The following is a 111,863-nucleotide window of genomic DNA, read 5'->3' as shown; positions in this document are numbered from 1 at the left end:
GTAGATCGCGATCACGCCGACGAGCGAGCCAGACGACAGCGCGGCCGCGCCGATGTCCGTGCCGGCACCGGCCGCCATGATGAGGTTCTTCGGGTTCAGCGCCGACAGCAGGAGGCCGAGGCCAAGCGCTCCGAAGAACGAGACCTTGTCTATCGCCTGCATCCAGCCGGGCAGCTTCGCGTCCTCGCCTGCCTTCGGACGACTGCGCCACTGCTTCAGCGCCAACAGGAGCAGAAGAGCACCCAGGATGAGCTGGAACGCCCCCTTGATCGGCTGCGAGGCATCCTCATCGCCTTCGGGCAGCACGGACGACAGCAGCGTGAAGACGGTGACGGCGAGGATGATCCCGATCAGCCAGCCGAGCAGGAAGCCCACGCTCGTCACGCGTGCTTTGGGCGAGAGCAGCATGAGGATGGCGGCGATGATCGGGATCGGACTGATCGCGACACCGAGCGCGAGGGGGAGGATCTCCCCGATGACGGCGTTCATCAGCTGCCCTTCGTATCTGAGCCGGCGAGATCGAGGATCGCGGCGCGGTTGGTGGCGTAGAGCTTCTCATCCGTGAGCAGCTCGAGCCGTTCCAGCCGATGCTGCGTCTTGGGGCGGACCCGGCTGAAGCCGAGCGTGATGCGCTGGTCGGCGAGCCAGGTCTTCAGCGCGGTGAAGGACTCGGCGCCGGTCACGTCGATGTCGGTGACGGCCTCCATGTCGACGACGACGTGCTTCACGGCGCCGTCGCCCGCGGCGGTGACCGCGTCCTTGACCGCGGTCGTGAACACCGCGCCATTGGCGAAGAAGAGCGGCGCCGCCATCCGCACGACGAGGACCCCCGGCGCCGTGACCGTGCCCGCCGGCGCGTCCTCGAGCAGGGATTCGCCCGGGTCGCCGGAGGATTCCAGGACGTCGATGGCCGGGCTGGCCGCGCGCTTGGCGATGTTGATGAGGGCGAGCACGAAGGCGACGAGGATGCCGGGGATCGAGCCGACGAACAGCGTCACCAGGAAGCAGATCGCCCCGATCAGGAACTCGAAGCGGTCGGCCTTCCACAGCTCTCTGAACTCGCGGATGCCCAGCAGGGGGATGACGGCGACACCGACGATCGCGCCGATGACGGGCGAGGGGATGTCGGCGAGCAGCTCCGTGCCGAACAGGAGCAGCAGCAGCGTGCCGACCGCGAGGACGAGCGAGGGCAGCTGGGTGCGGGAGCCGGCCTGATCCATCGCGGCGGTGCGCGAGGTCGAGGAACCGACCGAGAAGCTGCCCTGCGCGCCGGCGGCGATGTTCGCGACGCCGAAGGCCATCAGGTCGCGGTTCGCGCGGAACGGGTAGCCGTGCTTCTCGGAGTACGACCGAGACACGAGCAGTCCCTCAGCGGTGGTGACGAGCGTCAGGGCGATCGCCGACGGGATCAGCGCAGCCCACGTCACCCAGTCCAGCATCGGCCAGGTCAGCGCTGGCGGGCCCGCCGGCACCTCGCCCAGCACGGCGACGCCCTTCTGGTCGAGACCGGCGGTGACCACCACGACGGTCGCGAGCACGAGGACGACCAGCGCCCACGGCACAGCCCGCAGATACATGCGCCCGACGAGCAGCACGGCGACCGAGACGACCGAGATCAGCACCGACCACCCGTTGACCGTGCCGATGCCGGTGATCAGGTCGTAGACCTTCTCGACGAATTCGCCGCCGGATTCGATCTTCACGCCGAGCATCTTGGCGATCTGGCTGATCATGATGTCCAGCGCCAGGCCGCCGACGAAGCCGACGAGGATCGGCTTCGACAGGAAGTTGGCGAGGAAGCCCAGCTTGAAGACGGCGAGCAGGAGGAACAGGATGCCGCAGATGATCGCCTGCGCCATGGCGAGGGTCGCATAGTCCGCGCTGCCGGCGGCGGCGAGGCCTCCGACGGACGAGGCGACCAGGGCAGCTGCTGCGGCATCCGGCGACGCGACCACCTGACGGGACGAGACGACGAGCGCGTAGATGATCGTCGGGACGATCAGCGCGTAGAGTCCGGCAGTGGGCGGCAGTCCGGCGATCTGCGCGTATCCGATGTTCAGCGGGATCGCGATGGCGAGGAGCGTGACTCCGGCGGTCAGCTCGGAGGCCAGATTCTTCGAAGTGAGGCCGGCCAAAGGGCGCTGCATCGTGGTTCCTCTCGTTCGTCCTGTCCCACATTGGCACTTGCGCGCCGACCCGGCCAGCACCGGGCCGGAAGATCACGCGAGAAGGATGAGGGTCAGCGCGTCCGGACCGTCTGCTTCAGCCGCGTGCGCACGTCGAAGAGCTCGTTCCCGCCGACGATCCGCGCTCCGGGCACTCCGGTGCGCAGCACCGTGCGCAATGCGCTGCGCCGAACGGCGATCACCGGAACCCGGCCGACGACGCCGAGCCGCGTGACGGGCTGGACCACGTCGTCGTCCGGCAGCACCACGATCGCTCCGCCGAAGCGCACCCGCGCGGAGCGCGCGACGGCGCGCATCCGTGAGAGCAGTTCTCGCACCGGCATCCGATCTCCGGCCTCGGGACCGGAGATCTCGTCGCGGCGGAACCCCACGGGTCCGCCGAAGTCCTCCGAGACCAGGCCGTACAGACCTGTCGGGCTCAGCACGACGTGGTCCAGAGTCTCATCGCCGGGTCCCGTGGCGACGTCGTGCCAGACCGTGAAGCCGATACCGAGATCCTCCATCGCGCGGGCGGTGTCCTCCTCGGCGAGGGCATCCGCGAGCAGGCGGCGCAACGCCCAGGGCGTCGAGCGGACGAAGCTCGGGGAGTACGGGTCGGCGACGTCGCCTTCCGCCCACTCCCGGACGAGCGCCAGATATCGCTCGCGGCGCCACGATCCGGCTTGGCCGTAGGAGGCCGTCTTCGGGCGGGTCCCCGTTCTGGATGCGTCGGACCGACCGCCCCACTGCAGCCGCTCTCCGTCGTCGTGTCCGCGGTCGTAGGCACGGCGGGCTTCTGGCGAGCCGATCAGCTCCCACGCGTGCTGGACCTGGATGAAAGCGGCCGCATCTCCGCCGGTGTCGGGGTGCGTCTCGCGCAGCCGCAGGCGGTAGGCGCGACGCAAGTCGTCGTCGACGACGTCTGGTGCGACGCCGAGCACCTCGTACGCCGACGCTGAGAGAGGGCTGTCGAACACCGGTTCAGGCTACCCATCCGAGAGCGGGTGTGCTTGCATGAGGCGACGCGCCGGACGGCGCCGAGGGGGGAGGGCGCATGTCGCGCAGGATCGGTGCGGTGGGTTGTCTCCTGCTCGTGGCGGCGCTCGTCGGATGCGCCGGCTCCGCGACTCCGTCGGCGTCGTCCGAGGTCGGTCCTTCGCCTTCGCCTTCGCCCACAGCCGCGTGCCCGCAGATCGAAGGTGTCGACCTCCCGCCCGGGTGCGCGCCGTACGATCCCGATGCCGCGATGGCGGAGAACGACCGGTACCGCGAGCGCATGGAGCTCTCGGAGGATGCCGAGGCCGTCGCCGAGGAGCTCGCCGGGCCGTTGCGCGTGCGGCTGGAGGAGATCCGCGCCTCGGGATCCATCACGTCCGAAGCCGTGGAGGAGGCGATCATGGATGCCGGGCTGCCCCAGCCGCAACTCAGGGCCGCCGCGGACGACGTCCTGTTCGGTGTCGCCGGTCCCGACGGCGGATGCGTCTTCGGAGCGGTCACTCCCGAGGCGGTCATCGTCGAGGTGGGCGGATACATCATGGACGGCGGATGCCTGCCGGCCCAGTAGGTCGCGGATCCGGTCTCGCGGGTCCGGGTCAGGCCGGAGGGGCGGAGCGCTCATCGAGGACGAGCTGCAGGAAGGCGAGATCCAGCCAGGCGCCGAACTTCATGCCGACCTGCGGCAGCAGTCCGGTGCGCACGAAGCCGTGCTTCTCGTGCAGACGGATGGATGCGCTGTTGCCGCTCTCGACAGCGGCGACCATCACGTGCTTCCCGAGGGTGCGCGCCCGCTCGATCAGCGCCGTCATGAGCTCTCCGCCGATGCCGCGGCCGTGACGGTCGGGGTGCACGTAGACCGAGAGCTCGACCGTGTGGCGGTAACCGGTGTGCGGTCGCCAGGCGCCGAACGTGGCGTAGCCGAGCACGCCGGAACCGTCGACCGCCACGAGCACCGGAAAGCCCTGCTCGGTGCGGGTCCTGAGCCAGGCCGCCCTGTCTTCGATGTCGACGGTGTCCTCGTTCCAGATCGCGGTCGTGTTCTCGACCGCGTGGTTGTAGATCGTCGTGATCGTGGCGAGGTCGGCGGCCTCGGCATCCCTGATTCGCACGTCGTCGACGCTAGCAGGGCGGGTGCTCAGCGCGCGTACCCTGGGAGAAGGACGACTCGGGACCAAATTCGCCGCGTTCGTGGTTGTCCTCTGTGGACGCACCTCGCGTCAGAGAAGGAGTTCCACTCATGACCGACACCGGAGCCATCACCCGCACCCCCGGAACCGAGACCGCCGTCCTCGCCGGCGGCTGCTTCTGGGGCATGGAGGATCTCATCCGCCGTCAGCCCGGCGTGCTCGACACCCGCGTCGGATACACCGGCGGACAGAACGACCACGCCACCTACCGCAACCACACGGGTCACGCCGAAGCGGTCGAGATCGTGTTCGACCCGACGCAGACGTCCTACCGCGACATCCTGGCGTTCTTCTTCCAGATCCACGACCCCTCCACGTTGGATCGTCAGGGCAACGACATCGGATCCAGCTACCGTTCCGCGATCTTCCCGCTGTCACCCGAGCAGGAGCAGGTCGCCCGCGACACCATCGCCGACGTCGACGCCTCGGGCCTGTGGCCGGGCAAGGCCGTCACCGCGATCGAGCCCGAGGGCCCGTTCTGGGAGGCCGAGCCCGAGCACCAGGACTACCTGCTGCGCATCCCCAACGGATACACCTGCCACTTCCCGCGGGCCGGCTGGGTGCTGCCGCGGCGCGAGAACGCCTGACCCGCTGACGATCGGCTGGTGACGATTCGCGGACCCGGTGACGATTCACGGACCGATTCACCGAAATCGTCCGTGAATCGTCACGGCATCCGTGATTCGTCGCGGAGACGAGGCGAATGCGGCGTCAGGCGTGCACGTCGGCGGGCGATACGCCGCCCTCGGTGAAGCTCGGCCGCTTGCCCAGCATCCGGCCGATCAGCAGCACGATGCCGACTATCACGAGGCCGAGGATCAGCCCCGCGATGGCCGACATCAGGGTGTCGCCGAACCACACCACGAAGCCCCCGAGGGGCTCGAGCAGGTGCTCGACGCCGTGGACGAAGTCGGTGATGCCCACCAGCCCGACAGCCCCGAGGTTCGCGAGCACGAGGTGGCCGCCGACCCACAGCATCGCGACCGTGCCGACCACGGAGATCACGCGGAAGACTGCCGGCATCGAGCGCACGATCCTGGTGCCGGTGTGCCGCACTCGGCGATCGGAGTTCTTGGCCATCTTCAGACCGATGTCGTCGATCTTCACCAGCAGCGCGACCGCACCGTAGACGATCCCCGTCATCAGCAGCGCGATCACCGCGAGGATGCCGAGCGTCATCCAGATGCTCAGCCCCGACTCGAGGTTCGCGAGCGAGATGAGCATGATCTCGGTGGAGAGGATCAGGTCGGTTCTGACGGCGCCGAACACGAGCTTGTTCTCGTCACGGGCACCCTCGTCGGCATGGGCGTGGTGGAACCCGAACCACTCGAGCACCTTCTCGGAGCCCTCGAAGCAGAGGTACGCGCCGCCGATGATGAGCAGATAGGGCAGCACCCAGGGGGCGAACGCGGTCAGCAGCAGCGCGATCGGGATGATGATCACGAACTTGTTGACCAGCGACCCGAGCGCGATCTTCAGGACCACCGGCAGCTCGCGCGCCGGCGTGAGACCCTGCACATACTGCGGCGTGACCGCGGCGTCGTCGATCACGACGCCTGCCGCCTTGGATGACGCCTTCAGCGCTGCGCTGAGGATGTCGTCGACGACCGCGAGCAGACCAACCGACATGGGACCCCCTGAGTAGTGATGCCGGAGAGCAACTCTAGCGGGCGCGCGTGATCGGATCGCCCGAAGACCGGGGAGCGAGCGACGCGGCCTGGGAGCCGACACCGGAACCGGTGTACATCCACGACACGCTCACCGCGCCGATCCCGCGGTGGAAGGAACCCGGCGCGTGAGCGCGTTCAGTCGGTGAGCGTCGACGTGTCGATCACGAAGCGGTAGCGGACGTCCGAGGCGAGCACGCGGTCCCAGGCCTCGTTGACCTCGGATGCCGAGACGATCTCGACCTCGGGGGAGATGCCGTGCTCGGCGCAGAAGTCCAGCATCTCCTGCGTCTCGGCGATCCCGCCGATGTTGGAGCCGGCGAACGAGCGGCGTCCGCCGATCAGCGTTCCCACGTGCAGGCTGAGCGGCTCGGCCGGTGCGCCGACGTTCACGAGCGTGCCGTCGAGGGCGAGCAGCTTCAGGTGCGCGTCGACGTCGATGGGCGCGGAGACGGTGTTGATGATGAGGTCGAAGGCGCCACGCAGTTCGCGGAACGTCTGCGGATCGTTCGTCGCGAGCGCGCGGTCGGCGCCGAGCGCGAGCGCGTCGTCCTTCTTCGCGAGGGTGCGGGTCAGCACGGTGACCTCGGCACCCATCGCGTGCGCGAGCTTGACGGCCATGTGCCCGAGCCCGCCGAGCCCCACGACCGCGACGCGCGTACCGGGGCCGGCGTTCCAGTGCCGCAGCGGCGAGTAGGTCGTGATGCCGGCGCACAGCAGCGGCGCCGCCTTCTCGAAGGGGATCTCCTCCGGCAGGCGCAGGACGAAGTTCTCGGTCACCACGACGCTGGTCGAGTAGCCGCCCTGCGTGATCGTCCCGTCGACGTCCTTCGCGCCGTACGTGCCGATCGCGCCGTTCAGGCAGTACTGCTCAGACCCTGCGGCGCAGTTCGCGCACTCGCCGCACGAGTTGACCAGGCATCCGACGCCGACGCGGTCCCCGACCTTGTGCTTCGTGACCTCGGAGCCGACCTCCGCGACGAACCCGGCGATTTCGTGGCCGACCGTCAGCGGGTACTGCTGCGGACCCCAGTCGCCCTTGATCGTGTGGATGTCGGAGTGGCAGATGCCCGCCCAGCGGATGTCGATGAGGACGTCGTGCGGGCCGACGTCACGGCGCTCGATGGTGCTGACGGTGAGACGGTCGGTGGCGGAGGGCGCGACGATCGCGGCAACGGTGGTTGGCATAGGAAGAGATTACGCCCAATTGGCGCTCGACGCGCTCGAATCGATTCGATACAATTGTTGGTCGCACCTCTGCGTGTGCTGCTCCCGTATCTCTTTCCGCCCACTCCTGCCTGTCGAGCGACTGTGTCCCCTTCCCTCACCACCGGCGCGCCCTGGCGCGTCATCCTCGCGTTCTCCGTACCGCTGCTGATCGGCAACGTCGTCCAGCAGCTGTATCAGTTCGTCGACACCATCGTCGTCGGGCGTCAGCTCGGCGTCGACGCGCTCGCGTCCGTCGGCGCGACGGGCAGCCTGCTCTTCCTCCTGCTCGGTTTCGCATGGGGCCTGACGAGCGGGTTCGCGATCCCGACCGCACAGGCGTACGGGGCGGGAGATGCCAGGGCCGTCCGCCGCTCGGTCGCGGTCGGCACGATCCTCACAGGCGCGATGAGCATCCTGCTCACGATCGCCGCCCCGCTGCTCGCGGAGCCGGCGCTCGCCGCCATGCAGACGCCGCCGGAGCTCATGGACGACGCTGTCGTCTTCGCACAGGTCAGCTTCCTCGGCGCGGCCGCGACGATGTTCTTCAACTACCTCGCCGCGATCATCCGCGCGATCGGCGACTCCCGCACGCCGCTGTGGTTCCTCACCCTCGCCTGCGTGCTGAACGTCGGCCTGGTCATCCTCCTGGTCGGGCCCGTCGGCTGGGGCGTCGCCGGCGCCGCCCTCGCGACCGTCGTCGCGCAGGGCATCTCGGTCGTCCTGTGCCTGGAGTACCTGCGCCGCCGACTGCATGAGCTGCACGTCAAGCGCGACGACTGGCGCGTCACCCGCGCCGAGATCTGGGAGCACCTGCGCCTCGGCCTGCCGATGGGCTTCCAGGCATCGATCATCGCGATCGGCACGCTCGCGGTCCAGGTCGCACTGAACGAGCTCGGTGCGGACGCCGTCGCCGCCTGGACGGCAGGCTCTCGCGTCGACAGCCTGGCGACCGCGCTCCTCGCGTCGCTGGGTCTGGCCACCAGCATGTACGTCGCTCAGAACGTCGGCGCCGGACGCCCGGATCGCATCCGCCGCGGCGTCGTTCAGGCGACCTGGATCTCGGTCATCGGATCGATCGCGCTCGGCGTGCTCCTCATCACCACCGGGTCGATGATCGTCGAGGTCTTCGTCGGTGACAGCGCCCCAGACGTGGTCGATCTCGCGCACCGCATGCTGATCATCAACGCGTCCTGCTACTCCGTGCTCGGGGTGCTGTTCGTGCTGCGCGGCGCCCTGCAGGGGCTCGGCCACGCGATGATCCCCACGATCACGGGTGTCATCGAGCTCGTCGCCCGTGTCGTCGCCGCCGTCGCGCTGGGTTCGCTGTGGGGCTTCGACGGAGTCGCGTGGAGCAACCCGCTCGCGTGGATCGGAGCGGTCATCATCCTCATCCCGGCGTATGTGCGCGAGCACCGCCGACTGGCGCGGATGCCGATCACCTCGACCGTGTTCACCGAGACGACGCCCATCCCCGTGGTCGGCCCGACGAACAGCTCGCTCGTCGTGGACGCCGTGCTGACCTCGCCGATCGCGTTGCCCGGAGCGATCAATGCTCCGAGAGGAAGGCGAGGGCTCCTTCGCGGAAGGCGCGGGAGCCGGGCGCGTTGAAGTGATGCCGGTCCGGGATCTCGAGGAATCGACCCTGCGGGGCGGACGAAGCCAGGTGGCGTGACCCCTCGATGATCGCGTCCTGCGATCCTGTTGCGAACAGCACCGGTTGCTGCGGGGCATCCGCCGTGTCGGGGTCGATCGTGCGGGAAGCGCGCATGCCCTCCGCGAGGGCGAGCAGAGCGTTCAGATCATTGCCGGGGACGCGCTCGGTCAGCGCGATGTAGTTCTGCGTCGCGGCATCTGCCACCGGCGTGCCGTCCGCGATGTATGCGCGGACCTGATCGAGGTCCAGCCGCGCCAGCGGGATGCCCTCCGGAACGCCGCCGAGCACCGCCCGGGTGATCCGGTCCGGCAGATCGACGGCGACCTGCCAGCCGACCCTCGCTCCGAGCGAGTAGCCCACGTAGCGCGCCTCCTCGACGAGGTACGTGTCGAGCACCGTCTCCATGTCCGACGCGAGCGCGCGGATGTCGTAGCCGTCCGGGTCGTGCGGCTTGTCGCTGAGACCGTGCCCGCGCTGGTCGACGCCGAGGACGAAGTAGCCGGCCTTCTCGAGCATCCGAGTCCAGCCGGTCAGCACCCAGTTGTCGCGCGTGCTGGAGGCGAAGCCGTGCACGATGACGACGGCCGGCGCGTCCGGATCGCCCCATGTGTAGGTCGCGAGGCGCACGCCTTCGCCGACGAAGACCATCTGCGGGTCCGGCATCCGATTCAGTTCCGAGAGGGGGACGGCCATGACTCCATCTTGGCCCCGTGCGGCCGATGAGAGGTGCGCAAGAGAATTTCACAGATCACGCGCTGGATGAACCGACCATTCACCGAGCGTTGCGATCGTCGTCATCTGGGGGTCCTAGCGTGGCGGCGTCGCAGCTGCGGCACTCCCTCTCAGCTTTGGAGCACAGGATGAGACTCGTCCAGATCACCGACACGCACATCAGCCACCTGGGCGGGAGCCCATCGACGAACGCCGCCCGTTTCGTCGAGTACATCAACACTCTCAACCCCGATCTCGTCGTGCACACCGGCGACGTGACGATCCTGGATCCCGACGAGGACCGCGACCGCATCGCCGCCAAGCAGATCCTCGCCGGCATCGCAGCGCCTCTGCGTGTCCTCCCCGGCAATCACGACGTCGGCGAACCGGGTGACGACCCTTTCGGCGATCGCCCCGTGACGAGCGACCGCGTCGCGGCGTTCCGAGCGCATTTCGGCATCGATCGCTTCGTCGACATCGTCGACGGCTGGGCCATCATCGGGTTCAACAGCGAGCTGTTCGACTCCGGTCTCCCCGAGGAGGACGAGCAGTGGGCATGGATCGAGACCCTGCCGGAGCAGGTCGGGCCCCGGCCAGTGGTGATCTTCACGCACAAGCCGGTGCGGGCGTACGCGCCGGAGCACCAGAACACGCACCTGAGCATCGGTCCCGACTCGCTCCCCCGGCTCGAGAAGGTGCTCGCCGAGCTCGACGTGCGTGCCTATGGCAGCGGGCACCTGCATCACTACGCGCTCACCGAGCGCGACGGTGCGGCTGTGGTCTCCGCACCGTCGACGGCCTTCGTGCACCGAGGTGCGATCTCGGCTGACGTCGTCGGACCTGGCCTCGCGCAGCTCGGTGTCGTCGAGTACGAACTGGGCGAACGCGTCCTGCCTGCCTTCCGCGCCCCGCTCGGCATCGTCGAGCCGGAGTTCCTCGAGGTCGAGCAGGCGCGCATCGCACTGGACGCCATGGGCGTCACGCTCTGACCTCTTTCATCCATCCGTATCGCGGCGCCGTTCATCTCGGCGCCGCGACACGGGAACCGACACGTGATAGACCGAAACCATGAATGCGCGAATCGCCGAGCCGCCGATCGGCGGGACCATCGACCACATCCTCTCCGTGCTGCCCTCGCTCATCCCGAGCGCGCAGCGGGTCGCCCGCATCTGTGCGGAACGCCCTGAACAGGTCGTGGAGATGTCGGGCGCCGATCTCGCCGCAGCTGCCGACACGTCTCCGCCCACCGTCACTCGAACGTGCCAGGCGCTCGGGTTCCAGGGCTTCCAGCACCTGCGGATGCTCCTGGTCCGTGATCTCGGCGCGGCGGCTCGAGCGACCCGTTCCAGCGAGGCGGGCACGGCGGGGTGGCTCCAAGGCATCGCTGACGGTGCGGGAGAGATCCTGCGGACTTCGCTCGCGTCCGTGGATGCGGCCGCGTTCGATGCGGCCGCGGGTGCGATCGTCGCGGCCCCGCGCGTGCTGCTCGCCGGCACCGGCGCCTCCGGCCCTGCCGCGCAATCGATCGCGCTCAAGCTGACGATGAACGGAAGGCCTTGCGAGGCGCCGGTCGACGGGGTTTCGCAGCAGCTCACCGCCCGCGTGCTGCGACCCGGTGATGTGTGCATCGTCGTCAGCTCGAGCGGAGCGAACGCCGTCACGCTGGCGGCCGCGGCAGCGGCGAGGGAGGCCGGTGCCACGGTCATCGGGGTGACGAGCTTCTCCCGCTCGGCGCTGGCGGACTACACGGACATCCTTCTGGTCGCGGGTGCGCGATTCCAGAGCTGGGACCAGGGAGCGGTGGGCGCCGGTCTCGTGCAGTACCTTCTGCTCTCCGTGCTGCAGTTGGCTGTCGCCGATCGCATGGACGGCGACGACGCGGAGCGTGCTCGCTGGGCGATCAGGGACGAACTCGGGGCGATTGTCGCCGAGCCGGAGGACTCCGGCGACACGGTGGACGCGGGCTCCGCTCGCGGGGCGTCGTAACGTTTCCCGTCGCACCGGGTGCTGTTGACCTCACGTTCTCCGGTAATTCACTTTCACGGCTCAGGGTAGGCAAGTAAGCGAATTCCACGGGACGGTCCCGCGCGTTAGGTCGCTTACGGGAGGCGACCCATGGGCAGCATCCAGCTCCGCGGGATCGGCCGCAGCTTCAAGAGCACCGCAGCGGTCCGCGATATCACGCTCACCGTCGAGGACGGCGATTTCCTCGTCCTGCTCGGCCCGTCCGGGTGCGGGAAGACCACGCTGCTCCGGATGATCGCGGGACTCCTCGAGCCGACCACGGGTCGCATCCTGCTGGACGGCGACGACATCACCGAACTGCCGTCCAAGAAGCGCGACCTGGCGATGGTCTTCCAGAGCTATGCGCTGTACCCGCATCTCAGTGTTCGCAAGAATCTCGCGTTCCCCCTGCGGGTGCAGAAGCTCGACAAGGAGGATATCGAGCGGCGAGTGCGCGAAGTCGCCGAGGTGCTGGAGATCGATCAGTACCTCGACCGCAAGCCCAAGGAGCTCTCCGGCGGTCAGCGTCAGCGAGTCGCCGTCGGACGAGCGCTCGTGCGCAACCCTAAGGCGTTCCTCATGGACGAGCCGCTGTCGAACCTCGACGCGAAGCTGCGCACGCAGACCCGTCAGGAGCTCACCGCTCTGCACCGCAGGCTCGGCGCCACCTTCGTCTACGTCACGCACGATCAGGTCGAGGCGATGACCATGGCGACGAAGATCGTCGTGCTCAACGCCGGAAGCATCGAGCAGTACGGCACGCCGGACGAGCTCTACGACCGTCCGGAGTCGGTCTTCGTCGCCGGTTTCCTCGGAAGTCCGGCGATGAACCTGCTCGATGCGCGCGTCACCGGTGATGGCGGTCGGATCACGGTGAGTGCCGAGGGCCTCGCCGGCGATCTTCGGATGGGCGAGACCGCGCCGCTCGACGTCGTACTCGGCCTGCGCCCCGAGCACCTCCAGCTCGTGGATGGAGGCACCGGGAACGAGGGCGTGCGCGTGGCCGTGACGGTGGACATCGTCGAGAACCTCGGCGGCGAGCAGATCCTCACCTGCTCCACCGGGGCCGGGCGCCTGCAGGTGCGGACCTCGCGCGACGTGCACGTCTCCAGCGGCGACGACCTCACGCTGCACGTCGCGCCCGAGCACGTCCACCTCTTCGAGCGCTCCTCCGGGCGCCGGCTGGAGTGGGTGCCGGACGCGGCCGCGACGGTCGACGGCGTCCGCTCCGATGACCGCATCCTCGTTCCCTGATCCTCGCAGTCACACCCCCGAGAGAGAGAAAAGATGAACAATCGCTCCCGCCGCATGGGCCTCGTGGCCCTCGCCGCGCTCACCGCCACAGCGCTCGCCGGCTGCGCCGGCTCCGCGGCATCCACCGCATCCACCGGCAGCATGGCGACCCTGACGGATGACGACCAGGTGACCATCACCTTCGAGTCGTACAACCTCTCCAACGCCGGCATCTGGTCGGACACGATCACGACGCTGATCGACGAGTTCATGGCGGAGCACCCGAACATCACCGTCAAGGCGCAGCCGTCCAGTTCCGTCTCCACGGCGGGGAGCGTGCAGCAGCAGGTTCTCGCCGGCGGCGCCCCGGATGTCGCGCAGCTCACGTTCAACGAGCTGGACTTCGCCGCCACCACGCTGGGCGCGCAGAACCTCACCGCGGTCGTGGGGCAGGATGCGCTCGACGACGAATTCGGCGGCGAGTACCCGTACCACGAGCGCGCGCGGACCCTCGCGGACTGGGACGGATCCACCTACGGCATCCCGTATGTGTTCTCCACCCCGGTGCTCTGGATCAACGAAGACCTCTTCACGCAGGCGGGCCTGGACCCCGAGTCCGCCGACCTGTCGACATGGGATGCCGTGCAGGCCGTCGGCGAGACGATCACCGCGGCCACCGGCGAGCCGTCCGTCAGCGTCACCTGCACGGTCACCGGCGGCAATTGGTGCATGCAGGGCCTGTTCCTCTCCGGCGGCGCCCAGGTGCTCAGCGATGACCGTACGACGATCGAGTTCGGATCGGATGCGGCCGTCGACACGGTGCAGACCTTCCGTGACATGTTCGACGCCGGCGTACTCGCCAATCAGGACTCCACCTCGATGTACGAGGCGTTCGCGCAGGGCAAGACGGCCATCCATGTGAACACCTCGGCGCTGCAGGCGGCGTTCATAGGCGGTGCCGAGTCGGGGGATTGGACCCTCGACGCTCGAACGCTGCCATCGTTCGATGATCAGCCGGTGGTTCCCACGAACTCCGGCTCCTTCCTGGCGATGTTCTCCAGTGACCCGAAGAAGCAGGCGGCCGCATGGGAACTCATCCAGTGGATGACCAGCCCGCATGCCTACGAGACGATCTCCACCGAGATCGGCTATCTGCCGTTGCGCAACACGATGACGCAGGAGGGCGGGCCGCTCTACGAGTGGGTCGAGGCGAATCCGCTCGTCACGCCGAACCTCGAGCAGCTCGACGCGCTCGAGCCCTGGGTCTCCTACCCCGGTGACAGCTACGCGCAGGTGGACACCGTGCTCGCCACCGCCATCGAGGATTCGATCTTCTACGGTGCCGACAGCGAGTCGAGCATGCAGGATGCCGCAGAGCGTGCGCAGGGGCTGATCGAATGAGCATCGCCGAAGGAACTCCGGTGCGCCGTCATGTGACCCCCGGCGTCTACAACCTGCGTGACACCGGAGGCTATCGTGCCGCGAAGGGAACGTCGCGCTGGGGCAAGCTGTTCCGCTCCGACGCCCTGCACCTGCTGGATGCGTCCGGACGGTCGTTGATCGCCGATCTCGGCGTCGCCCATATCGTCGACCTGCGCGGTGGCGATGAACTGCGCACCGCGCCCAGCGCATTGGACGGCGTCGCGGTGCGCGTGCATCACCTGCCCGTCTTCGACGAGGCGGCGCCGGCGGCGCAGGCCGACATGCGTCTCGGGCTGGCTCCCATCTACGACCACATGGTCGACGAGCGCGGTGCGCAGCTGGCCGATGCCATCCGAGTGATCGCGGCCGCGGCCGACGACGAGGCCGTGCTCGTGCACTGCACCGCAGGCAAGGACCGCACCGGACTCGTGATCGCCTTCGCGCTGAGTGCGGCAGGCGTCGACCGCGACGATGTCGTGGCCGACTATGCACAGACCGCCGACAACCTGCGCGGCGAGTGGGCCGAGCGGATGCTCGCCGGCTTCCGCGCCGCCGGCGCGGAGCTCACCCCGCAGGTCGTCGAGCTCGTCACCGCCAGCCCGGCAGAGGTGCTCGACGCGCTTCTCGCCCGCGTCGAACGGCAGCACGGCTCTGTGCGCGCCTATCTCGAAGCGAACGGCCTGTCCGCCCCCGATCTCGACCGTCTCGCGGCGGTTCTGGTCGATTGAAACAGAACCTCTGGAAGGACCACACATGAACGATTTCGACGGGCAGTTCCCCGCTCCCGACCACTTCGTCCTGCACCTCTCCGACACGCACTTCGTCGGCGACGGCGGACTTCTGCACGACAGCATCGACTCCGACAGGAACCTCGCCGAGCTCTTCGAAGGCTTCGCGAAGTCGAATACGCGCCCTGAGGCGATCGTCTTCACCGGAGACCTCGCCGACGCCGGGGACCCTGACGCGTACCGGCGACTGCGTGAGCTCGTCGAGCCCGCTGCCGAGCGCCTGGGTGCCCAGGTGATCTGGGTGATGGGCAACCACGACGAGCGCGTGGCCTTCCGCAAGGGCCTGCTCGATCAGGATGCCGATGACAGCGTCCCGGTCGACCGCGTGTTCGACATCAACGGCCTGCGCATCATCGCCCTGGACTCGACCGTCCCGGGCCACCATCACGGCGAGATCTCCGAGGAGCAGCTCGAGTGGCTCGCAGGCATCCTCGCCGAACCGGCTCCCGACGGCACGCTCATCGCGCTGCATCACCCACCGGTCCCCAGTCCGCTCGGATTGATCTCGCTCGTCGAACTGAAGGACCAGGACCGCCTTGCCGAGGTCATCCGGGGGACCGATGTCCGCGGTGTGCTCGGCGGCCACCTGCACTACTCCACGCACAGCACCTTCGCCGGCGTTCCGGTCTCGGTCGCTTCGGCCACCTGCTACACACAGGACCTCAACGTCGTCTACCCCGCAGCGCGGGGGCAGGACGGCGCCCAGTCGTACAACCTCGTGCACGTGTACGGCGACCGGGTGCTGCACTCGATCGTGCCGATCGGGCAGTACCCGACCGTCTACGAGATGACGCCGGAGATGCTCGAGGGGTTCATGAGGATGAGCGCCGAAGAGCGGCTCGCGGCGGCATCCGCGTCGCTGCAGAGCTGACCGTGTTCGTCGCCGTCACCGCCCCTGACACGGCGGCCGAGGAGGTGGATGCGGCTCCGCGTACGCGGCGCCGCATCCGCCCTCGGGCGCTCGTGCCGTATCTGTACATCCTGCCCGGTGTCTTCTTCCTGCTGCTGTGGACGTACAGCCCGCTGGTGCAGACGTTCTCCCTCTCGTTCTACGACTGGAACCTGCTTCCGACGAGCCCGAAGACATTCGTGGGTTTCGACAACTACGTCGACGTCGTCCAGCTGCCCGAGATGCGCATCGCCATCGTCAACACCGTGGTGTACATCGCCGCCTTCCTGGTGTTCTCGCTCGTGCTGCCGATCGTGATCGCCCTCGTCTCCCGCCAGGTGCAGGGAAGAGCGCGCACGGTCTACCAGGCGCTGATATTCGTGCCGTTCCTCATCACCCCGGTCGCGACGAGCGCCGTGTGGCGCTGGTTGTTCGCAGAGCAGGGCGCCTTCGCGACGATCCTGGCCGAATTCGGCATCGACATGCCGAACGTGTTCCGAGACCCGATCTGGGCGATCTGGGCGGTCATCGTGATCGTCGGATGGCAGATGCTCGGATTCGGCGTACTCGTCGTGGCTGCAGGCTTCGCGGGGATCAGCCCGGACTACGCTCAGGCCGCGTCGTTGGACGGCGCCGGTCTCGCCCGAATCACGCGCAAGATCACGATGCCGCTGCTGAGCCCGACCATCGTGTTCCTCGCGCTCATGACCATCCTGCTCGCCGCACAGTGGACGTATCCCATCATCGACCTGCTCACGCAGGGCGGGCCGTCGAACTCCACCACGAACATCTACTACCTGCTGTACCAGTTCGGATTCCAGAACTTCGATGCCGGCATCTCGTCGGCCGCCGGAGTCATCTTCTTCCTCGGCTTCGGCCTGATCGCGCTGCTCTTCCTCGAGTTGCAGGATCGTCTGAGCTTCTACGACAACTGAGAGGTCTTCATGGCTTTCGTCACCGTCGCACCGCCGGCAACCGTTCTGGGTGGAGCCAACAGGGTGCAGTCCACGTCGGAGGATCTCGCCGTCGGGTCTCGTCGCCGAGGCGGCGTGGTTCTCGGGCACGTGATCCTGGTACTGCTCGCGGTGTTCAGCATCTTCCCCGTGTACTGGATGTTCGCGACCGCCCTGCGGGCGCCGGAGGATGCGCTCGACCAGACGCTTCTGCCATGGCCGCTGAGCTTCGAGAACTTCGCCTACGTGTGGGACACGATCCCCATCGGCAGCATGCTGCTGAACACGTTCGGGATGTCGCTCGTGCTCGCGGCCGCGCAACTGCTGATCGCCGTGCTCGCGGCGTATGGCTTCGCGGTGTGGAACTTCGCAGGTCAGAAGGTACTGATGTTCCTGTTCATCGGCTCCTGGCTGGTGCCGTTCCAGGTGACGATGATCCCGAACTACGTCCTGGTGTCGCAGCTGGGTCTGCTCGGGACGATCGGCGGCGTCGTGGTGCCCCAGCTCGCGGGCGCCTTCGCGGTGCTGCTGATGGTGCAGCACATGCGGGCGTTCCCCCGTGAACTGCTGGAGGCGTCTCAGCTGGACGGCCGCTCGAGCTGGGCGACGCTCTGGTCGGTGGTCGTGCCGAACATGAAGCCCGCGCTCGCCGCTCTCGGCATCATGGCCTTCATCTCGGCGTGGAACGAGTACCTGTGGCCGTCGTTGATCATGCGCCAGGGCGACGCCCTGATCCAGGTGGGCGTCCGGAGCTTCCTGACCGCGGAGGGCGACAACTGGGGTGCGACCATGGCGGCTGCAGGGCTCGCCTGCGTCCCTGTGCTGCTGATCTACATCTTCCTGCAGCGCTACGTCGTCGATGCGTTCGTGCGCTCCGGGTTGAAGTAGCCTCCGCAGGCCGCCACGCGGCGGCAGCATCAATCCGGCGGATGAGTCAGGGTAGTTCTTCCGGTGGATGTGCTGGGGCTCGCGCTCGCCTACTCTGGAGATACACAGAGCGCATCGGGGGGTGCACGATGGTGACATCGACAGCAGTGTTCAACGAGTTGGCCGGAGTCTTCGTGTCGATCGGCGTGGGCGGCGCGGCAATCGCTGTGCTGTGCGCGCTGATCGCCATGATCGCGCTGATCCGGGACTCGGAGGGAGTCGTCGGGGGCGCGATCGCCGGCTGGATCGTCGGCACGATGCTGAGCGCCGCCGCTGTGTTCGCACACAACTGGATGCCCACGCTGGTGTCCGGGATCGCGCTGGTCGTCGCCCTCACCGCGGGCGGGATCGTGCGCGCCATCGTCGTCGGACGGCCGGCGCGGCCCGTCGTCGCAGTCCGTCCTGCCGAGGCGGCAGCGCCTGCGAAGCCGGCGAAGCCGGTCGTGGTGGACGCGCCCCGTCAGCCGGCGTTCGAGGTGCCGCGCGCGGCCTTCGACGCCGGGTGACCGCGCTCGCGCATACCTCGGACGCGGCGTCCGAACGAGGCTGAGGTCGGCGGCTCCGCTCAGCGGTGGTCGCGGTCAAGGTGCTGGCCAGCGACATCGCCCGACGTGACGCGGCCCGCCTCGCGAGCGCGCAGCTCGACGCGACGGATCTTCCCCGAGATGGTCTTGGGCAGTTCGGGAACGAACTCGATGATGCGGATCCAGAGGTGCGGAGACAGTCGCTCCCTGGCGAACGTGTAGATCGCGCGCGCCGCAGCGGTCTCGTCCCCGGCATCCGGGCGGAGGCAGACGTACGCCTTCGGAACCGAGAGTCGCGTCGCATCCGGGCTCGGCACGACGGCGGCCTCGATCACGAGCTCGTGCTCGAGCAGCACCGACTCGAGCTCGAACGGTGAGATCTTGTAGTCGGATGCCTTGAACACGTCGTCCGCGCGACCGATGTAGGTCAGGTATCCGTCCGCATCGCGCGTGGCGATGTCGCCGGTGTGGTGGAAGCCGCCTTCGCGGGACTGCGCGGTCTTCTCGGCGTCCCGGTAGTAACCGGCCATGAGGCCCGACGGCGCTTCGGCGAGGTCGAGCGCGATCTCTCCCTCGGATCCGGTCACCGCACCCGTGACCGGATCCAGCAGCACGACCGGGTAGCCCGGCAGCGGTCGACCCATCGAGCCGTCCTTCACGACCTGGCCCGGGGAGTTGCCGACGCAGGCGGTCATCTCGGTCTGGCCGAAGCCGTCGCGAATCGTCCCGCCCCACGCCTCGCGCACCCGCGTGATCACCTCCGGATTCAAGGGCTCGCCGGCGCCGACGAGTTCGCGCGGAGGATGCGCCAATCGGCCGAGATCGGCCTGGATCAGCATCCGCCAGACCGTCGGCGGAGCGCAGAACGTCGAGACCTGATGCGTGTCCATGACCTGCATCAGGGTGTTCGGGTCGAAGCGGTCGTAGTCGTACACGAACACGGTCGCCTGCGCGAGGAAGGGGGAGTAGAAGCTCGACCAGGCGTGCTTCGCCCATCCCGGCGACGAGATGTTGAGATGGACGTCCTCCGGCCGCACACCCAGCCACCACATGGTCGACAGATGACCGACCGGATACGACACATGCGTGTGCTGCACGAGTTTCGGCCGGCTGGTCGTGCCCGAGGTGAAGTAGAGCAGGCTGGTGTCGGATGCCGGAGTGGGCCCGTCCGGCTCGAAAGTCTGCGGCGCGGTCGCCGAACCGGCGAAATCGATCCAGCCCTCCGGCGTCTCGCCGACCGCGATCCGCACGAGATCCCCGTCGACCCGGTCGGCGAGCGACCCGAGGGTGACGACCGCCGTGGCCTCGCCGTGCTCGATGCGGTACGCGAGATCGGATGCCGAGAGCAGCGTCGAGGTCGGGAGGGAGACCGCCCCGATCTTCGTGATCGCGAGCATGACCTCCCACAGCTCGATCGAGTTGTTCAACATCACGATGACGTGGTCGCCGCGTCCGACTCCGAGGCGCAGGAGCCAGGTGGCGACCTGGTCGCTCCGGCGGGACAAATCGTCGTAGCTCCAGGTCCGCACGCTCAGGTCGGCGGAGACGATCTGCACGGCCGGACGATCGGGGTGCTCACCGGCGACGACATCGAACCACTCGAGTGCGAAGTTGAACGCGTCGAGCCGCGGCCAGCGGAATCCGGCTCTGGCGCCGTCGTAGTCGGTGGCGTGATCGAAGAGGAAGTCGCGCATCTCGCGGATGGCGGTCGTGGCGGCGGTGGCAGGACGGCGCATGGGTTCCATCCTGCACCCGGCTGCCGATCTGCGCGCCCGGGCGGCGCCTGCCTCACCCGAGCAGCCCGCGTCCGTCTCGGAGCTCGAAGACCAGTTGCGTCTCTGTGCCCCGCACCACCGGATGGACGGTGATGTGCTCCAGGACGATGTCGCGCAGGGCGGCGGCATCCTGTACGGCGACGTGCACGAGGAAGTCGTCGACTCCCGCAACGTGGAACACCTGCAGCACGCGGGGGATCGCCACGAGCGCGTCGAACAGCGCTGTGACCTTCGCGCCGGTGTGGTTGGCCAGGCGCACTTTGATCATCGCCTGCAGCGGGTAGCCGAGCGCGGCCTCGTCGAGGCGGATGCGGGTGTCGCGGATGATCCCGCGGGTCCGCAGCGATCGCACGCGATGCGCGCACGTGGATTCGGCCAGCCCGAGCTGCGCGGACAGCGCTTTGTTCGTGATGTCGGCGCGCTCGCCGAGGACGGCGAGGATCTGCAGGTCGAGTTCGTCCAGGACCGGCGGTGTTTTCGACAAGGTCACGAGTCCTCCGGCGTCCGGTGTTGCTCAGAATCGCATCATCAGCATGACTAGTTGTGGATGCTGTTGAATCATCCCATTTCTATTGTGATATCAGCAAGCATGGGTGCATGCATCCCGACACGATGGCCGTGCACAGCGGCCGAGAAGACCTCGCCGCCCTCGGCATCCACGCGCTGCCCATCGACCTGTCCACGACCAACCCGCTGCCCGACGTCGAGCGCGGGGGAGAGTCCTATGAGGCGATGGCGACCGGTGGTCGCCCGCCCGTCGACGGGAGCATGGTCTACGCCCGGCTGTGGAACCCGACCGTCGCACGCTTCGAGGACGCCCTCGCCGAGCTGGAGCACGCCGAAGCCTCCGTCGCCTTCGGATCGGGGATGGCCGCGATGACGGCGGCGATCCTCGCGCTGTGCGGTGCGACCGGTCGCCGGCACGTCATCGCGGTGCGTCCGCTCTACGGCGGGACGGACCATCTGCTCGGCTCCGGGATGCTCGGCGTCGACACCACATACTGCGACGCGTCCGAGGTGGCTTCCGCGATACGGCCAGACACCGGCCTCGTCGTCGTGGAGACGCCCGCGAACCCGACCCTCGAGCTCGTGGACATCGCCGAGATCGTGGCGGGCGCGGGTGAGGTCCCCGTGCTCGTCGACAACACCTTCGCGACTCCGGTGCTGCAGAATCCTCTCGATCATGGCGCCGCGCTGGCGCTGCACAGTGCGACGAAGTACCTCGGCGGCCACGGTGACGTGATCGCCGGCGTCATCGCCTGCAGCGAGGAGACCGCCGAGGCGCTGCGTCGCGTCCGGGCGGTGACCGGTGGTCTGCTGCATCCGCTCGGCGCCTACCTGCTGCACCGTGGGCTCACGACCCTGCCGATCCGGATGCAGCGCCAGCAGGAGAGCGCGCAGCGCATCGTGCAGTGGCTCATCGACCGGCCCGAGGTCGAGGAGGTCTTCTTCCCGGGTCTCGACGGCGACCCGCACGGCATTCTCGAGCGTCAGATGCGCGGCACCGGCGCGATGATCGCGATGCGCGTGCGCGGCGGATACGCGGCCGCGAGCAGCGTGGCCTCCGGCGTTCGCCTGTTCACGCACGCGGTTTCGCTGGGTGGGGTGGATTCGCTGATCCAGCATCCGGCCGCGCTCACCCATCGGCCGGTGCCGGCTGAGGCGCGACCCGGTGCCGACGTGCTGCGGCTGTCGATCGGCCTCGAGCATCCGGACGACCTCATCGCCGACCTCGCCCAGGCCTTCGCTGCGGTTCCGTCAGTCGTCGGCGAGCCAGGCGCCGAAGGCTTCGAACGAGGAGGGGCGGCCGAGGAACGAAGCCACGAGCTCCGCGGCATCCGCTGATCCGCCTCGTGCGAGCACCTCGTCGCGGTATCGGCCGGCAACGCCGGGGGCGAACAGGTCAGCCGGGTCGAATGCGCTGAACAGGTCCTTGGCGATGACGAGGCTCCACATGTACGTGTAATAGGCCGAGCTGTACGACGTCAGGTGCCCGAATCCGGCCTGGAAATGCGTGTCGGGCAGGCGTGCGATGACCGAGTAGCGCTCCGACAGCTCCTGCATCGCGACGTCGTGATCGGCCGGGCGCTCCCGGTGCAGACGGTAGGACACTGCTGAATAGAAGATCTGCGTTCGGACCGCGCGTCCTCGGTCCGAATCGGCGGCCTCGCGCATCCGGCCCACGAGATCGGCAGGGATCGGGGTGCCAGCGGCGTCCAGAGCGAACGTCTGCAGGATGTCGGCGTCCCAGGCCCACTCCTCCAGCATCTGCGACGGCGCCTCGACGAAGTCCCACTCCGTCGCCACCCCCGAGAACCGCGCCCAGATCTGGTCGCCGCCGAGCACATGGTGCAGCAGGTGACCGAATTCGTGGAACAGCGTCTTGACCTGCTCGTGCTCCATGAGCCCTCGAGGGAAGTTGCACACCAGGACGCCCTCGGGCAGCTGGATGCCGCGCACACCCGTGACCAGATCGAACTGCGCCGCGTGCTTGTACTTGCCCTCCCGCGGGTGCAGGTCGAGATGGATGCGGCCGATCCGCTCGCCGTCTCTGAGCACGTCGTAGCTGGAGACCTCCTCCGCCCAGACCTGGGCGCCCGGCACCTCGCGATAAGTGAGGCCGAACAGGCGTCCGGTCACGTCGAGCAGGCCCTGACGCACGCGGGAGAAGTCGAAGTAGCGGCGCACCTCCTGCGCGTCGACGTCGTACTGCTCACGACGCAGGCGCTCGCCGTAGTAGTCCGCGTCGGCCGTCGTGATCTCCGTGATCCCCGGATCGTCCTGGCGCGCACGGGTCAGCAGTGCTTCCAGGTCCGCTTCTGCGCGGTCCTTCGAGAGCTCGGCGATGCGCTCGATGAAGTCCCCGATGGCGTCGCCGGTGCCGATCATCTTCACCTCGGCGTCGAAGTCCGGCCAGGACGCGTAGCCCAGCAGGTTCGCCTGCTCGGCGCGCAGATCGAGCAGTTCGTGCAGCAGGGCGTCGTTGGCCGGCCAGCCGCGGTCGTTGTAGGCGCGGGCGATCTCCTCGCGCGCGGCGGCGTCATGGGCATAGGCGCGGAACGGGCGGAAATCCGGGTAGTCGGTCGTGATCTCGATCAGCCCGTCCTCGCCGGCCGGGTGCGCGGTGATGAAGTCCTCGGGGAGGCCGGCCAGACGCTCGGGCGCGATGCGGATGCTGCGGACGTCGTCGCGCACATTGCGGGAGAACTCCTGATCGACGATCGTGATGCGGGCGCTGATCTCGGTGAGACGGGCCCGTGTCGCGTCGTCGCGGTCGACGCCGCCCCTGCGGAAGTCGCGCAGGATGCGTTCGAGCAGGCGAGCGGCTTCGGGGTCGAGGCCGTCCGCATCGAGCGCGGCGAAGACCTCGTAGAGCTCGCGGTCCTGATCGCGCTCGGTGACGAAGGCGGATGCCTCCTGAAGCGCCCGCTCGGCCAGTTCGCGGGCCGCGGCATCCGGGTGCACCTCGGCGAGCAGCTGCGTGAAGCTGGATGCGTTGGCGGTCGCGATCTCGCCGAGGTTCCACAGCTCCAGGGTCTCCCGCGGGGTGCGGGGGGCGCCGTCCTTGAGCCGGGCCACGACATCGCGAGCGGTCGCGAGCTCGGTCTCGGCGCGTTCTTGGATGAACGCGTTCCAGTCGTCGGCGGGCAGGGCGAGCGGTTCCAGAGCCATGCGCTTCAGCCTACGGCGACGTTCGGACAGGCCGGCGCGCGAACACGTGCCGTCCGATCAGGCCCTGCCGAGGTGCGAACAGGTACACCAGCGCGAAGGCCGCACCCTGCACGACGACGACCAGCCCGCCGGGCGCGGCGTCCAGCCAGTAGCTGAGATAGATGCCGGTGACGCTGCACGCCGCCGACAGCACGGGGGCGATCAGCAGCATCCGGCCGAACCGGTCGGTCAGCAGCTGCGCTGTGGCGCCGGGGATGATGAGCATCGCGACCACGAGCACCACACCGACCACCTGCAGCGCCACCACCGCCGTCAGTGCGAGGACTCCGAGCAGCAGCGCCCCCAGCATCCGCGGCGAGAGCCCGATCGCGAACGCATGCGTCGGATCGAACGCGTACAGGGTGAGGTCGCGCCGCTTCACGAGCAGCACGGCGAACGCGACGGCCGCGAGGATGCCGACCTGCACGAGGTCGCCCACCGACACGCCGAGGATGTTTCCGAAGATGATGTGGTTGAGGTCGGTCTGACTCGGCGTGACCGAGATGAGGACCAGGCCCAGGGCGAACAGCGTCGTGAAGACGATGCCGATCGCGGCATCCTCCTTCACTCGGCTGGTGCCGCGGATCGCCCCGATCAACGCCACCGCGAGGAAGCCGAACACCAGGGCGCCGAGCGCGAACGGCGCTCCGATGACGTACGCGATCACGACGCCGGGCAGCACCGCGTGGGAGACCGCGTCGCCCATCAGCGACCAGCCGACCAGCACCAGCCAGCACGACAGCAACGCGCACACCACGGCCGCCATGACGGTCGTCGCGAGCGCGCGGACCATGAAGTCGTACTGCAGCGGTTCGAGGATCCAGTCCCAGATCACGAGTCGTCCTCCTCGGCATCCAGTCCGAACGCCCTGGCGAGTCGGGCGGGCTCCAGAGCCTCCGGGACAGACCCGTGGAACAGCACGCGGCGCAGCAGCAGCACCGCTTCGTCGGCGAGTTCGGGCAGCGCGTGCAGGTCGTGCGTCGACACCAGGACGGTGCGTCCGGATGCCGCGAGTTCGCGCAGCAGCCGCACGATCGTCGCCTCGCTGCGCTTGTCGACTCCGGCGAACGGCTCGTCGAGCAGCAGGATGCCGGCATCCTGGGCGATCCCGCGGGCGACGAACGCGCGCTTGCGCTGCCCGCCGGACAGCTGACCGATCTGGCGGTCGGCGAGGTCCTGCAGCTCGACCCGCTCGAGTGCGTCGTCGACCGCCGCGCGGTCGGAGGGCCGCGTTCGCCGGGTGATGCCCTGCCGGCCGTACCGGCCCATCATGACGACGTCGCGCACCGAGACGGGGAACGACCAGTCCACGTCCTCGCTCTGCGGCACGTAGCCGACCAGGCCTCGACGCCGCGCGGATGCCGAGTCGCCTCCCGCGAGCGCGACCGTCCCGGTCGCCGGGCGCACGAGGCCGAGGATCGATTTGAACAGCGTGGATTTGCCCGAGCCGTTCATGCCGATCAGGCCGGTCACGCGTCCGGCTTCGACCGTGAGCGAAACATCCTCCAGCGCGAGCACGTCGCCGTAGCGCACCGTGACATCGCGGACCTCGATCGCGCTCATCCCGTCAGCCCCGCGACGATCGTGTCCGCGTCATGGCGGATGAGGTCGAGATAGGTCGGGACCGGCCCGTCGGCCTCCGACAACGAGTCGACGTAGAGGACGCCGCCGAACTCAGCATCCGTCGCCTCGACGACCTGCTGCATGGGTTTGTCGGACACGGTCGACTCGCAGAACACGGCGGGCACGTCGTTGTCGTCCACGAACTCGATCACCTGGGCGATCTGCTGCGGGGTGGCCTGCTGCTCGGCGTTGACGGGCCAGATGTAGGCCTCGGTCAGGCCGGCATCCCGCGCGAGGTACGAGAACGCCCCCTCGCACGTGACCAGCGCGCGCTGGTGCTCCGGCAGATCGGCCAGGGCCGCGACCAGATCGTCCTGAACCTGCTGCAGGTCGGCCTTGTAGGCATCGGCGTTCGCGGCGTAGTCGTCGGCGTGTTCCGGATCCAGGTCCGCGAACGCCGTCGCCATCGAGTCGACGTAGAGCTGCGCGTTCGCCGGGCTCATCCAGGCGTGCGGGTTGGGTGTGCCGGCGTACGCGTCGCCGGTGATGTCGATGACGTCGACATCGTTCGAGACGACGACGTGCGGGACGTCGATCGTCTCGACGAATTGGCGGAACCACACCTCGAGGTTCAGTCCGTTGTCGAGGATGAGGTCGGCATCCGCCGCGTCCCTGATGTCTCCAGGGGTGGGCTCGTAGCCGTGGATCTCCGCGCCGGGCTTGGTGATCGACTCGACGCGCAGGTGCTCTCCTGCGACGTTCTGTGCGATGTCGGCGAGGACGGTGAACGTGGTCAGTACCAGCGGTCGGCCGTCATCCTCGGCCGCGTCGGGCCCGCTGCATCCGGAGAGCAGGACTGCGCCGGCTGCGAGGGATGCCACGGCGATGCGGGGATTTTTAGGCACACCGAAAAGTTACCTTTTCGGTGTGCCTAAAACAACCGGGTGCCGCCGCCTGCTCACGGCGGATCCGCCCACGGCGGATTCCGGCTCCGCATCGGATGACGCGGCGCACGCTGGATCCATGAGCGAAGAAACCCCCATCCCGCAGTTCGGCCCCGAGGCCAGGCGTGCGCTGTTCCACGAGCGCGTCCTCGTGCTCGACGGCGCCCTCGATGACGACAACGGCACGCTGCTGATGACGCAGCTGCTCACCCTGTCGGCCGAAGATCCGGTCGCGGACATCGCACTGTGGATCCATTCCCCCGGTGGCTCTGTTCCGGCGATGCTGGCGATCCGCGACCTCATGCATCTGATCCCGAACGACGTGGCGACTCTGGCGTTCGGCATGGCCGCCAGTGCGGGCCAGTTCCTCCTCTCCGGAGGGGCGAAGGGCAAGCGGCGCGCACTGCCGCACTCGCGGATCCTCATGCATCAGGGGTCGGCCGGCATCGGCGGATCCGCCGTCGAGATCGAGGTGCAGGCAGGCGACCTCCGCCAGATGCGCGACACCGTCCTCGGACTCATCGCCGAGGACACCGGCCAGCCGGTCGAGCGCATCTTCGACGATTCGCTGCACGACCGGTGGTACACGGCATCCGAAGCGCTCGACTACGGATTCATCGACGAGATCATCGCCTCGACCGCCGAGGTGTTCCCGCGCCGGCGCGCGCGGGTCGGACTGGGAGGACAGTCATGAGCAGCTACACGATCCCGAACGTCATCGCGCAGCATCCGCGCGGGGAGCGCATCATGGACGTCTACTCGCACCTGCTCGCCGAACGGGTCATCTACCTCGGTACAGGCATCGATGCCGGGGTCGCGAACGCCCTGATCGCACAGCTGCTGCATCTCGACGCGGACGCTCCAGACGCCGGCATCCAGTTCTACATCAACAGCGAGGGCGGCGATCCGGGCGCGGCGCTGGCGATCTACGACACCATGCAGCACATCCGACCGGCCATCGCGACGACGTGCGTCGGCCAGGCGATCGGCCCGGCGGCGCTGCTGGTGGCCGCCGGAGCCGTGGGGCAACGGGCGGCGCTGACGCACGCCCGCATCGTGCTGCATCAGCCGGCCGGTCAGTCGCGCGGCGCGATCCCCGACCTCATCCTCGCCGCCGACGAAGTGGTGCGCGTCCGGTCGGATCTCGAGGCCGTGCTCGCGCGGCACACCGGGCGATCGGTCGAATCGCTGCGGCTCGATACCGACCGTGATCGGGTGTTCACGGCATCCGCCGCCCAGGAGTACGGGCTCATCGACACCGTGCTCGGGGAGCGCGGCTGACGCGGGCGCCCCCGCAACGGTGCCGCCGGTGAAGCGGTGCCGGGTCAGGCGGCGAGGGCGAAGGCGCCGCGGCCGACCGAGGCCGAGACGGATGCCGGAGCCGACCGCAGTTCGTCCGCGACGGCGCTGGTCAGCTCGATGAGGCTGGTGTCCAGAGCCCCCGCGATCGCGGCGATCATCTCGCTGGACGGCTCCTTGAGCCCGCGTTCGACCTCGGAGAGGTACTGCGGCGAGACGCCCGCCTTGTCGGCGGTCTCGGTGAGGGTCTCCTCGCGGTCATGCCGTCGGCGGCGCAGCTGGTCTCCCAGCAGGTGACGCCAGAGCGGCTCCGGATCGCGATTCGCAGGACGCGGGAACGGGACGATGTCGGCCATGCCTCACGATAAGCCGCTGTGCGCACGGTGATCGAGGCGTTCTGCTCAGAGCAGAAAGGCGCCGGTCGCGGCGCACACGACCGGCGCGCGGTCACCGGCGCGCTGGGTATGGCTGCTGTGGCAGGATCGGCGTTGTGACCACCCACGTGAACGCTGACAACTTCGTCCGTGCCGAGACGGACCGGATGTTCCACGATCTGCAGGTGGGCGCCGGTGGCGTCAACATCTTCCTGCACAACCGTCAACCGGCCGCGATCGATCGGCAGACGGTCATCCGGCTGAACCGCGACACCCTCTACAGCTTCGCCGTCGTCGATGTCTCGGAAGGGGCCACCCTCACGCTCCCGGATGCCGGTGAGCGCTATCTGTCGGCGATGATCGTGAATGAGGACCACTTCGTGCAGGCGGTCTTCCACGACGCCGGCGACCAAGAGCTCCACGCCGATGATCTCGGCAGCGACTATGTCGTCGTGGCCGTGCGGATCCTCGTCGACCCCGCCGATCCGGAGGACGTCCGGACGGTGGCGGCCCTGCAGGACGGCATCCTGCTGACGAGCCGCTCGGCGGAACCCTTCGAGTATCCGGACTACGACGCACCGTCGTTCGACGAGACGCGGGACGCGCTGCTCTCCCTCGCCAGGAACCTGAACGGCTTCGACCACATGTTCGGTGGGCGCGACGAGGTCGAACCGGTGCGCCATCTGATCGGGACAGCCGCGGGATGGGGCGGGTTGCCCACCAGTGAGGCGGCGTACTTCGGGGTGGATCCGCGGTTGCCGGTCGGGCAGTACGAGCTCACCGTCGGGGAGGTGCCGGTCGACGGGTTCTGGTCGATCTCGGTCTACAACGCCCAGGGCTACTTCGAGCCCAACGACCGCGACGCCTACACGGTAAACAACATCACCGCCGTGAAGAATGCGGACGGCTCGACGACGGTGCGGTTCGGCGACTACCCGCCGGAGACGCCGAATGCGATTCCGGTCACGGACGGGTGGAACTATCTCGTGCGGCTGTACCGCCCGCGTCCCGAGATCACCGACGGCAGCTGGACGTTCCCGCAGCTCGGAGCGTGACCCGACCTCCGCACGAGACCCCCACCGCATCGCACATCGGGACGGATTAGGATGTGTCGCGAGCTTCGCGCCATCCTCCCCCATCGCTCCGCTTCAACGGCGTTCGCCGATGCCGTCCTGCGGAACCGTCAGAAAGGCTCCTCATGAGCGAAAACGCCGACAACCGCGACGAACGAGAGCCCGACTTCTTCGACCAGCTGGTGCAGGGCGGCGGGAGCGCTCCGCGGGAGCAGGCCTCTTTCACGCAGGCCTTCCGCGGGTACGACAAGGGCGAGGTGGATGCCGCGTTCGCCGCGTTGCGTTCGCAGCTGCAGCGTGCTGAGACCGATGTCGCGCTCGTTCGCAGCGGCGCCAGCGGCGAGGCAGACGCCGTGCGCGCCGAGGCCGAGGCCGTACGCGCCGAGCAGGACGAGCGCATCGCCGAGCTGGAGGCGACTGCCGCCGCTGCGCAGGCGCAGGCCGCTGAGCTCGAGCAGCAGGTCGCCACGCTGACCAGCGAGCTCGTCGAGGCGCCGAAGAAGGATGGCGACGACGAGGGGTCGCGCTTGCAGTTCGAGGCCGTGCTCCGCGTCGCCGAGGAGCAGGCGACCGTCCTCATCCAGAACGCCGCCACGCAGGCCGAGCGGCTGCTCGAGGCCGCGCGCGAAGAGGCAGAGGCCAAGCGCGCTGAACTCGCCGCGGATGTCGCCCGCATCACTGCTGAGGCGCAGTCCGAAGCCGACCAGGTGCGCCTGCGCATCGACACCGAATACACCGCGCACGAGGCGCGCATCGCCCGCGAAGCGGCTCACGCCTCCGAGAAGGTGACGCAGGCCGAGCAGGAGGCCGCGGCGGTCCGCGCCGAGGCCGAGAAGGGTTCGGCGGCACTGCGTTCGATGGTCACGCGCGAGACCCAGCAGCAGCGTGCCGATGCCGAACGCGAGGTGCGTGAGATGAACACGCGCGTGCTCGAGTTCGAGGAGAGCCTGACGCGTCGCCAGAACGATGCGCAGCAGGAATTCCTGACGCTGCACAACCAGGCCGTCGCGCATGCCGAGCGCATCACGAGCGACGCGAACGAGCAGGTGCAGTCCTCGCTGGAGCACGCGCAGCGCATCTCCGCGAAGGCCGACGACTACGAGCGGCTCATGCGCTCGCAGGCTCAGACGATCGAATCGGATGCTCAGGTCCGCGCTCGCGAGACGCTCGACCGGGCGCGGGTCAAGGCCCAGAAGATCGTGGAGACCGTGATCGGGCACACCACCGAGGTGCTGCGCGACGCCGAGGACCGCACGCGTCAGCTGCGCTGGCAGCAGCAGCAGCTGAACAGCTTCATGGCCGAGGTGCGCGAGCTCATCCGCCCCGACGGCGTGCTCACCGCGACCCCGACGGACGAGGCTGAAGAGGACGCCCTCGACGACGACGAGTTCGTCGACGCTGTCGACGTCGCCGATGAGCTCGAAACCGCCGAGGACTCCGACGCCCGCTGAGCGGGACGGGCGCGGCAAACCCGGACAACACCGGCCGTCTCCGTTCGTTTCGGAAGGCAATGCGGGGTAACAGTGCTCACCCTCGCGGGGGTGCTGACTAGCCTCGCCGCATGAGTCATGTCCTGAGCGCCGCCGAGCTGTCCGAGCTGATCGCCACCGAACCCCGCCTCCGCCTGCTCGATGTGCGCTGGCGGCTCGATCGCCCCGATGGCCGAGCGGACCACCTCGCCGGGCATATCGCCGGAGCGGTGTACGTCGACCTCGATGGCGAGCTCGCTGCACCGGGGGATCCGTCGCTGGGACGGCATCCTCTCCCCGCGAGCGCAGACCTGCAGGACGCCGCCCGGCGCTGGGGAGTGAACGCCGGCGACGTGGTCGTCGCGTATGACGACGTGCGGGGCATCGCCGCGGCGCGGGCCTGGTGGTTGCTGCGTCAGGCCGGCGTCGACGTGAAGATCCTGGACGGCGGGCTGCGCGCGTGGACCGCGGCGGGCCATGTGCTCGAGTCCGGCACGGTGACTCCGACTCCCGGTGACATCGAGCTCGCCGAGATCGGCGCCGATGCCCTCTCGATCGACGAGGCCGCCGTGCTCCCGGCATCCGGAATCCTCATCGACGTCCGTGCACCCGAGCGCTACCGCGGCGAATCCGAGCCACTCGACCCGGCCGCGGGCCACATACCCGGCGCGGTGAACGTGCCCACCGGCGAGCTCTTCGCAGCGGACGGACTGCTGCTCGGGCAGGACGCGCTCCGGCGGCGGTTCGCCGACGCTGGCGTGACCGAGGACACGCCGGTCGCGGCATACTGCGGGTCCGGCATCGCGGCGACTCACACCGCGCTCGTGCTCAGCGAGATCGGCATCGAAGCCGCGGTGTTCCCCGGTTCCTGGAGCCAGTGGTCGCGCACCGATGGCCGTCCGGTCGCGACCGGAGCACGCCCACAGGGCGGCGTCGCCGAGGCGGTGCACGCGTGAGCGCCCGCCGCGCGCTGATCCTCGGCGCCATGGTCCGCACGATCGGCGCATATCCGTCCGGGTGGCGGCATCCGGACGCCCACGACGACCCGGCACAGGATGCCGAGATCCTGCGCGAGATCGCCCGCATCGGTGAGGATGCCGGTCTGGACTACCTCTTCTTCGGCGACTGGCTGGCCACCGGGCCCGACCTCGAGTTCGCGAACCCGTACCTGCTCGCCCGCATCGACCCGGTGAGTGCGGTGACCTATCTCGCGGGCGTCACGTCCAGGATCGGGCTGATCGCGACCGTCAACACCACCTATGCGGACGCCTACACGTTCGCACGCTCGAGCGCCTCGGCCGATGTACTGAGCGGCGGCCGCGTCGGCGTCAACTTCGTCACCGGCGCCGAGCCGCGCGCCGCGGGCAACCACGGCCGCGACCTCCATGCGGACAACGCCACCCGCTACGACCGCGCCGAGGAGTTCGTGAACGCGGTGCGGCGGCTGTGGGAGTCGTGGGCACCGGATGCCTGGATCGCGGACAAGATCGGTGGACGACTCATCGACCCCGCCGGCCTCCACGCTGCCGATCACGACGGCGAGCACATCCGGGTCACCGGTCCTCTCAACACCGCTCGCCCGCCGCAGGGACAGCTGCCGATCGTGCACGCGGGGACTTCGGAGCGGTCGCGCGCTCTGGCGGCCCGCCATGCGGATCTCGCTCTCATCGGAGCCCCGACGGCAGAACTCGCGGCTGCCGCACGGGTCGAGCTCCGGGCGGCAGCCGTCGCCGCGGGGCGCGACGCCGACGACATCCGCATCATCGCACCCGTCCTTCCTGTCGTCGCCGAGACGAGCGCACAGGCGCAGGCGATCGTCGACGACCTGCTCGCGCTCGTCCCGCTCGACGAGGGCGGGGGCGTGCCCGATGCCTTCCCGGAGAACCGATCGCTCGCGTCCCTCGCCACCGCGTTCGCGCTGGATCTGGACCCGACCATCGGCGTCGATGCCATCGTCACTGCGGAGCACACGGACGCCCTCCCGGATGCTGCTGCGGCGCTCGTGCACCGCGTGCAGCGGCTCACCGGGCGCTCGATCGGAGGCGCGCACGCGCTGACCTGGCGCCCCGTCCTCGCGCTCTGGGCCGTCCCCGCGGCATTCGTCGTCGGCACCGGCGCTGAGGTCGCCGATCACCTGGCGCAGTGGTACGAATCGGAGGCGATCGACGGCTTCAACGTCCTGTCCGCGTACCAACCCGGGCAGTTCCGCGCCTTCGCAGAACTCGTCGTTCCTGAATTGCGCCGGCGAGGCCTCCTCTCCGACCGGGCCGACCCGGCGGTCACGCTGCGCGAGCGCCTCGGACTCGCCGACCCGGTGCCGGCGCACACGCCGCAGCCGGCCTGACATTACGCCCCGTTTCGAGCGGTGTCGGTGTGTGACCCTGCACCCGATGCGACCCTGCGAACGGCTCATAGCGTGAGCGCACACACCTCCCAGAACCAGGAGCACCCATGTCCCGCAGCATCCTCAGAATCGCCGTCGCGAGCGTCGCGGCGACGGCGCTGCTCGTACTCACCGCGTGCACCGGCAGCACCAACCCGACCTCCTCCGACGCATCGAACGGCGAACCGGTCGCCGGCGGGACGCTCGTCTACCTCGAGCACCAGGCGCACACGACGCTCTACCCGCCATCCGCCGGTTTCTACCCGAACGGCGGACTGGCGAACAACCTGTTCGACCGGCTCGTGTGGCAGGATCCGGAGACGCTGGAGCTCAAGCCGTGGATCGCCACGGACTGGGAGATCAACGCTGACGCGACCGTGTACACCTTCAACCTGCGCGACGGCGTGACGTTCTCGGACGGCTCGCCGCTGGATGCCGAGGTCGTCGCCAAGAACTTCGACCTGTACGGTCTCGGCGACCCCGAGCGGGGGCTCACCGTCTCGGAGGCCATCAACAATTACGACCACAGCGAGGTCGTCGACGACGACACGGTGACTTTCCACTTCTCGGCGCCGGCCCCCGGATTCCTCCAGGCGACCTCGACGAACAACTCCGGGCTCGTCTCTGCCGACACTCTCGACTTCACCCTCGAGGAGTTCGCACCGGGCAATTCGACGAACGTCGTCGGCTCCGGCCCCTTCACGATCACGGACGAGACGATCGGCACGAGCCTCACGCTGACGGCCCGCGAGGACTACGACTGGGCGGCTCCCGATCGCGCGCATCAGGGACGTGCCTACCTCGACGAGATCCAGATCACCGTGACGCCCGAGGACAGCGTGCGCGTCGGCGCGCTGACCTCCGGTCAGGCGGACTACATCCGGTACGTGGAGGCCCAGGACGAGGAACAGGTCGAATCGGCCGGCTTCACGATCTACGCCCCGCAGACCAACGGCGTCGACAACCACCTGAGCCTGCGGTTCCGCAGCGGGATCCTTTCCGACATCCGGGTGCGCCAGGCGCTCATCGCCGGCATCGACCGCGAGGAGCTGAACGAGGTCATCTACACGGACAACTACCCGGTGGCGACGTCGATCCTCAGCCAGGGCGCGCTCGGTTACGTGAACACCGACGAGTACTACACGTTCGATCCGGACCGGGCCGAGTCACTGCTCGACGAGGCCGGCTGGACGGTCGGTGCCGACGGCATCCGCGAGAAGGACGGCGAGCCGCTCACCATCGTCGTGAGCGAGGCGGCCGCGCAGCCGCGCTCATTCGAGGCCCTCACCCAGATCAGTCAGCAGCTGAAGAAGATCGGCGTCGACTTCCAGATCCTCCGAGCGGATGCCGGAACCTTCGCCGAGGCGATCAGGGATGCCGAGCAGGTGCCTGTGAGCAACTCGATGGTCGCACGTGCCGACCTCGACGTGATCAAGAGCCAGTTCTACTCGGCCAACCGCAACTCGCTGCTGAACCTGAACTACGAGGACTCCACGATCGGCGACGAGAAGCTCGAAGAGCTGCTGCGTGCCGTCGCCTCGGAGCCTGACCCGGCGAAGCGCCTGGAGAACAGCGCGGCCGTCCAGGTCTACGTCGCCGAGCAGGCCTACGTCATCCCGCTGTTCGAGGAGCCGCAGGTGTACGGCGCCGCCGACCACGTCCATGACGTGAGCTTCGAGTCGGTCGCCCGCCCGAGCTTCTACGAGGTGTGGCTGGACAAGTGATCCCGCCGGCGTCGGGCTCCCCACGGGGCGCCCGACGCCGGACAGCCGTTCCCGACGAAAGGCCATAATGCGATACATCCTGCAGCGCATCTCGCAGGCGCTCGTCGTGCTTCTCGTCGCGTTCACGGCGGCGTTCCTGCTCCTGCAGGCGCTGCCGGGTGACGCGATCATGATCAAGTACGAGAACCCCGAGCTCGGCCTCTCTCCCGAGCAGATCGCCGACGTGCGGGAGCGCTTCGGCATCGACAGCCCGCTCTGGCTGCAGTACATCCACACGCTTCTCGGGTTCCTCGGCGGTGACTTCGGCTACTCGCTGCAGACCGGGACGCCCGTCAGGCAGCTCCTCGTCGAGGCGCTGCCGTACACCCTGGTGCTGGGGCTCATCGCCCTGATGCTCGCTGTCCTGCTGGCCATCGGAATCGCATTCCTCGCCAGCATCCCGCGGCTCGCCTGGCTGCGCGAGTTCATCCGGTCGGTGCCCGCGCTGATCGTGGCGGTGCCGACGTTCTGGTTCGGCATCATGCTCGTGCAGATCGTGAGCTTCCAGCTCGGCTGGGTGTCGGTGATCAACCCCGGCCCGGTGGAAGGGCTGATCCTCCCGATCCTCACGCTGGCGGTGCCGCTGTCCGCACCGCTCGCCCAGATGCTCATCCGCAGCATCGACGAGGTGTCGGCGCAGCCGTTCGTCGCCGTGGTACGCGCCAAGGGCGCATCCCCGACCTGGATCCTCGGGCGCAATGTCGCCAAGAACGCGCTGCTGCCGTCCTTGACCATCGCCGGGCTCATCCTCGGCGACCTCATCGGCGGCGCCGTCCTGACCGAGACCGTTTTCGCGCGGCCGGGCATCGGTCGGCTCACCGAGCAGGCCGTCGCAGGCCAGGACACCCCCGTGCTGCTGGCGATCGTGGTGCTGGCGACGTGCTCGTTCGTCCTGGTGAATCTGATCGTCGACCTGCTGTACCCCGTGTTCGATCCGCGGCTCGCGAGCCGCCTGAAGGCAGGAGCATCCGCATGAGCCGTGTCGCGATCGACGACCAGCGCGAGCAGGCAGAGGAGCTGCTCGACGGGATCGAACTCGACGACGATCTGCTGGATCCGGGCGACCCCCAGCATCCGGCCCGCGTCTCGTGGACGGTGCGGCTGCGCCGGGTCAGGCCGACCGTCGTGCTGAGCTGGCTCGTCATCGGGATCGCCGTGCTGTGGGCGTTCGTCCCCGGCTGGTTCACGGCCTACGATCCGATCTCGGGCGATGCGGCGGCCGCGCTCCAGGCGCCGAGCCTCGAGCACCTGTTCGGCACCGACGCCACCGGTCGCGACATGTACGCCAGGGTCGTGTACGGCGCCGTGAATTCGCTGTCCGGCGCCCTCATCGCGGTCACAGTCGGACTCGCGGTCGGCACGCTGCTCGGCGTCGTCGCGGGCACCATCGGCGGCGTCGTGGACGACATCATCATGCGCGTGGTCGACGTGTTGCTCTCGATCCCCGGCCTGCTGCTGTCGCTCAGCATCATCATCATCCTCGGCTTCGGAACCGTGCAGATCTCCATCGCGGTCGGAGTCGGCAGCATCGCGAGCTTCGCTCGACTGGCACGATCGGAGGTGCTCCGAGTGCGGGGGAGCGACTACGTCGAGGCCGCATACGGCAGCGGCGGACGATTCTGGCCCGTGCTGTTCCGGCACGTGCTGCCGAACTCCCTCACACCCGTGCTGGCGCTCGCCGCGCTGAACTTCGGCGGAGCGATCCTGGCGATCTCCGCGCTCGGCTTCCTCGGCTACGGCGCTCCGCCGCCCACCCCCGAATGGGGGCTCATGATCGCCGAGGGCCGCAACTACATCGCGACCGCGTGGTGGCTGACGAGCCTCCCGGGCCTCGTGGTGGTCGTCGTGGTCCTCGCCGCCAACCGGCTGAGCGCAGTCGCCGCAGAGAGAGGACGCCGCGGATGAGTGACGCGATCCTGACCGTTCACGATCTCGAGGTGTCCTACGAGGTGGGCGGTGTCGCGTATCCGGCCGTCCGCGGTGTCGATCTGACGCTGCGGCCGGGGCAGGTGCTGGCCGTCGTCGGGGAGTCCGGGTCTGGCAAGACCACCACGGCCCAGGCCGCGACCGGGTTGCTCGCCGGCAACGGGCGCATCACGGGCGGCCGGGTGCTGCTCGGCGATCTCGATGTCACCGGCTGGACCGACAAGCGGTTCGCCGCTGTCCGAGGTACGCGGATCGGATGGATCCCACAGGATCCGAACAACTCGCTCAATCCGGTGAAGAGGATCGGCGACAGCGTGGCCGAGGTGCTGCGAGTCCATCGGTGGAAGGACAGGGTGGCCCGCGACGAACTGGTCCTCGACCTGCTTGATCGCGTCGGCATCCCAGAGCCGGACATCAGGGCCCGGCAGTATCCGCATCAGCTCTCGGGAGGAATGAAGCAGCGCGTGCTGATCGCCAGCGCGATCGCGCTCGAGCCTGAGCTCCTCATCGCTGACGAGGCGACGAGCGCCCTCGACGTCACGGTGCAGAAGACGATCCTCGACCTCATCGACGATCTCCGCCGCGAGCGAGGGACCGCGGTGCTCATGGTCACGCACGACCTCGCCGTCGCCGCCGACCGGTCGGACACGGTCGCTGTGCTCAAGAACGGCCGCGTGCGCGAGACCGGGCCGACAGCCGAGGTTCTCGGCAGCCCGGCCCATGCGTACACGCGACAGCTGCTCCGCGATGCGCCCTCGCTGAGGCTCGGTGAGCTGCCGGTTGTCCGCGAGCGCCTCGAGATCCCGGATGACGCGGGCCATTCCCCGGCACCCGAGATTCGCGTGACGGACGTCGTCAAGGAGTACTCCAGAGGGCGACGCCTCGAACCGCTCCGCGCAGCGGACGGCGTCTCCTTCGAGGTGCCCACAGGGACGACGCACGCGATCGTCGGCGAATCGGGGTCGGGCAAGACGACCGTGGCGCGCATCGTGATGGGTTTCGTGCCGGCGACGAGCGGTTCGGCGGTCGTCGCCGGACGCAAGGCGACGGCGCTCCCGCGGAGCGAACTCCACGCATTCCGCCGTGACGTCCAGCTGGTCTACCAGAACCCGTTCAGCTCGCTGGACCCGAAGCAGAGCATCGGCGCGATCATCGCCGAGCCGTTGCGGAACTTCGAGAGCGCGTCCGCATCGGACGCCCGTGCACGTGTCGAGGAGATTCTCAACAGGGTCGCGCTCGCCCGCACCGTCCTCGGGCGCAAGCCGGGGGAGCTGTCCGGCGGGCAGCGCCAGCGCGTCGCGATCGCACGAGCGCTGATCGCGAACCCCCGGGTCGTGGTGCTCGACGAGGCCGTCTCAGCCCTGGACGTCACGGTGCAGGCTCAGATCCTCGGATTGCTGCAGCAGCTGCAGGCCGAGCTCGGCGTCACCTACCTCTTCATCTCGCACGATCTCGCGGTCGTGCGCCACCTCGCCGACACCGTGTCGGTGATGCATCGCGGTCGCGTCGTGGAGGCCGGAGCCACGGCATCCGTCTTCGACTCCCCGCAGAACGACTACACCGCGCGCCTGATCGAAGCGATCCCGGGCGCCGCATGGACAGGAGCGCACTCATGACCCTTCGGACAGCCTTCTTCACCCGCCTCCTCGACGATGCATCCCCGGCCGAGAGGTTCCGGCTCGCGCTGGAGCAGATCCAGCATTCCGAGCGCTTCGGCGTCGGGCGTGCGTGGGTCGCACAGCATCACTTCCGCGCGACCGAGGGCGGACTGCCCTCGCCGTTCGTCTTCATCGCGCACGCGGCGGCGCACACGAGCGAGATCCGATTGGGGACCGGGGTGGTCACGCTCACACTGGAGGATCCGGTGCGGGTCGCCGAGGATGCCGTGGTGGCTGATCTGCTCGCCGGAGGGCGGGTGGACCTCGGGCTCGGCAGCGGCGGGACGCCCACGTCGTTCGCGCCGTTCGGGCTCGCTCTGGAGCACAAGACGGCCGACTACGAGCGCAAGCTCGCCGCGCTGGTCGCCGCGCTCGCCGGGGAGGAGCTGCCGGCGGGCAACCGCCTGCATCCGCCGGCCGGATCGCTCGCCGATCGGGTATGGCAGGCGACGTTCTCCTCCGCCGGCGGTGTGCGGGCGGGAGTGCACCGCCACGGTCTGCTGCTCTCCCGCACGCAGCCGCGGCCGGCAGACCGCCCTGCGGCGTCGCTCGCCGAGATCCAGGAGCCGATCGTCGACGCCTATCTGGCGGCACTGCCCATCGGAGCGGTGCCGCGCATCACGGCGTCGCGCAACGTGTTCGTCTCGGAGACTCCGGTGGCTGGCGCAGCATCCGATCATCCGGAGCAGGTCGACGCGCACGTCGGCACCCCGGAACAGGTGATCGCCTCGCTCTCCGCCGATGCGACGCTGCGGCATGCCGACGAGATCGCCTTCCAGGTACCCGATGTGCACACGCCGCACGCACTCATCCTGCGCTCTATCGAACTGTTCGCCACCGAGGTCGCCCCCGCGCTGGGCTGGGATGCGACCGCCCCCGCCATCGAAAGGACATCATGACCGACATCGTCGACGACCTTCTGGAGGTGGAACCGGGGTCCACGCTCGCGGATCTGCGTGCCCGCCGTCCGGAGACCAAGGGCCAGATCCAGGCCAGCTACGACGCCCTCTTCACGCCCGTCGATGACAGCGAGTTCACGGTCGCCGAGCGGCTGCTCGTCGCCGCGTTCGCCGCACGACTCGGGGGAGAGGACCTGCTCGCGGGGCACTTCGCCGACCGGGCGCTGCTCGCGGATGCCGGTCGTGCCGAGGTCGTCCTCGCCGAGGCGGCAGCCGCGGCGACGACGGGTCCGTACGGCGCCTTTGCCGAAGCCGGGCTGCAGACCGAGAACACCGCTGGCCCGGTATACCGGGCGAATGCCGCGCGCGCTGCTCTCGGCGATCGCCTCTCCGCAGCGCTGGAGCACACGCACCTGCTCGTGTTCCGGCCGCGCGAGGCCGCGACATCCGATCTGGATGCGCTCGTCGACGCGGGATGGAGCATCGACGGCATCGTGACGCTGTCGCAGCTGGTCTCTTATCTCGCCTTTCAGCAGCGGGTGGTCGCAGGCCTCCGCGTTCTCGCCGGGCAGGCGCAGGCATGACCGACACGACCACGACGACTCTCACGCATGACGTGCCCCATCCGGAGGGTTTCACCCAGGAGCATCTCGGCTGGGTGCCGCATCTCCCGCCCTACCCGGTCGAAGATCTGACCGAGCGGCACTTCACCGGTCTCGTCGACCGGGCGCGGGCGGAAAGCGACTACTTCCGTCTGCTCGTGCGCGACCCGGAGATCCTGGCGGCGCGGACCCGTACCGACAAGGACATCTTCTACAACGTCTCGGACGGGCTGCCGCGTGCCGAGCGCGAACTCGCGGCCGCGGCCGCGTCGCGGGTCAACGGCTGCGTGTTCTGCGCCTCCGTGCACTCCCGGTTCGCATCGCATTACAGCAAGCGCGACGCCGACGTGCAGCGTCTGCTCGATGAGGGCGTCGGCGCCGACCTGGGCGAGCGGTGGAACGCAATCGTCGAGGCCGCGGCAGCGATCACGTCGACGCCGTTCGCCTTCACCGGCGCGCACGTCGCCCGGTTGCGTGCCGCAGAGCTGTCGGATGCCGAGATCTCCGATGTGATCCACGGAGCGGCGTTCTTCAACTGGGCGAACCGTCTGATGCTGTCTCTCGGGAGGGCGACTCCGCCGGACGCCCGCTGAGCGAGCGTGGGACCACCCCGTCATACGCTGGGACCATGTCCCATTTCGTGAGTGCCGCCGAACTGTCCGACCTGATCGTTCGAGAGCCCCGGTTGCGGGTCCTCGACGTGCGCTGGCGGCTCGGCGGCCCTGACGGTCACCCGGAGTACCTCGAAGGGCACATCCCCGGAGCGGTCTACGTCGATCTCGAGACCGAGTTGTCCCGGCACGGCCGACCGGACGAAGGCCGGCATCCGCTGCCGGACACCGAGACGGTTCAGGAAGCCGCGCGCCGCTGGGGCATCGACGACGGCGATCCGGTCGTCGTGTACGACGACTACCGAGGACTCGCCGCGGCGCGCGCCTGGTGGATCCTCCGGCAGGGCGGTGTCGACGTGCGCGTGCTGGACGGCGGGTGGCCGGCCTGGCGCTCGTCGGGCATGGTCGTGGAGTCCGGTGCCGTGGCCCGTCAGCCGGGCGCCGCGACGCTGACGGACATCGGCGGCGGCAGTCTCACGATCGACGAGGTCGCGGTGTTCCCGGCATCCGGTGTCCTTCTGGATGTGCGCGCCGCCGAGCGCTATCGCGGCGAGACCGAGCCGTATGACCCGGTCGCCGGACACATTCCCGGCGCGGTCAACCTGCCGACGGCCGCCCACCTCGAAGCGGACGGCACCGCGCGCGGCGCGGTCGAGATCCGTGCGAACCTGGCCGCCGTCGGCGTCACCGACGAGACGCCGATCGCCGCCTACTGCGGGTCAGGCATCACCGCCGCGCACACGGCTCTGATGCTCGCCGAGGCCGGCATCGACGCGAAGATCTTCCACGGCTCATGGAGCCAGTGGTCGAACACCCCCGGTCGTCCGGTCGCGACCGGACCGCAGCCCGGCTGACGAACAGCCCCCGCGCTCATTCCCGCTCGCCGTACCCCCAGCGCAGGAGGAGCATTCCGGGGCCGAAACGGCGGCGGACCTGCAGGACGCTGGAGCCGGACGTGATCGTGAGCGGCGTGAGCTCGACGCCATCCGGTGTCTCCTCGCCGCCTTCGATCCAGTCCGGCAGTGCGTCGGGGTGGAACCGTGTCCACAGCACAACGTCGCGCGCCTGGCGCGCGACGCCGTGCCCGGTCTCGCGAACCGACGGGTACCCGGGTGGCACCTCGAACGCCCACTCGATCATCGTCATCTGCGCGCTGTCCACCGGCTGGTCCAGCTTCAGTGAGAAGCCGTGCACCTGCCCGGACGGATGCGAGTGGCGTGCCGTGATGCGACCTCCGGCGATCGCGCGGAAGACGGGTGCCGGCGTCGCTATCCCCGGGGTCATATCGACGTACGGCACGTCGGTCAGCAGCCCCGACATCGACTGGACCAGCGTCCTGGTGGTGCGGGAGATGACGTTGCCGTCCGCCCCGACATCCGTGACGGCATGCGTGCTGACGTCGCGCGCGAGGTCGAACTGCGGTGCACCGAGCGCGTGGAACACCTCTGTGACGGCATCCTCCACGCTGCTCTCGCTCAGCGGGAAGGCGGGCGGGCCGACGGGCCCGATCCGCTGAGTCGGGCCGACGAGACCCGACAGCGATCCACTCGGAAGGCGCAGCAGATCCTCGATGTCCGCGACGGCGGCCAGTGATTGCGCACCCTCAGGGCGACGTGCGCCGGAACGCCAGTAGCTCAGGGTCGCCATCGACACCGGATTGCCGTTGTCGCGCAGCTTCTTGTTCAGCCAGGCCAGCGTCGCACCGCGCGCGAGGATGGCGTCCCGCAGCGCTTCGGCGAAGCCGCCGTCGCCGGCTTCACGGACGTCAGGATCGTCCATCACAGACCTCCCCCAGGTATGTGAACGGTGTTCTCGTAGATTCGAGCATACGACCAGGTGCTTTCGTCGAGGGGCTCCAGACGGAGGCCGAGGTCGCTGGGTCGATTCGTCTGCGAGCAGGAGCCCGATCGCAGACGAGGACGGCCGGCGCGGAGAAGCCCCTGTACCGCGCCCACATGGAGTCCGACGGCTGCCTGGGGATGGCCGTCGGACTCCATCGCTGTGCGCACCGGCCGTCCGACAGCAGGCCGGGTCGGCGCCGGTAGACTGGAGTCGACCACCATCAGGACCGAGGATCAGTCATGTCTGCCCCCGCCCGCACCTTCACGGTGCGACACATCCAGCTGCTGCGCGCGGCGTTCGCGGCGATCGCGGCACTGATGGTGACGTTCACCTCCGACCACTCGGCTGCGATCGGCCTCGCGGTGTTCAGCGGCTTCGCGATCGTGACGGGTTTCGTGCTCGTCGTCGGCGCCTGGCTCGCCGTCGAGCCGGGGCATCGCTGGTCGTACGTCCTGCTCGCCGTGATCGACGGGCTCGCGGGCATGATCGCCGGCATCCCGCTCCTTCGCACCGAGGACATGTTCTTCATCATCGTGGTCTCGTGGGCGCTGCTGTCCGGTGCCGTCGAGATCATCGTCGGCCTGCGCGGCCGCCGCTCGGATGACCCGCTCGCGCGCGATCAGCTGCTCATCGGCGGCCTCGGCATCCTGCTCGCCGTCGCGCTGCTGCTCATCCCGGCCGGATTCTCATCCGACTACACCGTCGATGAGGCGGGCACGTTCCAGTTGACCGGCATCATCCTCGGCGTCGGGATGCTGGGCGGATACGCCGCCCTGGTCGCGGTGTTCCTCGGCATCGCCGGATTCACGCCGTCGCGCGACGCTCAGACCCCCGCCGCCGATGCGGCCCCGCTCTCCGGAGGTGCGGCATGACCGACGACAAGCCCACCCGCCGCGAACTGCTGCGTCCTCTGCACCTGCTCGGCATCGCCCTGGCGGCCGGGGTCTTCGCAGCGGCGGTGACGCTGGTGACGACCGGTGCCTTCACGGCGCGCGTCAACCTGGCGATCGCGAACGGCACCTACGAGGGTCTCAGTCCCGTCGCGCTCGGGCTGGTCGTCGGAGGCGGAGCTTTCATCGTGACCCTTCTGGGCATCGCGATGCTCATGCTCGCCGTCGACCCCGCGCAGTACGGGGACGACGAGGTCGACCGGCCGGTCCTGTACGACGACGAGCCGGACGCCGACGAGAAGCCCTGATCGCGCGTCGCGTCGGCCGCACCGGATTCGGTCACTCCTGGGGCGGGATGCCTCGCGTCCCGGCCCCACCCAGGTGGCGCATGTAGTCGCCTCCGCCGCGGTGACGCGGCGAATTGCGACCCGTGCCTGCCGGCATCCCCTCCGCGCGAAGAACTAGATCTCCTCCGCGCGAAGACCTAGCGCGCGAGCTGCTCCGCGATGCCGGTGTAGGTCGCAGGCGTCAGCGCCAGCAGGCGCTGCTTCGCGGCATCCCCGATCTCCAGAGTCTCGACGAAGGCCGCGAGATCCGCGGCGCCCACCCGGTTTCCGCGCGTGAGCTCCTTGAGCAGCGCGTAGGGGTCGGTGATCGTGGAACGACCGGCGACGACCTCGGCGCGGATGACGGTCTGGATCGCCTCCGCGAGCACCTCCCAGTTGCTGTCGAGATCGTGCAGCAGCACGTCGCGGCGCAGCGAGATGGCGTTCAGACCGCGGCGGAGGTTGTCCAGCGCGAGCAGCGAGTGCCCGAACGCGACGCCGATGTTGCGCTGCGTCGTCGAGTCGGTGAGGTCGCGCTGCAGGCGCGAGGTGACCAGGGTCTGTCCGAGCGTCGCGAGCAGCCCGCCCGCGATCTCGAGGTTGGCCTCGGCGTTCTCGAAGCGGATCGGGTTGATCTTGTGCGGCATCGTCGACGAGCCCGTCGCGCCGGCGACGGGGATCTGCGCGAAGTAGCCGAGCGAGATGTACGTCCAGATGTCGGTGGCGAGGTTGTGCAGGATGCCGCCGGCGTGACGTACGCGGTCGTAGAGCTCGACCTGCCAGTCGTGCGATTCGATCTGCGTGGTCAGGATGTTGAAGTCGATGTCGAGCGACTCGATGAATGAGCGCGAGATCTCCGGCCAGTCGGCGTCGGGCTCGGCCGAGATGTGCGCCGACCAGGTTCCGGTCGCGCCGGAGAACTTCGCCAGGAACTCGGATGCCGCGATCTGGCCGCGGACCCGCTCCAGACGCCACGCGAACACCGCGAGCTCCTTGCCCATGGTCGACGGCGTCGCAGGCTGCCCGTGCGTGCGCGACAGCATCGCAGCGTCAGCGTGCTCCACGGCCAGCTCGCGCAGCTTCGCGATCACACCGTCCAGTGCCGGCAGCCACACGCCGAGCACGGCACGCTTGACGGTCAACGCGTAGGAGGCGGAGTTGATGTCCTCGCTCGTGCACGCGAAGTGCGTGAGCTCGGCGATGCGGTCAAGGCCCAGCGCGGACAGCCGGTCGCGCACGAGGTACTCGATGGCCTTGACGTCGTGCTGCGTGACGGCTTCCTTCTCGGCCAGCCAGTCGATCTCGTCCTGCCCGAAGTCGCGGTAGAGGGCGCGCAGGCGCTCCTTGTCGGCATCCGACAGGGGCGAGGTCTCGAACAGCGAGCGGTCGGTGAGCGCGATCAGCCATTCGACCTCGACCTCGACGCGGGCGCGGTTCAGGCCTGCCTCGGAGAGGAAGTCGCCGAGTCCGGAGACGGCGGCGGCGTAGCGCCCGTCGAGGGGGCTGAGCGGCTGGACGGGGAGAGGGGCGTGCGAAGTCAGGGGAGTCCTCCTGATCAGGGCCCCTCGAGTGCGGGGCGTCGTGCGGGCTGGCGCAGGGCCGGCTCGAGCTGGCGGAACAGGCCCCGGGTCGACGTCTCAATCATACCGAGCACGGCATCGAACATGTCCGGGCCGGCGTAGTAGGGGTCCGGGACGTCCGTGGTCTCGGTCGACGGGTCGAACGAGAGCAGGAGCGTGACCTTGCCCTCCTCGTCCTCATCGTGCGCCCACTCGCGCAGATTGCGCTCGTGCGTGCGGTCGAGCGCGACCACGAGATCGTTCTCACGGAAGGATGCCGCGGTGAACTGCCGTGCACGGTGGCGCGATCCGTCGTAGCCGCGGCGCTCGAGGGCCGCGAGCGTGCGATGGTCGGCGCGTTCGCCGAGATGCCAGTCGCCGGTTCCTGCGCTGCTCGACACGATCCGGGAGCCGAGCCCCTGCCTGTCTGCGAGGTCGCGGAACACCACTTCGGCCATCGGGGAGCGGCAGATGTTGCCGGTGCACACGAAGATGACGCGGAAGGGTTCCGGGTCGGTCATGGATTCCATTCTGCCGCCGCGCGACTGCTCCTGCACAGGTCGGATTGTCGACGTCTTGTCCCCGGACGCCGTGGAGGGCGTGAATCCGCGTCACGGAACAGGGGCGGCGAGCGGCATTCTGACCGTCATGTACTCCACCGAGATCGCCAATGACGGGGCCCCGGAGCAGATCTGGGGCCGGCATGCCGCACGCCGCTTCGTCAACGATGCCATAGAAGCGCTCGAAGAAGCCGGTGTCGCACTCGCTCCCCTCATCACCGACACCCAATGGCAGGCCAACGGTGTGCGCAAACTGCACGGCACCATCGACGGCTTCCGCGAGCAGTGCGCAGGGGCGGAGTCCTCCCTGCGGATGAGGCTGTGGGAACTGGAGGCGGCGAGGTGAGCGACGACGGCGATGTCGAGATCACGCACGGCGGGGCGATCTCCGTCGACACCGAAGCGCTGCGCGATGTCGCCGCCCGGCTCGGCTCGATCGGCGCCACCGTGGGCCGGGGGGCGGATGCCGCGTACACCGCGCATCGCTGGATCACCCAGACCGCCGAGCTCTCGGCCGAGGTCGACACGGTCGAACTGTGGGCCAGCGGCGATCGCCTCGCGGCGATGCGCACACGGATCGACGAGGTCGTCACCGGCACACTGCTCATGGCCGACGCCTACGAGTTGGTCGAGCTGCGGGCCGAGTACGAGGCGCTTCTGCTGAGGGATGCCGCAGCCGCCGACACCCTGCTTCCGGACATCATGGATCTCGAGGCGTCCGACGAGCGCCTCGGACCCATGGCCGACCATCTGGTGAAGCTCTGGGAGGACGGGCGGTACGAAGGCCTGGACAGCCAGTTCGACATCGCCACGACGGTGACGGGCGTGAATTTCGGGACCATCACGTCCATCGCCGCGATGCTCGGAAGCTCGGTCGTGTTCGGCACGCTGCCTGCGAAGGCGAAGCTCGATGGCTGGCCGGACACGGTGAAGGTCACGCCGGTGCTCACCTCGACCCCGGTCGCACCGCCCGCGTCACTGGCCGACGGACTGCGCCGCTTCCCCGCTTCGGAGGATGCTCAGGTGAAGGTCGAGAAGTACTCCTTCGAAGGCGGCGGCGAGCACTACGTCGCGTACGTCAAGGGCACGCAATCAGGGCTCTACGGCGCGAGCGAACCCTGGGACATGAAATCGAACGCCGAGCTCTACACCGGACAGATCTCGGCGTCGTATCAGGCGACGCTCGATGCGCTGCACCAGGCGGGTGCCCAGCCCGGCGACGTCGTCGACGTCTACGCGCACTCGCAGGGCGCCATGGTGGCGTCCTATCTCGCGATGGGCGGCGAGTTCGACGTGCAGATGGTGGTGACGGCCGGCAGCCCGGTGCAGCCGACGCTGCGCGATGACCAGCTGCTCATCCAGTTGCGCCACACCGACGACGTCGTGAACGCGCTCGCCGGCGGCGGCTCGCCTGACGGCACCGGTTCCGCCGACAGCGTGGTCGTGCAGCGCGAAGGGGACCCCGGGATCAGTCTCAAGGATCTGATCCTCGAGCCGCACATGATGGACGCCTACATCGAGACCGCCGAGCTCGCGGATGCGTCCGGCGATCCGCGCCTTGCGGCCTACCTCGACCGGCTCAGAGACTTGGCCGGGGCCGTCAGCATCGAGTCGACCGAGTACGTCGCCGATCGAACGGGGCGGGTCGAGTGACGCGTCAGGCGCGGCTGCGCTTCTTCTGCGGCCGCAGGATGAAACCGAAGATCGCGTTGATGATCGAGATCACGAGCGCCGCGACGATCACCCACCAGAAGTTGCCGACCGAGACGCCCCAGCCGAACCCGCTCGTGATCCAGGCGGTCAGCCAGAGCAGGAACCCGTTGATCACGAAGCCGATGAGGCCGAACGTCAGGATGTACAGCGGGAACGCGATGATCTTCACGATCGTGCCGACGATCGTGTTCACGATGGCGAACAGCGCGCCCACCAGCAGCAGCGTGAGCACCATCTGCAGGTCTCCGCCGGGTGGGAAAGGCGTGACCGTGATGTCCAGTGCAGGGATCAGCGCCGCCACCCAGAAGGCGAAGGCGTTGATGACGACCTTGACGACGAAACGCATGATCCCACCAGTCTCGCATGCGAAACCGAGGACCTGCCACGGCATCGGCCAGTAAACTGGCACAAACCTGCCCGCCTGAGCCCTGAGGCCGACGAGCCATTGAGGAGTCGCCAATGCTGACGATCCTCGCGGTCTTCCTCTTCTCGTCCCTCGTCCTTCCCGCCCTCGTCAGATGGCTCGGTGCACAGGCGTTCGCGATCGCCGCGCTCGTCCCCGCGGCGGCGTTCGTCCACGCGCTCGTGCTCACCCCGCAGGTGCTCGACCCCGAGACGACACCGTTCGAGTCGATCGCCTGGATCCCTCAGCTCGGTCTGAATCTGTCGATGCGCATGGACGTGCTCGGATGGATCATGACGCTCATCGTCACCGGCGTCGGCGCACTCGTGCTGCTCTACTGCCGCTGGTACTTCCACGACAGCGCCGCGGGTCTCGGGCAGTTCGCCGGCGTCCTGCTCGGCTTCGCGGGTGCCATGTACGGCCTGGTGCTGACCGACGACCTCGTCATGCTCGTGATGTTCTGGGAGCTCACCAGCATCCTGTCCTACCTGCTCATCGGCCACTATCGAGGTCGTGCAGCCAGCCGTCGAGCCGCGCTGCAGGCACTGCTGGTGACGACGCTCGGCGGCCTGGTCATGTTCGTCGGCGTCGTCCTGCTGGTGGTGGATGCCGGAACCTCCAGCATCTCCGCGATGCTCGAGACCCCGCCGACAGGGCCGATGGTCAACGCCGCGATCGTCCTGCTGCTCGTCGGCGCGCTGAGCAAGTCCGCGATCTTCCCGTTCCACTTCTGGCTCCCCGGCGCCATGGCGGCGCCGACTCCTGTCAGCGCATATCTGCATGCCGCGGCGATGGTGAAGGCCGGCATCTACCTCATGGCGCGCTTCGCGCCGATCTTCGCCCTCAGCGAGCCATGGCGGCCGATCGTCGTCTCGCTCGGCGTCTTCACCATGCTGCTCGGCGGATTCCAGGCCCTGCGCGAGACCGACCTCAAGCGTGTTCTCGCCTTCGGCACGGTCAGCCAGCTGGGCTTCTTCACCGTCGTCGTCGGCTACGGGACGCAGGCCGCAGCCCTCGCCGGACTCGCCCTCGTCATCGCGCACGCGCTGTTCAAGTCGGCGCTCTTCCTCATCGTGGGCGTCATCGACCGACAACTCTCGACCCGTGACATCACCGAACTCTCCGGTGTCGGTCGACAGGCCCCGGTCATGGCCACCGCCGCGTTCATCTCGATCGCGTCGATGGTCGGCGTCGTGCCGACGATCGGGTTCGTCGCGAAGGAGTCGGCTCTCACCGCGCTGCTCGACGACGCGCTCGCCGGGTCGCCGTGGGGCATCGTCGCCATCATCGGGGTCTCGCTCGGAGCAGTGCTCACCGCTGCCTACGGCATCCGCTTCCTGTGGGGCGCCTTCTGGACCAAGCGCGACGCGCAGGGCGACCGGATGCCGGACACCCCATGGCCCGACCCGCCGGTCGGCTTCCTGTCGGCGCCCATCATCCTCGCCGGCGTCACTCTTGCGGCCGGTGTCGGTGCGCCGGCGGTCGATATCGCCCTGCAGGGATACGCGCTCACCGCTGCGGAGGGGCTCAGCGGCGAAGGTCCGGGGCACCTCGCTCTCTGGCACGGGTTCGAACCGGCGCTGGCGATCTCGATCCTGTCGATCCTGCTCGGACTCGGCGTCTTCCTGCTGGCCAAGACGACGGGGTGGGATCGGAAGCCGAGGATCCTGCCGTTCACGGCATCCGATGCGTACTACCTGATCACCCGCGGGGTCGACCGGCTGTCGGTGTTCACGACCTCGCTCACGCAGCGCGGTTCGCTGCCGGTGTACGTCGGCACGATCTTCATCGTCCTCGTCCTCGCCGAGATCACGGCGCTGCTCGCGGTCGATGTCGACCGGCTCGAACTGTCCGCATGGCACACCCCGACGCAGCTCGTCGTCGCCCCCATCATGGCCGCAGCCGGCATCGTGGCCGTCCGGGCGCGGAAACGTTACACGGGAGTCGTGCTGGTGTCGGTGACGGGACTGGGCATGGTGGTGCTGTTCGCCACCAGCGGTGCGCCCGACCTCGCGCTCACCCAGATCCTGGTCGAGACGGTCACGCTGGTCACGTTCGCCCTCGTGCTGCGCCGCCTGCCGTCCCGGATGGGCGAGCACAACGCCTCGGTCGGACGCGTGCCGCGCGCGATCCTCGCCGTAGCGGTCGGCGTCACGATGGCGCTCATCGCGATCGTCGCGACCCAGGCGCGCGTCGCCGATCCGATCTCGATCATCTTCCCCGAACTCGCCTACGACCTCGGTCACGGCAAGAACGTGGTCAACGTCGCCCTGGTCGACCTGCGCGGATGGGACACGATGGGCGAGCTGTCCGTTCTCGTGCTCGCCGCAACAGGTGTGGCATCGCTCGTGTTCGTCACGCACCGCGCCGACCTCCTGGCCGCCACACGCACCCTGCCGCGATCCACCAGGCGCAAGGCGCGACTGAACCCGCTCGTCGAGACCACGGACGGCGTGCGCTTCCAGACCGCCGAGAACCGCAGCGCGCCGCGTGCATGGCTCATCGGCGGACAGAAGATGAAGCCGGAGAACCGGTCGATCCTGCTCGAGGTGATCGTCCGCATCCTGTTCCACACCATCATCGTCGTGTCGATCTATCTGCTGTTCGCCGGACACAACACCCCGGGCGGCGGGTTCGCTGGCGGCCTGGTCGCCGGCATGGCTCTCGTCATGCGCTACATCGCCGGCGGACGCTGGGAGCTGGGAGCTGCTGCGCCGACGGATGCCGGTCGCCTGCTGGGGGCCGGGCTCATCGTGGCTGTCGGCACGGCCGTCGTGCCCCTGTTCTTCGGGCTCTCGCCGCTGACCAGCACGTTCTGGGAGTGGGAGATCCCGCTCATCGGCCATGTCGAGTTCGTCACGTCGACCATCTTCGACATCGGGGTGTACCTCGTCGTCATCGGACTGGTGCTCGACGTGCTGCGCAGCCTCGGTGCCGAGGTCGACAAGCAGGCGCTGCAGATGCGCGCGCGGGGGGTGAACGTCTGATGGATGTCTCGCTGACCCTGATCTGCGTGATGGCGGTGCTCTTCGCATGCGGCGTCTACGCGATGCTCGAGCGGAGCCTCACCCGCGTGCTCATCGGGTTCCTGCTGCTGGGCAACGCGACGAATCTGCTGCTGCTGATCGTGATGGGCGTGCCTGGCAATGCGCCGTTCTACGGCGAGACCGACGTCAGCGACCCGCTGCCGCAGGCACTCACGCTCACGGCGATCGTGATCACCTTCGCGGTGTCGGCGTTCCTCCTGGCGCTCATCTATCGCTCCTGGCAGCTCGGCCAGGCCGACACGGTCGAGGACGACGAGGCGGACATCGCCCTGCGCGAGCGCACGGATGCCGATGAGGACGTCCTCGACGATGAGGCCGACACGGAGGACGAGAGCGCGACGACGGACTTCGTCGGACTGCAGACCGCGCCGATCACCGTCCTGCACGCGCGGGATCACCCTTCCATCGACGACGACGCGCCGGTGGACTCGCCGTACGCCCCACCCCGCGCATCCGAGGACGAGGAGGACCGCCCATGAGCGCGCTCGTCCCGCTCCTCGTCGCCCTCCCGCTGCTGGGCGCCGCTGTCACCCTCGTCTTCGGACGCAGCCCGCGGCTGCAGATCGTCGTCACCGCGGCGACCCTGGCGGCCGTGGCCGTCATCGCCGCCGTTCTCCTCGTCGTGGTCGACGGAGGGAATCCCCTCGCCGTCTCGGTCGGCGGTTGGCCGGTGCCGTTCGGCATCATCCTCTACGTGGACCGGCTCGCGGCGCTCCTCGTGCTGGTGTCCAGCATCGTCCTCGTCGCCGTTCTGCTGTTCTCCATCGGTCAGGGTGCGGCGGACGGCACGGACGAGACACCGATCTCGATCTTCAACCCGTCCTATCTGATCCTCGCCGCGGGCATCTTCAACGCGTTCATCGCGGGTGACCTGTTCAACCTGTACGTCGGATTCGAGATCCTGCTGGTCGCGTCGTACGTGCTGATCACGCTCGGGAGCACAGAATCCCGCATCCGCACCGGCGCCGTCTACATCGTCGTGTCGCTGGTGTCGTCGATCCTCTTCCTCGCGTCGATCGCCATGATCTACGGCGCCCTCGGCACCGTGAACATGGCGCAGATCGCCGAGCGGATGACCGAGCTTCCGCAGGAGACGCAGCTCGTGCTGCACCTGCTCCTGGTCGTCGCGTTCGGTATCAAGGCGGCGATCTTCCCCGTGTCGTTCTGGTTGCCCGACTCCTACCCGACCGCGCCTGCTCCGGTGACGGCGGTGTTCGCGGGCCTTCTGACCAAGGTCGGCGTGTATGCGCTGATCCGCACCGAGACCCAGCTGTTCGCCGAGAACAGCATCGACACGATCCTGCTGATCGTGGCGTTCGCGACCATGATCGTCGGGGTGCTCGGCGCCGTGGCGCAGGCCGAGTTGAAGAGGATCCTCTCCTTCACCCTGGTTAGCCACGTCGGCTACATGATCTTCGGTCTCGCGATCGCGACACCGGCAGCCATCGGGGCGACCGTGTATTACATCGTCCACCACATCGTGGTGCAGACGACGCTGTTCCTCGCGGTCGGACTGATCGAACGAAGAGCGGGCAGCACGAGCATCCTGCGGGTCAAGGGCCTCATGAAGGCGGCGCCGATTCTGGCCGTTCTGTACTTCGTACCGGCGATCAACCTGGGCGGACTCCCACCGTTCTCGGGATTCATCGGCAAGTTCGCGCTGTTCGAGGCGGCGGCATCGGTCGGCACGCCGATCATGATGGTCCTCATCTTCGGCGGCATCGTCACGTCGCTGCTGACGCTGTACGCGCTGATGCGCGCCTGGAACCTCGCGTTCTGGCGCGAGGAAGAGGATTCCGCCGAGACCGAGGGCCGCATCTCCTACCTCGGCAACGCTCCCGCCGCGGACGAGCAGCAGGAGCGCCGCCGCATCCCGAAGATCATGACGATCGCGACCGGCGGCATGGTCGCGGTGACGGTCGCGCTGACCGTGTCCGCAGGGCCCCTGTACGCGCTGTGCGACCGCATCGGCGACGCGCTGCTGCAGCCCGTGAGTCTCGTGCAACTGGAAGGGGAGGTGAACCCGTGAGCCCCGACGCGCGTCCCAATCTGTTCCAAGCCGTTCTGCTGCAACTGCCCTTCCTCGCATGGTTGGTCGTGCTCTGGATGCTGCTGTGGGGTCAGTTCACCGTGCTCGCCTTCGTGACCGGGCTCGTCGTGGCGATCTTCGTCACCAGAGTGTTCCGTCTGCCGACGATCGAGCTCAGCGGACGGATCAACCTCTGGTACGCGGCACTGTTCCTGGTGCAGTTCCTGTTCGCCGTGCTGCGCGGCGCGCTGGGGGTGACGGTGCAGGTCTTCGACTTCCGCCACCAGCCCGGTGCCGCGATCGTCGGCGTCCCGCTGAAGTACGCGGATGACCTGGTGATGACGCACGTCGCGGTGACGGCATCCCTCATTCCGGGGTCGCTCATCGTCGAGACCGATCGCGATCGCCGCATCCTCTACCTGCACGTGATCGGTGTCCGGACCACGGCCGACGTCGACCGGCAGCGCGAGCAGGTGCTGCGGTGGGAGCAGCGGATCGTGCGGGCTCTGGGGAGCCCTGCGCAGTACCGTGCTCTGAGGGACGACGAGCGAGCGCTCGCCGCGGACGGACGCGCGGGGGGTCTGCGATGAACATACTGATGATCGCGATCATGGTCGTCTTCGGCGTCGCGGCGATCCTGACGCTGGTCCGGATCGTGCGGGGGCCGTCGATCCTCGACAGGGCCGTCGCATCGGACGTGCTGCTCACCGAGGTGATGTGCGTGCTCGGCGCCGAGATGGCGATCAACGGGCACACCCGCAGCATCCCGGTGCTGCTCATCATCGCGGCGGTCGGCGTCTTCGGGTCCATCTCGGTCGCACGGTACGTGGCGAGAAGGGACAACACGACACCATGAATCTCTTCGGTCTCGAGATCCCCGGCGTCATCATCGACTGGGTGGTGCTCCTCCTGATCCTGTGCGGAGCGCTGCTGTGCCTGTCGGCCGCCGTCGGGCTGCTCCACTTCAACGACGTGCCATCGCGCCTGCACGCGGCGACGAAGCCGCAGGTGCTCGGGCTGCTGCTGATCTGCATCGCGATCGCGCTGTCGCAGCGCTCGATCGACGGGATCCTTATCGGCGCCGCACTGGTGGTTCCGGTTGTGCTGATGCAGTTCGCGACCGCTCCGCTGTCTGCCCATATGGTCGGGCGGCAGGCGTATCGCAACGGGACGACCGATCAGCGGCACCTCGTCGTGGACGACCTCGCCGATTCGAAGCAGACGCCGCCCGCGGCGGGGTGAGCGGAGGAGAGCGGATGTCAGCACCCGCAGGGTGGTACGACGCAGGGGCGCCCGGTCGTCAGCGATGGTGGGACGGCTTCCAGTGGACCGCTCATGAGCGGGCGGCGCCTGTGCTCGCGGCCCCGATGGGCTGGTACCCCGTCCCCGGAAGGCCGGACGTGCGGTGGTGGGACGGCACGACATGGACGCCCTATCGCGTCCGAGACGGCCGACCGCGGCCGGATGCCTTCGCGATCGAGCCGGTGGCGACCGGCATCGTGCTCGGCATCGTGTTCCTCGTCCTCGCTGCGATGCAGACGGTCGTCGGGGTGATCTCGAGCAGCTCGATATTCCCGTGGGCGGCGTTCCTGATGGCCGCGGCCGGGGTGGTGTGGCTCGTCGGCGGCATCACCACGAACGCGCTGCGCCGGTGGCCCGCTCCGCAGGGAGCGCCCGTCACCGACCTCGTCGTGCGGCCACTGCCCGGCGATGTCGAAGGGCCGGGGGCCGGTTGGTATCCGGTCACCGGGCAGGCCGGTCGCTGGTGGACGGGCGCGCGGTGGAGCTGGTACGTCGGCATGAAGATCGGTGTTCGTCCAGGACACTTCGGCCCGCGCGGCTACCTGATCTCGATGATCGCGGGGTGGATCGTGGCCGGAATCGGGATTCTCGGGCTCGTGGTCGGTGGGCTCGGCATCGGTCTGGCCGCCGCAGGAGAACAAGCTGTCGGCGCCGTGCTCGGGTTCCTCGGCATCCCGTTCGGCCTGATCTTCGTGGGGCTGGCGCTGTTCGTGCTGCTCCTCACCCGATCGCGTCGTTATGCGATGCTGCTTCCCGAGGCGCAGCCGCCGGTGCGCTGACGCAAGCGCTCACACCCGCTCGGCGAAGACCTGGATCAGCCGGACGGCGGGTCGTGCGTCGCTGATGAGCGTTTCGTGGCCGTGGCCGCGGATCACCTCGAGTTCGGCGTCGGGGGTGCGGTCGAGGATCTCCTCGCACCAGCTCATCGGCGCCAGGGGATCGGATTCGCCGCGCAGCACCAGCACGGGACAGCGGACGCGGGGGAACGTGTCCTCTGGCCTGTGCACGATCATCGCCCGCATCTTCCGGATCAGATGCGGGCCGCCGCGCAGATACTCCCTCGCGCCGCGCCAGAGCACGACCGGGGATTCTCCGAGCAGGTCCCACAGCAGATATCCGGCCTGGCTGCCGATCGTGCGCGAAGCGCTGTTCACGGTCGGTCCTGCGAGCACGACGCCGGCGACCAGGTCGGGATGCCGTGCCGCCAGCTCCGCGGCGATCTGACTGCCCATCGAATGGCCGATCGCGACGACTCCGGACACGCCGGTCGAGCGCAGGTAGGCGGCGACGAGATCGGCGTGGCGAGCCATCGTCAGCGTCCGAACCGGCTCAGGCGCCTCCCCGAAACCGGGCAGGTCGACGGCGATGACCCGGCCGTTGAGCCGAGTCGCGAGGTCGAGGAACACGCTGCGACCCATGCCGATGCCGTGCAGCACGACGAACGGGCGCCCTTCGCCGAAGGTCTCGACCACGAGGGTCGCCCCGCCGTGGTCGAATTCTTCGATGGTGGCAGGGACGCCCTCGGGGGCGAGCAGGCGGGTCGGCATATGAGGACGATATCCGAACCGCGGCGGCCCACGCGGACACGGGTAGCGCGTCGGTGAGCCGTGCAGGCCGTGATCGCGTCCGCGACCGGCCGTGTCGGCGGGGCATGTGAAACTGATGTGTGATCTTGCAGGATGCCCCCCACCCGCCCGTGCCGAAATCGAGTCTCCGCGCACGGATCGCGCGCTCGCTCGCCGACCCGGTGCTGCGGGCACTGGTGGCATCGACCGCCGTGTCGCGCATCGGCCGCGGCGTGTTCCTCTCGGTCACCGTGCTGTACTTCACGCTCATCATCGGACTGAGTGCCGGCGAGGCGGCGGTCGTCCTCGCCGTCTCGAGCGCGTTCGGAGTCCTCGCATCCTTCCTCGGCGGGTGGCTTGCGGATCGGTGGAGCGCACGACGCCTCACGTTCGTCTTCGAACTGCTCGGTGCGGCGCTGTTGGCGACGTATGCCTTCGCCGACACGTTCGTCGCGGCGCTGGTGATCGCGACGCTCGCCGGCTTCTTCGACACGATCAGCCATTCGTCGCGGTCGGCGGTCATCGCGCGCGGCTTCGCTCCTGACAAACGCGTGCACGCGCGTGCCGTGCTGCGCACGGTGACGAACCTGTCGCTCGCGCTCGGAGCCGGCGTCGCGGCCATCGCGCTCGCTCTCGGCACCCCCGAGGCCTACCGGACCGTCATCGTGGGAGCCGGTGTCATCGGCATCCTCGGTACCCTGCCGCTGCTGCGCCTGCCGGCCTCGGTGGATGCCCCGACCCGCAGCGTCGAGCCGGTGCGGACAGAGACCGGTTCGATCGACACCCTCACGACGGCGGATGCCGCGCGTGCTGCCCGCGTCGACTGGCGTCGTCGCTCGCCATGGCGCGATCGCCGATATCTGCTGCTCACGCTGCTCTCGGCGATCTTCGGGATGCAGTTCGGCGTCGCCGAGCTCGGCGTTCCGCTCTGGATCACGACGCGCACCACGGCGCCGGAGGTCGTGGTCGCCGTCATCCTCATTGTGAACACGGCTCTCGTGGTGCTGTTCCAGGTCAGGGCCTCGCGCGGCACGCACGACGTGCGAACCGCTGGACGCGTCACCATGATCGCCGGATGGCTGATGGCGGCGGCTTGCGTCGTCTACGCGCTCGCGGCCGGTCTTCCGGCCTGGGTCGCGATCGCCGTGCTGCTCTCGGCCGCGGTGCTGCACACGTTCGCCGAGATCCTCTCGCAGGCGGGTGCATGGGGATTGAGCTTCGAGCTCGCAGACTCCGTGCGCGCCGGCGCGTATCAGGGCGTGTTCGGCATGGGATTCTCGGTCGGTGCGCTCGCGGCCCCGATCATCGTCAACGCCACAGCGATCACGTACGGGCTGCTCGGGTGGGTCGTGCTCGGAGCGGTCTTCCTCGCATCCGCCGCGGGGATCTGGCTGATCGCGCGCCGCGCTGCCGAGCAGACCGCCCTGCGGGAATCCGACGTGGCCGGAGCGAATTAGCGCCGGCACGGGCGCGGATCTGCACCGGCGGCATCGCGCCCGATCGGAATGGCGCAAAGGACGTCGCGGCGGATCGGCATACGTTTACCGAGACGATTCGGAGAACCCTGATGACGCAGACCACTCTCGACGGCGGCACCACCACCGCCGTTTTCGCCGAAGCGCGCTCACCGCAGCTGTGGCGCGCACCCATCCGCAACCGCCGCATCGCCGAGCGAGCCCAGCAGTTCCTCGACCGCGCGCTCGCCGAGGCCGGTGCGCCGATTCCGTGGTGGGGCTTCTCCGACTACGTGCGATTCGACGTGAACGGAGACCGCCAGGAGTTCGAAGACCTGTACTTCGACCGTCGACGTCGCCTGTTCGCCGCCGCGATCGGCGCCCTGCTCAGCGACGAGGTTCCGATCTCCGCGACCGAGGACGTGATCTGGGCCGTCTGCGACGAGTACGCCTGGGCGCTGCCGGCGCACATCGCGCAGCTGTCGTCTGCGCATCCGGATGTCCCGCACGACGAGAGCATCGATCTGTTCGCGGCCGAGACCGCTTTCGCGCTCACCGAGATCATCGCGCTCCTGGGCGACCGTCTCCACCCGCTCGTCGTCGCGCGCGTCCGCCGAGAGGTCGAACGCCGCGTGCTCACACCGTTCCGCGAGCGGGCGTGGCCCTGGGAGAGCGTCGAGACGAATTGGTCGTCCGTCTGCGCCGCGAGCGTCGGCATCGCCGCCATGCACCTCGAGACCGAAGGCCTGGCCGGCATCCTCGATCGCTGCACCGCCGCCATGGATGCCTTCCTCGCCGGCTACGGTGACGACGGGATCTGCGTCGAGGGACTGAACTACTGGAACTACGGCTTCGGACACTTCGCGTTCTACGCCGAGGCGCTGCGGCAGCGCACCGGCATCGACCTCTGGCACGGACCGGACGAGCACAAGCTCGCCGCGATCGTCCGCTACCCCCGCAGCGTCGCGCTCGGAGGACGAGCGGTCGCCGCGTTCTCCGATGCCGAGCCGTACGGAATGGTCGCCTCCGCGGTGGCCGGGCTCACCGAGTCCCTCGATCCTGGGTCGGCGGTGTCGCGGGAGTTCTGGTCGACTCAGGGCTGGTCGCACAACTGGGGTCCGGTGATCCGGCAGTTCGTCTGGGCCCGCGACGCCGAGGACGAGGTGGCGGATGCCGCGGCATCCGCCGAGTGGTTCCCGGATGCCGAGTGGTTGGTGGTCCGCGCGTCCGCAGCGGCCGACGCGCTGGGATTCGCCGCCAAGGCCGGGCACAACGATGAGCCGCACAACCACAACGACGTCGGGTCGTTCGTGTTCGCGGTGAACGGCGAACCGCTGCTCAGCGAACTGGGAATGGGGTTCTACGACGGCGCGTACTTCCAGCTCGGCACCCGATACGACAACATCTCCGCGGGCTCGCAGGGGCACAGTGTGCCGATGTTCGGCGGTGTGCGCCAGCATCACGGGCAGGATGCCAGGGCGATCGTCGAGGAGGTCTCGACGGACCACGGGCGGCTCGTGCTCGACCTGACGTCGGCCTATGATCACCCGGGTCTTCGCCGGGTACGCCGCGCGATGACGTTCGCGAACGGGACGCTGACGATCGAGGACGCGTTCGATCTCGACGAAGCCACCGAGATCGTCGATCGACTCGTATCGCTGTTCCCGATCGAACTCGAGGGCGACGCCGCCGTGGTCCGCGGCGCGCACGGCGCCCTGCGGGTCACCTGGTCGGACGGGTGGGAGCCGCGGGTCGGCGAGACCGGGTTCCGCACGCACGACGGCGATCCGGCCACCGCGCACTTCCTGGACCTCGTCCGCACGGCGGCCGTCGCGCGGTGTGCGATCACCGCGACTCCCCGCTGACGCCAGGAAGCGACACGGACTGCGACGGGAATCCGGGCAGGAAACCTCAGCCGGTCGGCCGCAGCACCAGCGTCTCGACGGTCGCGGCGTCCACGGCATCCGCCGAGAACGCCCACCTGCGCTGCACGCCGGCCGCCCAGTCCTCGGTCTGATCCGTGTAGTGATCGTCGAACGCATGGCCTGAGGCGCCGGTGAGGTGGATCCAGCTGGACGCGTCGAGATCCGACATGTCCACGACCATCCGCATCGACGGAACGGTCGTCGTCGCGTACGACTCGCCGAGCTCCCATCCTGTGGCGTTCACGATCGATGCGCCGCCGCCGACCGTGTACGGCCCGCGGTTGAACAGCCACTCGATCGGCGCGATCCCCGATGAACCGAAGGTGTCGCTGACCAGGCTGAGGGCGTGCAGACCTCCCCAGCTCCAGCGCGACGGCGTCTCGCCCTGCAGGCCAGCCAGCTCGTCGTAGGCCTGCTCCGCCGAGAGCTTCAGCATCGCGTCCTTGCCGTCCACGTCGATCGCCTCATTGACCCACAGCGGGTCCTCCGGGTCATCGAGCATCCCCCCGACCACCGTGAACAGTCGGCTCTGGCTGCCCAGCGGCAGCGGGGACTCGCGGTTCGCGAAGATGTTCTGCGCCAGGTTCGACCACAGCACGTTGGCATAGGCGGCAGCCGCCGAGGAGGCGCTGTTCTGGGCATCCCAGCCGCGCAGCAGAGCGACGGCCTGCTCCGGCCCCTTGCCGTCGACCTCGATGCCGCCCAGCGCGGTCGCCAGCTGCTTGCCGATCCACATCTCGTTGTCCATCTGGATCTGACGCATGTCCTGCGCGGTGAGCGGCGCTGCCGCCGCCCGCCGCTCGATCATGTGCGCGATGCGCGCGGCGCGGTATCCGTAATCCCAGTCCCGTGACAGGAAGTGGGCATAGTCGTCCGTGACGATCGCGTTGTTCGCCGTGACGATGTAGCCCGAACTCGGGTTGTACGCCACGGGGAGCTCTTCGAACGGGATGTACCCGGTCCAGTCGTACGCGCTGTCCCAGCCGGGCTGCGGCAGCCAGCCGTCGCCCGCACCCCGCGTCGGCAGGCTGCCCGGCGTCTGATAGCCGATGTTGCCGTCGACATCCGCGTAGATGAGGTTCTGCGCCGGCACGTCGAACAGGGAGGCGGCGTAGCGGAAGTCATCGAAGTCCTGTGCCGTGGCCAACGCGAAGATCGCGGTCGCCGTCGTCCCGGCATCCAGTGCCGTCCAGCGCAGGCTGATCGCGTACTCGCCCTCCGGGACCTCCGGCGCCCCCGCCAGTGGGAGCACGGTGCCGCCGGTGCCGACCACGGGATCGTCGGCGATCGCCGAGGCATCGTCGGTCAATCCGGAGATGATCGGGCCGTGCACGGTCTCGCGGATCGTCAGCGGGATGTCGGACGCGCCGGCGACCTTGATCGTCTCCTCACGGACCTCCAGCGGCACCAGTTGCCCATCGCGCCAGTACGACTCGCCGTCGACGCGCTCGACGTAGAGGTCGGTGACGTCGGTGGTGAGGTTCGTGAATCCCCACGCGACCTGGGCGTTGTGCCCGATCACGATGCCGGGGAGCCCCGAGAAGGAGAAGCCGCCCACGTCGAACGGGCACTCCTCGGTGACCTCGGAGCACTTCAGCTGCACCTGATACCAGACGCTCGGCAACGAGGCCCCGAGGTGCGGGTCGTTGGAGAGCAGCGGCATGCCCGATTCGGTCAGCGCACCGGAGACGACCCACGAGTTCGACCCGATTCCCTCGCCCACGTCGCCGATCAGCAGGCTTGCGGCTTCGATGACGGAGTCCGCCTCCTGCCAGTCCACGGTCGTCATGGCCGCTTGCGCGGCGGCTTCGTCGTCCGTGGGGGCGGTGTACGCGGCAGGCTCGGCCGTCGTCTCGGTGCCGAGTGCCGGGACCGTGGAGATCTTCGGGACGATGACCGGGTTCTGCTCGAACGGATACGCGGGATACAGCTGCTCGAGCAGGGCCTGCGTCGTCGCGGCATCCGTGCCGTCGGCACCCAGCTGGGATGCCAGGATCGCGCGCTCGGCCTCGTCCTCGATGTTGGTGCGGAGATCCCAGGCCATGGCCTTCAGCCAGGCGACGGAGTCCGCCGGCTCCCACGGTTCGACCTCGTAGTCCGGATTCTGGATGCCGAGCACCGCGTACTCGAGGCTGAGGTCGGCGCCGCTGCGCGTCGCGAGATACGCGTTCACGCCGTCCGCATAGGCCTGGTAGTAGCCCAGGGTGGTCTCGTCCATCGCCGCGACCTCTTCCTCGGCGACATCGCGCCAGCCGAGGGTGCGCAGGAACATGTCGGTCGCGACCTGGGACTCGCCGAACATCTCGGCCACCCGTCCGCTGGTCACGTGCCGGCGGAAGTCCATCTCGAAGAATCGGTCCTGCGCATGCACGAACCCCTGGGCGTGGAAGAGGTCGCCGGAGCTGTCGGCCGTGATGGTCGGGATGCCGGAGGCATCGCGCTGCACGGTCACCTGCGCCTCGAGGCCGTCGAGCTCCACATGGCCGGAGGTCTGAGGGAAGGAGCGTCCGATCGTCCACGCGAGGAAGAAACCGGCGGCCACGGCGATCACGACCACGGCGGCGATCACGGCGAGCAGGATGGTGCCGATGCGTCGCCCGACCGAACGGCGTGGTGCCGAAGGGGTGGCCTCGTCTGTCGTCATCGTCAGGGGTTCCTTCTGGGTAGAGCTGTGGGACCCGGTTTCACCGGATCGGGGTGCGCGTGTCGGGTCACGTGCACCCCGGCATCCTAACCCGGCGGGAGCCCTCCCACAGAGTCGGAGATCGTCAGCCGATCAGGCTCGGCTGCAGGTCGCGCAGCGTGCGGCGGTGCGTCATCCGCGTGACACCGATCATCGCGAGCAGGAGTGCGGCGATGAGCCAGATCGCGAGCACCGCGAGATCCCAGCCGGCGCGGGCGAGGTTTCCGCCGTACATCAGCTGGCGCATGGCGTCGACGACGTATCCGAGTGGGAGGACGTGGTGCAGGGCGGCCAACGGTGCCGGAAGCGTCTGCCAGGGGAACGTCCCGCCGGCGGTGACCAGCTGCATCACCATCAGCACGAGACCGAGGAACTGACCGACCGAGCCCAGCCAGACGTTGAGGGCGAGGATGATCGCCGCGAACGTCGCGGAGGCGAAGACCAGCACCCCGAGCGTGCCGAACAGGTTGTCGAAACGGAATCCGAGCGTGATCGACAGGATGCCCATCAGCCCGACCATCTGCAATGCACCGAGGGCGGCGGGGGTGAGCCAGCCGGCCAGCGTCACGCGGATCGGTGAGTGCAGCGCCGTGACGGCACGGCGGGAGATCGGCTTGACGATGAGGAACAGGGCGTAGATCCCGATCCAGGCGGCCAGAGCGGCGAAGAACGGCGCGAGCCCTGCGCCGTAGTCTTCGGCGGAGGCGACCTTGTCGCTGGACACGGCGACCGGGTCGGCGATCGTGTCGGCCTGCGCCGTGCGCAGCTCAGGAGTGGATGCCGGGATCTCGTCGACGCCGTCCTGCAGTCCGTCGCGCAGCTCGACGGTGCCGGACGCGAGCGTCGACAGCCCGTCGCGCAGCTGGGCGGCTCCGTCGTTCGCTGATGCCGCTCCGGTGGCGACGGTGCCGGCGCCGGTGGCGAGTGTCGATGCGCCGGCGGCGAGCTCGGAGGCTCCGGCTGCGACCGAGGCGGATCCGGCGGCGAGCTGATCGACCTTGTCGACCGCGGACTGCACCGTGGCGTTGCCGTCCTGCAGGCGCTGCGTGAGCGGGTCGAGTCGGTCGAGCACCTGATCGATCTGGTCCTGCGCCAGCCCCTGATCGCTCAGCATGGTCTGGATGTCGGCGCGTGCCTGGGGAAGCGCGTCCGCGGCCTCCTGGACGGCCGAGCCGGCACGGTCGGCGGCGTCGGCGAGCTGGCGGTTGCCGTCGCTGACCTGCCGGGCGCCGTCGGCGAGCGTCGCAGCGCCCGCGGACAGGGTGCCTGCGCCGGCCGCCAACTGCGCGGTGCCGTCGGCGAGCTGGGCCGTGCCGTCGGCGAGGGCGGAACTGCCGGATGCCGCAGAGGCGGACCCGTCGACCAGTTGTGTGGCTCCGTCGGTCGCCGTGATCATGCCGTCCCGGACATCGCTGAGCCCGGTGAGGAGCTTCTCGGCTGCCTCGCTGCCGACCATCTCGGCCACCGAGCTGCGGATCTTCTCCACCGCCTGCGTGCCCATGGAAGACGCGAGGTAGTTGTTGGCGTCGTTCGTCTCCAGCTCGATCCGCGCCCGGTGCGGGTCGGTTCCGGATGCCGAGGTGAGCGCCTCGGAGAAATCAGCCGGGATCCTGACCGTGAAGTCCACGTCGCCGTCGTGCAGGGCTTGCGCGGCCTCCTCCGCGCTCATCTCCTGCCAGTCGAAGGCGTTTCCCTCGATGAGATTCTCTGCGACGTCGTGGCCGTAGTTGGCCGGCTCGTCGGCGGTGCCCGATCCGGTGTCCTCGACGACCAGCGCCACCGGAACCTCGGAGAATTTTCCGTACGGGTCCTGGTTGGCCCACAGGTAGAGGCCGCCGTAGAGGATCGGCACGCACATCAGCGCCAGCAGCGCGACGACGCCCATCTTGCTGGCGGTCAGTCGTCGCAGCTCGGCGGCGATCATGGCGGGGACCTTCATCGTGCGGCCTCCTCGTCGCCATCTGCGTCGTCGGCCGCCGGGAGGACCAGTGGCTCGATCGGACCTGAGGCGTTGACCGCGCCGAGCTCCTGCATCCGCTCCAGGGCGACGGCGGCCGAACCTCCGAGGATCACGAGCATCGCGAGACCGCGGTCGGCGAATTCGCCGGCGATCCGCCACCAGCCGTCCGGGCTGCCGCCGTGCCGATCGGGGGAGACCAGCACGATCGCCTCGACGCCCTCCCGCAGCACGGCGAGTTCGCACAGGATCCGCACCCGTGCGGCCGGATCCACCGTGCCGATGGGGGCGGCGGCGATGTCGTCGTAGCCCAGCTGGGCGAGCCAGCGGCGGGCGTGCAGCGGCGTCGCCGGGTTTCCGGCGAACATGAGCTCCTCGCCGACCACGCCGGCCAGGGCGATGTCGGGGTGCGGGTCGCTGACATCGGGTGCGTCGACGAGCGCGACCGTCCGGCGCAGCGCCTTCGCGTTCGCGACGCCGTCGATCGTGACGCGACCGGTCTCGGGCTTCATCCGTCCGCTCGCGATCAGTCCGAGCACCGTCGGACGCTGCTCGGTCTCGGCGAGGGCGTAGCGCACAGCCCCGCTGTGGAACTCGAGGCTCGTCGACGCAAGCGCCTGGCCTCCGCGTCCCTTGCTCACCTCGTGCAGGGCGACTCTCACTCCGCCGCCTCCCGGCCTGCGATCTCGGGATGTGCGGCGAGCAGGTCATCGGCTTCGCGCCAGGAGAGACCGGCGATGCTCAGCACCGACCGCACCGCCAGGTTCTCGGCTCCGGTGGTGGCGGCATCCGTTCGGGAGACGACGGTGCGCGCCATCTCCTCGATGAGGCGACCGACGGTGGGGGCGGCGAGGTCCGTGCGGAAGCTGCCGTCCTCCTGACCGCGGCGCACGAGCGCTGCGACGGTGCGGCGCAGCGGGGCGAGCGCCTCGGCGGTGTCGGCGACGTGCGCCTCGTCGAGGGCCAGCGCGGCGGCGACCTGCACATGCGCGGCCTCCTGCCACAGACGGGACGCGAGGCGGGCGAGGGCGATGCGGGCATCGGCGTCGTCGACGGACGCGGCGATGGCGTTGAAGCGCTGGGCGCCGTTGGCGATCAGCTCGCGGATCAGCGCGTCGCGGTCCTCGAAGTGGCCGTAGAGGGTGCGGCGCGAGAGGCCGGCGCTGCGAGCGATGACATCGACGGAGGCGTGGGGGTGGTTCGCCAGGGTCTGGCGGGCCGCGTCCAGGATTCCGGCGCGGTTCTCGACGGCGTCGCGGCGGGGTGCACGGGTGGTCATGACTCCATGCTAGTTATTGTGCACACTCGTGTGCAAGATAACTCGGTGGACTCACAGCATCCGCCGCGCCGCACGTACAGAACGGGGGCCGACACGCCAGATGTCGGACCGAACCGTCGAAACGGTCCGACAAGTGGCGTGTCAGCCCCCGGAACGGAGCGCGGGCGGCGTCAGTCGGTGCCGGAGTCGAAGGCCGCGCCCTCGGACGCGACGTCGACGGCATCCGTGAGAGCCTCATCGGCCTCGGAGACCGAGCCGTGCACCGAATCCGTGATCTCGTTCGCCTCGCCGGCCGTGACGCGGCCGACGAGCTCGCCCGTGGCGCCGCCGACGAGGCCGAGGCCCGCGTACTGCTCGAGGCGCGAGCGCGAGTCGGCGATGTCGAGGTTGCGCATGGTGAGCTGGCCGATGCGGTCGACCGGACCGAAGGCGGCGTCGCCGACGCGCTCCATCGAGAGCTTCTCGGGGGAGTACGACAGGTTCGGTGAGACGGTGTCGACGATCGTCCAGTCGTCACCGCGGCGCAGACGAACAGTGACCGAGCCGGTGATGGTCGAACCGACCCAGCGCTGGATGGACTCGCGCAGCATGAGCGACTGCGGCTCGAGCCAGCGGCCCTCGTACATCAGGCGGCCCAGGCGCCGGCCCTGCTCGTGGTAGGTCGCGAGGGTGTCCTCGTTCAGGATGCCGTTGACCAGGCGCTCGTACGTGATGAACAGCAGCGCCATCGCCGGGGCTTCATAGATGCCGCGGGACTTCGCCTCGATGATGCGGTTCTCGATCTGGTCGCTCATGCCGAGGCCGTGGCGTCCGCCGATCCTGTTGGCCTCATCGACGAGCGCCACCGGGTCGGAGTACTCGACGCCGTTGATCGCGACGGGACGGCCGCGCTCGAACGTCACGGTGACGTCCTCGGTCTCGATCGCGACGGACGGATCCCAGAACTTCACGCCCATGATCGGGTCGACGGTCTCGAGCGAAACGTCGAGGTGCTCGAGTGTCTTGGCCTCGTGGGTGGCGCCCCAGATGTTGGCGTCCGTGGAGTACGCCTTCTCGGCGGAGTCCCGGTACGGGAAGTCGTGGGCGACGAGCCAGTCGCTCATCTCCTTGCGTCCGCCGAGCTCGGTGACGAAGTCGGCATCCAGCCAGGGCTTGTAGATCCGAAGACGCGGGTTCGCCAGCAGGCCGTAGCGATAGAACCGCTCGATGTCGTTGCCCTTGTAGGTCGAGCCGTCGCCCCAGATGTCGACGCCGTCCTCCTTCATCGCGCGCACCAGCAGCGTCCCGGTGACGGCGCGGCCCAGCGGCGTCGTGTTGAAGTACGTCTTGCCGCCGGAGCGGATGTGGAAGGCGCCGCACGCGAGGGCGACGAGTCCTTCTTCGACCAGGGCGGTCTTGCAGTCGATCAGGCGCGACTTCTCGGCTCCGTACTCGAGTGCACGGCCGGGGATCGACTCGATGTCGTCCTCGTCGTACTGCCCGAGGTCGCCCGTGTACGTGTAGGGGACTGCGCCCTTGTCGCGCATCCAGGCGACGGCGACGGAGGTGTCAAGGCCTCCGGAGAAGGCGATGCCGACGCGCTCGCCGACGGGGAGGGACTGAAGGACCTTGGACATGGCTCCCAGTCTATCGGCGCGCGGCGTGTCGCCCTGCCGTGGGGGCGTGCGCACCGCGTCCCCCGTGCGTGCGGTCGTGGTCCACGGACACCTGCTCGACCCGCTGACAGCTCGGTCGCGTGCCGAATCCCGGGGGCCACGGCATCCGCCTGCGTGCCGGCCGACGGATCCCGGGTGACACGCCGTCCGGGGCTCGACCCGTCCGGAATTTCGCACCAGAGTGATCCTCGGAGGTGCGACATGGGCGAGGCGATCCTGTGGGGCTCGGTGGCGGCGGCGCCGCTGATCGTCGGCGCCGTGCTGGCCACGCTGCGACCGTGGTCGCCGAAATGGCTCGGCATCGTCCTGGGGTTCGGTGCCGGTGCGCTGATGGCATCGATCGCGTTCGAGCTGTGGGAAGAGGGGCTCGATCTCGGCGGTCCCCTTCCACTGGCGATCGGCGTCGCGGTCGGTGCGGTCGGCTACTACGCCGCCAACCGCATCGTCGAGAAGCGGGCGACGGCATCGGCGGGATCGCAGGGCGCTCCGCTCGCGGTCGGCGCGTTGCTCGACGGCATCCCCGAACAGCTCGTGCTCGGCATCGGACTCGCGTCGGGTGAGGGAGTGAGCGTCGCGCTCGTCATCGCGATCCTCGTCTCCAACCTGCCGGAGTCGATCGGCTCGGCATCCGATCTTCTCCAGGGAGGCATGAAGCGCTCCCATGTGCTCGGGCTGTGGGGCATCGTCGCCGTGAGCTGCGCGCTCGCGACCGTCGCGGGCTTCGCCGTGGCGGATGCCGTGACGGCGGAGTTCCGCGCGGCAGCCAGCGGATTCGCGGCGGGTGCTCTGCTCGTGATGCTCGTGGACTCGATGGTCCCGGACGCGCAATCCAAGGCGAAGGACGTCACCGGTCTCGCCACGGTGCTCGGGTTCGCCGTCGCCGCTGGGCTGTCCCTGGCGAACTGATCCGGGGGCTTCCGGCATCCGTGCGGGGCAACCCGCCCGACCCGGCCTCAGTACCCCGGATACTCCTCGATCCTCTGCTCGAACTCTGCCCGGTCGGCGTCGCTGAGCAGCTCGGGTGCGAGGAACATGATCTGCAGCCCTTCCACCGGCTCGCCCGTGCGAGCCGCCTGCGCCTCGCGGGATGCCGTGAAGTCGCCGGTCTCGTCGTGCGAGGTGTCGTAGATCGTCGCGTAGAACCGGCGAGGGCCGGGGTAGTCGTCGCTGTACCACTCCCACACGTCCTGCGTGCGGGGGTCGGCCGACCCGTAGAGCTTCTCCAGCATGGATTCGTCGAGCCCGGAGGACGCGTCGTTCAGGGAGATGATCCCCCACATGTCATGCGCGGCCAGCACCTCGTCGATCACATCCATGACCTCGAGCTTGCGATCGTAGTCCTGCACGGGCTCGTTCGTGCCCCACTTCTGCGAGGTGTACTGCACGAGCATGGACTCGCCGCCGTACCCGTTGCGTTCCGGCCGGAGGTCCTCGTCTCCCGCCTTGGCCCAGGTGTACCCGAACTCCTCGCTGAGGCGGTCCTTGATCTCGGCCAGTGCGGCATCCGACGACTCCCGCACCTGCTCGAGCGACGGCTGCGCCAGAACGTCCGAGTTCGAGGTGCCCTTGACACCGGGGTAGGCCTCGGCGTGCTTCTGCTCCTCGGTCTTCCGGCCCTCGTAGCTGCCCGATGCCGAGGTCTGCACGGCTCCCATCGCACCGACGGTGGCGGTGTTGAACAGCAGGGCGATCGACAGGGCGACGGCGCCGAGGCTGCGCCCTCGCCGCGTGATGAGCGCGGCGACCGCGACGCCCAGGACGATCAGCTGCAGGGCGAGCATCGTGACGCCGTAGATCGTGTCCGTTCCGCCGGCGAGGAATGTGCCGAGCAGGATCACGGCGAACAGGATGCCGGAGACGAGTGCGATCCACCCCACGGCGTTCGCCGGCTGCTTCGGCGTCTCGATCGTCGCCACCGCGTTCTGCGCCGCGATCGCACCGGGGTCCGGCGTGCGACGCGCTCCGCGGTAGCCGCCGGGAGGCGGCAGCGGCGGCGCCCCGTCGGAGTTCGTGACGTAGCGGGCGCGCTGTTCTTCGGGATCTACCATGGCCTGTCCGTCCCCGAACCAGAACCGTCGCCGTCCTCGTTCTCCTGGCGCTCCTCGCGGCCCTGATTCAGCCGGTCCTCGAGGTCGCCGAGCTGATCGTCGCTCGGCCCTTCCTGCTCGGGCTGCTCCTGCGGCTCCTCGCGCTCGCCGCTCTGCTGCTCCTGCTGCTTCTGCTTGAGTCGATCCTCGAGCTCGTCGATGGTGTCGCCCATGCTGCGCTCCGGATCGGAGGACTGCTCGTCGGCCTCCGGCTCCCCGCACTCCGGCGGCGTCTCCAGCGTCACGGTGAGCGCTTCGGCGTACAGCGCTGCCGCGCCCGGGCCGTCGCCCTCGTCGCGCGCCGCATCGCCCATCTGCTCGATCACGAGCGCGAGATTCACACGGACTCCGCAGACCTCGAGGCCGTGCGCGAGGGGCAGGGCCTCCTCGAACTTCGCGCGGGCCTCCGGCAGCTGCATCGAGGCGGCGAGCCCGACCCCGACGTTGAACGGCGCCTTGTACGGCTCGAACCAGTTCAGGAACTCCTGCCCTTCGCCGGCGCGGATCGTCCCCTCGTAGTCGCCCACGACGTAAGAGGTGATCGACTGGTGCGCGAACGCGTACATGCTCAGCAGCTTGCCGGTGAACAGCAGTGCGGCCACGGTCAGCGGGAGCGTCCCGATCGCGATCCATCTCCGGATGCTGCGCCGCCGTCGGTTCGCGGCGAGCAGCGCGGCCGCGGCCTCGGCCGTACTCGGTGCGGGAGCGGTCATCGGTCACCTCCCGCGCGCCGAGAGGGCGGGGTGGACAGCCCCCGCAGCCGGGCGACGCGTGCGGTCGCCACGGCGAGTTCGATCGCGAGCAGCAGGGCCGTGACGACCGCGGCGATCCAGTAGAGCTCGATCACGTTGCCGACCTCACCGGACTCCGCATAGTTCGTGGTCGTCGTCGGCGCCTCGGGGAGCTCGACCGCGGCATCCGCTGTCCGGTGCTGGTACGGGACACCGAAATCGTCCGCGATCGCCTGCAGATTCGTCTCGTCGATCACCGACAGCGCGTCAGCGCCCTGGTACTGGATGTACGAGCCACCCGAGTCGCCGAGGGACGTGTCCCGCATCGGCCCGCCCTCGGTCGTGCCGTAGCCGAGCACGGCTCCGCCGTCGGTGTACTCGGCGCTCGCCGCGAACGACTCCGGTTCGCTGGCCACCGTCTGCTCGCCGTCGCCGAAGTAGAACACCATCCGCGAGCGATCGGGAGACGTCTCCGCAGCGCTCCGGAGCGTCTCGGACACCAGCGCGCTCGCGATGCCGATCGATGAGCCCTGCGACTGCGCGGTGACCTCTGGGCGCAGGACCTCCATCGCCGAGGCGAGAGCCGTGGTGTCGGTGGTCAGCGGCATCCGCAGGTCGGCGGTGGCATCGAACGTGACCAGCGCGAAGCGGGCGCCCGGGTACTCGTCGATGATCGACTGCACGTCCGCACGGACGCCTTCCAGGCGAGGCCGCTCGCCGTCCCAGTCCTCGGCGACGATGCTGGCCGTCGTGTCGACGACCAGGACGATGTCGGTGTCGGTCGCGAGCGTCTGGCTCGTCCCGCCGGGGATGCCGGGGCGCAGCAGCAGCGCGCAGCACGCCAGGACGAGCGCGAGACGGAGAACCCAGAGCATCCGTCCGCGGGCGCCCGGTGCCTTGATCAGGCAGAACACGGTCAGCGCGACCAGCGGCAGACCGATCAGTGCGATGAGCCAGGGATTCAGAACGGGTTGGAAGATCACAGTCGCACCCTCCACAGCACCACGATGAGGCCGAGCACTGGCAGCACCAGCAGGACGATCCACAGGTTCGGATCGTCGCTCCGCACCACCTGCGCCTGCCCTCGGAGTTCGGTGGCCTCCTCCTCCTGCACCTGCGCGACGATGTCGGCGACCGTGGTCGTCTCGCGCAGGCCGAAGGCTGCGCCGCCGGTCGCCTCGGCCGCAGCGATCAGCTCCTCGCTCGGTTCGGTGTCCTTGCCCTCGACCGGGTTCAGCGCGAACACCCGGATCTGCTTGGATGCCGCGTACGCCGCCGCCTCCTCCAGCGTCACGATCGACGCGCCGTTGACCTCGTTGTCCGTGGCCAGGACGACCGATCGGCTGCGGTCGTCGCCCTCGTGGTCGAATCCCATGGCGCATGACGCGAGTCCGTCGCCGATGAGCGAGGCGCCAGGACCGTTCAGGGTGCCGACCCAGTGCTCGGGGATCTCCTCGGCGTACTCGAAGCTCTCGTTGATGCGCTGCAGGTGCTCTCGAACGAAGTCGTAGTCGTCGGTCAGGGGGAAGATCTGCACGGCCGAGCTGTTGAAGATGACAAGACCGATGCGCTCGCCCTCGAAGCCGTCCAGCAGCTCGTCGAAGACGGTCAGCACCTCGATGTCGACGTCGGTCATGGAACCGGAGACGTCCAGGCAGAGCATGATGTCCCTGCTCGTGTTCACCGGCTGGATCGTCTGCGACGACATCGGGCGGGCGGCCACGACACCTGACAGCAGCACGGTCACCGAGGCGAGGGCCAGCAGTCCCCCGAGCGCGAGGGCACGCCGGCGCACCGCCTGCCGGAACGATCCCAGTGCGCGCAATCGCTCGGCACGTGCGATCGGGGCGGCGTCTGCCGCGGCATCCGCTCTGCGACGGCGGAGCCCCAAGAGAAGGCCGATGCCGACGGCGATGAGTACCGCGAAGACGGCGCCGACGAGCATCCAGATGTTCGCTAGTTCCATGCCGTCACCACCGTTCGGGCGGCGGACACCCCGGCGGCCGGGTCGATGGCCGGTCCGCGGCGGAAGACGCTCGGGTAGTAGTGCCGGTGCAGCGCGTCGATGAGCGCGGGGTGGACGCCCAGCGCGATGAGGTCGTCGAGGGCGAGCACCGGTGCTTCGACGCCGCTGTACTCGTTGACGAACGCGCGCACGGTGCGGCTGAGCTCGAGATTGGCGCGCTTGGCATCGATCTCGCCGTTCGCGTAGGACGCCTCGATCCGATCGATGTGCTGCAGGTACTCGGTGCGCAGCACCGCGAGCACCTCGTCGGTCCGCGTCGGACCCAGCGGTGCGGCTCCCGCGAGCTCCAGCCGTCGCTTCGGGCGGGTGAGGACGACGACGATCCAGGCGGCCAGGATCAGGAGAGCCAGGATGCCGAGGGCGAGCAGCATCCAGCCCCAGCCGTACTGCGCCGGGGGATAGAGCTCGTCAGAACCGGACATTGGCCCTCCGGTTCAGCATGCGCAGCAGCGCCGTGACCGCGTCGTCCTGCGTGTCCAGGTCGACGCGGCTGATCTCGAGTTTGTCGAGCAGCTCGTCGCGCCGGGCGGCGTCGGCGGCGGCGAGCGCCGTGAGCTCGCGGACGATCGCCTCGTCGCCCTGCACGAAGTCCGGCACCTGCCAGCGGCTGTAGACGTCGGCGCGGACCCGGCCGGTGGTGTGGTCGAGGACCGGGTCGGCGTCGCGCAGCGCGATCCACAGCACGTCGTGCTGCACGCGCAGCCGGCGCAGGAGCCGTTCGGTCTCGTCGGTCACCGGGGCCTCGTCGGTGACGACGACGAGGATCATTCGCCGCGAGATGGTCCGGGCGACGTAGCTCAGCAGTCCCTCGCGGTCGCTCGGCGCCGTGCTGGTGTCGACGGCGTGGTCGATGCGGCGGAGGGCGTGCTCGAGCGCCCCCTCGCTGCGCGCCGGTGCCATCCGTCGGATGCCGGACGCGTCGCCGTGCACCACGGTGAAATCATCGCCGTGCCGCAGCGACAGGATGCCGAGGGCTCCGGTGGCGAGGATCGCGAGTTCCTTCTTCGGGCGTTCGTCGTGCGCGAGCGCCGTCATGCCGCGGCCCGTGTCGACGACGAACATCACGGTGTGCATCCGCAGCGCCCGGTGCCGCTTGACCAGCGGTGTGCCCTGCTTCGCAGTCGCGCGCCAGTCGATGTCGCGCACCTGATCGCCGTACTCGTAGGCGCGCAGGTCCTCGAAGTCGTGGCTGCGCCCGCGCATGAGCGATGCGTAGGCGCCGTCGAGCGCGTGCATCGACTTCTGCGACGAGTGGATGAAGAGCTTCGCCCTCACCCGCGTGATCAGGCTGGCCATGCGTTACGGGGTGGGCACCGCGGCGAAGATCTGGTCGATGATGTCCTCGCTGCGCACGCCCTCGGCATCCGCTTCGAACGTCAGCAGGACGCGATGGCGCAGGACCAGGTGGCGGAGGGTGCGGATGTCCTCCGGGACGACGTGCGTACGCCCCATGAGGAGCGCGAGGGCTCGGGACGCCTGCAGGAACGCGATGGATGCTCGAGGGCTCGCGCCGTACTTGATGAGTCGCGCGCGTTCTTCGCCGATGTACGGCGCCGGATTCCGGGTGACGTAGGCGAGCTGGACGATGTAGTTGCGGATCGATGCGTCCACGTAGACGCGGCCGGCGATGTCCTGCAACTGCTCGATGTCGGCGAGCGAGACCGCACTGCCGACGTGGCGGTCGGGGTCGAGCACGCCGGAGTCGATGCGGTTGAGGATCTCGAACTCCTCGGCGGGGCTGGGGTATTCGACGATCTCCTTGAGGAGGAAGCGGTCCATCTGCGCCTCGGGGAGCTCGTAGGTGCCCTCCTGCTCGATCGGGTTCTGCGTCGCGATGACGAGGAACGGCCGCGGGAGGTGGTGCACCTCGCCGCCGATCGTGGTCTGGTGCTCCTGCATCGCTTCGAGCATGGCCGACTGCGTCTTGGCGCTGGAGCGGTTGATCTCGTCGAGCAGCACGAAGTTCGCGTGAACGGGGCCGAGGACGGTGCGGAAGGATCCGGTCGCGGCGTCGTAGATCTGATTGCCGGTGATGTCGCTGGGGAGCAGGTCCGGTGTGCACTGGATGCGCTTGAACTGTGCGCGCACGGTGTCGGCGAGGGTGCTCGCGGCGGTGGTCTTCGCAAGACCGGGGACGCTCTCGAGCAGGATGTGACCGCCCGCGATGAGGGAGATCAGCAGGCTGAGGCGCAGTCGCTCCTGGCCGACCATCTTCGCCGAGTACGCATCCGTGATGATGCGGAGGATCTCGGTCGCGCGTGAGAGCTCGGCATCCGTCGTCTGGGGACCGGATGCTGCGGTGGTCGTCGGCGCCGATGCGGTCGGTGCGCTCGGTGCGCTCGCAGCCGTGGGGACGCTGCTGATCGGCGGAGCCGGGGCGGGCGGGGGCGGAGGGACCGCCGGGCCGCCGTTCGACGCGGGGTAGGGCTGGTTCATCTCGGTCTCCTCGCTCGCACCCGGGGGACACGTCGGTGCCGTCCCCCGGGAGACAGCGTAGCCCGCGGGTCAGTGGCCGGTGACGCCCTGGAGGCCGACCGCGACCTGGATCGCGGCTCGACGCAGAGAAGAGGTCCGGCGGCCGACGTTCACGCGAACGGGGGATTCGCGCGTTGGGGAGGGGGTGAACGTCGGCCGCCGAGCTTGTGGGGGAACCTGGTCAGCGGCTCCGTCCGTCGTCATCGCGACGGTCGTCATCATCGCCGTGGCGATGGTCGTGGTTCTTCCGGTCATCTGCGTGATGCCCGCGGTCATCATCGCGTCGCTGGTCATCCGGCACGAAGCCGGCATCGTCGGGTGGGCGGTGGGGCTCCGGGTTGACGCGCGTCGGGCCGTCATCGTCGCGGTCGCGATCGTCGCGGCCGCGACCGTTCCCGCCGGGATGGTCGTCCTCGACCGGGGCGATCACCGGCGGTGCGACGGGCGTCGGTGCGACGGGCGTCGGAGCGTTGTGCGCCTCGAACTCGACGTCCTCCTCGGCGGGTTCCCGGGTGGCCGGCGGCGGTACAGGCACCGCGGACGCGGCCGGTTGCACCGGAACGGCCGTGCGGATCGCGGTGCTCCGATCGAACAGCGGCTCGTCGCTCGTGACGACATCGGTCACGACGCCTCCCGGGACGATCATGCTGGTCGACTCCCGGTCGGATGCACCGAACGCGGAGGCCACGGCAGGGGCGGCCACCGCGACCAGGCCGAGCGCACCGGCGACGGCAGCCGTCACCAGGGTCTTCCTGTTCATCGTTGCCTCTCCCCAGACCGCGCGAAGGTGCGCGTCCCGCATACCAGGATGAAGGACGGATCTAAGGCGCGGGGTAAAGGAAGATGAAAGCTCTTTTAGATCCATCGGCATGGGTTCCGGCATCCGCATCCCCGACAATGGTTCCCATGCCAGTGCGCGAGCCGACCGCACCCGACGCGCGTTCCTCCGACGCCGCCGGGTTCTCGGTGCGGGCACGGCTGACACTCGTCATCACCCTCGTCGCAGCGCTGGGCATGCTGGCGGTCGGCGTGGCCGTCTACGCCGTCGAGCGCCATCGCATCATCGAGAGCGTGCAGGATCAGCTCCGCGCGGACCTGGAATCCACTCGTCTGATCGTCGGAACTCCGCCGGACGGCGGATGGACGGATGCTTCGGATGCGCTCGCGAGCATCATGAGAGTGCTCGTCCCCGGCGAGACGAGCGGCGCGATGGGCTTGATCGACGGCGAGGTCGCGCTCGTTCCCGGTGTCGGGCGAGACGTCGACCCCAGCGCGGACACCGGTTTCGTCGCCAGGGTGGTCGAGGAGACCGCCGGTGGAGACGTCGTGGCCGGCACCTACCGCGAGAGCGGGAAGGACTGGTCCTACCTCGCGGCTCCCGTCGAGGTCTCGTCGGATCCGGGTGCGGACGCTCTGTTCGTCATGGTCTACGACCTCGATCTGGAGTTCGGCGGGCTCGAGCTGTCGGCCCGCGCCTACCTGCTCACCGCGATCGGTGCGGTGGCCGTGATCGCCGCAGTGTCCTGGTTCGTCGCCACGCGGCTTCTGCGACCGCTGCGCGAGATGCGCGAGATGGCCGAGCGCGTCTCGGCGCTGTCGCTCGACGAGCGCCTGCCGCTGCGCGGTCGAGACGATGTCTCCGGCCTGGCTCTCACCATGAACGGGATGCTCGACCGCATCGACGATGCGATGGCCGCGCAGCGGCGGCTGCTCGGGGACGTCGGGCATGAGCTGAAGACGCCGCTCACGATCGTGCACGGTTACCTCGACGTCATGGACGCCAAGGACCCCATCGACGTCGAGCACACCCGCAGGCTCGCGGTCGATGAGATCGAGCGCATGGGACGCCTGGTCGGCGACCTCGTCGACGTCGCCGTCCTGCTCGATGACGAAGGACTGCGACGTGCACACGTTCCGGCCGGAACGCTGCTGCGCACGATCGCGCAGAAGGCGACGATGATCGCGGACACGGACGTCGTGCTCGGCGAGATCGCCGAAGCGGATGCCGAGATCGACGCCGCCCGCATCACCCAGGCCATGCTGCAGCTCATCCAGAACGCGGCGACGCACGGCGGCGGTGCGGTCGAGATCTCCTCCGAACTCGTCGGCTCTCGCCTGCTGCTGCGCGTCCGGGACCACGGCCCCGGCATCCCGGACGAGGACAAGCAGCGCATCTTCGAGCGCTTCCAGCGGCTTCAGGAGGGTGGCAGAGGCCCGGACGGCAGCGGCCTCGGACTCAGCATCGTCCAGCTCATCGCGGAGCAGCACGGCGGCGAGGCGCTGGCCGAGGATGCCGAGGGCGGCGGCGCGCTGTTCACGCTGAACATCCCGATCTCGCCATCCGCGGCATCCGGTGCAGACGACGCGGATACGCTGGATCCGCAGGCGCGACCGACGGGAGGCGAGTGAGATGCCCTCCATCCTCATCGCCGACGACGAACCGCGCATCGCCGGCTTCCTCGAGAAGGGGCTGCGCGCGGCCGGCTTCGCCACCCGCGTCGCGAACAACGGCCGGCAGGCGCTCGAGCTCGCCCTCACCGATGAATTCGACCTGCTCGTCCTCGATGTCAACATGCCGGAGATGACCGGATTCGAGGTGCTGGAGCAGCTCCGCGGGACGGGCTCGCAACTGCCGATCATCATGCTCACGGTGCGCATCGAACTGCGCGACACCGTCGCCGGTCTCGAGGGCGGCGCGGACGACTACATCGCGAAGCCGTTCCGCTTCGAGGAGCTGCTCGCCCGCATCCGTCTGCGCATGCGGCAGACCAGGACGCCGACGATCAACGAGCTCGTGCACGGCGATCTCGTGATCGACCTGTCAGCACGACGCGCGCGGGTCGACGGCGTCGAGATCGACCTCACCGCGCGGGAGTTCGCGCTCGCAGAGGAGTTCGTGCGGCATCCGGGCCAGGTGCTCAGCCGCGAGGTGCTGCTCAGTCGCATCTGGGGGTACGACTTCGATCCCGGGTCCAACGTCGTCGACGTCTACATCGGCCACCTGCGCGGCAAACTCGGCGCCGAGCGCATCGAGACGGTCCGCGGCATGGGCTATCGGATGCCGTGACGTTCGTCCGCGTCCGTTCGTCAGGAGCGGATGCCGCGGCGCCGGCCGATCCACACCACGAACGCGCCCACACCGACGATGACGGCAGCGATGCCGAGGATGTAGCCCGCGACTCCGACATACCCGGCGGGCACCTGGTGCGGATCGAGGAACGGGTACGGGTACCACCAGGGACGTCCGTACAGCGGCGAGGTGATGTGTTCGCCGCGCACCAACGTGTAACCGGCCCACACGATCGGGAACGCGGCGACGATCCACAGCGCGGACCATGGCAGGCCTCGGCGGCGTGGGGCGAAGAGGACGTCGAGCAGCATCACCAGCGGCATCACGACGTGCAGCGTCTCGTTGGTCCACACGTCCGAGAGGCCGGCGAGCGGAATGTTGCGCAGCAGGATGTTGTACACGATGCCGGTGACGATCATGTACGAGCTCGCGCAGACCAGGATCGTCGCGAGCCACGCCGGTTCGAGGTCCGTGCTGCGCCGGTGGCGCAGCATCCAGATGCCGCCGATCGCCAACGCGATCACCGCGACGAGGTTCGAGAGGATGGTGAAATAGCTGAAGAAGTTCACCACGACCGTCGGCAGATGCGACCCCCACTCGGTGTCGGCCGCGAGCGCATTGCCGATGGCGAGCCAGGCCTGCCGGGTGATCGCGGCCGCGCCGAGCACGGCTGCTGCGAGACGGACGTACGGCCACCAGGTCATGTGTGCCTCCCGGCGTCAGCGTAGCGGTCATCGCCATCGGTGGATATATCGGTGCTGCGATGGCAGAAGCGCGCCCGTGATCGGCGGGCGCGCGCGTAGGGTGGGGGAGAACTGGGGGGTTCGCGGCGGGAGAAAGGCCGAGGACATGGGACTGATCGACGCCAAGCTGGAAGAGCGGCTGCGCGTGCACAGGAATGACGCGAGCTCGCTGGGCGACCGCGTCTACGACGTCATTCGTGATGCGATCGTGGCGGAGCAGCTCGAGCCCGGCGAGCGGCTGAGCGACAAGGAGATCGCCGAGGCGCTCGGCATCTCGCGCACCCCCGTGCGCGAAGCGCTCCAGCGTCTGACGTGGATCGGGCTGATCGAGGTTTCGCCGAGCCGGTTCACGCGCGTGACAGAGGTTTCTGCCGAGATGGCGGCCGGAACGCTCGAATACACGGGATTGCAGGCGGGCCTCGCGCTGCAGCTCGCCGTCCGCCGGATGGACGAGGCCGAGCTCGCAGAGGCGATCTCTCTTCTCGACCGCATGATCGAGGCATCCGATCGTGACGTCGCCGAGGATCTCAGGCGCGCAGCGCAGGCGTTCATCGGGCACCTCGTGCAGCACTGCGGCAATGCCGTGCTCACTCGCGTCATGACGGAGGCCTCACCGCTCCTCGAACGGAACCTCCGGCGGGCGCAGCTCGACCTGCACCCGCGTACGGAGTCGTACCGTCGGATGCGCGAGGCGATGCTCGCGCGTGACGCGGACGCAGCCGAGCGGTGGCTGCGCAGCCAGCACAGCGAGATCCAGCGCTAGGACGGCTGCGCTGGCCCGGTTCTTCCGCGGGGGTTCCGCGCGCCGCCGGTATATCGCTAGAGTCGCCCCGAGGGGCACTGGCGCAGGGCGACGGAGGGCGCATGAGCGACGGAAGCGATGCAACGGGCGTGCCCGTGAAGCGACGTCTGAGGCCGCGCGGGGGACTCAGCATCCAATCGAAGCTGCTGATCATGCTGCTCAGCGTGAGCCTGGTGTCTTCGATCGTGGTGGGGGCGATCGGGTTCATGAACGGTCGTCAGTCGTTGCACGACTCGGCGGTCGATCAGCTCATCACGATCCGTTCGATGCGAGCAGCCGAGGTGGCGGAGGCCATCACTGACCTGCGACTGGCCGCATCGCTGAATTCGCGTAATCTCAGCGCTCAGAACATGTCGGTCGCGATCAACGCCGCCTTCGACGAGCTCGCGCAGCAGGAAATCACTCCCGAGCAGCGGGCGCAACTGGAGGACTACTACGCCGACACGTTCATCCCGGCGCTCGAAGGGCGCGCGGACGAGGACTACGGCGACAGCGCGTTCATCCCCGAATCGACGGCGGGGCAGTACGCGCAAGTGCACTACACGATCGGCAACGAGGACTTCGACGCCGACTACGATCGGCTGCTCGGCATGAACGATGCGGGGGACGGCTCGGCGTACTCTGCGGCGACCGGTCGTTACGGCGACTACTTCACACGGTTGGTGAACGAAGCCGGCTATGAGGATGCCCTGCTGCTGAATCTCGACGGCGACGTCGTCTTCAGCGCCTACAAAGGAGTCGATCTCGGCACGAACGTCCTGACCGGACCGTACCGCGAGTCGCAGCTGGCTCAGGCCTACTCGGACGCGATCGCCACCAACTCCGTCAGTACCGTGGTGCTCACGGACTACGAGCGATGGATTCCTTCGATGAACGTCCCCGCGATCTGGGCGGTCTCGCCGGTGGGCAACGACGAACGCATCACCGGGGCCATCGCCTTCCAGATCTCGATCGACACCATCAATGACGTCACGACCGGGGGCCAGAACTGGAAGAACCAGGGTCTCGGCGACACCGGCGAGGTGTACCTCGTCGGTCTCGACGATCTGATGCGCAGCAGTTCGCGACGTCTGATCGAGGATCCGGAATCCTATGCGCAGCGTGCCATCGCCGGGGGGACACCGCCGTCGGTCGCGGAGCGCATCGCCGCCGTCGGCGGCACAGTCCTCCTTCAGCCGATCAACACCTTCGCGGTGGCCGAGGCGCAGGCAGGGCGGACCGGAACGACCACGGGCACCGACTATCACGGCGGCGACAGTGTGACCGCGTACGCGCCGCTGGAGATCGAGGGCCTCGACTGGGTGATCATCGCCCGCATCGATTCGGCTGAGGCGTTCGCGCCCGTCGCCGACTTCACGCGCAATGTGCTGCTGACGCTGCTCGGCATCATCCTCGCCGTGTCGCTGCTGTCGCTCGCGCTGGCGCAGGTCTTCACGCGTCCGATCCATCGACTGGTCGGCGCCGTCCATCGCGTCGCCGAAGGAGATCTGGACGTCCAGGTGCCGCAGGGTTCGCGCGATGAGTTCGGTGATCTCGGCAGCGCCTTCAACGACATGGCGTCGAGCCTGCGCATCAAGCAGGACCTCATCGACGAGCAGCAGAAGGAGAACGAGAAGCTCCTGCACACGCTCATGCCGGAGAGCGTCGCGGCCAAGTACCGCCAAGGCGATGAGGCCATCACGGAAGCGCACGAGAACGTGTCGGTCGTGTTCGCCGAGCTGGTCGGGTTCGACGAGTTCGCCAGGGACCTGACGGCCGAGCAGGAGATCGGCCTGCTGAACACGCTGATGCGCGGGTTCGACGAGGCCGCCGAAAGGGCGGGAGTCGAGAAGGTGCGCACGCTCCGTGGCGGCTATCTCGCCTCATCCGGTCTGGCGATCCCACGCGTGGACAATGTGCGCCGCAGCGTCGAGTTCGCGCGAGGACTGCGAGAGGCGGTCGAGCGCTTCAACGCGCAGAACGGCGGGTCCATCGCGATCAGGGCCGGCGTCGACACCGGCACCGTGACCAGTGGACTCGTCGCGCGGACGAACCTGGCATACGACCTGTGGGGGGATGCCGTGAGCCTCGCGTATCGCGTGCGCTCGGTCACCGGCGACCCGGGGATCTACGTCAGCCAGACGGTGCGCGATCGCACGCAGGAGCTCTTCACCTACGTCGAGGCGGGGACGGTCGAAGTTCAAGGCCGGACCGAGACCGTCTGGAAGGTGGCCTGAGATGGCCGAGGCGTTCCAGAACGGTTGGGCCTGGTGGGTGATCACCATCGCGATCGGTGTTCCGGTGCTGCTCGTCGTGCTCACGGAGCTCATCGGCGCCTTCGCTCGGCGGGGCAACCCGGTCGCGGGGCCGCTCCGGCTGCTGCGCAACTGGGTGATCCCGTCGGGGGCGCTGTTCGCGCTGCTGCTGTTCGCGATGCAGTCACCGGCCGATCAGGTCTGGGTGCGGGTCGTGGCGACGGTGTTCGGCTTCCTGGTCATCCTGCTCGTGCTGTCGTCGTTCAATGTCGCGTTGTTCGCCAACGCTGAGCCGGGTTCGTGGCGGGATCGGATTCCGACGATCTTCGTCGAGATCGCCCGTCTCGCGCTGGTCGTCGTGGGGCTGGCGCTGCTCTTCTCCTGGGTGTGGGAGGCCGACGTCGGCGGCCTGATCACCGCGCTGGGCGTGACCTCGATCGTGATCGGACTGGCGCTGCAGAATGCCGTCGGCGGCGTGATCTCCGGTCTGCTGCTGCTGTTCGAACAGCCGTTCAAGATCGGTGACTGGCTCGATGCCGCCGGCGTGAGAGGGCGGGTCGTGGAGGTGAACTGGCGTGCAGTGCACATCGACACCGGTTCCGGCATCCAGATCGTGCCGAACTCCAGCCTGTCCGGAGCGTCGTTCACGAACCTGAGCGAGCCCGAAGGTCCGTACTCGGCCACGACCGAGGTGAAGTTCTCCACGGACGACCCTCCGCACGAGGTCATGGCATTGCTCATCGAGATCGCCGATGCGCTTCCGATGCGCGTACGCGGGGAGCGGGCCGGCGTGGGGTACAGCGGCGGTGGTGCATACAGCGTCTCGATCCCGCTGTCCGGTCCGTCGGACGCCGGACAGGCGCTTTCGATGTATCTTTCGTGGCTCTGGTACGCGGCGCGGCGGCGCGGGTTCGCGTTGGATGGCGACTCCACGGATCCGCTGGCCGAGCCCGAGCGGGTGCGTGCGGCGGTCGCCGAGATCGCGCCGACGCTGCACCTGCGCGACGACGACATCGAGTCATTGGCGTCCAGCGCCCGGCTGGCCCGCTACGGAGTGGGTGAAGTCGTGCTCCCCTCCGGCGTGATCCCCGAAGCGGTCAACGTCGTGTTGTCCGGACGCGCTTCGCTCGCGCTCGAGGTCGATGGTGCGCGCATCGAATTCGCCAGTGCCGAACCGGGAGAGATCATCGGCCACACCGCACTCACCCGCGAGCGGTCGCAGGCGGTGACGGTCGCCTCCGAGATCCTGACGGTGGTCGAAGTGCCGTTGGAGACCGTGGACGCGCTGATCCGCAGCCGACCGCGACTGGCCGCAGAGATCGGCGGGGCGCTCGAGATGAAGCGCCGTCTGGCGTCGGATCGACTGGCTGAGCTCGGCATCGCTCGCCGGGTCATCTCAGAGCGCTGATGTAGGCGAAAAGGGGGTGTCCGTCCCCCTTCGATAGGATGGAGCCGCCCGAAGCGGGCCAGCTCATCGGCCGGTGCAAACCCGGCGAAAGCAAGGGGGTTCACCCATGCCAGGAATCGTTATCGTCGGCGTCCAGTGGGGCGATGAAGGCAAGGGCAAGGCCACCGACCTGCTCGGTGAGCGCACCGACTGGGTCGTGAAGTTCAACGGCGGCAACAACGCCGGGCACACGGTTGTCGTCGGCGACGAGAAGTATGCGCTTCACCTCCTGCCCTCCGGCATCCTGTCCCCCGGTGTGAACCCGGTGATCGGCAACGGCGTCGTGATCGACCTCGAAGTGCTCTTCAGCGAGCTCGAGGCGTTGTCCGCCCGAGGCATCGACGTGTCGCGCCTGCGCGTGAGCGCGAACGCGCACATCATCACGCAGTACCACCGCACGCTCGACAAGGTCACCGAGCGCTTCCTCGGCAAGCGTCAGATCGGCACGACCGGCCGGGGCATCGGACCGGCGTACGCCGACAAGATCAACCGCGTCGGCATCCGCGTGCAGGACCTGTTCGACGAGAACATCCTGCGTCAGAAGGTCGAGGGCGCGCTCGATGCGAAGAACCACCTGCTGGTGAAGATCTTCAACCGCCGGGCGATCACCGCCGATGAGATCGTCGTCGACCTGCTCTCGTACGCCGAGCGACTGCGGCCGATGGTCGCCGACACCGGCCACCTCATCGACGAGGCGCTCGGACGCGGCGAGGTCGTCGTCTTCGAGGGCGGCCAGGCCACGATGCTCGACGTCGACCACGGCACCTACCCGTTCGTCACGTCTTCCTCCGCGACCGCCGGCGGCGCGTCGACGGGATCCGGCGTCGGCCCCGGCGCGCTCGACCGCATCGTCGGCATCGTCAAGGCGTACACGACGCGCGTCGGCTCCGGTCCGTTCCCGACCGAGCTGTTCGACGAGCAGGGCGAATGGCTGCGCAAGCAGGGCTTCGAGTTCGGCACGACCACCGGTCGCCCCCGCCGCGTGGGCTGGTACGACGCGCCCATCACGCGCTACGCCACCCGTATCAACGGCATCACGGACCTCGTGCTCACCAAGCTCGACATCCTCACCGGACTGGAGAAGATCCCGGTGTGCGTGGCGTACGACGTCGACGGCGTCCGTTTCGACGATGTGCCGGTGAACCAGACCGACTTCCACCACGCGAAGCCGATCCTGGAGTACTTCCCCGGATGGACCGAGGACATCTCGAAGGCGCGCAGCTTCGCTGATCTGCCGCAGAACGCACAGGACTACGTCCTCGCGCTCGAAGCGATGAGCAACACCCGCATCTCGGTGATCGGCGTCGGCCCTGAGCGCGACCAGGTCATCGTGCGCCACGACCTGCTCGACTGATGACCCGGTTCTGGGTCGGCGGCTACGGCCCCGCCATGGAGGGTTCGGCGGACGGCATCGGCCTCCTCGCCGGAGATGCGCACTCGGCGACTGCGCTCGCCTATCGGGGTGCGGTCGCCCAGGCGCCGTCGCCGTCGTGGCTGGCTCCGCATCCTCGGCTCGATGTCGTCTATGCGGCGCTGGAGGGGGATGCCGCGGTGCAGGCGTTCGTCCGCACCGGAGAGTCGGCGCTCACGCCGCTGGGCGAGCGCGTTCCGGTGGGCGAGTACGTCTGCCACCTGGCTGTCGCACCGAGCGGGCAGTACCTGATCGCCTCGTGCTACGGCGACGGCAAGGTCGTGCGGATCGGTCTCGACGCCGATGGTCGTCCGGTTCCGGATGCCGTGGACAAGGCCGCCGCGCTGCGCGCGGCTCTCTTCGGCGACGCCGGATCGGCCCCCCGCACGGGCGTCGGGTCGGCGGCGTCCGACCCGTACGGGACCCCGGTCGGAGCGGACCCGCGGGCGTCCCACGCGCATGCGGCCGCATTCCTGCCGGACGGCCGCGTGGCGACGACCGACCTCGGTTTCGACCTCGTGCGCTTCTGGCGACCCGGAGTCACCGGGCTCATCGTGGATCACGAGGTCGTGCTGCCACAGGGGACGGGGCCGCGCCACATGGTCGTGCACCCGAGCGGTCACCTGCACATCGTGACCGAGTACTCCTGCGAGGTCTTCACGCTCGCGGCGGGCCCGGACGGCCGATGGGTCATCGTGTCCGCGATTCTCGCGAGCCCTGCCGCTGAGGTCGGCACGGATTTTCCCGCCGAGCTCGCCCGCAGCCGCGACGGTCACGTGCTGTACACGGCGCTGCGGGGCAGCAACACGATCGCCGCCCTCCGCGTGCACGGTGCCGGCGATCGCCTCGAGTCCATCGCGCTGGCCGACTCCGGTGTCGACTGGCCGCGTCACCATCTCGTCTTCGAGGGCAAGCTGCTCGTGGCGGGTCAGCGCTCCGACACCGTCGCACTGCTCGATCTCGATGAGCGCACCGGCGTACCCCTGGGCATCCGCCACACCGCGCAGGCCCCGGCGCCGACCCACATCCTTCCGGTGCGCTGACGCGTTTCGTCCCGGGCGGGAATCGTGGTCTCGCCGGCTGGTGCGCAGTTGGGCGGCGTCACTGGTCTCGCTTCGGACGTTGATCAGTCGTTCCACCGTGCGCGTTGACGGGTCGCGGCGTCACTGGCGTGGCCGTGTGCCTGTCGGTGCGTGGCCCGACTCCCGCCGGTGCGTGGCCGACCTTCCCGCCGGTGCGATGACTCGAGTCCCCATCGGTGCGTGGCTATGTCCCCACCGGTGCGTGGCCCGACTCCCGCCGGTGCGTGGCCCAGCTCCCGCCGGAGCGATGAACCGAGCTTCCGACAGCGCGATGACTCCAGTCCGGCCAGTGCGCGGCCTCGCCCCGGCCAGTGCGTGGCCTCGCCCCCGCCAGCGCGATGACGTGAGTCCCCGCGGCAGAGCCTCCCCGTCGTCGCGGCCGCGCTCGCGGTGTGTGGTCAGGCGGCGAGGGTGTAGCGGGCGGTGCCGCCGAGGCGTGGGGTGCGGGTGGGGTCGACGTGTGGGGGTGGGATGAACCAGACGCGGGCGGCCGCGCCGGTGCCGGTGGTGCGGATGTCCCATCCGTTGTCGTGGATGCGGTGGTGGCAGTTTTCGCAGAGCAGCACACCGTTGTTGAGGTCGGTGGTGCCGTGGTCGCGGTGCCACCAGTTGATGTGGTGGGCGCGGGTCATGGAGGGTGGGAGGGTGCACATGGCGCATCCGCCGTCTCGTTCGACGAGGGCGAGGCGTTGGGTGCGGGTGAAGAGGCGTTTCTCGCGTCCCCAGTCGAGGGGTTCGCTGTCGGTGCCGAGGACGGCGGGGATGACACCGCCGGAGGCGGCCATCCGCCTCACGGTGCCGATGCAGATGGGCTGATCGATTCCGTCGATGGTGGCGTATCCGGTGCCGGTGGTGAGGTCATCGAGCGCTACCCGGACGATGACGGTCGCTCCGGCGAGGGCGGGGGCGTTGTTGTCGCAGCCGAGGCCGTGCGCGCACAGTTCGGCGAGTCCGTCGGCCTGGATCTGCGCGACGGTGCGGCGGTCGGCGTCCGGGGCGTCGGGGTCGAGCGTGTTGGCGCGGGCGGCGAACACGGCGGTGACGTACCCCTCCAGGGCGGCCTTGATGGGTGCTCCGGTGGCGACGTCGACGTCGCCGTCGAGGTGCAGTCGTCCGTCGCGCTCGTACATGACCAGGGAGTTCTGCGCCCGGGCGGCTTCTTCCCGCGGGGCGACACCGTCCGGATCCAGGAAAGCCTCTGCACGGGTGGTGAGCGTGCGAACTTCGTTGAGCGACAACTCCGCCGCCTTGCGGGCCAGCAGCGCTTCGGCTTGACCCAGCCGGTCGGTGTCGATCTTCAGCCGGACCCGGTCCAGCAGGTCGATGATCAAGCCTGCCGCGGGCGTCCCGATCCGGCCCGCGGTCAACGCCGCCTGCACGGCGGGGTACTTCGCCGGCAAAGGGGCCCCGAGCAGATCGCTGCGCGGTGCCGTGGCCTCCCCGACTTTCACCAGCCGCGACGCGTCCCCCGCCGAACGGCCGGTCACGGTAGCCACGAACTGGGCGGCATTGCGGAACCCCTGCTCCTTCGCCAATGACTCCGCGCCGAGCTCACGGCGCGACTCGTACGCGATCCGGGCGGCGACCTCCGCCTCCAGCCCGTCCACGACCCGATGCAGTCTCCCGAGAGCGTCGTTCGCCGTGACCAGCCCCGCCCGGTCGAGATCCCCCGCATGCCCAGCATCCGCCCACACCCCATCGAGGCGGGAAACCGCCTCGTGCAGAGCATCCAGATGGGTCGTCGTCGACATACCCTCAGACTATCAAAACAGCTCGGAGAATAGAAGAGATGTTCGGAAGATATTTTCGATGAAACGGGTGTCTCGTCCACTGCTAGCGTGACGACGTGAGCGACTATCGAGCGGTGTTCGACGCCGAGATCTCCTTCGTCAACGGCGGCGGACTGAGCACGGAGGGATTCCGCCTCGACCTTCCGGATCGCGATGTCACGGAGGCGGACGTCGCGCGAATGCTCGTGCAGCATCTGGGTCTCGCGCTGGTGGGGGAGGTCCGCTTGAGCCGGCTGCAGATCGTCGAGGAGAAGCACCGAGGCAGCCGCGGCATCCCGGCACGGACCGATGCGCAGGCCCCCGTCGGCTTCCGCCTCGTCGATCTCAGTCACACGATCCGAGCAGGACTCGTGACGCTGCCAGGCATCCCGGCTCCCGAGATCAGCCCCGTGCTCACTCGGGAGGAGGCCGAGAGCCGGTACGCGCCAGGCACCAGCTTCGTCATGGACACCATCTCGCTTCCCGGGAACACCGGCACCTACCTCGACACCGCGTTCCATCGCTACGAGGGCGGCGCGGATCTCGCGGCGCTCGCCCTGGAGACCCTCGTCGATCTGCCCGTCGAGGTGTTCCACCTCGAGGATGCGCGCACTCGCGGAATCCCGGCCTCGGTCTTCTACGATCGCGACGTCCGCGGCAAGGCGGTGCTGCTGCACACCGGCCATGACCGGCTCTTCGGCACCGAGGAGTACGCGTCGGATGCCCCGTTCCTCGACGAGGAGGGCGTCCGGTATCTCGCCGAGCAGGACGTGACGCTCGTGGGGATCGATTCGGTGAACATCGACGACATGTCATCGGATGCCGCGGGTCAACGACCGGCGCACTCGGTGTTCCTGGCATCCGGCATCCATGTGGTGGAGCACCTGACGAACCTGGGGGACCTGCCGCCGAGCGGGGCATCCGTCACCGTGGTGCCGCCCAAGGTGGAGAATTTCGGGACGTTCCCCGTCCGAGCGTTCGCCAAGGTGCCCGTCGCTTGACCTCAAGTTATGTTGAGGTCCTAGCGTCCTCATCATGACAACGAGAACAGACGCGACGCCGACGACAGCAGGCGCTTCGCCGGGCATCCTGAGCGGTGCATACCTGTGGATCACGATCGGCGCCTGCGCGCTCGTCTTCCTCGGAGCCTTCGAATCCCTGGCCGTCACGACCGTGATGCCCGCCGTCAGCGCCGATCTCGACGGCGAGCGCCTGTACGCGCTGGCATTCGCCGGACCGCTGGCGACCGGCGTCATCGGTATGGTGATCGCCGGCAACTGGTCGGATCGCCGAGGACCCGTGGCTGCGCTGTACGCGGCTGTGATCGTCTTCGTCATCGGCCTTCTCATCGCCGGGCTCGCACCGACCATGGAGATCCTCGTCGCCGGACGATTCGCGCAGGGGCTCGGAAGCGGGGCCCTTATGGTGGCGCTCTACGTCGTCGTCGCCCGCGTGTATCCGCAGGATCTGCACCCGGCCATCTTCGCCGGTTTCGCTGCGGCCTGGGTGATCCCGTCGCTGGTGGGACCGACTATTGCGGGTGTGGTGGCAGAGCTCTGGGGGTGGCCGTGGGTCTTCCTCGGCGTCGTCATCCTCGTCGTCGTCGCGCTGGTGATGGTGGTCCCGGCGCTGCGCGGACTGTCCCGCGGCGGCGACCCGACCACCCCCTGGGCGATCGGACGCCTGGGCTGGTCGGTGCTCGCCGCACTCGCGGTGCTGGGGCTGAACCTGCTCGGCGACATCCCCGGCGCGGGACCGCTGCTCGCCGTCGTCGCCACGGTCGTCGCGCTGATCGCCGTGCGCCCGCTCGTCCCCCGAGGCACGCTGCGGGCACGCCGTGGACTGCCCTCGGTGATCCTCGTTCGAGGGCTCGCCGCCGCTGCGTTCTTCGGTGCCCAGGTGTACCTGCCGTACCTGCTGACGGATCGGTACGCCCTCACCCCGACACTCGCCGGGCTCGCCCTCACCGGTGGTGCGCTGGCGTGGTCGGCCGCCGCCACCGCGCAGGGCCGCTGGGGTGCGCGCCTGTCCAGCGTGACGGCGATCCGCGCCGGGACGATCTTCGTGCTCGTCGGCATCGCCCTGGTGCTCGCGATCGCGGCCCTCGATCTGCCTGCCGCCGTGATCGCCGTCGCCTGGGTCGTGGCGGGACTCGGGATGGGGCTGATGAGCCCCAGGACCAGCGCTCTGACGTTGGCCATGTCGACACCGCAGACGCAGGGTTTCAACAGCTCCGCGATGACCGTGGCGGACTCGTTTGGAAGTGCGCTGTCGCTCGCGGTCACGGGAACCGTGTTCACGTCCGTCGCGGCCGTCCTCGACCCGTTCGCCGCGGTCTTCGTCGTGGCAGGCGGGCTGGCTGTCGCCGCCGCGGTGCTCGCCCCGAGGGTGAAGCCGGCGACCGCGGATGCACCGGTATCTGCGGTCGATGACCGCTACGGCAGAGGGGCGAACGGTGCCGTCGGTCGATGAGTATCCGCTCGGCGATGCTGCGGCCGCGCATGCCGCCATCGAACAGCGAAGACGACGTGCCGAGGTCGAGCTCGTCCCGTAGCCGGTTCGGTCAGATCCTTACGGATCGAGCACTTCCGGAACAAACCCCGTGACTCGGCGTTGCACATCGACAAGACTGTGGAGGGTGCAGCAGATGACAGACGAGTACGACCTCATCGTGATCGGGGCGGGTCCCGTCGGCGAGAACGTGGCGGACAGAGCGGTGCAAGGCGGGCTCACCGCCGTCATCGTGGAGAGCGAACTGGTCGGCGGCGAATGCTCCTACTGGGCGTGCATGCCGTCGAAGGCGCTGCTGCGTTCGGGTCAGGCGCTGCGTGCGGCCCAGCGCGTCGCCGGTGCGGCCGAGGCCGTGACGGGGACGCTGGATGCCGCGGCCGTCCTCGCCCGGCGCAACTCGTTCACCAGTGACTGGTCGGATGCCGGGCAGGTCGCGTGGCTCGACGAGGCCGGCATCGACCTCGCCCGCGGTCACGGCCGGATCACCGGCGAGCGCGAGGTCACCGTCACGAACGCCGACGGCGGCACGCGCGTGCTGCGCGCGCGTCACGCCGTCGCCATCAGTACCGGAACGGATGCCGTGATCCCCGGCATCCCAGGACTCGCGCAGGCGCAGCCGTGGACGAGCCGCGAGGCGACGAGTGCGCAGGAGGTGCCCGCCTCCCTCGCGGTCATCGGCGGTGGCGTCGTCGCCGTCGAGATGGCGACCGCCTACGCCTCGCTCGGTTCGCACGTGACCGTGATCGCGCGCGGCGAGATCCTCGGGTCGCTCGAGCCGTTCGCGGGCGAACAGGTCGCTGCGGGGCTGCGCGATCTCGGCGTCGACGTGCGCACCGGCACGGCGACGGAGCGCGTCGCACGCGATGAGAGCGGCGTCACGATCACGCTCGGCGACGGTGAGAAGGTCACCGCCGCCGAGGTCCTCGTCGCCACCGGCCGTCGCCCCCGCAGCGGCGACATCGGACTGGAGACGGTCGGCCTGGAGCCCGGCCGCTACGTCGACGTCGACGACACCCTGCGCGTACCTGGAAACGATTGGCTCTACGCCGTCGGAGACGTGAACGGGCGGGTGCTGCTCACCCACCAGGGCAAGTATCAGGCGCGCGCGGCGGGCGATGTCATCGCTGCCCGCGCACAGAGCGAGGATGTGCGCGACGACGCCTGGGGGCGGCACGTGGCGACCGCCGATCACCGAGCGGTGCCGCAGGTCGTCTTCTCCGACCCCGAGGTCGCAGCCGTGGGCCTGACCGCGGCGGAGGCGCGCGATGCAGGGTTCGAGACCGAGGTGGTCGACTACGACCTCGGCGGGGTCGCCGGCGCGAGCCTGTATCAGGATGGCTACCGCGGGCAGGCCCGCATGGTGGTGGATGCCGAGCGCGACGTGATCCTCGGCGTCACGTTCACCGGGCCGGACGTCGCCGAACTGCTGCACGCCGCGACCATCGCGGTCGCCGGTGAGGTCCCGATCTCTCGACTGTGGCACGCGGTCCCCGCGTATCCGACCGTCAGCGAGATCTGGCTGCGGCTGCTGGAGCAATACGGTCGCCGGTCCGCGTGACGCGCGCGATGCGGACCATCCGATTCCGCATCCGCTCCGAAGGCATAGAGGAACACGAGAGGACGGTCGCGCGATGGCCCCAGTCGTGACGCGCCGAGAAGCCCGACCCCCGGGTGTCGGCGGCTTACCCTACGCTCAGAATCTGATCCGAGGAGAACAGAAATGAAGGCTGTACTCGCAGGAACCACCATCGCCGAGGCCGACGAAGGCGACCTCATCCGCATCGAGGGGAACTGGTACTTCCCGCCAGTATCCATCGCACCCGACGTCCTGGTCGAGAGCCCGACGCCGTACACGTGCCCGTGGAAGGGCGAGTGCCAGTACTACTCGGTGCGCGTGGGCGACGATGTGCACGTCGACCGCGCCTGGGCGTATCCGCACCCCTACCCGTCGGCGTTCGACCGGGTCGGGCGGGATTTCTCCGGCTACGTCGCGTTCGCCCCCGACGTCGAGGTCGCACCGTAGCCTCTTCCCCAATGACCGGAGACAACACCGCATGATCGAGTTCCGTTCCGTGTCCAAGCGCTTTCCCGACGGCACCCTCGCCGTCGAGGACTTCAGCCTCGTGCTGCCCTCCCGCAAGACCACGGTCTTCGTCGGATCGTCGGGGTGCGGCAAGACCACGCTGCTGCGCATGATCAACCGCATGGTGGAGCCCACGTCCGGTGACGTCGAGATCGACGGGGACAGCGTTCTCGACGGCGATCCCGTGGCGCTGCGCCGCCGCATCGGCTACGTCATGCAGAACTCCGGGCTGATGCCGCACTTCACGGTGATCGACAACGTCGCCACCGTGCTGCGTCTGACCGGGGTTGCCAAGAAGCCGGCCCGTGAGCGCGCGCTCGCGCTGCTCGACACCGTCGGTCTGGATCGCGCGCTCGCCGATCGCTACCCGAGCCAGCTCTCGGGCGGTCAGCAGCAGCGCGTCGGCGTCGCCAGGGGACTGGCAGCCGACCCCAACATCCTGCTCATGGACGAGCCGTTCGGCGCGGTCGACCCGATCGTTCGAGCCGACCTGCAGCAGGAGCTGATCCGTCTGCAGCAGGAGCTCGACAAGACCGTCGTGTTCGTCACGCACGACATCGACGAGGCGTTCCTGCTCGGCGACCAGGTCGTCATCCTCGACAAGGGTGCCCGAATCGTCCAGGTCGGGACACCCAGCGAGATCATCGAGAACCCGGCGGACGACTTCGTCTCCGCGTTCATCGGTGCCGAGCGGGGGCGGCGCGCGCTGCGCCTCAAGCAGACACCGCACGGCACCGTCGTCGTCGATTCGGAGGGTCGGACGCAGGGTGCGCTGATCGAGGACGGCGTATGACCTGGGTCCTCGACAACCTCGATCTCATCCTCGCGCTGAGCGTCGAGCACCTGCGTCAGAGCATCATCCCGATCGTGCTCGGACTCGTGCTGTCGTTGCCCCTGGGGTGGGTCGCGTGGCGGTACCGGCTCGTCCGCGGGCCGGTCATCGTCCTCACCGGGCTGCTGTACACGATCCCCTCGCTGGCGCTGCTGATCCTGCTGCCGGCATCGCTCGGCTACTCGGCGACCAGTCCGTCGAACCTCATCGTCGCGCTGACGATCTACGCGGTGGCGATCCTGGTGCGCTCGGTCGCCGACGGGCTCGACTCGGTCGATCCCGCGGTTCGTCAGTCGGCCACCGCCGTGGGCTTCGGCGGAGCGCGTCGGTTCTGGACAGTCGACATCCCGCTCGCGGGCCCTGTCATCCTGGCGGGGCTCCGGGTCACGGCGGTCAGCACGATCTCGCTCGCGACCGTCGGGATCCTGATCGGCGTCGAGAACCTCGGCTACCTCTTCACCAACGGGCTGCAGCGTCGCATCATCGCCGAGGTGTTCGCCGGCATCCTCGCCGTCGTGCTGATCGCACTGATCATCGATCTGCTCCTGGTGCTGATCGGCCGGATGATGATGCCGTGGACGCGCGCCGCCGCAGTGACGTCGACGCGACGCGTCGCGATGCCGATGAGGTCCGCCGCATGAACCTCTTCGCAGAAGCCATGGCCTGGCTGTTCTCCCCTGAGCGGCTCGAAGGTCCGTACGCCCTGCCGACCCTGCTCGGTCAGCATCTGTACTACACGATCGTCTCCGTTCTCATCGCGGCCGCGATCGCCGTCCCGGCCGGCTGGCTCATCGGCCACACCGGCCGCGGCCGTGAGATCGCCGTCGCGATCTCGGGCGCCGCGCGCGCGATCCCATCCTTCGGCCTGATGATCCTGCTCGTCCTGCTGCTGGGCGTGCTGCGCGTTCCGGAGGCGGCGGTCATCACGTTCGTCGTGCTCGCGATTCCGTCGCTGCTCGCCGGTGCCTACACCGGTCTCGAAGCGATCGACCGACGGACGATCGACGCGGCACGTGCCATGGGGATGACCGCCTGGCAGGTGTTCTGGAAGGTCGAGGTCCCGCTCGGCCTGCCCCTGCTCGTGGCCGGATTCCGTGCAGCGCTGCTCCAGGTCATCGCCACGGTCACCATCGCCGCCTACGTCAACCTCGGAGGACTCGGCTGGCCCATCATCCAGGGGATCCCGCTGCAGCGGTTCGACCAGGTGCTCGGCGGTGCGATCCTCGTCGCCCTCCTCGCCCTCATCGCCGACCTGCTGATGGCACTCGCACAGCACGCGGCGGTGCCCACCGGCATCCGCGTCCAGCAGACCCGCCGAGCCGGGCGCCGGGCGCGCGCCACGGCATCCGCCACAGCCTGAACCAGACCACCAAGAGAGGAACACCATGTTCACCGCACGAAAGTCCCGCATCGCGCTCGTCGGCGCGACGGCGCTTGCCGCGTCGCTCGTCCTGGCCGGATGTTCGAACAGCAACCCACTCGAAGAACCGGCCGACGAGGGCGCAGGCTCCGGCGGCGACACGATCGTCATCGGTTCGCAGGCCTACTACTCCAACGAGATCGTCGCCGAGATCTACGCTCAGGCGCTCGAGGCCGAAGGCTTCACGGTCGAGAAGAAGTTCAACATCGGTCAGCGCGACGCCTACATCCCCGAACTCGAGTCCGGCTCCGTCGACCTCTTCCCTGAGTACACCGGCAACCTGCTCGAGTTCTACGACCCCGAGGCGACGGCGACGAGCCCCGAGGACGTCTACGCCGCACTGCAGGAGGCGCTGCCCGAGGAGCTCACCGCTCTGGACTACGCCGAGGCGAGCGACCAGGACACGTACACCGTCACGAAGGAGTTCGCCGAGGCGAACGGCCTCACCACGATCGCCGACCTCGCGAAGGTCACCACGCCCGTGACGCTCGGTGGCGCGCCGGAATTGGAGCAGCGGCCGTACGGACCCGCGGGCGCCAAGGAGGTCTACGGCGTCGACCTGCAGTTCTCGGCCACCGGTGAGACGACCCTCGAGTCGCTGCTGGCGGGTGAGATCCAGGTCGCGGACATCTACACCGCGGCTCCGGCGTTCCAGACCGAGGAGATCGTCGCACTGGAGGACCCGGAGAACCTGATCCTCGCGTCGAACGTCGTGCCGATCGCATCGGCCGATGTCGCGGACGAGATCGCCGACGTCATCAACGCCGTCAGTGCAGAGCTCGGTGCGGACGACCTCGTCGCCCTCGGCGTGCAGAGCACCGAGGAGCAGATGTCTCCCGACGACATCGCGGCGCAGTGGCTGAAGGACGCCGGCCTGAGCTGAGTCCGGTCCGAACGGACGACGCCCCGGAAGCCGATCGGCTTCCGGGGCATCGTCGCGTTACGCGTGGCGCGTCAGATCCGGGCGTCCTGACGCGGAACCCACACCTGCCGGATGATGATCAGGATGGATGCGGTGACGGGGACCGCCACCAGGGCGCCCAGCAGTCCGAGCAGCGTTCCGCCGATCAGCGCGCCGATCACGACGAGCGAGCCGGGTACCGAGACGGCCCGGTTCATCACCTTCGGAGTGAGGAAGTACGCCTCGACCTGCATGTAGATCACGTAGACGACCGCGAAGATGAGGGCCAGGATCGGGTCCGTGAACAGGGCGACCACGCTGCCGATGATCCAGAAGAGCACGGGACCGACGAGCGGGATCAGCGTTACGAGGAACGCCGTGACGGCGAGCAGCAGGGGGAATGGCAGACCGAGCAGCGTGTACAGGAGCAGGACCAGGAGCGAGTTGAAGAACGCCAGCAGGACCATGCCCATGATGTAGCCGCCGACGGAGTCGGTGATCTGGTCCGTGATGATCTCGGTGTTGGCTCGGTCGCGGGCGGGGATGAGCCGCAGCATCGCCCGCTTGATCGTCGACAGCGTGGCGACGAAGTAGATGATCAGCACGAGCACGATGATCGCGCCCGAGACGCCGTTCGCGATCGAGGCGCCCACCTTCAGGGCGCCTCCGCCGATCGCGGCCAGGTTGCCCGGATCACTGAAGAACGACGTGACCTCACCGATGAGGTCGTCGATATTCGTGCCGAACTGGCCGCTCAGCGTGATGTACAGATCGCTCTGCTGGAAGTCCTCGATCATGCCGGGAGCGTCTTTGACGAAGCTCGCGATCTGCTGCACCAGGACCGGCACGATCGCCCAGATGATGAGCCCCAGCAGCACGATGAGTGAGACGAGGACGGTCACCAGTGCCCAGGGACGGGGGAACCGGTGCCGCTCGAGGAATCGCACAGCGGGGTCGAGTCCCAGGGCTGCGAACATCGCCAGGGCGATGTAGATGAGGATGGTGGACAGGCTGGTCAGCGCGAGTCCGAGGGCGAAGGCGGCGAGGCCGCCGAGAGTGATGAGGAAACCGAGGACGAACGGGTGATCGATGCGCGTCCAGAACGACCGACTCGACGGAACCGGCTCCACCACCGGCTTCGGCGTGACTTCGGGCGCGGAGGTCGACTCGGAGCGACTGCGTGTCCGGCTGGATGCGCGCTTGGCCGGCGGAGAGTCGGCGGCATCCGAATCGGATGCGGGGGGCGTGGGGTCCTCGGTGCTCATGCGTTCACTCTAGAGGTCGGCCCGTCCGGAGCAGGGCGATATCGTGGGGATATGACCGATGACGCCGCCCGGAACGAACTGCTGCGCCTGCGAGCGAGCATCGACAACGTCGACGCCGCTCTCATCTTCATGCTCGCCGAGCGGTTCCGCGCGACACAGCAGGTCGGGTTGCTGAAGGCCCAGCATGCCATGCCCGCCTCGGACCCCTCCCGCGAGGAGCAGCAGGTCTCGAGACTGCGCGCTCTCGCCGAAGAAGCCCACCTCGACCCCGAGTTCGCCGAGAAGTGGTTCAACTTCGTGGTGGCCGAGGTCATCCGCCATCACACCGAGGCGGCCGAGGGTCGCTGACGAGCGTCGGACCCGCTCCGGCAAGACGCGATGCGTGCAGGGAGGGGTTGACAGCGCTCTTCTTTGCGCGCATGGTTAAGCCATTCACTAATTAAGGAATCGCTTATATGGATGCAACGGACGAACTCAGCCTCGTCTTCCAGGCCCTCGCCGATCCGACCAGACGCGCGATGATCTCGCGCCTCAGCATCGGCTCGACGACCGTCGGAGAGCTGGCTGCGCCGTTCGCGATGAGCCGCCCCGCGATCTCGCAGCACCTCAAGGTGCTCGAGCGCGCCGGTCTCGTCGAACGCACCGTCGACGCTCAGTGGCGACGGTGCACGCTCCGCACGGAGCCCCTCGACGAGGCGGTGACCTGGGTCGAGCGGCACCGCGCCGAGTGGAACGCGCGATTCGATGTGCTCGATGAGCGGCTCCGAGAGCTGAAAGGGACGACCGATGCCTGAGCAGACGGCGACGAGCGAGAAGCAGTTCACGATCACCCGCGTCTTCGCCGCGCCCCGCGAACTCGTGTGGCGCGCGTGGATCGACCCGGAGGAGGTCGCCTTCTGGTGGCATCCGCGCGGCGTGATCACACCGCGCGAGAGCGTCGAGATCGACGCACGGCCCGGTGGGCGATACCGCTATACGATGATCGCCCCGGACGGAACGGAGTATCCGACCGCCGGGGTGTACCGGGAGATCACGCCGCCGGAGCGGCTCGTCTTCACCTGGGGGTCGCCAGAGGACCCCGACGATTCGGCCCCCGTCATCACCGTCGATCTGGCGGAGCACGGCGACGACGGCGACGAGACGCGGATGACCTTCCATCTGCAGGGCATCGACGGCGCGCCAGGCGACGAGAACGTGTACGACGGCTGGGACTCCGCCTTCGACATCCTCGAGGAGCGCATCGATGCGGACGATCGGCCCGATTCCGAGGCGCTCTGATGGGCATCCTCACCGTCGAGCAGATCGTGACGGCCGACGGGTACGCCGCCGAGCCGGACGGCGGCATCCGGTTCATGGATGCTGCCGACGTCGGCAACGCGAACGATGACGACCAGCTCAAGTTCCTCCGCGGTGTCGACGCGATCCTGCTCGGCGCGAACACCTACCGGATGTTCGCGGGGTACTGGCCCGAAGCCGATCCCGACCTCGAAGTCGTCGCCGAGTCGATCAACCGACTGCCGAAGTTCGTTCTCTCGAACACTCTGACCGAGGCACCATGGGGCGACGGTTCGATCGGGATCCTCTCGGGCGATGCCGCCGGCACGATCGCCGAGCTCAAGCGCCGGTACGAGCGGATCATCGTATGGGGCAGTCTCACTCTCACCGACGCGCTGTTCGCGGCCGGGCTGGTCGATGAGCTGCGTCTGCGCGTCGTACCGGTGCTCATCGGCGATGGGCGCTCGTTCTCGCCGACGGCACTGGGGCAGCGGCGCCTCGAGCTCGTCCGCGTCGTCTCGCATCCGAGCGGTCACGTCGGGGTGACCTACCGGGTGTCGGCTTCGGACTGAGCATGCGGAAGGTCCCGGAACACCGAGCGCGTTCCGGGACCATCCTCGCGGGGTTATTTCGACGTGCCCTGCGACACCGACCCCTGCAGCTGGCGCTGGAAGAGGATGTACACGATCAGCACCGGCACGATCGTGATGATCACGGCTGCGAACATCTCGCCGAAGTCGAGCGCGTAGCCCGCTGATGAGGCGTAGGAGGCCATGCCCTGGGAGAGGACGTACTTGCTCCGGTCCGTGTTCAACGAGATCGGCAGCAGGAACTGGTTCCACAGCCCCAGGAAGTTCATGATCGCCACAGCCGCCATTCCGGGCTTCGCCATCGGCAGCATCACCTGGAAGAACGTGCGCCACTCACTCGCCCCGTCGACGTACGCGGCTTCCTGGATCTCGTAGGGCAGCGACTTGAAGAACGAGAACAGGAAGAACACCGTGAACGGCAGCGCGAACGCGACGTACGTGATGATCAGACCGGGCAGGGTGTTCAGCAGGCCCATCCCCTGCAGGATGAAGAACAACGGGACGATCGCCAGGAAGACCGGGAAGGTCAGCCCTGCGAGCATCAGGTAGTAGATGACCCGGCTGCCCGGCACCGAGAACCGTGCCAGCACGTAGGCGCACATCGCGCCGAGAACCATCACCAGCACGAGCGAGACGCCGACGACGATGACGGTGTTGATGAACATGCCGCCGAAGTTGTTGCCCACCCACGCGTTGATGTAGTTGTCGAAGTTCCAGTTCGCCGGCAGACCGAACGGCGAGGCGAAGATCTCCTTCGTGGTCTTGAAGGATCCGATGAAGGTCCACAGCATCGGCAGGATGACGACGAGCGACCACAGGGCGAGGATGACGTGGGATGCACCGCCGACGGCCTTGTCGCTCGCGGTGGACTTCGTGGCGGTCGGTCGCACTTTCGCCTTCGGGTCGATCGTGACCGCGGCGCGCGTGGTCAGGCTCATGCGCGTCCTCCTTCGTCCTTGCCGCCGATGAGGCGGAATATCCCGATCACGAGGGCGGCGAACAGCAGGGTGAGCACGGCGAGCACCACGCCCATGGCGCTGGCGAGGCCGAACTGCCCCTTCTCGAACGCGGTGCGGAACAGGTACTGGCTCATCACGAGGGTGCTGTTGCCCGGACCGCCCGTGGAGTTGAGGCCCGCCATGTACACGAAGGCGTCCAGCGCCAGGATGCCGAGATAGATGTAGGCCGTCTGGACGTTGTCGCGGATCTGGGGGAGAAGGATCGACGTGACGGTGCGGAATCTGCCGGCGCCGTCGATGCGCGCGGCCTCGAGGGTCTCCCCGGGGATGCCCTTGATCGCGGCGATGAACAGCACCATGTAGAAGCCGACCATGCTCCAGACGATGACGAAGATCGTCGCGCCCATCGCGGTGCGCTCGTCTCCCAGCCATGCGAAGCCGTTCGTGTCGATCCCGACGATGCCGAGCAGGCCGTTCAGCAGACCGCTGGGCGTGTAGATCATGTTCCACAGGATCGCGATCACGATCGCGGGGATGACGTACGGGAAGAACGACACCACCCGGTAGAAGCTCGAACCTCGGAGCCCACGCACCTGACCGTGGCTCGGGCCGCCGATGGTGATCATGCTCGCGAAGATCAGGGCGATCACGATCGTGATCAGCGGGACGACGATCGCCAGCAGGAGGTTGTTGCCCATCGCCTGCAGGAACGTGGGGTCCTGGAAGAGCCGGACGAAGTTGTCGACGCCGACGAAGTCCATGTTCGGCGAGAAGCCTGTCCAGTTCGTCATCGCGTAGTACACGGCCTGGATGAACGGCGAGATCACGAACACCAGGAAGATCGCGACCGGTACGCCGAGGAAGACCAGCAGGAAAGAGACGTAGTCGAACGTCATCTTGCGGCGCAGCCCCGCACGGGGCGCCTTGCGGCGTCCCGTGCGGGTGGTGACGACGGCCCTGGTGTCCGGGGCCGCGTCGAGAGGGGGAGCGCTGAGGCTCATTTGATCTCGATCTTCTCGATGGAGCTGTCCTCGCGGATCTTGTCGGTCAGCGCCTGCAGCTGCGACGTGATCTCCGCGACCGTCATCTTGCCGTCCAGGAACGAGTTCCAGATCGGCAGCTGGTCGGAGTTCATGCCGTACAGGTTGAACGACTTGATCGTGAACATGCCCGTTCCTGCGGCCGCGATCATCTCGACCTGCGAGACGAGCGCGGTCGAGCCGAAGCCGTCCTCGGGGACGATGTCCTTGACGACGGTCGGCGCGAGCTTCTCCTTCGAGAACGCCGACGCCGCCTCCTTCGAGAGCATCGTGCGCAGCAGCTCCTTGCCGCCGGCGACGTTCTTCGCCTTGGACGGCACGATGAACGGCTCGCCGGCCTCGGCCCGCATGAAGCCGGCCGGCGTCGTGGCGTTGCCGTCCAGGGGCATCTCGCGCACGCCCTTCATCTGGAAGTTCTCCGCCGTCGTCTTCTTCATCTCGTTCTCGATCCACGAGCCGGACGGGTACAGCAGCGCCTCCTGATCGAGGCTCCACTGCGACTGCGCCTGGGTGAACTGCGTTCCGCCACCGCCCGGCTTGACGTAGCCGGACGCGATGAGGTCGTGCAGGATCGTCAGGATGGACTGCAGGGTTGGGTGCGACCAGCATCCTTCCTCCAGGTTCTCCAGCGGAAGGCGCACGTCGTCACCGGACTGGATGACCGCCGAGTCGACGACGAACGTCTGGTAGTAGGTCGCCGCTTCCTTGCCCCACAGGAACAGGTACTTGCCCTTCGCTTTGGCCGCCTCGCCGAGCGCCTTCAGGTCCTGCCAGGTCTGCGGCGGCTCCCACCCGTTCTCCTCGAACAGGCTGCCGGAGTACCAGACCCCGTAGGTGGTGAACACGTAGTTGAGCGCCGCGAACTTGTCGCCGAAGGTGCCGGGGGCCTTGACGCCGTCGAACAGGGTGTCGGCGATCTTCTCGCCCTCGAGGTTGTTCGCCTCGAGCACGTCGCTGAGGTCCTCGAGCTGGTCGAGGATCGTGTTCCAGCCGATCGAGTTCGCGCCGGAGTTGTCGACCAGGTCCGGCGGGTTGCCGCCGACGAAGCGCGGCTGCAGCTCCTGCGCGATCTTGGTGGAGGCCGAGACCTTGGCGGTGACGCCGTCCAGGCCCTTGTTGCCGGCCATGATCTCGGCCGCGTTCTCGACGTAGTCGACGCCGTAGCCGCCATCGAAGATGACCGCGTCGACCGTCGTGTTCGCTGCGACGCCGAACGGGTTGTCGGCCGTGACTTCGCCCACAGGGCCGGCGCCGCCGCCTCCGCCGCCGGGTGCGGCGCAGGATGCGAGAGACATGCCAAACGGCAGCAGCAGCGCCGTCGCTGCCGCGCCGCGCAGCAGGGTGCGGCGGCTGATGGAGGATTCGGTGAGTTCCATCTTCTTACCTTTCGTTGGTGGTTCTGGTCGGGTGGATTCAGGCGCCGCGTCGGATGCGTCCGCGGTAGCGGTCCTCGAGGACGGAATTGTGCTCATCGCCGCCGGGGATGTTGGCGGAGATGTACATCGGAGGGGTCTCGCCGCGATCGGTGATGCTGCGTGCGACGCCGAGCGTGAGCAGTTGCGCGATGTATGCAGCGGTGATCGACGAGACGGCGCCGACGCCGATGCCGCCGGCGACTTCGAGCGTTGTGTCGCCGTACGGGGCGAGGTTGTCGATGACGACGTCCGCGATCTCGCTCAGGCGCTTGCCCGAGGGATGCTTCGGCTGCACGCGAGCGGTGTGCTCGAGGCTGGTCACGGCAATGACGCTGTGCCCGCGCTCTTTCGCCCACAGCGCCGCGCCCACGATCGATCCGTTCACGCCCGAGTTCGAGGCGATCATGAAGACGTCGTGCTCGCCGACGTGGACCGTCGCCATGAGTTCGTCCACCACCCACGGTTCGCGTTCCAGCGATCCGGTGAGCACTTCGACGTCGCGATCGCCGTAGAGCACGAGATCGCGCAGTGCGAAGCGATCGGTCGGGATCAGACCGCCCGCCCGCCCGGAGATCTCCATCGCGAACGCCTCGGAATGCCCCGTTCCGAAGGCGTGGATGACACCGCCGGCATCGACGCACGCGACCAGCAGGTCGACCGCCGCATCGAATGCGCCGGCCTCCGCGTCCGCGGTGAGACGGGCGAGGCGCTCGTGCGCCTCGCGGAACAGATCGGACGGCGTGGCGGTCATCCGGTCACCTCCTGGGCTGCGGTGGGCCGCGGCTTCGGCTGGCGGGGTCGGCGGTGGCCCGAGACCGCCATGGCCGTCGCCGCGAGTCGCTTCGCGGCAGGGTCGAACATCTGCTGGGCGATGAAGAGGTAGAGCAGATCGATGACGAACAGTTGCGCGTGCTTGACCGACATGTCATCCGGTCGCAGGTAGCCGACCGGCGCCGCCGTCGTGATCGACACCGCGGCGACGTCGGCGATCCAACTCTCATCGTCGTGCGTGATCGCGACCGTGAACGCTCCTGAGGTGCCGGCCTGGTCGAGCATCTGCACCGTCTCATCGGTCTGGCCGGTGCTGGACACGCCGATCGCGACGGAGGTCTCATCCTGCAGGACCGCGCTGGCTAGACCGTCGTGCACATCCGACCAGGCGTGCGAGTTGATCCCGATCCGGTGCAGTCTGCGCTGGAACTCCTCGGCGATCCCCGCGCTGCCGCCGAGACCGTAGATGTCGACGTGCCTGCTGGTCGTGATGGCGCGCGCAGCGTGGCCGACGGCATCCAGGTCGATGCCTTCTGCCGTGGTCTCGAGTCCTCGTACGTGCGCCTTCAAGAGCGTGCGCAGGATCTTCTCCGGCGAGTCGGTGGGTTCGAACTCGGCGCCGATGTCGGTGTGCCAGGTCTGCTCGGCGCTGCCGCGCCCCAGCTCGGTCGCGATCGCGACGCGGAACTGCGTGTAGCCGTCGAAGCCGAGCGAGCGGCAGAAGCGCGTGACGCTCGCGGGCGAACTGCCGGCGCGTTCGGCGAGTTCGGTGATCGTCAGATCCACCGGCGCGGTCGGCTGCGAGATGACGAGGTCGGCGATTCTCGAGAGCGCGACGGGCATGGCCTGACGGCGCGCCGAGATGCGTCCGATGATCGCGCCGTTGTCGGCATCCAAACTGCGTGGCACCATTGCCTCCAGAACTCGCCGTTGGTAGTTCCCGTTGGGGTGAAAACTATTCTCACCGCGGACCAAGGTCAAGTTAGGACGCATAACATATGGGTCACGACATGCTGGCGATCGGGGTGGACGGGGGCGGCACCGGCACGCGAGCCGTGCTCACGACGCCGGACGGCCGGTGCCTCGGCTACGGCGTCGCCGGGCGAGGCAACCCGATCTCGGCGGGGGCGGAAGGCGCCGCGGCTGCGGTGGTCGATGCTGTGCGATCGGCGACGGCGTCGGCAGGGCGCCCCCTGGGCGACGTGTCCGTGATCGCCGCTGCTCTGGCCGGGCAGCCCGCATCCGGCGAGGGAGCCGAGCTCCTGCTGGCGCTGCTGCGGACGGCCGGTTTCGCAGGTGAGGTCCGGTTCGAGTCCGACCTGCTGGCGACGTATTTCAGCGGGACGGCGGCCGGCTTCGGGTACGCGGTGGTCTCGGGGACCGGCGCCTGCGCGATCCGTGTCGCCGACGGCCGGATCGAGGCGACCTCCGATGGCCTCGGCTGGCTGCTCGGGGACCGCGGCAGCGGTTTCTGGATCGGACAGCGCGTCGCGAAGGCGGCGATCCGAGACCTCGACGGCGCCGGGCGGGCGACCGCGCTGACGGGCGGTCTGCTGTATCGGCTCGGCATAGCGCCGGCGACGACCCGCGGTGCGGGGCGCCCGCGGGCGCTCGAGCAACTGGTCGCGCTGCTCTACGGACTGCCGCCCATCGAGCTCGCGACGTTCGCTCCGCTCGCGTTCCAGTCGGCCGACGATCCGGTCGCCGCCGGCATCCTGCGCCGAGCGGGCGAGCACCTCGCCGGCTCGCTGGCCGCCGTGCTGACGGAGCCGGGCCCGCTGGTCGTCGGAGGGGGAGTGCTGTCGCGTCCCAGCGCGGTGCGCGACGCCTTCCTGGGCCGTCTCGGGGATGCCGCCGAGGGCCTCGACGTGCGGGCGGTCCCGGACGGCGCGGTCGGCGCGGGGCTGCTCGCCGTGCGTGCCGTCGGCCGTCCCGTCACGACGCAGATGCTCGACGGACTCACTGCGGCGGTCGCGCACGTGCGTTGACGATCCGATCATGGTGCTCTCCTCTGAGCCGGTGACGCTACTCTATGATCTAATTCAGTAGAAACAATCACAACTACGCATCTTTATCTCAAGGAGTTCCTCGATGACCGAATCGCTGCCCGGTGCGCACATGCGCGAAGAACTCCTCTCGCAGCCTGAGATGTGGGCCCGCGCGGCGGGCATGCGCGCGGAGCAGGGTCGACTCCCCGAGCGCGGCGCCCGCATCGCCGTCGTCGGCTGCGGAACCAGCTGGTTCATCGCGCAGTCGTATGCCGCGCTCCGCGAGACCGCCGGGCACGGCGAGAGCGACGCCTTCGCGGCATCCGAGGCCTTCGTCGACCGCGGGTACGACGCGATCGTCGCGCTCACGCGCTCTGGTACGACGACGGAGGTGCTCGAGCTGACCGAGCGCGTCAAGGGTCGTGTGCCGGTGATCGGCGTGATCGGGGACCCGGCGTCTCCGCTGGTGGATCTCGTCGACGACGCCGTGCTGCTGCCGTTCGCGGACGAGCAGTCGGTCGTGCAGACCCGCTTCGCCACGACGGCTCTCGCCCTGTTCCGTGCGTCACTGGGAGAGGACCTCACGTCCGCCGTCGCCGACGCCAGGGCGGCCCTCTCCGCGAAGCCGGATGCCGCGCTCACCGCCGCGGAGCAGTACACGTTCCTCGGTCGCGGCTGGACCATCGGTCTCGCGCACGAGGCCGCGCTCAAGCTGCGCGAGTCGTCGCAGAGCTGGACCGAGGCGTACCCGTCGATGGACTACCGCCACGGCCCGATCGCGATCGCGGCCCCCGGCCGGATCACCTGGCAGTTCGGCGCGGCGCCGGAGGGGCTCGCCGAGCAGGTGCAGGCGACGGGCGGACGGTTCGTCCAGCACGATGTCGACCCGATGGCCGACCTCGCCCGACTGCACTATGTCGCGCTCGAGCGTGCGATCGGCAAGGGCCTGGATCCCGATCAGCCCCGAAACCTCACCCGTTCCGTCATCCTGGACGCGTGAGCACCTCCGAGATCTCCGCCGCCGGCCCCGCCTCGATCGGGGCCGGTGCCCCCGTGCTCGCTTTCGACGTGGGCGGCACCGACATCAAGTCGGCGCTGTTCGACGCGGACGGCACGGCCCTCGACCTGCGCCGGACGCCGACCCCGCACTCCGGCGAGGACACGGCCGGCACGCTGATCCATGAGCTCGGCGTGCTGGCTGATGATCTGCGATCCCGGCATCCGCTCGTCGTGCCGGAGGCCCTCGGCTTCGTGGTTCCGGGCATCGTCGATGCGGATGCCGGGGTCGGCGTCTTCGCGAGCAATCTGGGCTGGCGGGATGCGCCGCTGCGCGCGCTCGCACAGGCGCGATTCGAGCTCCCGGTGGCCTTCGATCACGATGTGCGCACGGCCAGCTGGGCCGAGCACCGGCTCGGCGGTGCTCGTGGACACGCGAACGTCGTCGTGCTCATCATCGGCACGGGGATCGCGGGAGCCATCCTCGTGGACGGGCGCCCCTACACCGCCGGCGGGTTCGCCGGAGAGATCGGGCACTCGCCGATCGGCGACGGACCGATGTGTGCCTGCGGCGCGCGCGGATGCCTCGAAGCCGTGGCTTCGGCCGGAGCGATCGCCCGGCGTTACGCCGACGAGACGGGCTCGGAACCGAACGGCGCGCGCGACGTGATCGCGCGCGGTCGCGCGGGGGATCGGGTGGCGGCGCGCATCTGGGAGGAGGCGCTCCAGGCGCTCACGCTCTCGCTGGCGCAGCTCACCGCCGTCCTCGCACCGGATGCGATCGTGATCGGCGGAGGGCTGTCGCGAGCCGGCGGTGCCCTGTTCGACGAACTCCGCCGTCGGCTGGCCGAACGGCTGAGCTTCCACCGCATCCCGGAACTGATCCCCGCGCAGCTGCAGGGCGATGCGGGCCTGATCGGGGCTGCACTGCGGGCAAGGGAGCTCGCATGATCCTCACCGTCACGCCGAACCCCGCGGTCGACGTCACCTGGATCGTCGACCGGATCGAGATCGGCGGAACGCACCGGGCGGACGCCGGTGCCGTGCGCGCCGGGGGCAAAGGACTCAATGTCGCGCGGGTCGCGCATGCTGCGGGTGCCGATGCCCGAGCAGTCGCGACCGTCGGCGGAGCGACCGGCGACGAGCTGCGCGCTGATCTCGAGGCGGGCGGTGTGCCGCACCGCCTGATCCAGGTCGCGGCCCCCACGCGTCGCAGTGCGGCGTGGGTGGATCGTGCGCTCGGCGACACCACCATCGTCAACGAGCGAGGGTCGAACCCGTCGGGGGACGAATGGGAGCGCGTGGTCGCCGCCTGCCGCGAGGAGGTGGCCGCGGCGTCCGTCCTGGTGATCGCCGGCAGTCTTCCGCCTGGCGCGCCGACGGCGCTGCTTCCCGAACTCATCGCGCTCGGTTCCGGCATCGACGTGGTCGTCGACACCTCGGGGCCGGGGCTGCTCGCCGCAGCGGATGCCGGGGTCGCCGTCCTCAAGCCGAATCGCGCAGAACTCGTCGAGGCCACGGGGATCGCCGACCCGGTGGCCGGCGCTCGCGAGCTGCTGCGCCGTGGAGCCGGGCTCGTGCTGCTCTCGCTCGGGGCCGACGGGCTGTGCGCGCTCACCGCCGCGGATCAGCTGCGCGCTCGACTGCCAGAGCCGCTGGCGGGCAACCCCACCGGTGCCGGCGATGCCGCCGTCGCGGCCGCAGCCTGCCTGCTGGATGCCGGGATCCGCGACACCGAGACCATCCTGCGACGGGCCGCCGCGTGGTCCGCCGCTGCCGTGCTCATGCCCCTGGCGGGGGAGATCTCGCCGCGGTGGCGCGAACTCAAGAACGCCCTCATCGTCGAGAAACTCTCCGCCCCATGAGAACCCACGCCCGTGGTGGTCTCTCATGCACGAAGCAGTTTCTCGGCATCCGATCCCTCCGAAGGACCCCGCATGCCACTCGTCTCCGCCCGTGATCTCGTCTCCGACGCCGCTGCCGCGCGGCACGGGATCGGCGCGTTCAACGTGATCCATCTCGAGACCGCGGAGGCACTGGTCGCGGCATCCGAGCAGGCCGGCCTGCCCGTGATCCTGCAGATCTCGCAGAACTGCGCCGACTATCACGGCGGACTCGAGCCGATCGCTCTGGCGACGCTCGCGGTCGCCCGGCGGGCGGCGTCTCCGGTCGCCGTGCACCTCGACCATGCCGAGCGGCCCGACCTCGTCGACGAGGCGATCGCTCTGGGCTTCGGTTCCGTCATGTTCGACGGCGGTGCGCTGCCGTACGACGAGAACGTCGCGCTCACGGCTCACGTCGCCGCGCGCGCCCGCGCAGCCGGCGTCTTCATCGAGGGCGAGCTGGGCGAGGTGGGCGGCAAGGACGGCGCGCATGCACCGGGTGTGCGGACCGACCCCGATGAGGCGTGCGCGTTCGTCGCCGCGACGGGAGTGGATGCCCTGGCCGTCGCGGTCGGCAGCTCCCACGCGATGACCGATCGCAGCGCATCGCTGGACATCGATCTCATCGGACGGCTGCACCGGGCGCTGGACGTTCCGCTCGTACTGCATGGATCTTCAGGCGTCGCCGATGCGATTATCGTGGAGGCCGTGCGCGCCGGAATGACGAAGATCAACGTCTCCACCCATCTGAACGGCTTCTTCACGCGCGCCATCCGCGAGCGGCTGGACGCGGACGCGGGTCTCGTGGACTCACGGAAGTACGTCGCACCGGGCCGCGAGGCCGTCGCGACCGAGGGCGCGCGGATGCTGCGGCTGTTCGCCCTCCAGGGAGCGGCGTGAAGCGCGCCGCGCGACTCAGCGCGATCCTCGACCTGCTGGCGGCCGGAGGCGAGGTCACGGTCGACGAGCTGGTCGAGCGGTTCGGCGCGTCACCCGCGACCATCCGCCGGGACCTCGACAGCCTCGCCGAACAGCGCCTGCTGACGCGGACACACGGCGGAGCGGTGGCGCAGTCGGTGGCCTACGAGCTGCCGGTGCGCTACAAGAGCCACCTGCGCACGCGTGCGAAGGAGCAGATCGCGCGTGCCGCGGCGGCACTCGTCGAGCCGGGCGCGACGGTCGGCCTCTCGGGCGGCACCACGACGACGGCGATCGCTGCCGCGCTGGCGGCACGCGAGGACCTCGGCGAGATCACCGTGGTCACGAACGCCGTCAACATCGCGGCACAGCTCGCCACCCGACCGGACATCAAGGTCGTGGTGACCGGCGGCGTCATCCACTCCCGCAGTTATGAGCTGGTCGGCCCGTTCGTCGAGCAGCTGCTCGCCGGTATCCACCTCGACATCGCCTTCATCGGTGTGAACGGGATCGCGTCGGACGCCGGGGCGACCACGCACGACGAACGCGAGGCTGCCGTCAACCGGATGATGGCGCAGCGCGCGGCGCGCGCCGTCATCGTCGCCGACTCGGACAAGGCCGGCGCTGTCGCGTTCGCCCATGTCGGCGACGCCGGGCTCTTCCCGACGCTGATCACGGATGCGGGCATCGAGGATTCCGCCGCGAGCGAGCTGACCGGAGCAGGCTTCGCGGTCATCCGCGCCGAGTGAACCCAGCGGAGGCGCCGCGGCGGTGAACCGCGACGCCTCCTGAGCAGTCGATGTCGATCTTCGGCGCTCCCCAGCGCGCAACTCCCCAGTATCGAAGATTCACCGCGACCCCCTCGCGTCCCCCTTCTGACGCTCCGCGTGACATCGTCTGAACATCAAGAGCGGCCTCTCACCGATCTGATACATCGAATCGAGATATTCTTCGACGGCTTCTCAGAGCGCTGTGCCGTGCACCTGGAACGGCGTGCGCAAGCCGGTCTCGGACGACGCCGTCGCCAGCGCGAAAGCGGGATCCGCACCGATGCTGAGGCCTGCGTGCACGGCGGCGAGCAGCTCGCTCGCCACGTCATCGGCGACCACCGTCGGGGCGGCGATCACCGCTCGCGTGCCGGCGTGCAGCCAGACGCGCGTCATCCCCAGTGCCTCCTCACCCCAGCGCACGGAAGACCGGCCGAGCTCGCACGCCGACAGCACGACGGTGTCGGGGAGGTGCGCAATGAGGTCGACGTCGTACCCGAACAGGGTCCCGTCGAACAGTTCGAAGCCGGCGAAGAGTGGATTGTCGACGGTGTGCCGTCCGTGCGCGGCGATGTGCAGGACATCGACTTCGTCGGCGAGGGCGGTCACGGCGTCGACGCGGGCGTCCGGCCCAGCCAGCACGGTCGCGTTCTGCCAGGCGGATGCCGCAGTGCGCGTCTCCTCGCCCGCACGAGGGACGCGCGGACCGGCGGCGAACCCGGCCGAACCCGACCGCCGCGGTGCACTGCGGTCGTCGAACCAGCGCGACACCGACGGGGCGAGCACGAACGGGACCCCGGCCATCTGCGGCAGCATCCCCCACGGGATGCCGCCGAGTGCGCCGGGGACGGTGAGGATGAGGCGCGAAGCGCCGTCCGCCGCCGCGAACGCCGGCGCGACCAACGCGGCACCGAGCGTCTGCATCCGCTCGTCCAGTGCACGGGCCACGAGCGCCGCCATCGGACCGGAGCGCACCGCGGCCGCGACGTCGAGGTCGGCGCGCAGGCCCTGCGTCGCGCGCTCCACGTCCGCCCAGCGCAGTCGGACGATGCGGCCGCCGCCTGTCGTGGTGACGACGCAGAGCAGCTCGGTCCCGGTGAAGACGTACGACAGCACCGCGGTTCCCGGTTCGAGCACCGCGCGCACCTCATCGATTCCGACGCGGCGGCGAGTGTCTCCGGCGCCGGTCGCCGTCCACTGCCGTTCGCGGACGCGATCACGCAGCGCGCGCACCTGGGGATGCGTCGTCCATTCGCTGCCGGTCAGCTCGGCGCGCAGCATCCGGAGCCCCGCCAGGTCGGCAGCCAGTTCCGGGTCATGCGGCGGCCGCACGGGCACGACCTGCTGGCTGAGGTGCCTGGCACGTTCGGACCAGTCGAACAGGATGCTCGGGTCGCCGCTCTCGGCCGCCGAACGCAGCCCCTGGAAGATGAGCTGCGTCCCATGCATCGCGACGGAGGCCTGCAGGTCGAGCGCGCCGAACGAGCGCTGCCAGTCCGACAGCAGATCCAGCCCGCCGGCCACGTGCCGGCGCGCGGCGGCACCGCGCGATCGGGCGGCCCGCGCCTCGGCGGCGCGCAGTTTCAGCGGGGTGGGGGCCTGCCGCGGCAGGCGTGGCAGGGGAGCCTGCTCGCGGCCGGTGCGCGCGGCCGCGATCGCAGCGCTCAACCGCACCGCGGTGGCTTCGGTCGGAAAGCCCGCCGCCGTCAGTGCGGCCGCGACGTCGGCGAACTCCTCCGCGCGCGGCAGCGACCCTGAGGCCACCAGGGCATCGATACGGACGGCGGAGCAGCGCGCCGCCCAGCTGTCGCTGCCGAGAGAGCGGAACCGACGAGCGGCCGCGCCGGCGACCTTCGCGGCCCGCGTCGGGTCGTGCTGCAGCAGCGAACGAGCGAGATGGAACTCGGCCTCCGCCCTGGCCTGGCGCATCTTCGCGGCTCCGAAGATCACGGCGACGGCCTCGAGAAGATGCTCGGCCTCATCGACGAGCCCGGCATCGCGCAGCACTTCGGCGCGGTCGAGGTCGCTCATGGCTGCACTGACGTCCGACTCCGCCGCGATGACGGGTCGTGAGCGCGCCATCAGATCGAGTGCGGCGAGCAGATCTCCGGCGAGCAGCGCCGCGTAGCCGAGGTTGTGCCGTGCCTCCGCGGCGGCGGCGGGATCACCCTCTGACTCGTAGATCGCTGTCGCCTGCTGCAGATCCGCCCGGCACGCGTCCAGCGCACGCCGTTGCATGTGCACGAGCGAGCGATTCATCAGGCAGTTGGCCAGCGCGGTGCCCGCGAGGCCGTCCACGGCACGCGACAACAACGTCTCGGCCTCGTCCAGCCGCCCGGCTCTTGTGCAGATCGCGCCGAGCTGTCCCGCGAGGATCGCCTGCGTCTCCAGGCTGAGGCCGTCGCGCGCGAGCGCCGCACGGACCAGTGCCTCGCCGCCGGCGGGGTCACCGGTCTGCGCGAGCACGTACGACAGGCTGCCCGCGATGCGCGCCCGCAGATCGGCATCGGCGTCGGGCGCGGCGGCGGCCCGCTCGTACAGGCGGCGCGCCTGGGCGAAGCGCTGCGCGTCCACGGCGGTGCGCCCTCGTGCCCACAGTTCCCGTGCCGTTGTCCCCATCCGACCAGGATGCCGTGTTCCCGGCGTCCTCGCGAGCGCATGACGGCGCACGCGGTGTCACCGATCGTTCACCCGACGTTCCGTTCCAAGTACGGCGGTCTCGTAATTACCGGACACCTGCACGAGTTCGAATACAGGTGTTCTCGCAATTCCCCTCATTCGAAAGGTTCCGCCATGCGCCGTTACACCCTCCCTGCGGTGGGCATGCTCGGTATTGCTGCACTCGCCCTGACCGGTTGCCAGTCCCCGGAGGCGGACGCCGCTTCCGCCGCTGACGCACCGATCACGATCGCCACCCTGCCCGCTTCGGACGACCCGACGCAGGAGAACCCCATCGAGGCTCTCGCTGAGCTGCTCGAGGCCGAGACCGGCCGCGACGTCGAGATCACCGACGTCCCCGACTACCTCAGCGTCGTCGAAGCCATCCGCAACGACCACGTCGACATCGGCATCATGAGCGGCTTCCCGTCCGCGCTCGCCGTCAACACCGGCGAGGTCGACGCGCTGCTGGCGTGGAAGGGATCCGACGACCCGGTCTCGACCTGCGTCGTGCTGGAGGACTCCCCGATCCAGAAGCTCGAAGACCTCGAGGGCAAGACTGTCGCGTTCGCCGACCAGGCGTCCAGCTCCGGCTACTTCATGCCCGTCTACATGCTGCACGAGGTCGGTCTCGAACAGGGTGAGGACTACGAGGCGATCTTCGCCGGCGGGCACGAGGGCAGCTTCGCCGCTCTCGAACAGGGCCAGGTGGATGCCGCGTGCACCGCGATCATGCTCACGGAGCTCGGTGCGCCGATGTTCCCGTTCGCCGATGGCGAGTGGCGCGGCGTCGGCGAGAGCCCGTCCATGGACGTCATGGGCACGGTCCTGTCCCGCCAGTCGCTGGACGATGAGACCCGCACCCAGCTGGAAGAGGCGCTGCCGAAGGTGTTCTCCGAGGAGAACGCGGAAGCGCTGTCGGCCTACAGCTCCTTCATCGGCCTCGAGGTCGAAATCGCTCCGGACCCCGGCATCTTCGCGTCGTTCGCCGAGATCGCCTCGGTCGCGGGCGTCGAGCTCGAGGACCTGGAATGAGCATCGTGACCAAGCAGGGGGCGGATGCCGCGGCATCCGCCCCTCAGCCCGGCGGCGTCCCCGTGACGACGGCGGAGCTGCGTCAGGCGCTGCCGCTCGTGACCGTGCGCG

General features: G+C 68.9%; 110 protein-coding genes (2 of these 110 only partly in view). 69 read left to right on the top strand and 41 right to left on the bottom strand.

The window, feature by feature from the left end; genetic code table 11:
• From ACFCYE_RS01890 to ACFCYE_RS01880, 3 genes are all read right to left on the bottom strand, one after another.
• Positions 1–489, bottom strand: the 5' portion of a protein-coding gene (locus ACFCYE_RS01890) for a GAP family protein (RefSeq protein ID WP_376175856.1). The gene continues 183 nt to the left of window position 1, outside the view; only the first 489 of its 672 coding nucleotides appear in the window; its start codon is at positions 487–489; its stop codon lies off the left edge, out of view.
• Entirely contained in the window at positions 489–2,147 is a 1,659-nt protein-coding gene (locus ACFCYE_RS01885; protein WP_376175855.1) for a SulP family inorganic anion transporter, read from the bottom strand. Before ACFCYE_RS01885 ends, ACFCYE_RS01890 begins: the two co-directional genes overlap by 1 nt.
• Positions 2,148–2,239: 92 nt before the next feature.
• On the bottom strand, positions 2,240–3,142 hold the full coding sequence (locus ACFCYE_RS01880; protein ID WP_376175854.1) for a DnaJ domain-containing protein: 903 nt from the start codon (positions 3,140–3,142) through the stop codon (positions 2,240–2,242).
• A 77-nt stretch (positions 3,143–3,219) separates the two neighbouring features.
• Between ACFCYE_RS01880 and ACFCYE_RS01875 the strand changes: the two genes are divergently transcribed.
• On the top strand, positions 3,220–3,729 hold the full coding sequence (locus ACFCYE_RS01875; protein WP_376175853.1) for a hypothetical protein: 510 nt from the start codon (positions 3,220–3,222) through the stop codon (positions 3,727–3,729).
• A gap of 28 nt (positions 3,730–3,757) precedes the next feature.
• Here ACFCYE_RS01875 and ACFCYE_RS01870 read toward each other — a convergent pair whose 3' ends face one another.
• A complete protein-coding gene (locus ACFCYE_RS01870) occupies positions 3,758–4,270 on the bottom strand; it encodes a GNAT family N-acetyltransferase (protein WP_376175852.1) in 513 nt (170 codons plus the stop codon).
• A 128-nt stretch (positions 4,271–4,398) separates the two neighbouring features.
• On the opposite strand from ACFCYE_RS01870, the gene msrA reads away from it, so the two are divergent.
• A complete protein-coding gene (gene msrA, locus ACFCYE_RS01865) occupies positions 4,399–4,935 on the top strand; it encodes a peptide-methionine (S)-S-oxide reductase MsrA (protein ID WP_376175851.1) in 537 nt (178 codons plus the stop codon).
• Between the two features lie 124 nt (positions 4,936–5,059).
• Here the strand turns inward: msrA and ACFCYE_RS01860 are convergent, their stop codons facing one another.
• Positions 5,060–5,977: a DUF808 domain-containing protein gene (locus ACFCYE_RS01860; protein WP_376175850.1), complete on the bottom strand. Its 918-nt coding sequence runs from the start codon at positions 5,975–5,977 to the stop codon at positions 5,060–5,062.
• Between the two features lie 47 nt (positions 5,978–6,024).
• Between ACFCYE_RS01860 and ACFCYE_RS01855 the strand changes: the two genes are divergently transcribed.
• Entirely contained in the window at positions 6,025–6,147 is a 123-nt protein-coding gene (locus ACFCYE_RS01855; RefSeq protein ID WP_376175849.1) for a hypothetical protein, read from the top strand.
• 6 nt (positions 6,148–6,153) lie between these two features.
• Here the strand turns inward: ACFCYE_RS01855 and ACFCYE_RS01850 are convergent, their stop codons facing one another.
• Positions 6,154–7,203: an NAD(P)-dependent alcohol dehydrogenase gene (locus ACFCYE_RS01850; protein ID WP_376175848.1), complete on the bottom strand. Its 1,050-nt coding sequence runs from the start codon at positions 7,201–7,203 to the stop codon at positions 6,154–6,156.
• A gap of 123 nt (positions 7,204–7,326) precedes the next feature.
• On the opposite strand from ACFCYE_RS01850, the gene ACFCYE_RS01845 reads away from it, so the two are divergent.
• Positions 7,327–8,832 carry an MATE family efflux transporter gene (locus tag ACFCYE_RS01845; RefSeq protein WP_376175847.1) on the top strand — a complete coding sequence of 502 codons (1,506 nt, stop codon included), beginning with the start codon at positions 7,327–7,329 and terminating at the stop codon, positions 8,830–8,832.
• On the opposite strand, the gene ACFCYE_RS01840 is transcribed toward ACFCYE_RS01845, so the two are convergent.
• The gene (locus tag ACFCYE_RS01840; RefSeq protein WP_376175846.1) at positions 8,771–9,571 is read right to left on the bottom strand and encodes an alpha/beta fold hydrolase; all 801 of its coding nucleotides are present in this window, start codon (positions 9,569–9,571) and stop codon (positions 8,771–8,773) included. The two genes, ACFCYE_RS01845 and ACFCYE_RS01840, sit on opposite strands and share 62 nt — an antisense overlap.
• Before the next feature lie 167 nt (positions 9,572–9,738).
• On the opposite strand from ACFCYE_RS01840, the gene ACFCYE_RS01835 reads away from it, so the two are divergent.
• From ACFCYE_RS01835 to ACFCYE_RS01795, 9 genes are all read left to right on the top strand, one after another.
• Positions 9,739–10,578, top strand: coding sequence for a metallophosphoesterase family protein (locus tag ACFCYE_RS01835; protein WP_376175845.1), 840 nt, complete (start codon positions 9,739–9,741; stop codon positions 10,576–10,578).
• Positions 10,579–10,657: 79 nt separating this feature from the next.
• A complete protein-coding gene (locus ACFCYE_RS01830; RefSeq protein ID WP_376175844.1) occupies positions 10,658–11,575 on the top strand; it encodes a MurR/RpiR family transcriptional regulator in 918 nt (305 codons plus the stop codon).
• A 129-nt stretch (positions 11,576–11,704) separates the two neighbouring features.
• Positions 11,705–12,847 carry an ABC transporter ATP-binding protein gene (locus tag ACFCYE_RS01825; protein WP_376175843.1) on the top strand — a complete coding sequence of 381 codons (1,143 nt, stop codon included), beginning with the start codon at positions 11,705–11,707 and terminating at the stop codon, positions 12,845–12,847.
• Positions 12,848–12,880: 33 nt separating this feature from the next.
• Positions 12,881–14,227, top strand: coding sequence for an extracellular solute-binding protein (locus ACFCYE_RS01820; protein ID WP_376175842.1), 1,347 nt, complete (start codon positions 12,881–12,883; stop codon positions 14,225–14,227).
• On the top strand, positions 14,224–14,976 hold the full coding sequence (locus ACFCYE_RS01815; protein ID WP_376175841.1) for a tyrosine-protein phosphatase: 753 nt from the start codon (positions 14,224–14,226) through the stop codon (positions 14,974–14,976). Before ACFCYE_RS01820 ends, ACFCYE_RS01815 begins: the two co-directional genes overlap by 4 nt.
• A 25-nt stretch (positions 14,977–15,001) precedes the next feature.
• Complete coding sequence (locus ACFCYE_RS01810; protein ID WP_376175840.1) at positions 15,002–15,907, top strand: phosphodiesterase; 906 nt, start codon at positions 15,002–15,004, stop codon at positions 15,905–15,907.
• A gap of 2 nt (positions 15,908–15,909) precedes the next feature.
• Entirely contained in the window at positions 15,910–16,860 is a 951-nt protein-coding gene (locus ACFCYE_RS01805) for a carbohydrate ABC transporter permease (protein WP_376175839.1), read from the top strand.
• 9 nt (positions 16,861–16,869) lie between these two features.
• On the top strand, positions 16,870–17,766 hold the full coding sequence (locus ACFCYE_RS01800; RefSeq protein ID WP_376175838.1) for a carbohydrate ABC transporter permease: 897 nt from the start codon (positions 16,870–16,872) through the stop codon (positions 17,764–17,766).
• A gap of 131 nt (positions 17,767–17,897) precedes the next feature.
• Positions 17,898–18,311 (top strand): hypothetical protein, encoded by a 414-nt coding sequence (locus tag ACFCYE_RS01795; protein ID WP_376175837.1) that lies wholly within the window; start codon positions 17,898–17,900, stop codon positions 18,309–18,311.
• A gap of 59 nt (positions 18,312–18,370) precedes the next feature.
• Here ACFCYE_RS01795 and ACFCYE_RS01790 read toward each other — a convergent pair whose 3' ends face one another.
• Positions 18,371–20,065, bottom strand: a complete 1,695-nt coding sequence (locus ACFCYE_RS01790; protein WP_376175836.1) for an AMP-binding protein — start codon at positions 20,063–20,065, stop codon at positions 18,371–18,373.
• A gap of 52 nt (positions 20,066–20,117) precedes the next feature.
• Positions 20,118–20,594: an Lrp/AsnC family transcriptional regulator gene (locus tag ACFCYE_RS01785; RefSeq protein WP_376175835.1), complete on the bottom strand. Its 477-nt coding sequence runs from the start codon at positions 20,592–20,594 to the stop codon at positions 20,118–20,120.
• A 107-nt stretch (positions 20,595–20,701) separates the two neighbouring features.
• Here ACFCYE_RS01785 and ACFCYE_RS01780 point away from each other — a divergent pair, with 107 nt between their 5' ends.
• On the top strand, positions 20,702–21,949 hold the full coding sequence (locus tag ACFCYE_RS01780; RefSeq protein ID WP_376175834.1) for a trans-sulfuration enzyme family protein: 1,248 nt from the start codon (positions 20,702–20,704) through the stop codon (positions 21,947–21,949).
• On the opposite strand, the gene ACFCYE_RS01775 is transcribed toward ACFCYE_RS01780, so the two are convergent.
• The 4 genes from ACFCYE_RS01775 to ACFCYE_RS01760 are packed head-to-tail and all read right to left on the bottom strand — an operon-like array spanning position 21,863 to position 26,283.
• Complete coding sequence (locus ACFCYE_RS01775) at positions 21,863–23,776, bottom strand: M3 family metallopeptidase (RefSeq protein WP_376175833.1); 1,914 nt, start codon at positions 23,774–23,776, stop codon at positions 21,863–21,865. The genes ACFCYE_RS01780 and ACFCYE_RS01775 overlap by 87 nt on opposite strands.
• 10 nt (positions 23,777–23,786) lie before the next feature.
• Positions 23,787–24,608: a metal ABC transporter permease gene (locus ACFCYE_RS01770; RefSeq protein WP_376177116.1), complete on the bottom strand. Its 822-nt coding sequence runs from the start codon at positions 24,606–24,608 to the stop codon at positions 23,787–23,789.
• A 38-nt stretch (positions 24,609–24,646) separates the two neighbouring features.
• Positions 24,647–25,378, bottom strand: a complete 732-nt coding sequence (locus ACFCYE_RS01765; RefSeq protein ID WP_376175832.1) for a metal ABC transporter ATP-binding protein — start codon at positions 25,376–25,378, stop codon at positions 24,647–24,649.
• Positions 25,375–26,283: a metal ABC transporter substrate-binding protein gene (locus ACFCYE_RS01760; protein ID WP_376175831.1), complete on the bottom strand. Its 909-nt coding sequence runs from the start codon at positions 26,281–26,283 to the stop codon at positions 25,375–25,377. The genes ACFCYE_RS01765 and ACFCYE_RS01760 overlap by 4 nt, the downstream gene beginning before the upstream one ends.
• 118 nt (positions 26,284–26,401) lie before the next feature.
• Between ACFCYE_RS01760 and ACFCYE_RS01755 the strand changes: the two genes are divergently transcribed.
• Positions 26,402–27,016 (top strand): ClpP family protease, encoded by a 615-nt coding sequence (locus tag ACFCYE_RS01755; protein ID WP_376175830.1) that lies wholly within the window; start codon positions 26,402–26,404, stop codon positions 27,014–27,016.
• Complete coding sequence (locus ACFCYE_RS01750; protein ID WP_376175829.1) at positions 27,013–27,603, top strand: ClpP family protease; 591 nt, start codon at positions 27,013–27,015, stop codon at positions 27,601–27,603. The genes ACFCYE_RS01755 and ACFCYE_RS01750 overlap by 4 nt, the downstream gene beginning before the upstream one ends.
• Before the next feature lie 44 nt (positions 27,604–27,647).
• On the opposite strand, the gene ACFCYE_RS01745 is transcribed toward ACFCYE_RS01750, so the two are convergent.
• Positions 27,648–27,977, bottom strand: coding sequence for a helix-turn-helix domain-containing protein (locus ACFCYE_RS01745; protein ID WP_376175828.1), 330 nt, complete (start codon positions 27,975–27,977; stop codon positions 27,648–27,650).
• Between the two features lie 134 nt (positions 27,978–28,111).
• Here ACFCYE_RS01745 and ACFCYE_RS01740 point away from each other — a divergent pair, with 134 nt between their 5' ends.
• The 12 genes from ACFCYE_RS01740 to ACFCYE_RS01685 all read left to right on the top strand — a co-directional run bounded on the left by ACFCYE_RS01740 (position 28,112) and on the right by ACFCYE_RS01685 (position 41,233).
• Complete coding sequence (locus ACFCYE_RS01740) at positions 28,112–29,050, top strand: DUF1214 domain-containing protein (protein ID WP_376175827.1); 939 nt, start codon at positions 28,112–28,114, stop codon at positions 29,048–29,050.
• Positions 29,051–29,193: 143 nt separating this feature from the next.
• On the top strand, positions 29,194–30,519 hold the full coding sequence (locus tag ACFCYE_RS01735) for a cell division initiation protein (RefSeq protein WP_376175826.1): 1,326 nt from the start codon (positions 29,194–29,196) through the stop codon (positions 30,517–30,519).
• Positions 30,520–30,629: 110 nt separating this feature from the next.
• A complete protein-coding gene (locus ACFCYE_RS01730) occupies positions 30,630–31,493 on the top strand; it encodes a sulfurtransferase (RefSeq protein ID WP_376175825.1) in 864 nt (287 codons plus the stop codon).
• Positions 31,490–32,881: an NtaA/DmoA family FMN-dependent monooxygenase gene (locus tag ACFCYE_RS01725; RefSeq protein WP_376175824.1), complete on the top strand. Its 1,392-nt coding sequence runs from the start codon at positions 31,490–31,492 to the stop codon at positions 32,879–32,881. The genes ACFCYE_RS01730 and ACFCYE_RS01725 overlap by 4 nt, the downstream gene beginning before the upstream one ends.
• Positions 32,882–32,988: 107 nt before the next feature.
• The gene (locus ACFCYE_RS01720; protein WP_376175823.1) at positions 32,989–34,644 is read left to right on the top strand and encodes a TIGR04028 family ABC transporter substrate-binding protein; all 1,656 of its coding nucleotides are present in this window, start codon (positions 32,989–32,991) and stop codon (positions 34,642–34,644) included.
• A gap of 67 nt (positions 34,645–34,711) precedes the next feature.
• Positions 34,712–35,659, top strand: a complete 948-nt coding sequence (locus ACFCYE_RS01715; RefSeq protein ID WP_376175822.1) for an ABC transporter permease — start codon at positions 34,712–34,714, stop codon at positions 35,657–35,659.
• On the top strand, positions 35,656–36,588 hold the full coding sequence (locus ACFCYE_RS01710; protein ID WP_376175821.1) for an ABC transporter permease: 933 nt from the start codon (positions 35,656–35,658) through the stop codon (positions 36,586–36,588). Before ACFCYE_RS01715 ends, ACFCYE_RS01710 begins: the two co-directional genes overlap by 4 nt.
• The gene (locus tag ACFCYE_RS01705) at positions 36,585–38,225 is read left to right on the top strand and encodes a dipeptide ABC transporter ATP-binding protein (protein ID WP_376175820.1); all 1,641 of its coding nucleotides are present in this window, start codon (positions 36,585–36,587) and stop codon (positions 38,223–38,225) included. Before ACFCYE_RS01710 ends, ACFCYE_RS01705 begins: the two co-directional genes overlap by 4 nt.
• Positions 38,222–39,166, top strand: a complete 945-nt coding sequence (locus tag ACFCYE_RS01700; RefSeq protein WP_376175819.1) for an LLM class flavin-dependent oxidoreductase — start codon at positions 38,222–38,224, stop codon at positions 39,164–39,166. The genes ACFCYE_RS01705 and ACFCYE_RS01700 overlap by 4 nt, the downstream gene beginning before the upstream one ends.
• Positions 39,163–39,750 (top strand): CMD domain protein, encoded by a 588-nt coding sequence (locus ACFCYE_RS01695; protein ID WP_376175818.1) that lies wholly within the window; start codon positions 39,163–39,165, stop codon positions 39,748–39,750. Before ACFCYE_RS01700 ends, ACFCYE_RS01695 begins: the two co-directional genes overlap by 4 nt.
• Positions 39,747–40,361 (top strand): alkylhydroperoxidase domain protein, encoded by a 615-nt coding sequence (locus tag ACFCYE_RS01690; RefSeq protein WP_376175817.1) that lies wholly within the window; start codon positions 39,747–39,749, stop codon positions 40,359–40,361. The genes ACFCYE_RS01695 and ACFCYE_RS01690 overlap by 4 nt, the downstream gene beginning before the upstream one ends.
• Before the next feature lie 35 nt (positions 40,362–40,396).
• Positions 40,397–41,233 (top strand): sulfurtransferase, encoded by an 837-nt coding sequence (locus tag ACFCYE_RS01685; protein WP_376175816.1) that lies wholly within the window; start codon positions 40,397–40,399, stop codon positions 41,231–41,233.
• A gap of 16 nt (positions 41,234–41,249) precedes the next feature.
• Here the strand turns inward: ACFCYE_RS01685 and ACFCYE_RS01680 are convergent, their stop codons facing one another.
• On the bottom strand, positions 41,250–42,158 hold the full coding sequence (locus ACFCYE_RS01680; RefSeq protein ID WP_376175815.1) for a hypothetical protein: 909 nt from the start codon (positions 42,156–42,158) through the stop codon (positions 41,250–41,252).
• Between the two features lie 302 nt (positions 42,159–42,460).
• Between ACFCYE_RS01680 and ACFCYE_RS01675 the strand changes: the two genes are divergently transcribed.
• A complete protein-coding gene (locus ACFCYE_RS01675; protein WP_376175814.1) occupies positions 42,461–43,093 on the top strand; it encodes an acyl-CoA synthetase in 633 nt (210 codons plus the stop codon).
• Positions 43,090–43,419 (top strand): hypothetical protein, encoded by a 330-nt coding sequence (locus tag ACFCYE_RS01670; RefSeq protein WP_376175813.1) that lies wholly within the window; start codon positions 43,090–43,092, stop codon positions 43,417–43,419. The genes ACFCYE_RS01675 and ACFCYE_RS01670 overlap by 4 nt, the downstream gene beginning before the upstream one ends.
• 176 nt (positions 43,420–43,595) lie before the next feature.
• Here the strand turns inward: ACFCYE_RS01670 and purB are convergent, their stop codons facing one another.
• Positions 43,596–44,993, bottom strand: coding sequence for an adenylosuccinate lyase (purB, locus tag ACFCYE_RS01665; RefSeq protein WP_376177115.1), 1,398 nt, complete (start codon positions 44,991–44,993; stop codon positions 43,596–43,598).
• Entirely contained in the window at positions 44,993–45,517 is a 525-nt protein-coding gene (locus ACFCYE_RS01660; protein ID WP_376175812.1) for a low molecular weight protein-tyrosine-phosphatase, read from the bottom strand. The genes purB and ACFCYE_RS01660 overlap by 1 nt, the downstream gene beginning before the upstream one ends.
• Before the next feature lie 127 nt (positions 45,518–45,644).
• On the opposite strand from ACFCYE_RS01660, the gene ACFCYE_RS01655 reads away from it, so the two are divergent.
• Positions 45,645–45,902 carry a hypothetical protein gene (locus ACFCYE_RS01655; RefSeq protein WP_376175811.1) on the top strand — a complete coding sequence of 86 codons (258 nt, stop codon included), beginning with the start codon at positions 45,645–45,647 and terminating at the stop codon, positions 45,900–45,902.
• The gene (locus ACFCYE_RS01650) at positions 45,878–47,209 is read left to right on the top strand and encodes a hypothetical protein (RefSeq protein WP_376175810.1); all 1,332 of its coding nucleotides are present in this window, start codon (positions 45,878–45,880) and stop codon (positions 47,207–47,209) included. Before ACFCYE_RS01655 ends, ACFCYE_RS01650 begins: the two co-directional genes overlap by 25 nt.
• 4 nt (positions 47,210–47,213) lie before the next feature.
• On the opposite strand, the gene ACFCYE_RS01645 is transcribed toward ACFCYE_RS01650, so the two are convergent.
• Positions 47,214–47,615 (bottom strand): phage holin family protein, encoded by a 402-nt coding sequence (locus ACFCYE_RS01645; protein WP_376175809.1) that lies wholly within the window; start codon positions 47,613–47,615, stop codon positions 47,214–47,216.
• A 113-nt stretch (positions 47,616–47,728) separates the two neighbouring features.
• Here ACFCYE_RS01645 and ACFCYE_RS01640 point away from each other — a divergent pair, with 113 nt between their 5' ends.
• From ACFCYE_RS01640 to ACFCYE_RS01610, 7 genes are read left to right on the top strand one after another with little or no spacing between them, the layout of a single operon-like run.
• The gene (locus ACFCYE_RS01640; protein ID WP_376175808.1) at positions 47,729–50,659 is read left to right on the top strand and encodes a Na+/H+ antiporter subunit A; all 2,931 of its coding nucleotides are present in this window, start codon (positions 47,729–47,731) and stop codon (positions 50,657–50,659) included.
• Entirely contained in the window at positions 50,659–51,198 is a 540-nt protein-coding gene (locus ACFCYE_RS01635) for a Na(+)/H(+) antiporter subunit C (protein ID WP_376175807.1), read from the top strand. The genes ACFCYE_RS01640 and ACFCYE_RS01635 overlap by 1 nt, the downstream gene beginning before the upstream one ends.
• Entirely contained in the window at positions 51,195–52,748 is a 1,554-nt protein-coding gene (locus ACFCYE_RS01630; RefSeq protein WP_376175806.1) for a Na+/H+ antiporter subunit D, read from the top strand. The genes ACFCYE_RS01635 and ACFCYE_RS01630 overlap by 4 nt, the downstream gene beginning before the upstream one ends.
• Positions 52,745–53,338, top strand: a complete 594-nt coding sequence (locus ACFCYE_RS01625) for a Na+/H+ antiporter subunit E (protein ID WP_376175805.1) — start codon at positions 52,745–52,747, stop codon at positions 53,336–53,338. The genes ACFCYE_RS01630 and ACFCYE_RS01625 overlap by 4 nt, the downstream gene beginning before the upstream one ends.
• Positions 53,335–53,604 carry a monovalent cation/H+ antiporter complex subunit F gene (locus ACFCYE_RS01620; RefSeq protein ID WP_376175804.1) on the top strand — a complete coding sequence of 90 codons (270 nt, stop codon included), beginning with the start codon at positions 53,335–53,337 and terminating at the stop codon, positions 53,602–53,604. Before ACFCYE_RS01625 ends, ACFCYE_RS01620 begins: the two co-directional genes overlap by 4 nt.
• Entirely contained in the window at positions 53,601–53,990 is a 390-nt protein-coding gene (gene mnhG, locus ACFCYE_RS01615) for a monovalent cation/H(+) antiporter subunit G (protein ID WP_376175803.1), read from the top strand. Before ACFCYE_RS01620 ends, mnhG begins: the two co-directional genes overlap by 4 nt.
• A gap of 14 nt (positions 53,991–54,004) precedes the next feature.
• Entirely contained in the window at positions 54,005–54,829 is an 825-nt protein-coding gene (locus tag ACFCYE_RS01610; RefSeq protein ID WP_376175802.1) for a DUF2510 domain-containing protein, read from the top strand.
• A gap of 9 nt (positions 54,830–54,838) precedes the next feature.
• Here the strand turns inward: ACFCYE_RS01610 and ACFCYE_RS01605 are convergent, their stop codons facing one another.
• Entirely contained in the window at positions 54,839–55,597 is a 759-nt protein-coding gene (locus ACFCYE_RS01605) for an alpha/beta fold hydrolase (RefSeq protein ID WP_376175801.1), read from the bottom strand.
• Positions 55,598–55,746: 149 nt separating this feature from the next.
• On the opposite strand from ACFCYE_RS01605, the gene ACFCYE_RS01600 reads away from it, so the two are divergent.
• Entirely contained in the window at positions 55,747–57,072 is a 1,326-nt protein-coding gene (locus tag ACFCYE_RS01600) for an MFS transporter (RefSeq protein WP_376175800.1), read from the top strand.
• 110 nt (positions 57,073–57,182) lie between these two features.
• On the top strand, positions 57,183–58,934 hold the full coding sequence (locus tag ACFCYE_RS01595; RefSeq protein ID WP_376175799.1) for a heparinase II/III family protein: 1,752 nt from the start codon (positions 57,183–57,185) through the stop codon (positions 58,932–58,934).
• 46 nt (positions 58,935–58,980) lie between these two features.
• Here the strand turns inward: ACFCYE_RS01595 and ACFCYE_RS01590 are convergent, their stop codons facing one another.
• The 5 genes from ACFCYE_RS01590 to argG form a co-directional block, all read right to left on the bottom strand.
• Positions 58,981–61,638 (bottom strand): penicillin acylase family protein, encoded by a 2,658-nt coding sequence (locus tag ACFCYE_RS01590; RefSeq protein ID WP_376175798.1) that lies wholly within the window; start codon positions 61,636–61,638, stop codon positions 58,981–58,983.
• A 124-nt stretch (positions 61,639–61,762) separates the two neighbouring features.
• Positions 61,763–63,616 (bottom strand): YhgE/Pip family protein, encoded by a 1,854-nt coding sequence (locus ACFCYE_RS01585; RefSeq protein WP_376175797.1) that lies wholly within the window; start codon positions 63,614–63,616, stop codon positions 61,763–61,765.
• Positions 63,613–64,296: a hypothetical protein gene (locus tag ACFCYE_RS01580; protein ID WP_376175796.1), complete on the bottom strand. Its 684-nt coding sequence runs from the start codon at positions 64,294–64,296 to the stop codon at positions 63,613–63,615. Before ACFCYE_RS01580 ends, ACFCYE_RS01585 begins: the two co-directional genes overlap by 4 nt.
• Positions 64,293–64,913 (bottom strand): TetR/AcrR family transcriptional regulator, encoded by a 621-nt coding sequence (locus ACFCYE_RS01575; RefSeq protein WP_376175795.1) that lies wholly within the window; start codon positions 64,911–64,913, stop codon positions 64,293–64,295. Before ACFCYE_RS01575 ends, ACFCYE_RS01580 begins: the two co-directional genes overlap by 4 nt.
• Positions 64,914–65,083: 170 nt before the next feature.
• Entirely contained in the window at positions 65,084–66,529 is a 1,446-nt protein-coding gene (argG, locus tag ACFCYE_RS01570) for an argininosuccinate synthase (RefSeq protein ID WP_376175794.1), read from the bottom strand.
• Positions 66,530–66,769: 240 nt separating this feature from the next.
• Here argG and ACFCYE_RS01565 point away from each other — a divergent pair, with 240 nt between their 5' ends.
• Complete coding sequence (locus ACFCYE_RS01565; RefSeq protein ID WP_376175793.1) at positions 66,770–67,474, top strand: ZIP family metal transporter; 705 nt, start codon at positions 66,770–66,772, stop codon at positions 67,472–67,474.
• A 47-nt stretch (positions 67,475–67,521) separates the two neighbouring features.
• Here the strand turns inward: ACFCYE_RS01565 and ACFCYE_RS01560 are convergent, their stop codons facing one another.
• The 8 genes from ACFCYE_RS01560 to ACFCYE_RS01525 all read right to left on the bottom strand — a co-directional run bounded on the left by ACFCYE_RS01560 (position 67,522) and on the right by ACFCYE_RS01525 (position 74,647).
• A complete protein-coding gene (locus ACFCYE_RS01560) occupies positions 67,522–68,616 on the bottom strand; it encodes a hypothetical protein (protein ID WP_376175792.1) in 1,095 nt (364 codons plus the stop codon).
• Positions 68,610–69,368 carry a hypothetical protein gene (locus ACFCYE_RS01555; RefSeq protein WP_376175791.1) on the bottom strand — a complete coding sequence of 253 codons (759 nt, stop codon included), beginning with the start codon at positions 69,366–69,368 and terminating at the stop codon, positions 68,610–68,612. The genes ACFCYE_RS01560 and ACFCYE_RS01555 overlap by 7 nt, the downstream gene beginning before the upstream one ends.
• Positions 69,365–70,369: a VWA domain-containing protein gene (locus tag ACFCYE_RS01550; protein WP_376175790.1), complete on the bottom strand. Its 1,005-nt coding sequence runs from the start codon at positions 70,367–70,369 to the stop codon at positions 69,365–69,367. The genes ACFCYE_RS01555 and ACFCYE_RS01550 overlap by 4 nt, the downstream gene beginning before the upstream one ends.
• Positions 70,366–71,352 carry a VWA domain-containing protein gene (locus ACFCYE_RS01545; RefSeq protein ID WP_376175789.1) on the bottom strand — a complete coding sequence of 329 codons (987 nt, stop codon included), beginning with the start codon at positions 71,350–71,352 and terminating at the stop codon, positions 70,366–70,368. Before ACFCYE_RS01545 ends, ACFCYE_RS01550 begins: the two co-directional genes overlap by 4 nt.
• The gene (locus ACFCYE_RS01540) at positions 71,343–71,834 is read right to left on the bottom strand and encodes a hypothetical protein (protein ID WP_376175788.1); all 492 of its coding nucleotides are present in this window, start codon (positions 71,832–71,834) and stop codon (positions 71,343–71,345) included. Before ACFCYE_RS01540 ends, ACFCYE_RS01545 begins: the two co-directional genes overlap by 10 nt.
• A complete protein-coding gene (locus ACFCYE_RS01535) occupies positions 71,821–72,708 on the bottom strand; it encodes a DUF58 domain-containing protein (protein ID WP_376175787.1) in 888 nt (295 codons plus the stop codon). The genes ACFCYE_RS01540 and ACFCYE_RS01535 overlap by 14 nt, the downstream gene beginning before the upstream one ends.
• 3 nt (positions 72,709–72,711) lie before the next feature.
• Entirely contained in the window at positions 72,712–73,848 is a 1,137-nt protein-coding gene (locus ACFCYE_RS01530) for an AAA family ATPase (RefSeq protein ID WP_376175786.1), read from the bottom strand.
• Between the two features lie 220 nt (positions 73,849–74,068).
• A complete protein-coding gene (locus tag ACFCYE_RS01525) occupies positions 74,069–74,647 on the bottom strand; it encodes a hypothetical protein (protein WP_376175785.1) in 579 nt (192 codons plus the stop codon).
• Between the two features lie 146 nt (positions 74,648–74,793).
• Between ACFCYE_RS01525 and ACFCYE_RS01520 the strand changes: the two genes are divergently transcribed.
• Positions 74,794–76,296 (top strand): ATP-binding protein, encoded by a 1,503-nt coding sequence (locus ACFCYE_RS01520; protein ID WP_376175784.1) that lies wholly within the window; start codon positions 74,794–74,796, stop codon positions 76,294–76,296.
• Position 76,297: 1 nt separating this feature from the next.
• Positions 76,298–76,954 (top strand): response regulator transcription factor, encoded by a 657-nt coding sequence (locus ACFCYE_RS01515; RefSeq protein ID WP_376175783.1) that lies wholly within the window; start codon positions 76,298–76,300, stop codon positions 76,952–76,954.
• 20 nt (positions 76,955–76,974) lie between these two features.
• Here the strand turns inward: ACFCYE_RS01515 and ACFCYE_RS01510 are convergent, their stop codons facing one another.
• Positions 76,975–77,661 carry a Pr6Pr family membrane protein gene (locus tag ACFCYE_RS01510; RefSeq protein ID WP_376175782.1) on the bottom strand — a complete coding sequence of 229 codons (687 nt, stop codon included), beginning with the start codon at positions 77,659–77,661 and terminating at the stop codon, positions 76,975–76,977.
• 145 nt (positions 77,662–77,806) lie between these two features.
• Between ACFCYE_RS01510 and ACFCYE_RS01505 the strand changes: the two genes are divergently transcribed.
• The 5 genes from ACFCYE_RS01505 (at position 77,807) to ACFCYE_RS01485 (ending at position 84,637) form a co-directional block, all read left to right on the top strand.
• Positions 77,807–78,463 carry a GntR family transcriptional regulator gene (locus ACFCYE_RS01505; protein WP_376175781.1) on the top strand — a complete coding sequence of 219 codons (657 nt, stop codon included), beginning with the start codon at positions 77,807–77,809 and terminating at the stop codon, positions 78,461–78,463.
• 101 nt (positions 78,464–78,564) lie between these two features.
• Positions 78,565–80,718 carry an adenylate/guanylate cyclase domain-containing protein gene (locus ACFCYE_RS01500; protein WP_376175780.1) on the top strand — a complete coding sequence of 718 codons (2,154 nt, stop codon included), beginning with the start codon at positions 78,565–78,567 and terminating at the stop codon, positions 80,716–80,718.
• A gap of 1 nt (position 80,719) precedes the next feature.
• Positions 80,720–82,144 carry a mechanosensitive ion channel domain-containing protein gene (locus tag ACFCYE_RS01495; protein WP_376175779.1) on the top strand — a complete coding sequence of 475 codons (1,425 nt, stop codon included), beginning with the start codon at positions 80,720–80,722 and terminating at the stop codon, positions 82,142–82,144.
• Between the two features lie 106 nt (positions 82,145–82,250).
• A complete protein-coding gene (locus tag ACFCYE_RS01490) occupies positions 82,251–83,537 on the top strand; it encodes an adenylosuccinate synthase (RefSeq protein WP_376175778.1) in 1,287 nt (428 codons plus the stop codon).
• Positions 83,537–84,637, top strand: coding sequence for a lactonase family protein (locus ACFCYE_RS01485; protein ID WP_376175777.1), 1,101 nt, complete (start codon positions 83,537–83,539; stop codon positions 84,635–84,637). The genes ACFCYE_RS01490 and ACFCYE_RS01485 overlap by 1 nt, the downstream gene beginning before the upstream one ends.
• Before the next feature lie 437 nt (positions 84,638–85,074).
• Here ACFCYE_RS01485 and ACFCYE_RS01480 read toward each other — a convergent pair whose 3' ends face one another.
• Positions 85,075–86,427 (bottom strand): DUF222 domain-containing protein, encoded by a 1,353-nt coding sequence (locus ACFCYE_RS01480; RefSeq protein ID WP_376175776.1) that lies wholly within the window; start codon positions 86,425–86,427, stop codon positions 85,075–85,077.
• A gap of 95 nt (positions 86,428–86,522) precedes the next feature.
• Between ACFCYE_RS01480 and ACFCYE_RS01475 the strand changes: the two genes are divergently transcribed.
• The 8 genes from ACFCYE_RS01475 (at position 86,523) to ACFCYE_RS01440 (ending at position 94,174) form a co-directional block, all read left to right on the top strand.
• Positions 86,523–87,446, top strand: a complete 924-nt coding sequence (locus tag ACFCYE_RS01475; RefSeq protein WP_376175775.1) for a cyclase family protein — start codon at positions 86,523–86,525, stop codon at positions 87,444–87,446.
• Between the two features lie 34 nt (positions 87,447–87,480).
• On the top strand, positions 87,481–88,917 hold the full coding sequence (locus ACFCYE_RS01470; protein WP_376175774.1) for an MFS transporter: 1,437 nt from the start codon (positions 87,481–87,483) through the stop codon (positions 88,915–88,917).
• Positions 88,918–89,092: 175 nt separating this feature from the next.
• Positions 89,093–90,514 carry a dihydrolipoyl dehydrogenase family protein gene (locus tag ACFCYE_RS01465; RefSeq protein ID WP_376175773.1) on the top strand — a complete coding sequence of 474 codons (1,422 nt, stop codon included), beginning with the start codon at positions 89,093–89,095 and terminating at the stop codon, positions 90,512–90,514.
• Positions 90,515–90,676: 162 nt separating this feature from the next.
• Complete coding sequence (locus tag ACFCYE_RS01460) at positions 90,677–90,979, top strand: DUF427 domain-containing protein (RefSeq protein ID WP_376175772.1); 303 nt, start codon at positions 90,677–90,679, stop codon at positions 90,977–90,979.
• A gap of 31 nt (positions 90,980–91,010) precedes the next feature.
• A complete protein-coding gene (locus ACFCYE_RS01455) occupies positions 91,011–91,832 on the top strand; it encodes an ABC transporter ATP-binding protein (RefSeq protein WP_376175771.1) in 822 nt (273 codons plus the stop codon).
• Complete coding sequence (locus ACFCYE_RS01450; protein ID WP_376175770.1) at positions 91,829–92,512, top strand: ABC transporter permease; 684 nt, start codon at positions 91,829–91,831, stop codon at positions 92,510–92,512. The genes ACFCYE_RS01455 and ACFCYE_RS01450 overlap by 4 nt, the downstream gene beginning before the upstream one ends.
• Entirely contained in the window at positions 92,509–93,231 is a 723-nt protein-coding gene (locus ACFCYE_RS01445; RefSeq protein ID WP_376177113.1) for an ABC transporter permease, read from the top strand. The genes ACFCYE_RS01450 and ACFCYE_RS01445 overlap by 4 nt, the downstream gene beginning before the upstream one ends.
• A gap of 25 nt (positions 93,232–93,256) precedes the next feature.
• Positions 93,257–94,174: an ABC transporter substrate-binding protein gene (locus ACFCYE_RS01440; RefSeq protein ID WP_376175769.1), complete on the top strand. Its 918-nt coding sequence runs from the start codon at positions 93,257–93,259 to the stop codon at positions 94,172–94,174.
• 71 nt (positions 94,175–94,245) lie between these two features.
• On the opposite strand, the gene ACFCYE_RS01435 is transcribed toward ACFCYE_RS01440, so the two are convergent.
• Positions 94,246–95,457, bottom strand: a complete 1,212-nt coding sequence (locus ACFCYE_RS01435; protein ID WP_376175768.1) for an AI-2E family transporter — start codon at positions 95,455–95,457, stop codon at positions 94,246–94,248.
• Between the two features lie 51 nt (positions 95,458–95,508).
• Here ACFCYE_RS01435 and ACFCYE_RS01430 point away from each other — a divergent pair, with 51 nt between their 5' ends.
• The 4 genes from ACFCYE_RS01430 to ACFCYE_RS01415 all read left to right on the top strand — a co-directional run bounded on the left by ACFCYE_RS01430 (position 95,509) and on the right by ACFCYE_RS01415 (position 97,304).
• A complete protein-coding gene (locus tag ACFCYE_RS01430) occupies positions 95,509–95,805 on the top strand; it encodes a chorismate mutase (RefSeq protein WP_376175767.1) in 297 nt (98 codons plus the stop codon).
• Positions 95,806–95,912: 107 nt separating this feature from the next.
• A complete protein-coding gene (locus tag ACFCYE_RS01425) occupies positions 95,913–96,251 on the top strand; it encodes an ArsR/SmtB family transcription factor (RefSeq protein ID WP_376175766.1) in 339 nt (112 codons plus the stop codon).
• On the top strand, positions 96,244–96,735 hold the full coding sequence (locus tag ACFCYE_RS01420; protein WP_376175765.1) for an SRPBCC domain-containing protein: 492 nt from the start codon (positions 96,244–96,246) through the stop codon (positions 96,733–96,735). The genes ACFCYE_RS01425 and ACFCYE_RS01420 overlap by 8 nt, the downstream gene beginning before the upstream one ends.
• Positions 96,735–97,304 carry a dihydrofolate reductase family protein gene (locus ACFCYE_RS01415; RefSeq protein ID WP_376175764.1) on the top strand — a complete coding sequence of 190 codons (570 nt, stop codon included), beginning with the start codon at positions 96,735–96,737 and terminating at the stop codon, positions 97,302–97,304. Before ACFCYE_RS01420 ends, ACFCYE_RS01415 begins: the two co-directional genes overlap by 1 nt.
• A 53-nt stretch (positions 97,305–97,357) precedes the next feature.
• Here ACFCYE_RS01415 and ACFCYE_RS01410 read toward each other — a convergent pair whose 3' ends face one another.
• Genes ACFCYE_RS01410 through ACFCYE_RS01390 form a run of 5 tightly spaced genes read right to left on the bottom strand, consistent with a single transcriptional unit; the run spans position 97,358 to position 102,416 of the window.
• On the bottom strand, positions 97,358–98,260 hold the full coding sequence (locus tag ACFCYE_RS01410; protein WP_376175763.1) for a carbohydrate ABC transporter permease: 903 nt from the start codon (positions 98,258–98,260) through the stop codon (positions 97,358–97,360).
• Positions 98,257–99,282 (bottom strand): carbohydrate ABC transporter permease, encoded by a 1,026-nt coding sequence (locus ACFCYE_RS01405; protein ID WP_376175762.1) that lies wholly within the window; start codon positions 99,280–99,282, stop codon positions 98,257–98,259. The genes ACFCYE_RS01410 and ACFCYE_RS01405 overlap by 4 nt, the downstream gene beginning before the upstream one ends.
• Positions 99,279–100,697, bottom strand: a complete 1,419-nt coding sequence (gene ngcE, locus ACFCYE_RS01400; RefSeq protein WP_376175761.1) for an N-acetylglucosamine/diacetylchitobiose ABC transporter substrate-binding protein — start codon at positions 100,695–100,697, stop codon at positions 99,279–99,281. Before ngcE ends, ACFCYE_RS01405 begins: the two co-directional genes overlap by 4 nt.
• Positions 100,698–100,734: 37 nt before the next feature.
• Entirely contained in the window at positions 100,735–101,487 is a 753-nt protein-coding gene (locus ACFCYE_RS01395) for a sugar isomerase domain-containing protein (protein WP_376175760.1), read from the bottom strand.
• Entirely contained in the window at positions 101,484–102,416 is a 933-nt protein-coding gene (locus tag ACFCYE_RS01390) for a MurR/RpiR family transcriptional regulator (RefSeq protein ID WP_376175759.1), read from the bottom strand. The genes ACFCYE_RS01395 and ACFCYE_RS01390 overlap by 4 nt, the downstream gene beginning before the upstream one ends.
• A gap of 89 nt (positions 102,417–102,505) precedes the next feature.
• Between ACFCYE_RS01390 and ACFCYE_RS01385 the strand changes: the two genes are divergently transcribed.
• From ACFCYE_RS01385 to ACFCYE_RS01360, 6 genes are all read left to right on the top strand, one after another.
• Positions 102,506–103,495 carry an N-acetylglucosamine kinase gene (locus tag ACFCYE_RS01385; protein WP_376175758.1) on the top strand — a complete coding sequence of 330 codons (990 nt, stop codon included), beginning with the start codon at positions 102,506–102,508 and terminating at the stop codon, positions 103,493–103,495.
• Between the two features lie 103 nt (positions 103,496–103,598).
• Positions 103,599–104,495 (top strand): SIS domain-containing protein, encoded by an 897-nt coding sequence (locus ACFCYE_RS01380; RefSeq protein ID WP_376175757.1) that lies wholly within the window; start codon positions 103,599–103,601, stop codon positions 104,493–104,495.
• A complete protein-coding gene (locus ACFCYE_RS01375; protein WP_376175756.1) occupies positions 104,492–105,442 on the top strand; it encodes an ROK family protein in 951 nt (316 codons plus the stop codon). The genes ACFCYE_RS01380 and ACFCYE_RS01375 overlap by 4 nt, the downstream gene beginning before the upstream one ends.
• On the top strand, positions 105,439–106,356 hold the full coding sequence (locus ACFCYE_RS01370; protein ID WP_376175755.1) for a 1-phosphofructokinase family hexose kinase: 918 nt from the start codon (positions 105,439–105,441) through the stop codon (positions 106,354–106,356). Before ACFCYE_RS01375 ends, ACFCYE_RS01370 begins: the two co-directional genes overlap by 4 nt.
• Before the next feature lie 72 nt (positions 106,357–106,428).
• Positions 106,429–107,274: a class II fructose-bisphosphate aldolase gene (locus ACFCYE_RS01365; RefSeq protein WP_376175754.1), complete on the top strand. Its 846-nt coding sequence runs from the start codon at positions 106,429–106,431 to the stop codon at positions 107,272–107,274.
• Positions 107,271–108,041 (top strand): DeoR/GlpR family DNA-binding transcription regulator, encoded by a 771-nt coding sequence (locus ACFCYE_RS01360; protein WP_376175753.1) that lies wholly within the window; start codon positions 107,271–107,273, stop codon positions 108,039–108,041. Before ACFCYE_RS01365 ends, ACFCYE_RS01360 begins: the two co-directional genes overlap by 4 nt.
• A 213-nt stretch (positions 108,042–108,254) precedes the next feature.
• Here the strand turns inward: ACFCYE_RS01360 and ACFCYE_RS01355 are convergent, their stop codons facing one another.
• Complete coding sequence (locus ACFCYE_RS01355) at positions 108,255–110,678, bottom strand: CHAT domain-containing protein (RefSeq protein ID WP_376175752.1); 2,424 nt, start codon at positions 110,676–110,678, stop codon at positions 108,255–108,257.
• A 174-nt stretch (positions 110,679–110,852) separates the two neighbouring features.
• Here ACFCYE_RS01355 and phnD point away from each other — a divergent pair, with 174 nt between their 5' ends.
• Both phnD and ACFCYE_RS01345 read left to right on the top strand, forming a co-directional pair.
• The gene (phnD, locus tag ACFCYE_RS01350; protein ID WP_376175751.1) at positions 110,853–111,752 is read left to right on the top strand and encodes a phosphate/phosphite/phosphonate ABC transporter substrate-binding protein; all 900 of its coding nucleotides are present in this window, start codon (positions 110,853–110,855) and stop codon (positions 111,750–111,752) included.
• On the top strand, positions 111,749–111,863 hold the start of the coding sequence (locus ACFCYE_RS01345) for a phosphonate ABC transporter ATP-binding protein (protein WP_376175750.1). It continues 746 nt past the right edge of the window; the window shows 115 of its 861 coding nt (coding positions 1–115); its start codon is at positions 111,749–111,751; its stop codon lies beyond the right edge, outside the window. The genes phnD and ACFCYE_RS01345 overlap by 4 nt, the downstream gene beginning before the upstream one ends.

It is taken from the genome of Microbacterium sp. NPDC056234 (assembly GCF_042267585.1).
Taxonomy (GTDB): domain Bacteria; phylum Actinomycetota; class Actinomycetes; order Actinomycetales; family Microbacteriaceae; genus Microbacterium.
This window is presented reverse-complemented; position numbering and strand designations above follow the sequence as displayed.

Bases quoted from the DNA above. Each gene is read 5' to 3' on its own strand.
- ACFCYE_RS01885 (WP_376175855.1), bottom strand. From the start codon at position 2,147: ATGCAGCGCCCTTTGGCCGGCCTCACTTCGAAGAATCTGGCCTCCGAG.
- ACFCYE_RS01875 (WP_376175853.1), top strand. From the start codon at position 3,220: ATGTCGCGCAGGATCGGTGCGGTGGGTTGTCTCCTGCTCGTGGCGGCG.
- msrA (WP_376175851.1), top strand. From the start codon at position 4,399: ATGACCGACACCGGAGCCATCACCCGCACCCCCGGAACCGAGACCGCC.
- ACFCYE_RS01860 (WP_376175850.1), bottom strand. From the start codon at position 5,977: ATGTCGGTTGGTCTGCTCGCGGTCGTCGACGACATCCTCAGCGCAGCG.
- ACFCYE_RS01850 (WP_376175848.1), bottom strand. From the start codon at position 7,203: ATGCCAACCACCGTTGCCGCGATCGTCGCGCCCTCCGCCACCGACCGT.
- ACFCYE_RS01840 (WP_376175846.1), bottom strand. From the start codon at position 9,571: ATGGCCGTCCCCCTCTCGGAACTGAATCGGATGCCGGACCCGCAGATG.
- ACFCYE_RS01835 (WP_376175845.1), top strand. From the start codon at position 9,739: ATGAGACTCGTCCAGATCACCGACACGCACATCAGCCACCTGGGCGGG.
- ACFCYE_RS01830 (WP_376175844.1), top strand. From the start codon at position 10,658: ATGAATGCGCGAATCGCCGAGCCGCCGATCGGCGGGACCATCGACCAC.
- ACFCYE_RS01825 (WP_376175843.1), top strand. From the start codon at position 11,705: ATGGGCAGCATCCAGCTCCGCGGGATCGGCCGCAGCTTCAAGAGCACC.
- ACFCYE_RS01820 (WP_376175842.1), top strand. From the start codon at position 12,881: ATGAACAATCGCTCCCGCCGCATGGGCCTCGTGGCCCTCGCCGCGCTC.
- ACFCYE_RS01815 (WP_376175841.1), top strand. From the start codon at position 14,224: ATGAGCATCGCCGAAGGAACTCCGGTGCGCCGTCATGTGACCCCCGGC.
- ACFCYE_RS01810 (WP_376175840.1), top strand. From the start codon at position 15,002: ATGAACGATTTCGACGGGCAGTTCCCCGCTCCCGACCACTTCGTCCTG.
- ACFCYE_RS01800 (WP_376175838.1), top strand. From the start codon at position 16,870: ATGGCTTTCGTCACCGTCGCACCGCCGGCAACCGTTCTGGGTGGAGCC.
- ACFCYE_RS01790 (WP_376175836.1), bottom strand. From the start codon at position 20,065: ATGCGCCGTCCTGCCACCGCCGCCACGACCGCCATCCGCGAGATGCGC.
- ACFCYE_RS01780 (WP_376175834.1), top strand. From the start codon at position 20,702: ATGCATCCCGACACGATGGCCGTGCACAGCGGCCGAGAAGACCTCGCC.
- ACFCYE_RS01775 (WP_376175833.1), bottom strand. From the start codon at position 23,776: ATGGCTCTGGAACCGCTCGCCCTGCCCGCCGACGACTGGAACGCGTTC.
- ACFCYE_RS01770 (WP_376177116.1), bottom strand. From the start codon at position 24,608: ATGGTCCGCGCGCTCGCGACGACCGTCATGGCGGCCGTGGTGTGCGCG.
- ACFCYE_RS01765 (WP_376175832.1), bottom strand. From the start codon at position 25,378: ATGAGCGCGATCGAGGTCCGCGATGTCACGGTGCGCTACGGCGACGTG.
- ACFCYE_RS01755 (WP_376175830.1), top strand. From the start codon at position 26,402: ATGAGCGAAGAAACCCCCATCCCGCAGTTCGGCCCCGAGGCCAGGCGT.
- ACFCYE_RS01750 (WP_376175829.1), top strand. From the start codon at position 27,013: ATGAGCAGCTACACGATCCCGAACGTCATCGCGCAGCATCCGCGCGGG.
- ACFCYE_RS01745 (WP_376175828.1), bottom strand. From the start codon at position 27,977: ATGGCCGACATCGTCCCGTTCCCGCGTCCTGCGAATCGCGATCCGGAG.
- ACFCYE_RS01735 (WP_376175826.1), top strand. From the start codon at position 29,194: ATGAGCGAAAACGCCGACAACCGCGACGAACGAGAGCCCGACTTCTTC.
- ACFCYE_RS01730 (WP_376175825.1), top strand. From the start codon at position 30,630: ATGAGTCATGTCCTGAGCGCCGCCGAGCTGTCCGAGCTGATCGCCACC.
- ACFCYE_RS01720 (WP_376175823.1), top strand. From the start codon at position 32,989: ATGTCCCGCAGCATCCTCAGAATCGCCGTCGCGAGCGTCGCGGCGACG.
- ACFCYE_RS01715 (WP_376175822.1), top strand. From the start codon at position 34,712: ATGCGATACATCCTGCAGCGCATCTCGCAGGCGCTCGTCGTGCTTCTC.
- ACFCYE_RS01710 (WP_376175821.1), top strand. From the start codon at position 35,656: ATGAGCCGTGTCGCGATCGACGACCAGCGCGAGCAGGCAGAGGAGCTG.
- ACFCYE_RS01705 (WP_376175820.1), top strand. From the start codon at position 36,585: ATGAGTGACGCGATCCTGACCGTTCACGATCTCGAGGTGTCCTACGAG.
- ACFCYE_RS01700 (WP_376175819.1), top strand. From the start codon at position 38,222: ATGACCCTTCGGACAGCCTTCTTCACCCGCCTCCTCGACGATGCATCC.
- ACFCYE_RS01695 (WP_376175818.1), top strand. From the start codon at position 39,163: ATGACCGACATCGTCGACGACCTTCTGGAGGTGGAACCGGGGTCCACG.
- ACFCYE_RS01690 (WP_376175817.1), top strand. From the start codon at position 39,747: ATGACCGACACGACCACGACGACTCTCACGCATGACGTGCCCCATCCG.
- ACFCYE_RS01685 (WP_376175816.1), top strand. From the start codon at position 40,397: ATGTCCCATTTCGTGAGTGCCGCCGAACTGTCCGACCTGATCGTTCGA.
- ACFCYE_RS01680 (WP_376175815.1), bottom strand. From the start codon at position 42,158: ATGGACGATCCTGACGTCCGTGAAGCCGGCGACGGCGGCTTCGCCGAA.
- ACFCYE_RS01675 (WP_376175814.1), top strand. From the start codon at position 42,461: ATGTCTGCCCCCGCCCGCACCTTCACGGTGCGACACATCCAGCTGCTG.
- ACFCYE_RS01670 (WP_376175813.1), top strand. From the start codon at position 43,090: ATGACCGACGACAAGCCCACCCGCCGCGAACTGCTGCGTCCTCTGCAC.
- ACFCYE_RS01660 (WP_376175812.1), bottom strand. From the start codon at position 45,517: ATGACCGACCCGGAACCCTTCCGCGTCATCTTCGTGTGCACCGGCAAC.
- ACFCYE_RS01655 (WP_376175811.1), top strand. From the start codon at position 45,645: ATGTACTCCACCGAGATCGCCAATGACGGGGCCCCGGAGCAGATCTGG.
- ACFCYE_RS01645 (WP_376175809.1), bottom strand. From the start codon at position 47,615: ATGCGTTTCGTCGTCAAGGTCGTCATCAACGCCTTCGCCTTCTGGGTG.
- ACFCYE_RS01640 (WP_376175808.1), top strand. From the start codon at position 47,729: ATGCTGACGATCCTCGCGGTCTTCCTCTTCTCGTCCCTCGTCCTTCCC.
- ACFCYE_RS01635 (WP_376175807.1), top strand. From the start codon at position 50,659: ATGGATGTCTCGCTGACCCTGATCTGCGTGATGGCGGTGCTCTTCGCA.
- ACFCYE_RS01630 (WP_376175806.1), top strand. From the start codon at position 51,195: ATGAGCGCGCTCGTCCCGCTCCTCGTCGCCCTCCCGCTGCTGGGCGCC.
- ACFCYE_RS01620 (WP_376175804.1), top strand. From the start codon at position 53,335: ATGAACATACTGATGATCGCGATCATGGTCGTCTTCGGCGTCGCGGCG.
- mnhG (WP_376175803.1), top strand. From the start codon at position 53,601: ATGAATCTCTTCGGTCTCGAGATCCCCGGCGTCATCATCGACTGGGTG.
- ACFCYE_RS01610 (WP_376175802.1), top strand. From the start codon at position 54,005: ATGTCAGCACCCGCAGGGTGGTACGACGCAGGGGCGCCCGGTCGTCAG.
- ACFCYE_RS01605 (WP_376175801.1), bottom strand. From the start codon at position 55,597: ATGCCGACCCGCCTGCTCGCCCCCGAGGGCGTCCCTGCCACCATCGAA.
- ACFCYE_RS01595 (WP_376175799.1), top strand. From the start codon at position 57,183: ATGACGCAGACCACTCTCGACGGCGGCACCACCACCGCCGTTTTCGCC.
- ACFCYE_RS01590 (WP_376175798.1), bottom strand. From the start codon at position 61,638: ATGACGACAGACGAGGCCACCCCTTCGGCACCACGCCGTTCGGTCGGG.
- ACFCYE_RS01585 (WP_376175797.1), bottom strand. From the start codon at position 63,616: ATGAAGGTCCCCGCCATGATCGCCGCCGAGCTGCGACGACTGACCGCC.
- ACFCYE_RS01575 (WP_376175795.1), bottom strand. From the start codon at position 64,913: ATGACCACCCGTGCACCCCGCCGCGACGCCGTCGAGAACCGCGCCGGA.
- argG (WP_376175794.1), bottom strand. From the start codon at position 66,529: ATGTCCAAGGTCCTTCAGTCCCTCCCCGTCGGCGAGCGCGTCGGCATC.
- ACFCYE_RS01565 (WP_376175793.1), top strand. From the start codon at position 66,770: ATGGGCGAGGCGATCCTGTGGGGCTCGGTGGCGGCGGCGCCGCTGATC.
- ACFCYE_RS01560 (WP_376175792.1), bottom strand. From the start codon at position 68,616: ATGGTAGATCCCGAAGAACAGCGCGCCCGCTACGTCACGAACTCCGAC.
- ACFCYE_RS01555 (WP_376175791.1), bottom strand. From the start codon at position 69,368: ATGACCGCTCCCGCACCGAGTACGGCCGAGGCCGCGGCCGCGCTGCTC.
- ACFCYE_RS01545 (WP_376175789.1), bottom strand. From the start codon at position 71,352: ATGGAACTAGCGAACATCTGGATGCTCGTCGGCGCCGTCTTCGCGGTA.
- ACFCYE_RS01540 (WP_376175788.1), bottom strand. From the start codon at position 71,834: ATGTCCGGTTCTGACGAGCTCTATCCCCCGGCGCAGTACGGCTGGGGC.
- ACFCYE_RS01535 (WP_376175787.1), bottom strand. From the start codon at position 72,708: ATGGCCAGCCTGATCACGCGGGTGAGGGCGAAGCTCTTCATCCACTCG.
- ACFCYE_RS01530 (WP_376175786.1), bottom strand. From the start codon at position 73,848: ATGAACCAGCCCTACCCCGCGTCGAACGGCGGCCCGGCGGTCCCTCCG.
- ACFCYE_RS01525 (WP_376175785.1), bottom strand. From the start codon at position 74,647: ATGAACAGGAAGACCCTGGTGACGGCTGCCGTCGCCGGTGCGCTCGGC.
- ACFCYE_RS01520 (WP_376175784.1), top strand. From the start codon at position 74,794: ATGCCAGTGCGCGAGCCGACCGCACCCGACGCGCGTTCCTCCGACGCC.
- ACFCYE_RS01515 (WP_376175783.1), top strand. From the start codon at position 76,298: ATGCCCTCCATCCTCATCGCCGACGACGAACCGCGCATCGCCGGCTTC.
- ACFCYE_RS01510 (WP_376175782.1), bottom strand. From the start codon at position 77,661: ATGACCTGGTGGCCGTACGTCCGTCTCGCAGCAGCCGTGCTCGGCGCG.
- ACFCYE_RS01505 (WP_376175781.1), top strand. From the start codon at position 77,807: ATGGGACTGATCGACGCCAAGCTGGAAGAGCGGCTGCGCGTGCACAGG.
- ACFCYE_RS01500 (WP_376175780.1), top strand. From the start codon at position 78,565: ATGAGCGACGGAAGCGATGCAACGGGCGTGCCCGTGAAGCGACGTCTG.
- ACFCYE_RS01495 (WP_376175779.1), top strand. From the start codon at position 80,720: ATGGCCGAGGCGTTCCAGAACGGTTGGGCCTGGTGGGTGATCACCATC.
- ACFCYE_RS01490 (WP_376175778.1), top strand. From the start codon at position 82,251: ATGCCAGGAATCGTTATCGTCGGCGTCCAGTGGGGCGATGAAGGCAAG.
- ACFCYE_RS01485 (WP_376175777.1), top strand. From the start codon at position 83,537: ATGACCCGGTTCTGGGTCGGCGGCTACGGCCCCGCCATGGAGGGTTCG.
- ACFCYE_RS01480 (WP_376175776.1), bottom strand. From the start codon at position 86,427: ATGTCGACGACGACCCATCTGGATGCTCTGCACGAGGCGGTTTCCCGC.
- ACFCYE_RS01470 (WP_376175774.1), top strand. From the start codon at position 87,481: ATGACAACGAGAACAGACGCGACGCCGACGACAGCAGGCGCTTCGCCG.
- ACFCYE_RS01465 (WP_376175773.1), top strand. From the start codon at position 89,093: ATGACAGACGAGTACGACCTCATCGTGATCGGGGCGGGTCCCGTCGGC.
- ACFCYE_RS01460 (WP_376175772.1), top strand. From the start codon at position 90,677: ATGAAGGCTGTACTCGCAGGAACCACCATCGCCGAGGCCGACGAAGGC.
- ACFCYE_RS01455 (WP_376175771.1), top strand. From the start codon at position 91,011: ATGATCGAGTTCCGTTCCGTGTCCAAGCGCTTTCCCGACGGCACCCTC.
- ACFCYE_RS01450 (WP_376175770.1), top strand. From the start codon at position 91,829: ATGACCTGGGTCCTCGACAACCTCGATCTCATCCTCGCGCTGAGCGTC.
- ACFCYE_RS01445 (WP_376177113.1), top strand. From the start codon at position 92,509: ATGAACCTCTTCGCAGAAGCCATGGCCTGGCTGTTCTCCCCTGAGCGG.
- ACFCYE_RS01440 (WP_376175769.1), top strand. From the start codon at position 93,257: ATGTTCACCGCACGAAAGTCCCGCATCGCGCTCGTCGGCGCGACGGCG.
- ACFCYE_RS01435 (WP_376175768.1), bottom strand. From the start codon at position 95,457: ATGAGCACCGAGGACCCCACGCCCCCCGCATCCGATTCGGATGCCGCC.
- ACFCYE_RS01430 (WP_376175767.1), top strand. From the start codon at position 95,509: ATGACCGATGACGCCGCCCGGAACGAACTGCTGCGCCTGCGAGCGAGC.
- ACFCYE_RS01425 (WP_376175766.1), top strand. From the start codon at position 95,913: ATGGATGCAACGGACGAACTCAGCCTCGTCTTCCAGGCCCTCGCCGAT.
- ACFCYE_RS01420 (WP_376175765.1), top strand. From the start codon at position 96,244: ATGCCTGAGCAGACGGCGACGAGCGAGAAGCAGTTCACGATCACCCGC.
- ACFCYE_RS01415 (WP_376175764.1), top strand. From the start codon at position 96,735: ATGGGCATCCTCACCGTCGAGCAGATCGTGACGGCCGACGGGTACGCC.
- ACFCYE_RS01410 (WP_376175763.1), bottom strand. From the start codon at position 98,260: ATGAGCCTGACCACGCGCGCCGCGGTCACGATCGACCCGAAGGCGAAA.
- ACFCYE_RS01405 (WP_376175762.1), bottom strand. From the start codon at position 99,282: ATGAGCCTCAGCGCTCCCCCTCTCGACGCGGCCCCGGACACCAGGGCC.
- ngcE (WP_376175761.1), bottom strand. From the start codon at position 100,697: ATGGAACTCACCGAATCCTCCATCAGCCGCCGCACCCTGCTGCGCGGC.
- ACFCYE_RS01395 (WP_376175760.1), bottom strand. From the start codon at position 101,487: ATGACCGCCACGCCGTCCGATCTGTTCCGCGAGGCGCACGAGCGCCTC.
- ACFCYE_RS01385 (WP_376175758.1), top strand. From the start codon at position 102,506: ATGGGTCACGACATGCTGGCGATCGGGGTGGACGGGGGCGGCACCGGC.
- ACFCYE_RS01380 (WP_376175757.1), top strand. From the start codon at position 103,599: ATGACCGAATCGCTGCCCGGTGCGCACATGCGCGAAGAACTCCTCTCG.
- ACFCYE_RS01370 (WP_376175755.1), top strand. From the start codon at position 105,439: ATGATCCTCACCGTCACGCCGAACCCCGCGGTCGACGTCACCTGGATC.
- ACFCYE_RS01365 (WP_376175754.1), top strand. From the start codon at position 106,429: ATGCCACTCGTCTCCGCCCGTGATCTCGTCTCCGACGCCGCTGCCGCG.
- ACFCYE_RS01355 (WP_376175752.1), bottom strand. From the start codon at position 110,678: ATGGGGACAACGGCACGGGAACTGTGGGCACGAGGGCGCACCGCCGTG.
- phnD (WP_376175751.1), top strand. From the start codon at position 110,853: ATGCGCCGTTACACCCTCCCTGCGGTGGGCATGCTCGGTATTGCTGCA.